The organism is Pseudonocardia wallangbongensis, assembly GCF_054486945.1.
Genome location: NZ_JBRERS010000004.1, coordinates 619,632 through 731,801 on the forward strand (window position 1 = coordinate 619,632; position 112,170 = coordinate 731,801).

The window sequence follows — 112,170 nt, forward strand, 5'->3', positions numbered from 1 at the left end:
CGCGGTCGCCCTCGTGGAAGGCCACGCCGCCGCGCGTGAAGAACACCGCGTGGGGCATGGGGGCGTTGTCGTAGACGCGGCTGCGGTGGTCGTCGTCCTTGTAGGTCACGACGAACCGCCCGGCCGGGGTGCGGTGCCCCTGGCCGCCCGCGGTCACCTGGACCGGCCCGTACGCCACGTCACCACGGTCCATCAGCCAGGCCGTGCCCTCGGACAGGTCCACGCACGCCCGGGCCGTGGCGTCGCAGGGGGCCGGTTCGGCCGCGGCGGGCGCCGTGGCGAACAGCACGCCGGCGGCCGTGGCCGTGGTCAGGGTCGCGCCGGCGAGGGGCCGTGCGAGCCGCATGGGAGGCGTCCTCCTCGGAGGTCGGGGAAGGGGGACGGTGGGAGCCTTCCCCAGCCCGGCCCGCCCCATGCGTGGAGAACGAGCCCGGATTCGCCTGCGACACTTCCGACATGCTGCGCAGTGCACCGGCCCGCTACCGACACCTCGCCGAGCTCGTGCGGTCGGGGCGCCTGTGATCACCGGAGTCTGCCCGGTCCTCGAGGTCCCCTTCACCGCCGCCGGCGAGGTGGACGACAACGGCTTCGTCCGCGTCACCGAGCACGTCATGGGCACCGGGGTCGGGGGAGTGATGTTCCCCGGGTTCGCCTCCGAGTTCCCGAAGCTGGACGACGCCGAGCGCGCCCGCCTGACCGGGCTGGTCCTGCGGGCGGGCCACGCGCACGGGGTGCCGGTGGTCGTCTCGGTGCCCGACCACGCAACGGTGGTGGCGATCCGGCGCGCCCGGGAGGCGGTGGACGCGGGTGCGGCGGCGATCAACATCCTGCCGCCGCACCTGTTCGCCCCGTCCCCGCCGCAGGTGCGCCGCCACGTCGAGGCCGTGCTGGACGCCGTCGCCGGCACGCCCGTCGTGCTCCAGTACGCCCCGGCGCAGACCGGCACCGCGCTGGACCCGGAGATCATCCGCACGCTCGCCGGACGCCACGGCGCCGGCCTGCAGGTGAAGGTCGAGGCGGTGCCGCCCGGCCCGGTCATGAGCGCGCTGGCCGCCGGGTCGTCGCCGATCGGGTGCCTGATCGGGTACGCCGGGGTCCAGCTGCCGGACGGCCTGCGTCGCGGGGCGGTGGGCGTGCAGCCGGGGTGCTCGTTCACGGAGATCTACGTCGAGATCTGGCGGCTGTGGCACGCGGGCCGCGCCGCCGACGCGGAGGCACTGCACCGCAGGTTGCTGCCCTACATCGCGTACTGGATGCAGCAGGTCGAGCTGATCGTGCAGGCCGAGAAGACGATCTCCCGGCGGCGCGGCCTGATCGCGGACGACCACTGCCGCGTACCGGGGCGACCGCTGGACGGCCCGGAGTCGGCCGACGTGGACCGGTTCCTGGCGGAGTTCGCCGACCTCCTCCCCACCCCGTGAGCGGGATGCCGGCGTTCGACGCCTACGTCTTCGACCTGGACGGCACCGTCTACCTCGGCGACGCGCTGCTGCCCGGCGTGGCGGACCTGATGGCCGCGATCGAACGGTCGGGGCGACGGCGGGTGTTCCTGACCAACAACCCGACCCGGTCCCGGCAGGACTACGCGGCCAAGCTCGACCGGCTCGGCGTGCGTGCCCGACCGGACGAGGTGATCACGAGCGCGACGATCACGGCGACCTGGATCGCCCGGCACGAGCCGGACGCCGGGTGCTTCCTGCTCGGTGAGCAGGTGCTGGCCGACACCCTGCTGGCCGCGGGGATCCGGCTCACCGACCGCGCCGAGGACACGACGCTCGTCGTCGCGAGCTACGACCGCGGCCTGACCTACGACAAGCTGCGGACCGCCTTCACGGCCCTGTGGCGACGCCCGCAGACGCGACTGATCGCCACGCACCCGGACGCGTTCTGCCCGCTCGGCCCGGGCCTCGGAGAACCGGACGCGGGGGCCGTCATCGCCGCCGTGGAGGCGAGTACCGGCCGCAGGTGCGAGGCCGTGCTCGGCAAGCCGAACCCGGACGCCCTGCGCACCGCGCTGGCGCTGGTCGGCGTCCGCCCCGAGCGGGCGGTGATGGTCGGCGACCGGCTCGCGACCGACATCGCGATGGGCCGGGCGGCGGGCACCGCCACCGCCCTGGTCCTCAGCGGCGACAGCACGCGCGAGGACGTCGCCGGGGTGGCGCGCGACCGCCGGCCCACCTACGTCCTGGACCGCATCGACGCCCTCGTCGCTGGCGATCAGGCCGTCGGTGGCACGGCGGTGACGCCGTAGCGGCCGCGGTAGTACAGGAGCGGGTGGCGCTCGGGGGTGGCGCCGAGGTCCAGGACGCGCCCGACGGCGATGGTGTGGTCGCCGCCGTCGTACTCGTTCCAGAGGGTGCAGTCGATCCAGGCGCTGACGCCGTCCAGCACGGGCGAGCCGGACGGGCTCGCCCGCCAGGGAACACCCGCGAACTTGTCGAGGCCCGCACCGCCGGAGCGGGCGAAACCGGCGGAGAGCTCCTGGTGGTCGGCGGCCAGCACGTTCACGCAGAACGTCTCGGCCTCGCGGATCTGCGGCCAGGTGGACGACGTGCGCGAGGCGGCGAAGCTGACCAGCGGCGGGTCCAGCGACAGCGAGGCGAACGACTGGCAGGTGAAGCCGATCGGGCCACCCGGGGTGGCCGCGGTGACCACGACGATGCCGGACACGAAGTGCCCGAGCACCTCGCGCATCACCGCGGGGGAGACGGGTCCGGCGGGAGCACCCATGACCGTGAGCCTAGGCGACTCGATCGTGTGAAGCTGGGCTCTCGCCGGTGCGCCACGGGTGGGGCGATCCGGCCGAGCAGGTACACAGTGCGCTGGCCGGCGCCACCCGGCTCACGGGGAGCCCATTCGGGTGGCGCCGGTCAGGTACCTCGGGGTCAGCTCGCGTAGGCGCGCAGCCGGTCGGCGCGCTCGCCGATCCGCAGCTTCGCCATGACCTCGCGCTCGATCTGGCGCACGCGCTCGCGGGAGAGCCCGAAGCGGCGGCCGATCTGGTCGAGCGTGCGCGGCTGGCCGTCGTCGAGGCCGTAGCGCATCCGGATGACCTGCTGCTCGCGGTCCTCCAGGGTGGCGAGCACCCGGCGGAGGTCGTCGTGCAGGAGGTGCGAGATCACGGTGGTCTCGGCGTCGGTGGCCTCGCCGTCCTCGATGAAGTCGCCGAGCGGCGCCTCCTCCTCGGACCCGACGGGCATGTCGAGGCTCACCGGGTCGCGGGCGTGGTCGAGCAGGTCGGCGATCTTCTCCTCGGCGATGCCCGACTCCGTGGCCAGCTCCTCGTGGGTGGCGTCGCGGCCGAGCTTCTGGTGCAGGTCGCGCTTGATCCGTGCCAGCTTGTTGACCTGCTCGACGAGGTGGACGGGCAGGCGGATGGTGCGGGCCTGGTCGGCCATGCCACGCGTGATGGCCTGGCGGATCCACCACGTGGCGTAGGTCGAGAACTTGAAGCCCTTGGTGTAGTCGAACTTCTCGACCGCGCGGATCAGGCCGAGGTTGCCCTCCTGGATCAGGTCCAGCAGCGGCATGCCGCGACCCGTGTAGCGCTTGGCCAGCGAGACGACGAGGCGCAGGTTGGCCTCGAGCAGGTGGTTGCGGGCCCGTCGCCCGTCGCGGACGATCGCCCGCAGGTCGGCGGCGTACTGCTTGTCGAGCTCGCCGGGAGCGGACTCGTCGAGCACGTGCTGCGCGAACACGCCGGCCTCGATCCGCCTGGCCAGCTCGACCTCCTGCGCCGCCGTCAGCAGCGCGGTCTTGCCGATCCCGTTCAGGTAGACACGCACCAGGTCGGCCGCGGGGCTCTGGGCGTCGAGGTCCTCGGCGGAGATCTCCGGGGCGATCTCATCGGTACGCTCGCCAAGACTGGAACCCAGGGCGGCGGAGTCGGTACGCTGGCCCGGGATGGCGGGCCGTGCAGTCCTCGCGGGCCCGTTGATGGTGGGCGCTGTCATGTGGTCCTCCCCTTGCGCGACCCGGACGGGGCGTTGGGCTACAGCCGTCCGCCCGGGGCTCTCACTGGGGGTCAACGCCCCCTGAGTTCATATCGTTCCCAGAGTGAGCGCATGCACTCATGTACTCTCAGCGCGCCCTCAGCCGGCCCGGAGTCACACCTCCACGAGCACCGTGAACGGCCCGTCGTTGACCGATTCCACGGCCATCATCGCGCCGAACACTCCGGTGGCCACCGGTGCACCGCGCTCCCGCAACGCCGCCACCACGGCTTCCACCAGCGGTTCTGCGTGCCCCGGTGGGGCGGCGGCCGACCAGGACGGGCGCCTGCCCTTGCGGGTCTCGCCGTAGAGCGTGAACTGGCTCACCACCAGCAGCGGCGCGCCCGCGTCGGCGCAGGACACCTCGCCGGGGAGGATCCGCAGCTCGTGCAGTTTCCGGGCCATCACGGGAACGGCGGCCGCGGTGTCGTCGCGGTGCACGCCGAGCAGTACCAGCAGACCGGGGCCGTCGATCTCGCCGACGACCGCACCGTCCACCCGCACCGCCGCCCGGGTGACGCGCGCCACGACCGCCTTCATGTGGCGTCTCTCACGCCGGAACCAGGACGCCGTGCCGGACGAACTCGCGCACGGCCGGGAGCGCCGCCGCCACCAGCTCATCGGCCGGACGGTCGTGTGCGACGGCCAGCAGCTCCACGAGCTCGCCGAGCGCGAGCGCGCCCTGGCAACCGGCCAGCAGCGCGGCGGCGGGCCCGTCGACCTCGTGCCGCCAGCGCGGCCCGTCCAGCCGCGCGACGGCGGCGCCGACCTCGGTCCACCCCTCGGCGCCGGGTTCCGCGTACGTCTCCAGCACCACGGACGGGGCCACCGCCAGCGGCGCGGCGAGGAGCGCGTCGTCGCGGGCGTGGGCGCGCAGCCAGTCGATGCGGTCCAGCCAGCCCGCCGTCTCGGGGCCGAGCGGGTCGGCGACCTCCCCGAGGAGGTCCTCGAACACCACGGTCGGCTCCTCGCCCGTGCGCCGGACGGTGAGGAACCCGAACCCGACGGCCTCGACGCGCTCGCGCTCCATCCAGTCCAGCCACGCACCCGCCTGCCGGCGGGCCTCCGGTGAGGTCAGGTCGAGCCCGGCGTCGCGCTGCCACGTCCCGACGTGCAGCGCGGGGTCGGACACCTCCCGCTGCACGATCCACGCGTCGACGCCGTCCGGCAGCCAGGACCGCACCCGGTCGGGCCAGTCCTCGCCCCGCACGTGCAGCCACGAGCCGAGCAGCTGTGCCACACCGCCCGGTTCCAGGTGCCCGGGAAGGGCGTGCAGCAACGCCGCCAGCGCGGCGTCGCCGTCCTGGCCCGAGTCGCGGTAGACGTAGTCGACGCGCGCCGGACCCGGCACGAACGGCGGGTTCGACACGATCTGGTCGAACCGGCGGCCCGCCACCGGCTCCAGCCACGGTCCCTCCACGAGCTCGACGTCGACCCCGCTCAGCGCGAACGTCGCCCCGGCCATCGCGAGCGCCCGCGGCGCCACGTCGGTGGCCGTCACCGCCCGCGCGTGCCGTCCCGCGTGCAGCGCCTGCACGCCGCAGCCGGTGCCGAGATCGAGCAGCGCGCCCACCGGACGCCGGACCGTGGCGGCGGCGAGCGTCAGCGACGCGGCCCCCACGCCGGTGACGTGGTCGCGCTCCTGGCGGCGGGCGTCGAGGTCGGAGAGCACCCACCAGTCGCCCTCGTCGTCACCGTGCGGGCGCAGGTCGAGCACGGCCCGCCAGCCCCGCGCGTCCTCCACGAGGAGGCCCGCGGCCGCCGCGTCGGCGGGTGCCAGGGGCGCGAGCGCGGCCGCGACGGCGGCGTCCGGCTCGGTCGAGCCCAGCAGCAGGAGCCGGACGAGCACCCCCAGCTCACCGCCGTCCCGGCTCGCGCGGAAGGCCGGCTCGACCTCGCCGCGCCCGAGCGCCGCATGCGCGGACGGGCCGAGCAGCTCCCGCACGCCGTCGGTGGTGTAGCGGTCGCGCAGCAGCGCGGTGCGCAGCGCCTCGGCGGCGCCGGGGGAGAGATGGGGAAGCACGGCGACAGTCTCGCGCGCCGCGCGCGCGTGCCCGGCACGGCCCGGACCGTCGCACACCAAGTGTGGTGCTCGCACAGCAACTGCAGTTGGTGTGCCGGCGTCGATGTTGGTGTGTGAGCGCTCGGACGGCGCATGCGGCGCTACCCTCCGGTCGTGGCCCTCTGTCTCGCCCAGGACGTCGACGCCGACGCGCTGCTCGACCGCGACCCGCTGGCCCTGCTGATCGGCATGCTGCTGGACCAGCAGTTCCCGATGGAGCGGGCGTTCGCCGGTCCGGCGCTGATCGCCCAGCGGCTCGGCGTCACCGTGCTCGACGCCCGCGAGCTCGCGGTGCACGACCCGGAGGCGCTCGTCCAGGTCTTCCGCGGCCCGCCCGCCGTCCACCGCTACCCGGGGTCGATGGCCGGTCGCGTGCAGGCGCTCGCCGCCGCGGTCGTCGAGCAGTACGACGGCGACGCGTCCCGGCTCTGGAGCGGCGTCGACGACGGGCGCGAGCTCTTCCGCCGGCTGAACGAGCTCCCCGGCTTCGGCACGCAGAAGGCGCAGATCTTCACCGCGCTGCTGGGCAAGCAGCGCGGCGTCGCCCCGCCCGGCTGGCGGGAGGCGGCGGGCGGCTACGGCGAGGAGGGCGTGCACCGTTCGGTGGCCGACGTCGTCGACGCGGCATCCCTCGCCCAGGTCCGCGCGTACAAGCAGGCCAAGAAGGCGGCCGCGAAGGCGGGAGGCTGAGTGCACCGGGTGCCCGCAGCCCGCCGGGACACGCGGGTCATCGATCCCGACCAGGTGTGCGACGCCGCGGCCGTGCTGGCCGACGCCGCGCAGCTGCAGAACTCGGCCGCCGTGCTCGACGCGCTGGGCGACGTCAACCGGCTCAGCATCCTGCTCGCGTTGCACCACGCGGGCGACCTGTGCGTCTCCGACCTCGCCTTCGCCGTGGGGATGAGCGACAGCGCCGTGTCGCACGCGCTGCGGCTGCTGCGCGCGCACGGGATGGTGAGCGCCCACCGGCAGGGGAGGTTGGTCCGCTACCGGGTCATCGGGGAGCTCACCACCCGGCTGCTGGACGTGGTGTCCGAGGGGGTCGTCGGGGATGTCGTGCTGCACGCTCACGACCGCGATCACCGCTGAACGATTGAACGGCTGTTCATACTTGATGGCGGTCGCCGCCGCGGCTTAGATTCCGCCGGTGCACATCGCCGAGGGGTACCTGCCGCCGCTGCACGCCGTCGCCTGGACGGCGGTGGCCGCGCCGTTCGTCGTGCACGGGGCGCGTGCCGTGGTCCGGCAGGTCCGCGAGGAGCCCGAGACCCGGCTCTTGCTCGGGGCGGCCGGCGCATTCACGTTCGTGCTCTCGGCGCTCAAGCTCCCGTCCGTCACCGGTTCCAGCTCGCACCCGACGGGCACCGGCCTCGGCGCGATCCTGTTCCGACCACCCGTGATGGCCCTGCTCGGCACGATCGTGCTGACGTTCCAGGCGCTGCTGCTCGCCCACGGCGGGATCACCACGCTCGGCGCCAACGCCTTCTCGATGGCGGTGGTCGGGCCGTGGGTCGCCTACGGGGTGTACGCGCTGGTCCGGCGGCTCGGCGGCGGGCTCGCGGCCGCGGTGTTCCTCGCCGCCGCGCTGGCCGACCTCTCGACCTACTGCACGACCGCCGTCCAGCTCGCCCTCGCCCACCCGGATCCGGCGTCCGGTGTCTCGGGGGCGCTCGGCGAGTTCATCGCGATCTTCGCCGTGACGCAGATCCCCCTGGCCGTGAGCGAGGGCCTGCTCACCGTGCTGGTCGTGCGCCTGCTCACCCGCGTCAGCCCGGCCGAGCTCGCCCGGCTCGGTATCCGTCCCGCCCGCCAGGAGGCATGAGTGTCGCGCTTCAGCCTGACCAACTGGCTGCTCGTCCTGGGCGTCGTGCTGCTCGCGGCCGTTCCGCTGCTGTTCATCGGCAGCGACACCGAGTTCGGCGGCGCCGACGGCGTGGCCGTGGAACGCATCGACGAGAGCGGCTACCAGCCGTGGTTCGCGCCGCTGTTCGAGCCGGCGCCGGAGACGGCGTCCGGGCTGTTCGCGCTGCAGGCGGCGATCGGTGGGGGCGTGCTCGGGTACGTGTTCGGGGTGGTCCGCACCCGCCGCCGCAACGCTCCGCCGCACGCGGACCCGCCGGCCTGATGCCCGCCCTCGATGCCGTGGCCTGCACCGGGCCGTGGCGCCACCGGCACCCGGGGGAGAAGGCCGCGCTCGCGTTCGGCCTGCTCTGCTGCGCCGTCGTACTGCCGCCGTGGCCGGGTGCCCTGGTGGTCGGGGTGGTGGCCGCGGCGCTGCTGCTCGGCCCGGCCGGGCTCGGGGCCCGCAGGCTGCTGCGGGCCGCGCGCGGCCCGCTGGCGTTCGTCGTGGTCGGTGCGCTGCCGCTGCTGTTCTCGGTGGGCGGCCCGACGTTCGTCCGGCTCGATCCCGCGGGGGTGGGTGCCGCGCTCGCGCTGGCCGGGCGGGCCACCGCGGCCGTGCTGTGCCTGCTGCTGTTCGCGGCCACCACGCCGCTCGCCGACACCCTGCCGCGGCTGCACCGGCTCGGGGTGCCGCCGGCCGTGGTCGACGTCGCCGGGCTCGTCTACCGGATGCTGTTCCTGCTGCTCGACCGCATCGCCGCGGTGCGGGCCGCGCAGGCGGGCCGCCTCGGGTTCCGCTCCTCCCGCACCGCGTTCCGGTCGGTGGCCGGCCAGGCAGGCGCGGTGTTCGTGAGCGCCTTCGACCGGGCCCGGCGGATGGAGCAGGGCCTCGCCCTGCGCGGCGAGCCCGGGGCGTTGCGGGTGCAGCTGCCCGAGCAGCGGCTCTCACGACGGTTCCTGGCGGGAACCGCCGTGTTGCTCGCGGCGGTCGTCACCCTGTCGTCGGTGCTCGCCGCGTGACGGCCCCGGTGCTCGAGGCCCGCGGCCTGCACTTCGGCTACGAGCCCGGCCGGCCCGTCCTCACCGGCGCCGACCTCGCGCTGCACGCCGGGCGCCGCACCGCCGTCCTCGGGCCGAACGGCGGCGGCAAGACCACGCTCTTCCGGCTGCTGGCCGGGGCGCTCGCCCCGGATGCGGGGGAGGTGCTGCTCGACGGCGTCCCCGTGCGCCGCACCCGCGCCGGCCGGACCGCGTTGCGCACCCAGGTGCAGCTCGTGCTCCAGGACCCCGACGACCAGCTCTTCGCCGCCACCGTCGCCCAGGACGTGTCGTTCGGGCCGGTCAACATGGGGCTGGACGAGTCCGCGGTGCACGCCCGCGTGGCCGCCGCCCTCGCCGCGCTCGACCTCGCCGCGGTCGCGGACCGGCCCCCGCACCTGCTCTCGTTCGGTCAGAAGAAGCGGGTGGCCATCGCGGGTGCCGTCGCGATGGCGCCCCGGCTCCTGGTGCTCGACGAGCCGACGGCGGGCCTCGACCCGGCCGGGGTCGAAGCGCTGCTGGTGACCCTCGCCGAACTGGAGACCGGTGGCACGACGCCGGTGCTGTCCACCCACGACGTCGACCTCGCCCACCGGTGGGCCGCCGACGTCGCGGTGGTCGTCGACGGGCGGGTGCGGACGGGCCCTGCCGACGACGTGCTCGGTGACCCCGATCTGCTGCGGACGGCGCGGCTCGGCCCGGCCTGGGCACCGGCCGTGCACCGGCTGCTGCGGGCCGCGGGATCCGATGCCCGACCCTGCAGCGCGGCCGAGCTGCATGCCCTGCTGGACGGTCGGACGGAACCCGACGGGTCGCGAGTGCCGACGCGGTGAAATGGGCACCCGGGTGGGGCAGACGCCGCAGCACCCGAGTGGCACGATGGGTGTAGGTGCGAAAGGCGCCAGAGGGAGTGCATGCAGTGGCAGCAGATCCGCAGCGCGCAACCGACCCGGTGCTCATCACCGACGCGGCCCGCTCCTACGAGGAGGAGCTCGCCGTCCGGAAGCGACGTTACAAGATCATGATGGGGATGCGGATCCCCTTCATGGTCCTCGCCGCCGCCTTCTACCAGATCCCGTGGCTCGCGGTCTCCTTGCTGGTGCTGTCGATCCCGCTCCCGTGGGTGGCCGTGCTCATCGCCAACGACCGGTTGCCCAAGAAGGCGGAGAAGAACAACCGCTACCGGCCGGACCGCCGCCAGATCGAGCAGCGCGAGCACCCGACCATCGACGGCTAGCTACTACAGCCGGAGTTCGTGATGGTGCCCGGCGCAGCGTCGCTGGTGGGGCGCGGTCCGTGGCTGCGTCAGCAACCGGCACCGGACACCCACTGCTTTCGTGTCCTGTTGGTGGGTGGGGAATGCGGGACGGTCGTCGGGTGGAGCTGGCCTGGGGGTTCGCTGCCGGTGGGCGCGCCGTACCCGGCTCGTGGTGTGGGGCCCTCGTCTCGATCCGGTCTGGGGTGCGTTCCCTCCGGTTTGCCTGGTCCCCGCCATCTTTGCGGGGTGGTCGGGTTGGCGTCACTGCCGTCGCCCCGGGGTCATCCGGGTGGCCGTCCCCGGCCTGCTGGCACGCCGGTTGGCGACGGGATCCTGCGGCTGGGTGGGACTCGACCGGCGGTGGTGCCGTTGCCCGGGCCGCTCAGGCTGTGGTGTCGGCGCCGAATGTCCGGCCGCCCGACCGCCCGGCCTGGAGTGACCCGAGGATGGGGTGTGATCAGCGGATACGGGACCTGGCGTGCATAGGTGAGTGTGATGTCCCGATCCCGCCGATCACGGCCCGCTGGGTGTCGATGTCGGGGTTGTTCGTGGGGTCGCCCGGGTGTCTGGGGAGTGCAGAAGGGGCGGGCGGGACCACCGCAGGTCGAGTGGCTGTCGGCAGCGGCGGTCTCGTCGGGACTGGCGTGCCGGCAGGTCGGGGACGGCCGCCCCGGTGACCCCGGGGGGACGGTGGTGGTGCCAACCGGATCACCGGCGGGGTGAGGTCGGGTCCGGACGGGAGTGGTCGCGCCCGGGGCCGGGTCGACGGGGTGGGTCGTTCGGGCTGCGAGCCGGGTACGGCGCGCCCACCGGCAGCCGATCCCGCGACGAGGCAGCCCTGACCGCGAGGCGGCGGTCACGTTCATGATCCGCGGTATCGGTTGTTCATGGCTGCGGCCACAGCCATGAACAACCGATCAGGGCCGCTCGGATGAGCTGCCGCGCAGCCGGGCCGGCGACCCGACACCGACACAGTGGCCGAACCGGCCACTACCGCAGCCGACCAGCAACATGATCACGATCTACCGCTGCCGTACTAGGCGCCAGCACACTTCAACCGCTGTTGAAGCGTTCGGCGGTTACGTTCGATCCGTGACCGGAGAGGCGGACCTCGCGCGGATCGGGGCACTCCTCGCCGACCGCAACCGCGTCGCGATGCTGCTCGCGCTGCTCGCCGGCCGGCCGATGTCGGCCTCCGCGCTGGCCGACGTCGCGGGGGTGTCCCCGTCGCTGGCGAGCGCGCACCTGCGCAAGCTCGTGGAGGGCGGGCTGCTCGTCGTCGAGTCGGAGGGCGGGCCGTCACCGGCTCTTCCGGCTGGCCACGGCGGTGGCGGACGCCCTCGAAGGCCTGCTGCTGCTCGCGCCACCGGACCGGGTCACGTCGCTGCGCGCGTCGGTCCGCGGGCAGAACCTGCGGCGGGCGCGGATGTGCTACGACCACCTGGCGGGCACGTTCGGCGTCGCGCTCACGGAGGCGCTCACCGAGCGCGGGGTGCTCGTCGAGCAGGACGGCGGCTACGCCGTCACCGCGCAGGCCCCGGCGGTGCTCGCGCGGATAGGGGTGCAGGTCGAGGGGCTCGACCGCCTGCGCCGCCCGCTGGCCCGCCGGTGCATGGACTGGAGCGAGCGCCGCCACCACCTGGCGGGGAGCCTCGGCGCCGCCGTCACGAGCCGGCTGATCGAGCTGGGTTGGGTGCGCCTGACCGAGGCGAGCCGGGTGGTGCGGCTGACGGCGGCGGGGCAGCAGGGGCTCGGCGAGTGGTTGCAGGTCGATCTGGGGAGCGCATCGTGAGAGCGGACGAGGTGGACGTGCTGGCGTTCGACGTCTTCGGTACGAGCGTCGACTGGTGGACCGGGATCACCCGCCAGGTCGCCGGGATCGCGGCCACCCGCGGGATCGACGTCGACGCCGCGGCGCTCACCGGCGCGTGGCGCGACCGGTACCTCCCGTCGATGGCCCGCGTGCGGGACGGCGAGCGGCCGTGGACGCCCCTCGACACGCTCCACCGGGAGTCCCTCGACGACCTGCTGGACGAGTTCGGGCTCGCCGACCGCGTCGACGACGAGGTACGCGAGCGGCTCGTGCGCTGCTGGTACCGCCTGCCCGCATGGGACGACGTGGCGGCCGGCCTGGAGCGGCTGCGCGGGCGCCACCTCGTGGTCGCCCTGTCGAACGGCGGGTTCGCGCTGCTCACGCACCTCGCCAAGGACGCGGGCCTGCGGTTCGACGCGATCCTCTCGGCCGAGCTCGCTCGGACGTACAAGCCCGACCCGGCCGTCTACCGCACCGCGGCCGGCCTGCTCGGTGTGGAACCGGAACGCATGCTGCTGGTCGCCTGCCACGGGTGGGACATCACCGGGGCGGCGAACGCCGGGCTGCGCACCGCGTTCCTCGAGCGCCCGGCGGAGAAGGGCCCCGGCCGCGCTGCCGACCGCGCCGCCGACACCCCGGCCGACCTGGCCGTCCGCGGCGTCGACGAGCTGGCGGCTGCACTGGGCTGCTAGTGTCCCGAACCGAAAGTCCACCACATAACTCGACGGCCCAGCTTCCCGCTGGCCGCACCGGCGAACCGTCCGAGTACGCCCGGTACGAGGCCGGCCCGCCGGAAACCTGGATCCGCCGATTTATGCACCGGACTTCCGGTTCGGGACACCAGAGAGCGGGGCTCAGCCGGGCCGCGCCCCCAGCCGACCCACCGCCGCCGCGCCCGCGGCGCAGCCCGCCTCCAGGGCGGCCGCGGGCCCCGCCCCGGTGAGCCACGCGACGAGCACGCCGGCGTCGAAGGCGTCGCCCGCGCCGGTCGGGTCCACCACCTCGGTGGGAGGGGGCTGCGCCGTCCACGTGCCGTGCCCGTCTGTCCAGCCTGCCGGTGCCGGGCCGGCCGTCGCCGCGACGGCCCCCACCACCTCGCGCAGCGCGTCGGCGCCCCCGAGCGCGGCCAGCTCGGCGGCGTTCGGCAGCAGCAGGTCGGCGCCGCGCACGTCGTCGACGAACCCGGGGTCCAGGGCGGGTGCGACCTGCGGGTCCACCGACGTGCTCAGCCCGGCCGCGCGGGCTCGGCTGAGCGCTGCCCGTCCCGCGGCCCGCGACGCCGGGCCGAGCAGGACGTAGCCCGAGAGGTGCAGGTGGTCGGCCCCGTCGAGGTAGGGCAGGTCGGAGGGCGCCAGTCGGGCGGCAGCGCCGCGGTCGGACAACATCGTGCGGTCGCCGTCGGCGAGGAGCACGACCACCGTGCACGTCGGGAGCCCCGGATCGACCGCGAGCGCGGGGCGCACCCCGGCCGCCCGCAGGTCGTCGGCGGCCGCGCGGCCGGCGGGGTCGTCCCCGACCCGCGCGACGAGCGTCACATCGGCGCCGAGGTGGGCGAGCCACGCGGCGGTGTTCGCCCCGGCCCCGCCGGCGCGCATGCGGATCCGGGCGGGCACGTCCGCCCCGCCCACGGTGGGCGAGCACGGCTCGACGAGGACGTCCACCGCGACGTCGCCCACCACCACGACCCGGGGTGGCCTCATGTGCCGAGCGCGGCCGCCACCTGCGCGGCCAGCGCGGCGTTGGCCAGCACGAGGGCGAGGTTCGTCCGCAGGCTCGCGCCGCCGCTCTCGGAGTGGAAGTGCGCCAGCAGCAGCGGCGTGACGTCCTTGCCGGTGATCCCGCGCGACGCGACCAGCGCGAGGCCCTCGTCCAGGAGCCGATCGTGCAGCACACCGTCGAGCTCCGCGTCCGGTGGCACCGGCTGCGCGAGCACGGCGCCCGACGCCGCACCCAGCGCCCGGTGCGCCTGCCACACGGCGGCGGCCTCGGCGGGCGTGTCCACCCGCCACGGCACCGGGTGGCCGGAGTCGCGCCGGTAGAACCCGGGGAAGGCGTCGGTGCGGTAGCCGACGACGGGCACCGACTCGGTCTCCAGCACCTCGAGCGTGGCCGGCACGTCGAGGATCGACTTCACCCCCGAGCACACGACGAGCACCGGCGTGGCGGCCAGCGCGGCCAGGTCGGCGGACACGTCCCAGCTCTCCCGGGCGCCGCGGTGCACGCCGCCCAGACCGCCGGTGGCGAACACCTGCACGCCTGCGGCGTGGGCGAGGGCGGCCGTCGCCGCCACCGTCGTGGCGCCGTCGCGGCGCAGGCCGACCGCGGCGCCGAGGTCGCGGGCCGACAGCTTCGCGAGCCCGCCCGCGCACACGCGGTCCAGCTCGGCCGCGGTGAGCCCGACCCGGGCGACCCCGTCGAGGACGGCGGCGGTGGCGGGTACGGCGCCGTGGGCGCGGACGGTGGTCTCGAGCTCCTCGGCGGCGGCCCGGTTCTGCGGCGCGGGCAGGCCGTGGGCGAGCAAGGTGCTCTCCAACGCGACCACCGGGCGGCGGGTGGCGACGGCGTCGGCGACCTCGGGTGAGGTCAGTAACGGATCACGTGGGGAGACGGGAACGGGCACGTGGGGCATCATGGACGACATGGCCACGCAGGTTCTGCCCGACGTCGACACGCGTCCGGAGGGCACCGACACCACCGGCGACGACACGCCGAAGATGTTCCACTACGTGAAGAAGGCCAAGATCGCCGAGAGTGCGGTGCTGGGCAACATGGTGGTGGCGCTGTGCGGCGAGACGTTCCCGGTCACCCGCTCGCCGAAGCCCGGCTCGCCGGTGTGCCCGGAGTGCAAGAAGATCTTCGACACCTACCGCAGGGACGACGGCAATGACGGTGGCGGAGACTGAGCGGCCGCGCTGTTGAGTGACCACTCTGCCGGGGTGCCCGGCAGCATGCCGTCCCCGGCCCGGGTTCCCCTGCGCAGCGCACTCCGCGCGTGGGTGTACGACCGGGTCATCGCCGGGATGACGTCCGCGTGGTACCGGCACGTGCTCGCGCGGCTGCCCGACGGGGCGCGCATGCTCGACGTCGGGATCGGCACGGGCGCGGCGCTGGCGCGGTGCGCCGACGTCGTGCGAGCCAAGGAGCTCGCCGTGGTCGGCCTCGACATCGACCGGGACTACCTGGCGTGCTGCCAGGCCGCCCTCGGCCGCGCCGACCTCACCGGCCACGTCAACCCGGTGCTGGGCTCGGTCTACGACCACCGTGGCGGCCCGTACGACGCCGTGTACTTCAGCGCCAGCCTGATGCTGCTCCCCGACCCCGCCGCCGCCATCGCGCACGTCGCGTCCCTGCTCTCCCCGGAGGGGCGCCTGTACAGCACGCAGACGTTCCACCACCGCCGGTCCGCGCTGCTGGAGTGGGCGAAGCCGCTGGCCCAGCACGTCACCACGATCCACTTCGGGCGGGTCACCTACGAGCACGAGTTCCGCAAGGCCTTCGCCGACGCGGGGGTGGAGCTCGAGGAGCTCAGCACGATGCGCAGCACCCGCCACTCGTCCTACCGGCTCGCCGTCGCCCGCGTCCCCGACGCCGCCTGAAGGAAGGGGTCCTGGACGACTCCGGCCGTGGCGAGCGGCGTCCAGGTGGCCTCACGCTCACCGCCACCAGCCGATGCACGGGGCCACGGCCCGATCGGGCAGCAGGCCCGAGTCGTTCGGCGCTCCCAGCGCCCCGCTAACGCCCCAGGACGTACGCCCCGGGCGCGGGTGCCAGCGCGTGCATCCCGCGCCCGCCGAGCTTCGGTGGGGCGTCCTGCACGGCGCCGCTGCGGGCGACGAGCCAGTCGAGGTGGTCGGTCCACCACGAGCCGGCCTGGTCCTCGGCGTCGGCGAGCCAGCGGCCGGGTTCGCCGGGTACGGCGACGGCCGCCCGGAAACCGTCCCCGATGCCGCCCGGCGGGCTCACCAGGGAGGCGGCGTGCCCGCCCGTCGCGAGCACGAACCGGCAGGCGCCGCCGAGCAGGCCCGCGGCCGCGTACGCGTCGCGCCACGCGGTGACGGGGTCGGCCGCGCCGGCCACCAGGTAGCAGTCGCGGTCGACCTTGGCCAGGTCCAGCGGGGTGTCGAGCAGGCTCGCCGCGCCCGGCACGGCGAGCGGCGCCCGCAGGGCGACGTCGACGAGGTCGCGGTGCAGGCCCGCGGGCGCCCGGGTGGTGTCGGTGAGCCAGAACAGCACCTCGGACGTCGGGGGTTCGGCTCCGCAGAGGTAGGAGCTCACGGCCTGCGGCCACAGCAGGGTGTCCGGCGCCCGCCAGGCCAGCTCGGCGAGCAGCGGGCGGCCGTCGAGGTGGCCGGCGCGCTCCGACTCCGCCACGGCCGCCCATGCGGCGGCCGGGTCCGGTGGCACGGAGCGGGCGTCGAGCACGGTGCCGGCGAGCGTGACGGCGGCGACGCGGTGTTGGGTGCCGGTGGCGGCGAGGTGCGCGAGCAGCATCGCGGTGATCGTGCCGCCCGCGCCGAACGCCATCAGGGACGAGCGGTGGGTGCGGGCGACGTGCTCGGCGGCGTCCATCGCGTCGAGCACGGCCCGCCCGTACGTGTCGAGGTCCCAGTGCGCGTGTGCCGGGTCGTGGGCGGGGTCCGGGTTGCGCCAGGACACGGCGAACACCTGCACGCCCGCCCGGACGAGGTGCTCGACGATGCTGCGGCCGGGCGCGAGGTCGGCCAGGTAGTAGCGGTTGAGCACCGGCGGCACGACGAGCAGCGGCACCTCGTGCACGAGCTCGGTCTGGGGCAGGTACTGGATGAGCTCGAAGACGGGGGTGCGCAGCACCACCGCGCCCGGTGTGGTCCCGACGTCGGTGCCCACCTCGAGCGTGCCGGCCGCGGCGGGGGAGGGGGTGCGCGGCGGCGCGGCCATGTCGTCCACGAACCTGCGCATGCCGCGCACGGCGCTCGCCCCGCCGGTGCCGAGGGCCGCTCGCCACACCACCGGGTTCAGCGGCGTGGTGCTCGGGGACAGCGCGCCGGAGAGCACGGCGACCGTGGCGCGCAGCCGCGCCTCGTCCGGGGCGCCGAGCCCGGCGTCGGAGACGAGCGCGTCGGCGGTGGCGCTCGTGGCGAGGTGGGCCTGGGCGAGGCGGCGCAGGAGGGGGTTGCGCATCCACGCCGGGTCGGCGTAGCGCTCGCCGTCCGGTTCCGGCGTCACCCGGGAGCGGCCGGCGCCGATCCGGGCCAGCTCGGCCGCGAGCCCCACGCTCCGGCGGGCGAGGGCGCCGGGCCGGGCCGCGAGGGCGGCGGCCATCCGCAGCGCCGAACCCCCGGACAGCAGGCCCAGGGGGCCCGGATGCCCGTCGGCGATCAACGCGTCCAGCCCGGTGGCGGCGGCCTCCGCGGCATCCGCCGCGGGCGGGCGCTGGTCGGTCATCGCGGGCTCCTCGGTGCCGGCAGGGTGCTGCCGGAGCATCGCCCCTGCCGGGCCGCGGGGGCAAGTCGTCGCCACCCGGTCAGGGGGACACCGGCGTTCGTTCCCAGCATGCACCATCGGCGGGTCCCACCCGTCCCACGGGCGGCGCCCGTTAACCTGATCGACGCCCCGCAGCCGCCCCGCGCCATCAACGGTGACGCCGCGGGCACCGAGTGCCGGGCCATTCCCGAGAAGTCGAGATGTCAGGGAGATGTGTGTCCGCGCCGACCCCTCAGGCCCAGCAGATCGCTCCCTCCGCACGACCGTTGCGCGCCTGGCAGCGCAGCGCCCTCGCCCGCTACCTCGCGGCCGCGCCCACGGACTTCCTCGCCGTGGCCACGCCGGGCGCGGGCAAGACCGCGTTCGCGCTGCGCGTTGCCTCCGAGCTGATCGCCGACCGGCTGATCGACGCGATCACCGTCGTCACGCCCACCGAGCACCTCAAGCACCAGTGGGCGGTGTCGGCCGCGCAGGTGGGCATCGCCCTCGACCCGGACTTCCGCAACTCCACCGGGGCCACCTCGTCGGACTACCGGGGCATCGCCGTCACCTATGCGGGGGTGGCCTCCCACCCGCTGCTGCACCGCGCCCGCACCGACAACCGGCGCACCCTGGTGATCCTCGACGAGGTGCACCACGCGGGCGACGCCCGCTCGTGGGGCGACGGCGTCCGGGAGGCCTTCGACGGTGCCACGCGGCGGCTCACCCTGACCGGGACCCCGTTCCGCAGCGACGACAACCCGATCCCGTTCATCGACTACCTCCCGGACTCCGACGGCAGCCTGCGCAGCCGGGCCGACCACTCCTACGGCTACGCCGAGGCCCTCGCCGACGGCGTCGTGCGGCCCGTCATGTTCCTCGCCTACTCCGGCACGTCCAGCTGGCGCACGAGCGCCGGCGAGGAGATGACGGCCCGGCTCGGCGAGCCGATGACGGCCGAGCAGACCGCCCGCGCCTGGCGCACCGCGCTCGATCCGGCCGGTGAGTGGATCCCGGCGGTGCTGTCGGCCGCCGACCGGCGGCTCACCGCCCACCGCAACGGCGGGATGCCCGACGCGGGCGGCCTCGTGATCGCCTCGGACCAGACCACCGCGCGCGCCTACGCGGAGATCCTCACGCGGGTGACGGGCACCGCCCCGGTCGTCGTGCTGTCCGACGAGCCGGGCGCCTCGGCGCGGATCGCGAAGTTCGGCGAGTCCGAGGATCGCTGGATGGTGGCGGTCCGGATGGTGTCGGAGGGCGTCGACGTGCCGCGGCTCGCGGTCGGCGTGTACGCCACGAGCGCGTCCACCCCGCTGTTCTTCGCCCAGGCCATCGGCCGGTTCGTGCGGTCGAGGAGGGCGGGGGAGACGGCGTCGGTCTTCGTGCCGAGCGTGCCGGTGCTGCTGGGGCTCGCGAGCGAGCTGGAGGCCCAGCGCGACCACGTGCTCGGCCAGCCGCACCGGGCCGACGAGCAGTGGGACGACGAGCTGCTCGCCCGTGCCCAGCGCCAGGAGGACGAGCCGGGGGAGGACGAGAAGTCGTTCACCGCCCTCGGCGCGGAGGCCGAGCTGGACCAGCTGATCTACGAGGGCACGTCGTTCTCCGCCGACGAGGAGGACTACCTGGGCCTGCCCGGTCTGCTCGAGCCCGAGCAGGTGCGCACCCTGCTCAACCAGCGGCAGAAGGAGTGGATGACCCGCTCCCAGAAGAAGGCGCCCGCGGTGCAGCCGCCACCCGCCGAACGGCCGCAGCTGACGGTCCGCGAGCAGCTGAACAAGCTCCGCAAGGAGCTCAACACCCTGGTGGCCCTGTACCACCACCGCACCAACAAGCCGCACGGGATGATCCACAGCGAGCTGCGCAAGACCTGTGGCGGCCCGCCCACCGCCATGGCCAACATCGAGCAGCTCGAGGAGCGCGTCGCCACCCTCCGCTCCTGGCGCTGACCCGCGAGTCGCGCTCCGGTGCAGACGACGACGGGGCGGGGACCGAGTGGTCCCCGCCCCGTCGAGGCGTCGGATCGGGCCGGCCGGAGCCGGCCTCGTCAACTGCCTGACTGCACGTCGATCTCCAGCTCGCGGAGCTTGTCGGCGTGGGCCCGTGCGTGGTGACCGCAGAACAGCAGTTCGCCGCCCTTCGGCAACACGGCCCGGACCTTCGCAGCCGCCCCGCAACGGTCACAGCGGTCAGCGGCGGTCAACTCGGGCCGGGTCAGGGTTCCTGGCTGCATAGCGGTCTCCCTCCGTCTCGACCCCGGGCCGTGGACCCGAGATCGCTTGCTGTGACGACCGCTTGCGCGGTGCGCCCACTCTCCCAGACGTTCAGCACCCCTGCACGTGTTCCCGTGGCGCGTCGCGACGGACGTCACGCTCGACCGGGTGGCCGAGCCGTCCTCGCGGTGACATCACGGTGACTCCTGCAGATCCAGTTGACTACGAGTGAATGATGCGTTCCCGCAAGGGATGTCGCAACACGACCCATGTAAACACTTCTGACGGGCTGACTACGCTGGGCACACGTGCGCAGTGGTGTGGCAACGCGGGTTCCGGCGCCCGTCCTGTTCGTCGTGGGCGCCATCTCGATGTACGTCGGCGCGGCGCTGGCCGTCGCGCTGTTCGACCGGTTGCCGCCCAGCGCCGTCGCGGTGCTGCGCCTGCTCGGGGCCGCGTTGGTGCTGCTCGCATGGCGCCGACCTGCGCGATCGGCGTGGCGGGGCGCCCGGTTCTGGCGGGCTTCCGCGTTCGGGCTGGCCACCGCGCTGATGAACATCGCGTTCTACGAGGCCATCGCCCGGCTGCCGCTCGGCACGGCGGTGGCGATCGAGTTCTGCGGCCCGGTAGCGGTCGCGGCGGCGGCGTCGCGCCGCCCGCGGGACGTCGCCGCGGTGCTGTTCGCCGCGGTCGGTGTGCTCCTCATCGCGGATGTGCGCTGGTCAGGGAGCCCGTCCGGGGTGCTGTGGGCGCTCGGGGCGGCCACGATGTGGGCCGCGTACATCGTGCTCGGCAAGCGCGTGGCGTCCGGCGGCAACGGCCTGGACGACATGACGGTCGGGTTCGCGGTGGCGGCCGTCGTGCTCTCGCCGCTGCTCCTCGTCGACGGCCCGGGGGCGCTCGGCGCGCTGGCGGACCCCCTCGTGCTCGTGCTCGCGGTGGGCGTCGGGGTGCTGTCGAGCGTGGTCCCCTACGTGCTGGACCAGGTCGTCCTGCGCCGCCTGGGGCAGGCGCGGTTCGCCGTCCTGCTCGCGTTGCTGCCCGCCACGGCCACGGTCGTCGGCCTGATCGGGCTGGCGCAGGTCCCGACCGTGCTGGAGTTCCTCGGCATCGTCGCCGTCGTGGCCGCCGTGGCGCTCCGCTCCCGGGACGGGGACCCTCCGGCGACGGTGGGCCGAACGGGAGGATGACCACGCTCCGTAGCGGTCGGGGCTCTCACGATCCGTCATGCGGTTCCGCCCGATGGGGTGAGTGCGAGACGGTCGGGTGAATCTCGATCGCGGGTGCGGCTCGCCCGTGGCCGGGCGGGTGTGGGGAGCGTCCGGAAGTGTGCCCGCGGCAACAAATACGGGTCTGCGAGACCGAAATGTGACCGTCCGTCGAGAACTGTAACGATCCAGTGTGCTTGGCGCCACCCACGTCGGCGACATACGTTGTCGGTCACAACATTCCCCGCAGCTGTGGAGGGACCTTCATGCGCACCAGGAGAACCGCGCTCGCGGCCGCAGGGCTGGGAGCTGTCCTCGTACTCGCCGCCTGCGGCCAGAACGCCGCCGCGCCCTCCGCGCCCGCCGAGAGCGACGCGCCGGCCGGTGGGGTCAAGGTCGGCGTGATCCTCCCCGAGACCGAGAGCTCCGCCCGCTGGGAGGGCTTCGACAAGCCGCTCCTGGAGGAGGCGATGCAGGCCGAAGGTCTCGACGCGGACATCCAGAACGCCCTGGGCGACGAGCAGAAGTTCTCCACGCTGGCCGACAGCATGCTCGCCAGCGGCGTCAAGGTGCTCGTGATCGCGTCGATCAGCAGCGAGTCCGGGTCGGCCGTCGCGGCGAAGGCCAAGGCGCAGGGCATCCCGACCATCGACTACGACCGCCTCAACCTCGGCGGGTCGAGCGACTACTACGTCTCGTTCGACAACGAGAAGGTCGGCCAGCTGCAGGGCGAGGGCCTCGTGCAGGGCCTCGACGCGGCCGGTGTGGCCAACCCGCAGATCATCGAGATCGAGGGCGCGCCCACCGACAACAACGCCACGCTCTTCTACAACGGCCAGCAGCGCGTGCTCGGGCCGAAGTACCAGTCCGGCGAGTACAAGATCGTGCAGAGCCAGCAGATCGAGGACTGGGACGCCCAGATCGGGAGCACCACGTTCGAGCAGATCCTCACCGGCAACCAGGGCCACGTGGACGGCGTCGTGGCGGCCAACGACGAGCTCGCGGGCGGGATCATCACCGTCCTCACTAAGTACGGCCTCAACGGCAAGGTCGTGGTCACCGGCCAGGACGCCACCCCGGACGGCCTGCAGGCGATCCTGCGCGGTGACCAGTACATGACGGTCTACAAGCCGATCAAGCAGGAGGCCGAGGCAGCCGCGAAGCTCGCCGCCGCGCTCGCGAAGGGCGACACCGCCGCCGCCGACGCCCTCGCCACCCAGTCGGTGAACGACCCGAAGGCGGGCCGCGACGTGAAGTCGGTCCTGCGCGAGCCGCAGCTGATCACGCGGGAGAACGTCAAGACCGTGGTCGACGACGGCGCCGTGCCGGCGTCCGACATCTGCGTCGCGGAGACCACCGCGGCGTGCGACGAGCTGGGGATCAGCACCAGCTGAGCGTCGACCCGTCGTGAGCGGATACGAGTGCCACCGCGCTCGTATCCGCTCACGGATATACCGGAGGAGCACCCATGTCCGAACCCATCCTGCAGCTGCGCGGGGTGAACAAGAGCTTCGGCGCCGTGCAGGTCCTGCACGACGTCGACTTCGACGTGCGGGCCGGTGAGGTCACCGCGCTCGTCGGGGACAACGGCGCGGGCAAGTCCACGCTGGTCAAGTCCGTGGCCGGCATCCACCCCATCGACAGCGGGGAGATCCGCTTCGCCGGCGAGCCGGTGGCGATCCACGGACCCACCGACGCCTCACATCTGGGGATCGAGGTCGTCTACCAGGACCTCGCGCTGGCCGACAACCTCGACATCGTGCAGAACATGTTCCTCGGGCGGGAGCGGGGCAAGCCCTGGCTGCTCGACGAGGCCGACATGGAGCAGGCGGCCCGCCGCACCCTGGCGTCGCTGTCGGTGCGCACCGTCACGTCCGTGCGGATGCCGGTCGCGGCGCTGTCCGGTGGGCAGCGCCAGACCGTCGCCATCGCCAAGGCGGTGCTGTGGGACTCGAAGGTCGTGCTGCTGGACGAGCCCACGGCCGCGCTCGGCGTCGCGCAGACCCGCCAGGTGCTCGACCTGGTCCGCCGGCTCGCCGAGCAGGGCCTCGGGGTGGTGCTGATCAGCCACAACATGGCCGACGTGTTCGAGGTCGCCGATCGCATCGCCACGCTCTACCTCGGCCGGATGGTCGCCCAGGTGCCGACCAAGGACGTCACGCACGGCCAGGTCGTCGAGCTGATCACCGCCGGCCGGTCGGGCGACCTCGGCCTGCAGCGTCCCGAGAGCGTGGCCGTCTGATGTCAGCCGAGAAGATGCAGACGGAAGAGGCCCAGGCGGAGAAGGTGGCCGCCGCCGCAGGTGCGGCCGAGCGTGCCGCGCCCGCGTCCGCGCGTGCGGCCGACTTCGGCATCGACACCACTGCCCGCAGCACCGACGAGGCCATCCGCGCCTACCTGCGCAACCTGCGCAACGGGGATCTGGGCGCGCTGCCCGCCCTGCTCGGCCTCGCGGCCCTGTTCGTGCTGTTCACCGTGCTCGACTCGGGCGGCACGTTCCCGAGCCTGCTCAACCTGGCCAACCTGCTCCAGCAGGGCGCAGGCCAGACGATCATCGCGATGGGCCTGGTGTTCGTGCTGCTGACCGGCGAGATCGACCTCGCCGCCGGCACGGCGTCGGGGCTCGCGGCCGCGGTGATGGCGCTGCACCTCGTGAGCGGTGGCAACCTGCTCGGGGGCATGGGCACCACGGTGTTCGTGCTGTTCCTGCTGGTGGTCGTCGTCGCGATCGTGATCGCGCTGATGCTGCGCATCTGGTTCGGCGCCGCGTTCTCCGCCGTGGCGCTCGTACTGATGCTGGTCGGGTTCCCGCCGAACCCGTGGCTGGAGATGCTGCTCGCGGTGTGCGTGGGCGTCGTCATCGGCTGCCTCACCGGGTTCGCCGTCGCGAAGCTCGGGATGCCCTCGTTCGTGGTGACGTTGGCCCTGTTCATCGCGTGGCAGGGCGTGATCCTGCAGCTGATCGGCGACGGCGGCACGCTCGGCCTGCGCGACGATGTGATCTTCGCGGTGGCCAACGGCAACCTGTCGACGTTCGGCAGCTGGCTGCTGTTCGTGATCGGCGCGGGCGGCTACGCGGCCGTGCTGCTGAACCGGCAGCGGTCGCGGCGCAAGCTCGGGCTGGTGGCGCAGCCCACCGGCCTCGTGCTGCTGAAGGTCGGCGCCGTGGTGGTGCTCGCCGCCGTGGCGACGTTCCTGCTCACGCTCGACCGCTCGCCAGGCACGTCGCCGATCGCGGGCGTGCCGTACGTGGTGCCCGTCGTGCTCATCCTGCTCGTCGCGGGCACGTACGTGCTCGACCGCACCCGCTTCGGCCGGCACGTCTACGCGGTCGGCGGCAACCGCGAGGCCGCCCGCCGGGCGGGCATCGACGTCACGCGCGTGCGGGCCACCGTGTTCGTGATCGGCTCGGCCTGCGCGGCGATCGGCGCGATCATCTACTCCTCGAAGGTGGGCTCGGTGTCCCCGGCCGCGGGCGGCGGCAACACGCTGCTGTTCGCCGTGGGGGCCGCGGTCATCGGCGGCACGTCCCTGTTCGGCGGGCGCGGGCGCGTCAGCAACGCCGTGATCGGCGGCGCGGTGCTCGCCACCGTGAACAACGGGCTCGGCCTGCTCGGCCAGCCCGCGTCGGTGGTGTTCCTCGTCAACGGCATCGTCCTCCTGCTCGCCGCGGGGGTCGACGTGCTGTCGCGGCGGCGGTCGGCGGTCGCCGGCAGGTGAGTCGCACGTGGGGCGGTGACGGCGGCGGCGGGGCATCCGCCGTCACCGCAGGTGCCCGGCCCGACGAGGCTCGCCGGCACAACCGGGCCGCCCTGCTCCGGCGCCTGCACGTCGCCGGGCCCTGCACGCGTGCCACGCTCGCCTCCGAGCTGGGGCTCAACCGCAGCACGATCAAGGCGGTGGTCGACGGCCTCGCCGAGGCCGGGGTCGTCACCGAGGCGGTGCCCGCGCAACGCAACGGGGCGGGCCGCCCGTCGCTGATGGTGCTGCCCGAGCCGGAGGCCGCCGTCGTGCTCGCGATCGACGTGCGCGTCGAGCAGGTCGCGATGGCCATGGTCGGCATCGGCGGCCAGGTGCTCGGCCGGCACAGCTGGAACCTGCACCACCGCACCCGCACCCCGGGTGAGGTGATCACGCACATCGCGGAGTCGGCGCAGCTGCTCGCCGACGAGCTCGCCGTGGCCGCCCGCGGCGCGGCGGTGTCGGTGCCGGGCGTCGTGCGGCGCGACGACGGGTTCGTGCACGAGGCGCCCAACCTCGGGTGGCGCGACGTCGCGCTCGGCACCCGGCTGGGGGCGGTGCTGCGGATCCCCGTGCAGGTGGCCAACGACGCCGAGCTGGGTGCCCTCGCCGAGCACGTCCGGGGCGAGGCGCACGACGTCGACGACCTCGTCTACATCTCCGCCGACCGCGGTGTCGGCGGCGGGGTGATCGCCGCCGGGCGGCCCCTGCGCGGCACGCGCGGCTACGTCGGCGAGATCGGCCACCTCGTGGTCCGGCCCGGCGGGCGCGCCTGCTACTGCGGGAACAAGGGCTGCTGGGAGACCGAGGTGGGGGAGTCGGCGCTGTGCCGGGCGCTCGGGCTGCCCGAGGACACGCCGCGCGGCGTCGTCGTGGCCGAGCTGCGCTCGCTCGAGACGGCCCCGCTGCCCGGCCCGCTCGACGAGTTCGCCGAATGGCTGGCGATCGGCCTCGTCACGATCGTCAACGTGACGGCCCCGGACCTGGTGGTGCTCGGCGACCTGTTCACCGCGCTCCCGCCCGCGGTCGTCGACCACGTCCGGGCGCAGGTGCACGTACGGAGCCTCGTGAGCCGAGCGGTCGGCGGCACCCGCATCGAGACGAGCCCGCTCGGCCGTGACGCCAAGCTAGTCGGCGCCGCCGAGCTGGCGTTCGAGCCAGTACTGGGCGCGGTCTGAGCCGCCGCATCGTGCAGCTCCTCCGCGACCGGGTGCCGAGGGTCGTAGGCGGGCCAGCCCGGGTCGCCGGGCCAGTCGCTGGTCGTCTGCACGACCCCGGCCGGGTCCCCGTCCGAGGAGGCCCTCACCCTGCTCCGGGTCACCGGCGCCACGTACGCGGGCCGGACGGCCCGGGTGGCCGAGCCGCGCTGAGGGCCCGGCTCGACGCGGATGGGCGCGCGGCGTAACCGGAGGCGGTCTCGCGGGCATGATCGAGGCTTCGGCGCGAAAGCGGGCGGATCTGGCCCGGGAACGCGCCGAGTCGCTGATCATGAGCCCGACACGCGCCGAGGGCCTAGCCCCTGTCGGCCACCACGTCGGACTCGGTGTTGCCGCTGACCTCGTTCGCGTTCTCCGGGGCCACCGGGTCGCCGGTGCTCATGATGCCCGCGCGGTTCTCGGTGACCGTGTTCCCGGTGAGGTCGAGGGAGCCGCTGGTGTCGACGTACACGCCGTACCGGGCGTTCTCCGCGATGACGTTGTCGTGCACGGCGGTGCCGGTCGACTCGCTGACGATGCGCAGGCCGTCCTGCTGGTTGCCGCGCAGCTGGTTGCCCTCGACGACGTTGCCCTCGGCCAGCTGGGTGACCCCGATGCCGGTCTCGCCGTTGTCGTACACCTCGTTGCCGCGCAGGGTGTTGGCACCGGACTCGTTGATGTTGATGCCCTGGGCGTTGTTGCCGAACGACTCGTTGCCCTCGACGATGTTCCGGTCCGAGCGCAGGTACAGCACGATCCCGTGGTGGGCGTTGCGGTAGACGATGTTGTCGCGGATCACGCTGTCCACGCAGTCCTCGGCGAGGATGATCCCGTGCTTGCCGTTGTCGTGCACGACGTTGCGCTCGATGGAAAGCTTGGCCGACTCGGTGTGCGGGTCGATCCCGTAGAGGACGTTGTCGCGGAACTCGTTGTCGAGCACGGCCAGGCCGCTCACCTCGTAGGTGTAGAGGCCGTAGTAGAGGTGCGACACGATGCTGTCGGTGATCGACCCGCCGGTGCCGGCGGTGCGCCACGACAGCCCGTAGGCCTCCACGTCGCCGTGGCCGAGGTAGTGCAGCTCGGCGTGGGAGATCGACATCTGGGAGCCGTCGCGGGCGAGCAGGAAGCTGCGGCCGTCGTCGTAGCCGGTGTCCACCGTGCCCGCGCCGTCGTCCCAGGACGTGACGCAGGAGCCGGTGATGTCGAGCTTCCCGCCGAGCGCCTCGACCGACACGAACCGGCCGGGGTCGCTGCTGAGCTTGAGCCACCGGACCTGCGGCGCGCTGATCTGCAGCTCGGCCCCGCTGCGCACGGCGAGGTCGGCGCCGAGCTGCCACTCGCCGGGGGCGACCTCGCGGAGTGCGGCGGGGTCGTCCACGGCGGCGGCGATCGCCGGGAGCGTGACGCCGGTGCCGGCGACGACGTCGATCAGGTTCGTGGCGCGGTCGAACCGGACGTCGAGCCCGGTGGGTGCCGCCGGAGCCGGGGCGTCGGCGGCGGGGGCCTCCCGCACGCACGGCTGTGCCGGGTCGGTGGCGGCCGGCGGCGCGACGTCCCGGCGTTCCAGCGGCGCCGGTGCGGGCGCGCCGCACCCCGCGACGAGGACGGCCGCGACCGCGCCGGTGACGATCATCTGGACGGTTCGGCGCCAGATCGGCATCGCGCTCACAACGCCTCCATCGGAAGGGGCGGGCGGCGGCGCCGGGTGGTGCCGCCGAGGCGGCGCTGGCGGAACGTGTGCAGCTCCTCCAGCACCACGGCCAGCAGGATCAGCGGGACGCCGACGGCGCCCAGCAGGTTCAACGGCGGCAGGCTCAGGTCGTTGGTGCCCTGCTGGCTGATCACGCCGCGCACGGACTCCAGGGCGTGCACGTTGGAGTCGACGAGCGTGAACGGGCTGCCCTCGGCGCTGTTGACGCCGAGCTCGGTGGTGTCGACCGTGACCCCGGACGCGTAGACCAGCTCCGGGGAACGGGAACGGATCCCCTCCCGGGCGGCGGTGATCGTCGAGTTCGTGATCGTGGCGCCCGCCGCGATGTCCAACCCGGTGCCGCCGCCGGTGATCTGGGCGCCGGTGATGCGGGCGTCCGGGGTGAAGCTGCGCACGGCGTCGGACTCGACCCCGTTGACGGAGATGTCGGTGACGACGAGCCCGGACGTGCCGGCCGCGGTGACGAGACCGTCGCGCCCGCCCTCGACGGTGAGCCCGGTGAGGCGGATGTCGTGCGCCCCGCGGTCGACCCGCACGGCGGACCGGGAGTCGTACACCTGGACGCCGTCCAGCGCGATGTCGTTGCCGTTGACGGCCACGCCGGCGACGCGGGCACCGCTGAACGTCGAGTTCTTCGCCTCGAGGTTGCTGGTGCTCTTCTCGACGACCAGCCCGCGGGCACCGCCGGTGGTCTGGATGCCGTCGAGCACGATCCCGGAGCTGTGGACGTGGGTGAACACGCCCATGCGCTGGTCGGTGGCGGTGTAGCCGGAGACCGTGATGTCGGTGGAGCGGGAGATCCGCAGCCCGCCGGCCTCGTCGGCCGTGGTGTCGATCGCGGAGATCTGCGTTCCGGCCTCCCCGACGACGGCCACACCGAAGGCCCCGTTGGCGTTCGTGCTGATGCCGTTGATCGGGCGGCCGGCGCTCGCCCCGGACACCAGCACCCCGTTCTCGCCGTTGCCGGTGGCCCGGATGCCGCTCAGCGTGGTGCCCTCGTCGCCGGCCAGCACGAGGCCGTCCTCGGCCGAGTCGGACACCGTGAGCTGCTCGATGTCCACGCCCTCCGAGTGCGACAGCTCCACCCCGGTGCTGCCGCGCGCCACGGTGCTGCGCACGACCGAGCCGGTGCTGCCTCGGTGGAACTCCACGGCGGCGGTGCCGTCGTCGTCGGCGCCGGGGGTGCCGTCGGACACGGCGCCGAGGTCGTTGATCGTGGTGTCGGTGATGTCCAGCCGGCCGCCGCCGGAGGCGACGATCGTCGGCCGCCCCTTCGCGCTGGCGGGCAGCGGCTGCCCGGTGGCCGGGTCGACCGAGGTGACGGTGATCCCGCCCAGGGCCAGCCGGCCGCTTCCCGTGTGGATCGAGGCGGCGTCGGCCGGAGTGGCGCCACCCGCGAGCGCCAAAGTGTGGACAGAGCTGCCGGAGCCGCCCAGTTGCAGCGCGACGCGCGGGGTGAGGACGAGGGTGGCGTCGAGGGTCGCGGTGCCGTCGGCGATCTTCAGCCAGTCCGACGGCAGGGCGCGGTTGAGGTCGGAGATGGTGACCGTGCCCCCGGCCCGGCCGACCTGGCGGGTGACCCGGCCGTCCGTGGCGAGGTCGATGCGGTAGTCGCGCAGGATCGCCAGGTGGTGCGGGCGGCCCCGGGACTCCCAGGCCCGGCGCACGGATGCGGCGGTGTCCGGGGTGACCACCTGCGCCGGCCGGACCAGCGCCTGGGCGGCGGTGGGGGCCGCCGGGGCGGCCGCCGCCGTGCCCGCCGTGAGCCCGAGACCGATGGCGGTGGTCATACCCGCCGCGAGGATCCGGCCGACCCACCGCCTGCTGGTGGTGCCGGTGTTCATGCAGCTGCCCTCCGCAGGGGGATGACGTTGTCGTGGTGGTCGTCGTCGCGGTGGTCGTCCGTGTGGTCGTCGTCGGCGTGCTGCTCGACCGTGGTGCGCACGACCTCGCCGTTCTCCACCGCGACCTCGCGGGTGAGCCAGGCCTGCTTGCGGATGGTGACCAGCGCGGTGATCTTGATGATCGCCATCAGCCAGGAGACGACGACGTAGCCCAGCACGAAGAAGAAGCTGGACGGCCGCCGCCGGATGTGCGGGGCGAGCTTGGCCGCGCGGCTGATCTGCCACCACAGCAGCAGCACACCCGCGAGGATCCAGTTCTGCGTGACGAGGGCGAACCCCATCGCGAGCGGCCCGAGCAGCAGCGTGAAGCCGCTGACACCCTTGTCGATCATCGTGTAGGCGAGGAACGGGTGGCGCCACACCCAGGGCTTCGACAGGGCCCGCAGGTCCGAGCGCCAGGTGTTGCGGGCCCAGCGCAGCCGCTGGCGGAAGAACGTGCGCCAGCGGTCCGGGAACGTGGACCACACCTCCGCGGTGCGCTGCATGTAGGTGCGGTGGCCCCGCTCCAGGATCAGCGTGGTGAGGCGCTTGTCGTCGCCGGAGAGGGACCGGACACCCCAGAACGTCTCGTCCATGAAGTCGTCCTCGATCTCCAGCAGGAGCTCGCGCCGGTACACCGCGGTGCGCCCGGACAGGCACGAGACGGCCTGGCCCAGCAGGGACTGGGAGGCGTTCTCGTCGAAGTAGCGGTGGTCGAGGAACATGTCGGTGATCCGGGCCAGGAAGCCCTTCGACCCGTACACGGACTGCCGGGTGCCCACGCCGCCGATGCGCGGGTCGGCGAACGGCTTGGCCACCTCGATGGCGACGTCGTCGGCCCAGATCGTGTCGGAGTCGACGAGGGCGACCAGTTCCGTGCGGGCGGCGCGCCAGCCGCGCCGGAGCGCGTCGCGTTTGCCCGGGACGTCGGTGATGACGACGGTGACCGGGTAGCGGCTCGCGACGTCCTGACAGGTCGTGTCGGACTCGTCGATGACGAGGATGACCTCCTCGACCTCGTTGGCGAGCCACGACTCGATCGCCGCCGCGAAGATCTTCGGGTCTTCCTGGTAGACCGGCACCACGACCGACAGCGGCATCCGGTGCTCGCCCGTGATCGGCTTGTACAGCACCGCGGGGATGCGGCGGATGAGCCAGGTGCCCCACCGGATCAGCCCGAGCACCCCGAGCGGGGTGCCGAGCAGGTAGTAGTAGGCGGGCAGGTTCATGCCGACTCGCGCTCCGTGGCCGGGATCGAGCTCTGGCCGCGCAGCTCGCCGGCGTCGGCGTGCGCCATCGTGTCGATCTCGTGGTTGACGAGGGCGGCGAGGCGGTCGTTGGTCTCGACCACGGCCGAGAGCAGCGGCATGTCCACCCCGAGGGTGTCGGCGAAGCCGAGGAAGCCCTGGGTGTCCTTGGGCAGGCAGACGCCGCCGTAGGGGGCGCCGCCGCGGATGCCGTACTCGGGGTTGATGGAGCCTTCGGCGGAGCGGGCGACGGTGGCGGCGATCGGGTCGAGGTCCAGGCCGAGCTTCTGGGCCACCAGCCACATCTCGTTCCAGAAGCTGATCTTGGTGGCGTTGTAGATGTTGTGCGCGGCCTTGATGAACTCGGCCTCGGCGGGGTTGGTGAAGGTGCGCAGCTCACCGCCGAAGGGAGCGAGCACGGCCCGCAGGCGCTCGACGTTCTGCGGGTCGCGGCTGGCGATGATCGTCATCCACGGGTTGGCGAAGTCCTCGGCGGCCGAGACGGCCCGCAGGAACTCGGGGTTGGACGCGAGCCCGAAGCCCTCGTTGGCCACCATCCCGGAGTTCTCCTCCAGGGCGGTCTTGACCAGGCCCTCGGTGGTGCCCGGGGGCACGGTGGAACGCACGACCACGACGTGCTCGGCCGAGGCGCCGGCGAGCGCGCGGCCCACCGAGGCGGTGCCGGCGCTGAACGCCGACAGATCCCACCGGTGCCCGTCGTTCGGCGTCGGCAGGGTCAGGAAGATCAACGACTCCGGCTCGTCGGCGAGGTCGATCCCGGTGCGTGCATCCCAGCCGCGGTCGCGCAGCTCCTGGACCCGCACCTCGTTGATGTCGACGAACGTGACATCGTGGCCGGCCTTCAGGAAACCCTCACCGGTCGCGGCGCCCACGACACCGGAACCCATGATGAAAATCCTGGTCTTCACGAAATTGTCCCCCTCTTGACGGGCGATCCGGGGACAGGCAAGGTTCTGCCTCGGATCCGTTGGGCATGGCGGATGACGGACGGCGTCGTCCGCAGAGGTCGGTTCGACCCGCCGGTCATCGAGGACCGGACACGCGGGCATGCTCGAGCACCTCGTGGACGATGGGTGCTCGAGCACATCGGTGCAGGTCAAGCCGATCCTCGGTGCGGCCGGTAACAGCCCCCGATGAAGTCGTCCGGTGTTGCGCCCCCGCCGGACGGCTCCCGTTGCCGGGAGTCGAGATCGGTCGTAACTCCTACCGCTGACCGGCTGATCGCCGGTGGAACCCCTACGCGATAAACACTATCTCAACGGTCCCTGAGATCGTCTCAGATTACTGGTCACGCTGTGTCCTACGCGAGTGTGCGGTCCGTTATTCCCGGGCGTGTTCCCGCGGTTCCGGTGCCCCCGAGGAGCACGAACGCGCCGAGGGCCCGGAGAGCGAGTGCGGTGCTGCGCGGAAATGTGATCCGCCGCACGTGATGCGGCACACCGATCTCGCCTCGCGCCGGCAACAGCGTATCCTCATCCGAAACCCACGGGAGCCTCGCGTGCCGAGGCTGAGAGGGCGGCAGGACCGGCCGCTGACCGTTCGAACCTGACCCGGTTAGCACCGGCGTAGGGAGGAACTCGTGACGCCCGTTCGCGCCCCCCGAGTACTGGCGGCCCTGTCGGCCGTACTGGCCCTGGTGCTGGCCGGCTGTGGAAGCGGGGGCGGGCCGGAGACGATCCGCGTGGCCCTCGACTGGACGCCGAACACCAACCACACCGGCCTGTTCGTGGCCCAGCAGGAGGGCTGGTTCCGCGAGGCCGGCCTGGACGTGCAGTTCCTGCCGTACAACAGCACGTCGCCGGACACGCTCGTGTCCTCCGGCGTCGCGGAGTTCGGCGTGAGCTTCCAGGACTCCTTCACGTTCTCGAAGGCGGCAGGTGCCGACATCACGTCCGTGATGGCCGTGCTGCAGCACTGGGCCACGCAGATCGCGGTGCGGGCCGACCGGGCCGACATCACGTCCCCGAAGGACCTCGACGGCAAGACCTACGGCGGGTTCGGCGCGGCGTACGAGGAGCCCAAGATGCGCGCCGTCATCCGGGACGCGGGCGGGACGGGCACGTTCCGGACGGTCGTGCTGGGCACGGCCGCGTACGAGGCGCTCTACGCGGGCCAGGTGGACTTCACCGAGCCGTTCGTCGCCTGGGAGGGCATCGAGGCGGAGATGCGCGGGCAGCCGCTGAAGACGTTCTCCTACACCGACTACGGCTTCCCGGACGCGTACAACGTGCTGCTCATCGGCAACTCGCCGTGGCTCTCGGCCCACCCCGACCTCGCGGCCAGGTTCGTGCAGGCCGCGCAGCGCGGCTACCAGCTCGCGGCCGACGACCCCGACCGCGCGGCCCAGCTCCTGATCGACGCCAACCCCGGCACGTTCACCGAGCCGGAGCTCGTGACGCGCAGCCAGCACATGCTCGCCGACCGGTTCCTGCGCGACGAGAACGGCCGCGTGGGCACCCAGACGCTCGAGAAGTGGACGGGGTACTCGGGGTGGGTGTTCGACACGGGGGTGTTGACCGGCCCCGACGGGGCGCCGCTGACCGAACGCCCGGACTTCGCCACCTGGTTCAGCAATGACTACGTCGCGCCGCCCGCCTGACTCGCGGGTGTGGGCGCGGGTGGTGCCGCCGCTGGTGCTCGTCGCGGCGGGGCTCGCGGCCTGGCAGTGGTACGTCACCGCGGCGGGGGTGCGGCCGCAGGTGCTGCCCTCGCCGCTGCGGGTCCTGGAGCAGGGCTGGGCGTTCCGCGACCAGATCTGGGCGAACACGCTGCCGACCGTGCAGGTCACCGCGGTCGGGTTCGGGGTGTCGCTCGCCCTGGGCTGGGCGATCGCGACCGCCGTGGACTTCTCGCCGTGGCTGCGCCGCGCCCTCACGCCGCTGCTGGTCGCCTCGCAGACGTTGCCGATCATCGCGATCGCCCCGCTGCTGATCATCTGGTTCGGGTTCGGGCTGTTCCCGAAGGTCGTGGTGATCGCGCTCGTGACGTTCTTCCCGATCACGGTCGGGCTCGTCGAGGGGTTCGCCGCCACCGACCGCCAGGCCACCAGCCTGCTGCGGAGCATGGGCGCCTCACGCTGGCAGCAGTTCCGCTACGTGCGGCTGCCCGGCGCCATGCCCCGGTTCTTCACGGCGCTGCGCATCGGCATCACCTACGCCGTCACCGGCGCGATCTTCGCCGAGTACGTCGGCGCGACGGCAGGGCTGGGCATCTTCATGAGCCTGCAGAAGAACTCCTTCCGCACCGACCTCGTGCTCGCCGCCGTGCTGGTCACGGCCCTGCTGTCGGTGACGCTGTTCCTGCTGACCTACGCCGTGGAGCGGCTCGTGATCCCCTGGTGGCGCCGTGCATGACGGGAAGCTCATGATGGAGGGCCTGTACAAGGCGTTCCCCGGCCCGCTCCCCGTGCTGGACGGGGTGGAGTTCGACGTGGCGCCGGGGGAGTTCGTCTCGGTGATCGGGCCGAGCGGCTGCGGCAAGTCCACGCTGTTCAACGTGATCGCCGGGCTGGAGCCGCCGGACGCCGGGCGCGTGTTCGTGGACGGCGAGGACGCCACCGGACGCGTCGACCACGTCGCCTACATGCCGCAGCGGGACCTGCTGTTCCCGTGGCGCACGGTGCTGGACAACACGACCCTCGGCCTCGAGGTGGCCGGGATGCGCCGGCGCGCGGCGCGGGAGCGGGCCCGCCCGCTGTTCGCGCCGTTCGGCCTGGAGGGGTTCGAGTCGGCGCGGCCCCACGAGCTGTCGGGCGGGATGCGCCAGCGGGCCGCGCTGCTGCGCACCGTCGTGCAGGACCGGGCGGTGCTGCTGCTCGACGAGCCGTTCGGCGCGCTGGACTCCCTCACCCGCACCGACATGCAGACCTGGCTGGAGGAGGTCCGCGCCCGCTTCGGCTGGACCGTCCTGCTGATCACCCACGACATCCGCGAGGCGGCGTTCCTGTCCGACCGGGTCGTGGTGCTCGGGCCGCGGCCCACCCGGGTGCGGCGGGAGGTGGTGGTGGACCTGCCGCGCCCCCGTCAGGTCGAGCTGATCACCTCGACGCGGTTCGCGGAGGTCGAGTCCGAGCTGCTCGCGGCGCTGCGCGGCGCGTCCTGAACCAGGCTCGACAGCTCGTCGTGCAGCGCGACGGTGTCGGGGTGGTTCGCGCCGAGCAGCGCGGCCGAGTCCTCGAACGCCTGCCGGAACAGCGCGACGGCCTCGCTGCCGCGACCGAGCGCGGCGAGGCAGCCCGCGGCGTTCGCGCGCATCGCGATCGTGTGCGGGTTGCGGGAACCGTGGGCCTGCTCCGAGTCGTGCAGCGTGACCTCGAGCAGGGTGAGGGCCGCCACGACGTCCCCGGCGGCCGCCCGCGCGAGGGCCATCCCCATCCGGGACACGAGCGTGTCGGTGTGGGTGGGCCCGAGGATCCGGCGGCGATCGGCGGTGACGCGAGTGGACAGCTCGACCGCCTCGTCCGCCACCCCGGCCAGGCGGTACGCGGACGCGAGGGCGTCGGCGGCCGCGAGCGTGCGGGGGTCGTCGGCGCCGAACATGCGCACCCGGTCGGCCAGGTTCGTGATCATCAGCTCCAGCCCGCGGCGCTGGCCGGCGGCCACGAGCGCCGCGGCGAGGTTGCCGGCGACCGTGAGCGTGTGCGGGTGGTCGCCGCCGAGCGTCTCGATGCACCCCTCGTAGGCGTCCTCGAACCGCGGGACCGCCTCGGACACCCGGCCCGCCGCGAAGTAGCTGACCCCGTCGGCGTTGCGCGCGGCGAGCGCGGAAACGTCCTCCGGGCCGCGGGCGGGGCCGCGCTCGCGTGCCTCGCGCGACCACCACGCCATCGTCGACCCCTTCCCCCGATCGGTGGAGCCAGACGCTACCGATAGGCGCTGAGCCCCTCGACGCGGGTCCCGGGAAAGTGATCACTTCTGCCGGGCGGGCCCGATCCTCACGCGGGCCTGCTCGCCGGGCGCAGGCGGGTGGAGGCGCGCACCACGAGCTCGGGGGCGAACACCACCTGCTGGTGCTGGTGCTCCCCCGGCGTGCGGGCTTCCTCGAGCAGCAGCCCGGCCGCGGTGCGTCCCAGGAGCTGCCGGGGCTGGCTCACCGACGTCAGCGGCACCGCGGCGGCCTCGGCGAACTCGATGTCGTCGTAGCCGACGATCGCGAGGTCGTCGGGCACCCGCAGCCCGAGGCGCACCATCTGCTGCAGCAGCCCGAGCGCGACCAGGTCGTTGGCGCAGAACGCGGCCGTCGGCCGGCGGGCCGCCGGCATGCCGGCGATCCGCTCGCCCGCCCGCCGGCCCTCGGCCACGTTGAGTGCCGCGGTCTCCATGACGATGAGGTCGGCGCCCGGTGAGCGGGCGGCCGCCTTCTCGGCGCCGGTGATCCGGTCGGCGACCTGGCCGATCGCGCGCGGACCGCCGACGAACGCGATCCGCCGGTGGCCCGTCTCCAGGAGGTGCGTGACGGCGAGGTCGCCGCCGAGCACGTCGTCGACGGTCACCGAGCAGCCGTCCGGACCGGCGCCGCGGTCCACGATCACCACCGGCGTGCCACGACCCGCGAGGGCGCTGATGCGCGGATCGGCCGAGTCGACCGGCGTGATCAGCACGCCCTCCACTCGCTGCTGCTCGAGCAGGTCGAGGAAGCCCGCCTGGCGGGAGCTGCTCTCGGCGCTGTTGCAGAGGAAGAGCGCGAGCCCCGCGTCGTCGGCGGCCTCCTGCACACCCTCGGCCACGTCGGTGAAGAACGGGTTGGACGTGTCCAGCACCACGTACGCGAGCGTGCGGCTGCCCCCGCCGCGCAGCTGGCGGGCCGACTCGTTGCGCACGAACCCCAGCTCGGCGATCGCGGTCAGCACCCGCTGCCGGGTGCGCTCGCTGACCAGCTCCGGCCGGTTGAGGACGTTGGACACGGTGCCGAGCGAGACGCCGGCGCGCAGCGCCACGTCCTTCATGCTCGGGGCGCCCCGTGAGCCAGTCCCCGCCGTCACGACCGTCGCCTCCCGAGAGCGCTGGAACGGATCGAGTCTAGTGCTCCCCAGGTCATGGCCCCGCCAGACGCGGCCGATCGGTCATCGAGATCCCCCGTACCGGTGCAGCGCCACCGGACCGAGCAGGCCGGTGCGCACCTGGCCCGCGTAGACACCGGCCGTGGGAGAGGCGTCGTCGAGGTACCCGGCCAGGGTGCCGCGCACGACCACCTCGATCTCGTTCTCGCCACGCCGCAGGTGTTCGGTGAGCTCGGCGCGCCACGGCCCCCACACGAGGCGCGCGGCGAGCACACCGTTCACGTGGACGTCGGCGGTGCCGCGCACCTCGCCGAGGTCGAGCACGCTGCGCCCACCCCCGCTGAGCCCGCCCTCGGCGACGACGACGGTCCGCCGGTAGGTGACGTGCCCGCCGAGCGCCCGCAGGCCCAGCTCCTCCCAGGGGACGAGCGGCACCTCGGCCTCGGCGACCTCCAGCTCGACCGGGCCGGAAAGCAGCGCGCCGCCGCGGCGGCCGTCCCGGGCGGTGACGCGGAGGAGCACGTCGCAGCCGTGGCGCGCGGGGAACCGGAGGGTGCCGCCGACCGGGGTGATCTCCGTGCCGTCCACCTCCGCCACCACCGGCAGCGGCGTCGGGACCCGCATCGCCACCGTTCCCGGCGGGACTCGCAACCGTAGCCACTCGGTGCGCTCCGGGCCGGGTGCCGTGTCCGGTACGACCGGGAGCACCACGTCCCGCCCGGCCGTGGCCGGATCGAGCCAGGCCGCCCCGGGCAGCGGGTGGGGCCGCGGCTGCGCGCACACGAACGCGGGGTCGCCGGGATGCCGGCGGCGCAGCACCACCGGCGCCGCGGCGCCGCCCCGCCGGGCGGTCCAACCGGGCCCGCTGCACACGCCGAGGTCCGGGGAGTCCAGGGCGGCGGCGGTCGGCTCACCGCCCTGGTCGGTCACGCGAAGAACCACCTCGTTGGCGCCGGCGCGCAGGTGCGGGCCGACGTCGTAGGCGTGGACGCGGACCTCGCGGTGGTCGGGATACGGCTGGAAGTCGCCCTGGCGGCCGACCTCGACGCCGTTCACGAGCACGCGGCACGCCCCGTCCGAGCCCACGTGCACCCGAGCGTCGGCGGGGACCGCGTCGAGGGGGAGGTCGAGGACGAGGTCGGCGGACTCGCCGACCACCAGGTCCGCGGCCGGCAGCATCCACTCGGGGCGCCGGTACCCGGCCGCGTCGGCCACCACCGCGAACGCCGCGCGCAGCGGGCCGTCGCGCTCGGCGGTCAGCTCGATCTCGACGGCCACCGTGCGGCCGGCCGGGAGCGGGCTGAACGACAGGTGGCCGCTTCCGTCGACCGGCACCTCGGCGCCGTCGACGCGCACGCGCCGGGGCGCACCGGCACCGACGGCGAGCAGCAGGCCGGGCCGGTCGGGGAGCGGCAGGTGGGTGCGCACGGCCACCCGCTCGCCCGCGCGGACCCGCCGCCAGTCCAGGAACTCCTCCGGCACGTGCCCCTTGGGGCCGAGGGTCTCGGCGTGCGCGGGGTCGTTGCGGATGCCGCGCGAGAGCGACCACTCGACCGGCCGCCACTGCGACCCCGGGTCCCGGACCTCGGCGAACGGCCCGAAGCCCGCCGTGACCGGCGCCCACTCCCCGCCGTCGGCCGCGTGCTCCAGGCGCCAGGCCTCGATCGGGAGGGTCCCGGCGCGGTCGGCGGCGGCGAGGTCCCCCCACCGGTTGTCCAGCGTGGACTCCGGGCGGGCGCGCCACGGCCCGTCGAGCCGGATCGTGTCCACCACGGGGCCGAGCGGCCGCGCGGTCGCGGCCGGGAGGTCCGGGCCGAGGACGACGAGGGCCACCGCGCCGTCGTCGAAGGGCACGGTGAGCTCCCACGCACCGCCCGGCGCGGCCGTGACCTCCAGCTCGGTGCGCCGGCCCGTGCCCGGCGCCCAGCTCTGCGCCCGCGGCCGCCCGATCCCCGTCACCCGCACCCGCGCGACCCGGTCGCCGGGCGGGCGGAACCGGTAGCCGGTGGTGCGGAGGGCGTCGTTGTAGCCCTGCCAGGTGAAGCCGCTCTCCAGCCACGACCCGTGCAGGTCCAGGATCGGTGCGGCGGTGCCGGAGCGGTCGTCGTGGGCGGTGAGCGCGAGGACGTGCGCGGTGCCGTGCCGGCGGAGCAGGAACGGGGCGTCGGCCCGTACCCGGACCGGGCCGTGCCGCACGGCGTCCGGCACGGCTTCGGCCGTCGGGACCAGCGCGATCGTGCCGTCGGCCACCGCCGCCGCGAACCGCTCGCCGACGTCCGCGTCGCCGCCGACGAAGAGCTCCGGCGCCCGCTCCACGCAGAGCACCCGCCCACCCGCGGCGGCGAACTCGAGCAGCCGCTCCGCCGCGTCGGCGTGCAGCGCGGACACCGCGGGGAGCACGACCGTGGAGAAGGTCTCCCCGCCGACCCGCAGCCCGTCGGCGAGCACATCACCCGCGGCGAAGGTCTCCTCGTCGAGGGCGTCGTGGTCGATGCCCGCGCGCTCCAGCACACCGCGGCGTTCGGAGAGCCACGAGTTGACGCCGTTCAGCTCGCGGAACACCCGGTTCACGCGCTCGGCGTCCGGGAGCGCCCCGGCGAGCGTGACGTGGGCCTGCGCGGTGGTGGTGGGGGAGAGCAGCAGCACGTCGGCGACGTGCGTACCGGCCGTCAGCACCGAGCAGAGCCGGGCCACCGCGGTGGCGAACACCGGGTAGGACGGCCAGTAGGGCTGGCGCCAGCAGGTGGACGGCGGTGCCCACTCCCACCAGCCGCCCACGGTGGAGTAGTAGACGGCGTGCGGGTCGTAGAGGGTGGCGCCGCGGCGCAGGAACGCCGAGAGCCAGTCGTAGGTCTCCTCGAGGGTGCCGCCCCATCCGGAGGAGTGGAACGCCTCGACCCAGGTGCGCTCGTGCCCGCCCGCGTGCGCGAGGGAGCTGTGGACCTTGGCGTCACCCCAGTGGTCGCTGCCGGGGGCACCGTAGCCGCGGTGCAGGCCGAGGTAGTCGCCGTAGGTGTGCACGCCGCCGACCGGGTCGCCCTCCCGGGCCGGCGAGGCCTGGTCGAAGCCGCAGACGAGCCCGCGCTCGGCGAACCAGGCGTCGTGCTGGTCGAAGAAGCCGCGGCGGGCGAGCGTCGCGCGGTGGGCGTGGTAGTCGCGGCGCACCCGGGCCGCCTCCGGGGAGGCGTCCGGCTCCCACAGCGCCCACAGCCGGGGGAGCAGGTCGTAGCCGTGCGCCTCGGCGAACGTGGCGGCGAAGTCGCTGCCCCAGGTCGGCATCGGCGGCAGCTCGTCCTGGAAGAAGCCGCCGATGCTGCGGCCGAACCGGTGGCCGACGGTCTTCTCCATGGTGCCGTGGACCCGGTCCAGCAGCGCCGCGCAGGCCCGGGTGGAGAAGTAGTCGAAGCCGCTGGTGCCGGCGTGGACGAGCGTGACGCGGGCCGGTGCGCCCACCCAGCGCACGCCACCGCCCTCCAGCGGGACGGCGACCCGCTCGCCGTCCCGCAGTACCGCGAAGGCGGCGAGCGGCTCGTGCCCCGCCGGCGGGGTGACGGACAGGTCCGTGCCCTCGCGCTCCGTCCGGTGCAGCGCCTGCCCGGCGAACGCCGGCTCGGCCGCGACCAGCTCCCCCTGGAAGTTCGCCCCGGAGAACCCGATCTGGTCGTACAGCCAGAGCGTGAAGCCCAGCTCCTCGGCGTCGGCGCAGGCGGCGTCGAACAGGTCCAGCCACTCCGGTGACAGGAACGGCGGGTCGTCGGCCACCGAACCGAACATCGGCCCGGTCGGCGCCAGGCAGAGCACCACGGCCTGCCGGACGCCGCCCGCCACGAGCCGCTCCATCTGCCAGCGCAGCCGCTCCCGGGTGACGGTCGCGCCGCTCCACCACCAGATGGGCAGCGGGCCGTACTGCGGGCCGGGGTCGGTGAACCGGGCGAGCAGGTCCTCGACCCCGCCCGTCATGCGGCCGCCCGCTCGGCCTCGATCTGCTCGAGCGACTTGCCGACGGTGTCGGGCATCCAGAAGAACCCGATGACGCCGCTGATCAGCAGGAACACCGTGAGCAGCAGCGCGACCGGCCCGATCTCCACCGCCGCGAGGATCGGTACGAAGAACGACCAGATGCCCAGCAGCGTGCGGGCCACGCCGAACGTGAAGCCCTGCGCGGTGCCGCGCAGCATCGTCGGGAACAGCTCCTGGCTGAACACCTTGTAGGTCGGCTCGCCCGCGAGCGAGGCACCGATGCCGAACAGCACGATGTTGGCGATCACGACCGGCACCGTGAACGGCAGGAAGAGGTAGATCGCGTACGAGGCGACCTGCAGCAACGCGCCGATGCCCCACATCATCCGGCGGGTGCGGTAGCTGCGGTCGTTGTAGGGCATGAACACGAAGACGGTCGAGAGGATCGTGATGATGAACCCGGCGGAGGACAGCGCCACGCCCGCCGCCTGCGTGCCCGCCCCGAGCGTCTCGACCACGTAGGGCGTGAAGATGCCGGCCGTGCCGGCGGCGAGGCCCCAGAACGTGTAGATGGAGGCCGTCCAGACGAGAGCGCGCAGGTTCGGGCCGCGGAACAGCGCCGCCACCTGGTCGCCCATCGCGCGGGCCCGGCCCGCGGCGGCCGTCCAGCGCGCGGACTCGACCATGCCGCGGCGCAGCGCCCAGGTCACGAGCGCCACGATCGCGAGGTGGATGAACACGATCCGCGTGCCCAGCAGGCCGATCGGGCTCAGCACGAGCGCCAGCACCAGCACCACGACCGGGCCGAGGCTCCAGGCCACCTGTGTGAGCCCGATGAGGCGCCCGCGGCCCTTGGCCGGCGCGAACTCGCCCACCAGCGCGAGCGACGTGGGCACGTCCGCGCCGACGGCGACGCCGACGATGAACGTGCCGGCGAACAGCATCGCCGGGTTCACCGCGAACGCGATCAGCAGGATGCCGAGCGCGTAGATGAGCAGGTCCCACTTGTAGATGCGCTTGCGGCCGAGCGTGTCGCCGAGCCGCCCGCCGATGAACGCGCCGATCGCGCATCCGATGGCGTTCGGCCCGATCGCGGCGAGCGCTCCGACCCCGAAGCTGGAGAGGCCCAGCTCGGACTGGAACAGCGTGAGCCCGGCGCCCAGCGCCACGATCGAGCCGGCGTCGAGGTAGGACGCCATCGCGGCGAGCACGGACCACTTCCACTGCTGCCTGCTGATCGTCGTGTCGTCCCCGCCGGGCTGGACCCCGACGGAATCGGGTGCGGCCATGGGCTCTCCTCGTCCTCGTCGACGCAGTGCGGGTTGAAACGTATTAAGCGGGGAGGCTAGCGCCGGCGCCGACCGGCAACAAGCCCCAATTTTCACGCTCAAAGTTGGGATCATCCCAACCCAATGCGCGATCGAGGAGGGTGTCTCGCGCGTGCCGCGCCGCGTCGATGGAGCGAACGGCGCATTCGCTCGCGCCTAGCGGGCGGGCGTGCCGCTCGCTCCGTGCGGCGGGTGTGGCGGCGACCCCGTTGACGCCCCAGCCGGCGACCCCTACAGTGAATTGAAAGGTTTCATTCCGTCGTCGACGTCGTCGCATGGAGGGCCGAGCGCCGATGCGCTACTGCTTCCTGCTCCAGGTCCGGCCCGACCGCCTGGACGAGTACAAGGAACGCCACAGCGCGGTGTGGCCGGAGATGCTCGCGGCGTTGCGCGACACGGGCTGGCGGAACTACTCGCTGCACGCCCGCGAGGACGGCCTGCTGGTGGGGTACGTCGAGTGCGACGACCTGGCCGCCGCGCAGCGCGCGATGGCCGACACCGCCGTGAACGCCCGCTGGCAGGCCGAGATGGCGCACTACTTCACCGGCCTCGACGGCCGGGCCCCGGACGAGGGATTCCTCGTCCTCGAGGAGGTCTTCCACCTGGAGGACCAGTTGTCCCGAACGGAGAACGACAGGTGAGAGACGTCCGGACCGCCTTGGCGCAGCAGCGGATCGAGACCCCGTCGTGGGCCTACGCCAACTCCGGCACCCGGTTCAAGGTGTTCGCGCAGGCCGGGGTGCCGCGCAACCCGGAGGAGAAGCTCGCCGACGCCGCCGTCGTGCACCGGCTCACCGGCGTCGCACCCACCGTTGCGCTGCACATCCCGTGGGACCGGGTGGACGACTACGCGGCGCTCGCCAAGTACGCCGCCGACCAGGGCGTCGCCATCGGGGCCATCAACTCCAACGTCTTCCAGGACGACGACTACAAGCTCGGCTCCGTCACCAACCCCGACCCCGCCGTGCGCCGCAAGGCCACCGACCACCTGCTCGAATGCGTCGACATCATGGACGCCACCGGCAGCCGCGACCTCAAGCTCTGGTTCTCCGACGGCACCAACTACCCGGGGCAGGACTCGATCCGCGCCCGGCAGGACCGGCTCGCCGAAGCCCTGCGCGAGGTGTACGACCGGCTCGGCGACCACCAGCGGATGCTGCTGGAGTACAAGCTGTTCGAGCCGGCCTTCTACTCCACCGACGTCCCGGACTGGGGCACCTCGTACGCCCACTGCCTCGAGCTGGGGCCCAAGGCCACCGTCTGCATCGACACCGGCCACCACGCGCCCGGCACCAACATCGAGTTCATCGTGGCGTTCCTGCTGCGCGCCGGGAGGCTCGGCGCCTTCGACTTCAACTCCCGCTTCTACGCCGACGACGACCTCATGGTCGGCGCGGCCGACCCGTTCCAGCTGTTCCGGATCATGCACGAGATCGTCTCCGCCGACGCGCTCGGCGCCGACGCCGGCATCGCGTTCATGCTGGACCAGTGCCACAACATCGAGCCGAAGATCCCCGCGATCATCCGGTCCGTGCTGAACGTCCAGGAGGCCACGGCCAAGGCCCTGCTCGTCGACGCCGAGGCGCTCGCCGCCGCGCAGCAGGCCGGTGACGTGCTCGGCGCCAACGCGGCGATGATGGACGCCTACAACACCGACGTGCGGCCGCTGCTGCGGGAGGTCCGCGAGGAGATGGGCCTGGCTGCCGACCCGATGGCCGCCTACCGGAGCTCCGGCTACGCGGAGAAGATCGTGGCGGAACGGGTGGGTGGCGAGCAGGCGGGCTGGGGCGCGTAGGCCCGGCCCGAAGTTCAGGAAAGCCACATTCCTGAACTGCAGGTACATGAATGTGGCTTTCCTGAACTTCAGAGACTCTCGGAAGGGACCATGACCAACCCCGTCGTCCAGGAGCTCATCAGCCGGAGCAACCGGCTCGGGGCCGACCCGACCACCACCAACTACGCGGGCGGCAACACGTCCGCGAAGGGCTCCGAGACGGACCCGGTGACCGGTCAGCCGGTCGACCTGATCTGGGTGAAGGGCTCCGGCGGCGACCTGGGCACGCTCACCGAGAAGGGCCTCGCGGCGCTGCGGCTGGACCGGATGCGCGCGCTCGTCGACGTCTACCCGGGGGTCGAGCGCGAGGACGAGATGGTCGCCGCGTTCGACTTCTGCCTGCACGGGAAGGGCGGCGCGGCGCCGTCGATCGACACGGCGATGCACGGGCTCGTCGAGGCCGAACACGTCGACCACCTGCACCCCGATGCCGGCATCGCGATCGCCGCGGCCGCCGACGGTGAGGCGCTCACCAAGGAGATCTTCGGCGAGCGGGTGCTGTGGGTGCCGTGGCGGCGCCCCGGCTTCCAGCTGGGGCTCGACATCGCGGCGGTGAAGGCGGCCAACCCACAGGCCATCGGCGTGATCCTGGGTGGCCACGGCATCACGGCGTGGGGCGCCACCAGCGAGGAGTGCGAGCGCAACTCGCTCGAGATCATCCGCACCGCCCAGGCCTACCTCGACTCGCGGGCCACGTCAGAGCCGTTCGGCCCGCTGCGCCCCGGTTTCGAGCCGCTCCCGGCGGACGAGCGGCGGGCCCGTGCGGCCGCGCTCGCGCCCGTCGTCCGCGGGCTGGCGTCCACCGACCGTCGCCAGGTCGGGCACTTCACCGACCCGGACGTCGTGCTCGACTTCCTGTCCCGGGAGAAGCTCGCGCCGCTCGCCGCGCTGGGCACCTCCTGCCCCGACCACTTCCTGCGCACGAAGGTCGCGCCGCTCGTGCTCGACCTTCCGGCCACCGCGCCCCTCGACGAGGTGATCGCGCGGCTGAAGGAGCTGCACGCGGCCTACCGCGAGGACTACCGCGCCTACTACGAGCGGCATGCCGTCCCGGACAGCCCGGCGATGCGCGGCGCCGACCCGGCGATCGTGCTGGTCCCCGGCGTGGGCATGTTCAGCTTCGGCGCCAACAAGCAGACCGCGCGCGTGGCAGGCGAGTTCTACGTCAACGCGATCAACGTGATGCGCGGCGCCGAGGCCGTCTCGACCTACGCACCGATCCCGGAGTCGGAGAAGTTCCGCATCGAGTACTGGGCGCTCGAGGAGGCCAAGCTCCAGCGGATGCCCAAGCCCAAGCCCCTGGCCACCCGGATCGCGTTCGTCACCGGCGGCGGGTCGGGCATCGGCAAGGCCATCGCCCGGCGGCTGGCCGCCGAGGGCGCCTGCGTGGTCGTGGCCGACCGGGACGGCGAGTCGGCGGCCGCGGTCGCCGCGGAGCTGGGCTCGACCGACGTGGCGGTGCCGGTCACCGTCGACGTCACCGACCCGGCGGCGGTCGCCGCGGCCGTAGACGCCGCGGCGCTGACGTTCGGCGGCGTGGACCTCGTGGTCAACAACGCCGGCCTGTCGATCTCCAAGCCGTTGCTGGAGACCACCGACGCCGACTGGGACCTGCAGCACGACGTCATGGCGAAGGGTTCGTTCCTCGTCTCCCGGAGTGCCGCCAAGATGATGGTGGGCCAGGGCCTCGGCGGCGACATCGTCTACATCTCCAGCAAGAACGGCGTGTTCGCCGGCCCGAACAACGTGGCCTACGGCGCGGCGAAGGCCGACCAGGCCCACCAGGTGCGGCTGCTCGCGGCCGAGCTGGGCGAGCACGGCATCCGCGTCAACGGCGTGAACCCGGACGGCGTCGTGCGCGGCTCGGGGATCTTCGCGGGCGGCTGGGGCGCCCAGCGCGCCGCCGTCTACGGCGTGCCGGAGGAGGAGCTGGGCGCCTTCTACGCCCAGCGGACGCTGCTGAAGCGGGAGGTGCTGCCCGAGCACGTGGCGGCGGCGGTCTTCGCGCTCACCGGCGGCGACCTCACCCACACCACGGGCCTGCACATCCCGGTGGACGCCGGCGTGGCGGCGGCCTTCCTGCGCTGACGCGCCCGTGAGTGGATACGAGTGCTCCAGCACCCGTATCCACTCACGACCCCGCATCTCGACCGACTCGAGGAGGAGCCGATGACCACCGTCGCCGAGGCGCGCGGGTCCGCCCTGCGCCGCGTCACGCCACGCCGGACCACCGTGGGGCTCGTCGCCGGTGGGCTCGGCGCCTACTGGCCGCAGTTCCCCGACCTGCTCCCGCAGCTGCAGCGCTCCGCGGCGCGGGTGTCGGAGCGGCTGCGCCAGGTCGGCGACATCGACGTGGTCGACGTCGGGTTCATCTCCGACGCCCCGGAGGGTGCCGTCGCGGCGGAGAAGCTGCGCGGCGCGGGCTGCGACCTGATCGTCGGCTTCCTCACGACGTACATGACGGCGTCGATGCTGCTGCCGGTGGCGCAGCGCAGCGGGGCGCCGGTGCTGCTGATCAACCTGCAACCCACCGAGAAGATGGACCACGAGAACTTCGACACCGGGGCCTGGCTCGCGTACTGCGGCGCCTGCCCGCTGCCGGAGATGGCCAACGCGTTCGAGCGCGCGGGCGTCGACTTCCGGTCGGTGTCGGGGTACCTGGAGGACGAGCGCGTGTGGGCCCGGATCGAGCGCTGGGTGAAGGCCGCGGGCGTGCGCGGGGCCCTGCGGCACGGCCGGCACGGGCTGATGGGCCACCTCTACCCGGGCATGCTCGATGTCTCCACCGACCTCACGTCGGTGTCGACCCAGCTCGGCGGGCACGTCGAGGTGCTGGAGTTCGACGACCTGCGGGTGCGCGTGGAGGACGTCACCGACGTGCAGGTGCGCGAGCGCGTGGCGCAGGCCGGGGAGGTGTTCGAGCTCGACGGCACCGTGAACCCGGACGACCTCGCCTGGGGCGCGCGCGTCTCGGTGGGGCTGGACCGGCTCGTCGACGACTTCGCGCTGGACTCGCTCGCCTACTACCACCGCGGCCTGAACGGCGAGCAGCACGAGAAGCTCGGCGCCGGCATGATCCTCGGCGCCTCGCTGCTCACCGGCCGCGGCGTGCCGGCGGCGGGGGAGTACGAGCTGCGCAACTCCATCGCCATGCTGGTGATGGACCGGCTCGGCGGCGGCGGTTCGTTCACCGAGCTGCAGGCGCTGAACTTCGTCGACGACGTGGTGGAGATGGGCCACGACGGGCCCGCGCACCTGGCGATCAGCTCGCGCAAGCCGCTCCTGCGCGGCCTGGGCGTCTACCACGGCAAGCGCGGCTGGGGCGTGTCCGTCGAGTTCGTCGTGACGCAGGGCCCGGTCACGACGTTCGGGATCGGGCAGCGCCGCGACGGCCGCTACGTGATGGTCGCCTCGGAGGGCACGGTGGTGCCCGGCCCGGTGCTCAAGATCGGCAACACCACGTCCCGCGTCGACTTCGGTTGTGACCCCGGCGAGTGGACCGACGCCTGGAGCGCCTCCGGTGTCGACCACCACTGGGCGCTCGGCACCGGGCACCGCGCCGCTGAGCTCGAGGCCGTGGCCGAGCTGCTCGGGCTCGAGTTCGTCCAGGTGCGGGTGTGAGGGTCGCGGCGGTCGACCTGGGCGCTTCCAGCGGCCGGGTGATGGCCGCCGAGGTCGGTCCCGACCGGCTCGAGCTCACCGAGGTCGCGCGGTTCCCCAACGGGCCCGTCCGGTTGGGCGACACGCTGCACTGGGACGTGCTGGCGCTGTACCGCGGCCTGCTCGACGGGCTGCGCGCCGCGGGGCCGGAGCTGGACTCGGTGGGCATCGACTCGTGGGGCGTCGACTTCGGCCTGCTCGACGCCACCGGCGCCCTGCTCGGCAACCCGGTGCACCACCGCGACGCCCGCACCGACGGCGTGGCCGAGCGGGTGAACGGGGTCGTCCCGCCCGCCGACCTGTACGCGGCCACCGGCGTGCAGGTGATGCCGATCAACACGATCTACCAGCTGGTGGCGGCGCTCGGCACGCCGCAGCTGGCCACGGCGCGGGACCTGCTCCTGCTGCCCGACCTGCTCGCCTACTGGCTCACCGGCACCCGCCGCGCCGAGGTGACCAACGCGTCCACCACCGGGCTGCTCGACGTCGGCGCTCGGGCCTGGTCGGACGACGTCGCCCGCCGCGTGGGCATCGACCCGCGCCTGTTCGCGCCGCTCGTCGAGGCGGGGGAGCGGATCGGGCACGTCGCGCCGCACGTGCTCGCCGACACCGGCCTCACCGGCCCGCTCCCCGTGATCGCGGTGGGTTCGCACGACACGGCGTCCGCGGTGGTGGGCGTGCCGGCCGAGGGGGAGCGGTTCGCGTTCATCTCCTGCGGCACGTGGTCGCTGGTCGGGGTGGAGCTGGCTGAGCCGGTGCTCACCGAGCCGAGCCGGGTCGCCAACTTCTCCAACGAGCTGGGCGTCGACGGCACGGTGCGCTACCTCCGCAACGTGATGGGGTTGTGGCTGCTGCAGGAGTGCCTGCGCGGGTGGCCGGACACCGACCTGCTCACCGTTCTCGACGAGGCCGCCGCCGCTCCGGCCTTCGCCGCGGTCGTCGACGCCGGCGCCCCCGAGTTCCTCGCACCCGACCGCATGCCCGAACGCATCGCCGACGCCTGCCGGCGGCTCGACCAGGACCCGCCCGCCACCCGGGCCGCCACCGTCCGCTGCGTGCTGGAGAGCCTCGCGCTCGCCCACCGCCGCGTGGTGCGCCAGGCCGCGGCGCTGTCCGGCCGGGACGTCGACGTCGTGCACGTCGTGGGCGGCGGGTCCCGCAACGCCCTGCTCTGCCAGCTCACGGCCGACGCCTGCGGCCTCCCCGTCGTCGCGGGCCCGGTGGAGGCCACGGCGATGGGGAACGTCCTGGTGCAGGCCCGCGCCCTCGGGGCGCTGCACGGCGACCTCGCATCCCTGCGTGCCCTCCTGCGCGCCACGCAGCCGCTGAAGCGTTACGAGCCGCAGGGCGACGAGCGCGCGTGGGTGGAGGCCGAGCAGCGGCTGGAGCGGGCCCCCGCCCGGGCCTGAGCCGCTCCCGGTCCGCGGCGCAGCCGCGCGGGCCTTGTGGTCGCACACCAACATGCGCGCTCACGCATGAACTGCAGTTGGTGTGTGGGCGCCGAAGTCCGTGTGTGACCTCGCAGTCGTAGCGTGAGCCGCGTGGCATCCGACCTGCGGATCGAGGCCGTCCCGTTCGACCACCCCGACGCCGTCGCGTTGTGCGTCGCGCAGCGGGCCGAGCTGACCGAGCGCTACGGCACCCCGGACAGCGAGCCCGGCCCTGCCCCGACCGCCGCAGACACGACGGTGTTCCTGCTCGCCCGCGACGCGGACGGCACGGCGGTGGGCTGCGGCGCGCTGCGCGCGCTGGGGGAGGGGACGGGTGAGGTGAAGCGCATGTACGTGGTGCCGGAGCGGCGGCGCGCCGGGGTGGCCGGGGCCGTGCTCGCGGCCCTCCAGGCGGAGGCGGCACGCCGCGGCTGGACGATCCTGAAGCTGGAGACGGGCACCGAGCAGCCCGACGCGATGACCTTCTACGAGCGCCACGGCTACCGCCGGATCCCCAACTTCGGGCACTACGCGGGCTCCGAGCTCTCGGTCTGCTACGAGCGCGCCCTCGCCGTCCGGGGCTGAGCCTGGATGTACGAGCGGCCCGTTCGTCCAGCCCTATCGGACGAGCGGGCCGCTCGTCGCATTGCGATCAGTCGGGCACGAAGATGCTGCGCGCGATGTGGCGGACGCCACCGCCCGCCTCCGACGCGCCGTTGAAGTAGTACAGCGCCCCGATCTTGCCCGGCTCGGCCTCGAAGGCGTTCGGGTACCCGAGGTCCCAGCTGCCGCCGTCGTCCCGGACGACGATCTCGGGGCTCCACGTGTGCCCCTCGTCCTCGCTCACGACAGCGCGGATGCCGTGCGGCTTCAGGCGGTACCCGTAGACGACGACCAGCCGCCCGTCCGCCATCACGACCAGGCTGCCGGGCGCCCCGAAGTCGTTGACGCGGGACCGGAACGCCCAGGTGAGCCCGCCGTCGTCGCTGTGGTGCAGCTCGGTCCACATCACGCCCCGCGGATCGCGCTGGCAGCGCAGCGTGCACAGGATGCGGCCGCTGGGCAGCATGGTGCCCCGCGGGTAGAACCAGCGGTGCCCGCCGAAGCGGTACGTGGTGTTCCAGGTGCCCGCGGCGGCCGCGAAGGGGTCGCGCTCCGGGGTGACGAAGGACAGGAACCGGAACTCCGTGCCGTCGTCGGTGCTGGCGTACACGAGCGGCCGCCGGTTCCAGCCGCTCTCGTCGATCGAGGTCAGGAACAGCAGGCATCGACCGTCCGGGCGCACCATCGCGGAGTTCATCGCCGACAGCGAATGCAGGCCCTCCAGCGGCAGCTCGGCGGGCGGGGTCCAGCTGTGACCGGCGTCCGTGGAGATGCGCACGAACGATCGGCCTTCCGGGGTGCCGAAATCGATGCTGCTGTTCCCCACCAGGACGCTGCCGTCGCAGAAGTCGAACGGCCCGAACTCGCAGAGGTCCGGGGGAGCCTCGCCCGCCGGGGCCGTGACCCGCGGGTAGACGTCGAGCTCGGGGTCGCCCCAGGTGCGCCCGCGGTCGAGCGACCGGACGGTGACCATCCGACCCCCGTCGCCGCCGGACCTGCGCTCGCCGAGCCGGTCGTGGCTGATCGCGGAGGCGTCGCTGTAGTCGGCGTCCACCGACAGGAAGTTGGCGACCAGCTCGCCGGCACCGGTCTGCCAGAAGCCCATGACGTAGGGCCACCCGGAGAACTCGCCCTCGCGGCGGTAGACCACCGCGTGGTCGGCGTCCTTCGCCGCTCGCGGCGGACCGAACGTTCGGATCATCGCCTATCCCTCCAGGTACGCGCGTGCGGCGTTGTCGCACAGGAAGCGTCGGGCCTCGTCGGGGGTCAGGAAGTCGGCAGCGGAACGGGCCATCGCCGTCTTCTCGGTGTAGTTCCAGAGCGTGCTCTGGCCGACGTCGGAGCCCCACATGACGCGGTCGGGGCCGAATCCGTCGACGAGCCGCCGGACGATGTGCGCCGGCCGCACGCCCTCCGCGACGAGCCGTTCCATGTTGATCTCGGTGATCTTGAAGTGGACGTTCGGCACATCCTCGAAGATCGCGATCGTCCGGTCGATCCCGAAGTGCGGTGCCGTGGGCAGGACGACGTCCTCCCCGGCCTCCTTCGCGAGCCTGACCTCGTACTGGGACATGCCGTAGGGCATGGCGCCGTGGTCGAGCAGGATCGGCAGGTCGGGGAACCGGCGGGCGATGATCTCGATGAGGGGCAGCGTGTAGGGCAGTTGCTTCATGAACAGGCCGAGCGTCATCGGGGTGCCGAGCTCGGCGCAGGTCCTCCAGACCTCCAGCGCGCGGTCCGAGCACATCCACGCCGGGTCGAGCAGCCACGGCCGTTCACCCTGCATCCGGAACCCGCGGACGTGGTCGTGCCGGACCATGTCGCGGTAGCGGTCCGGTGTCGCCGGGTCCTGGGGGTCGAGGATCACCACCGGGTGCAGACGTCCGGGGTGCTCGTGGGCGGAGTCAATGATGTAGCTGTTGTCGAAACCGTAGAGCCGGCCGCGCTGGACGAGGCACGCGGCGGTGACGTCGTGGGCGTCCATCATCGCGATCAGCGAGTCGACCGTCACCGTGTACTCGGTCCGGGCCGGTGGCGGCGCTCCGGCGTTCTTCGATGCCGGCGGGTAGGCGTCCCAGTCGTCGCCGATCACGTGCGCGTGCGCATCGAACAAGGATGCTGTCATCCGGCTGCCTCCGGTCCGATCGTCAGCATGGGCGCCGCGGCCAGCAGCGTCCGCGTGTAGTCGTGCGACGGAGCGGAGAAGATGTCGTTCTTGGGGCCCTCCTCGACGATCCGTCCCGACCGCATGACGTAGACGTGGTCCGCGACCTTCTGCACGACCGGGAGGTCGTGGGTGATGAAGACGTAGCCGACGCCGAGCCGCTCCTTGAGGTCCGCCATCACCCGCAGGACGCCGGCCTTCACCGAGGCGTCCAGCGCGGACACGGCCTCGTCGGCCACGATGATGCGGGGGCTCAGGGCGATCGCACGGGCGATGAGCACGCGCTGCCGCTGCCCGCCGCTCAGCTCGTGCGGGTAGCGGTCGAGGAACCGTTCCGCGGGCGTCATGCCCACCAGCCGGAGCACGTCGACGACCTTCTCGCGGGTCTCGGGCCGGGTCGTCGTGATGCCGTGCAGCCGGATCACCTCGCCGACGGTGCGTTCCACCGTCTTGCGCGGGTTCAGTGACCCGGCCGGGTCCTGGAGGACGGCCTGCACGTTCCGGCGGTAGCCCGTCCGCTGTGGTCCGGTCATGGCCGTGACCGGCACGCCGTCCAGCTCCACGGTGCCCGCCGAGGGTGGGATGAGGTCGAGGAGGATGCGCGCGAGGGTGCTCTTGCCGCTGCCGCTCTCCCCGACGATCGCGACGAACTCACCGGGGCGCGCGCGGATCGACGCGTCGTCGACCGCGCGGACCGGTTCCGCGGAGCGCCGTCCGCGGAAGACCTTGGACACGCTTCTGGCCTCAAGGAGCACCGGTCACCTCCGCGGTGAGCTCGCGCCGGAGTGCCGGCGGGATGGAGTACAGCTCCGTGTCCTCGTCGGTGAGGCTGCGCACGCTCCGCAGGAGCGCCCGGGTGTACGTGTGCCGCGGCTCCCGGAGCACGCGCTCCGTCGGGCCTTCCTCGACGACGTGACCCGCGTACATGACGTAGATCCGATCGGTCATCCCGGCCACGACGGCGAGGTCGTGGGAGATCAGGATGAGCGAGGTCCGCAGTTCGGAGACGGCCCGGTCGAGGGTGCGGAGCACGCGTTGCTGGACGGTGGCGTCGAGCGCGGTCGTGGGCTCGTCGGCGACGATGAGCGAGGGCCGCTTCGCGATCGCGATGGCGATCAGCACGCGCTGCCGCATCCCGCCGCTCAGCTCGTGCGGGAAGGCGGTGGCGATCCGTTCCGCGTTCTCCAGCCCGGCCTGGCGGAGGAACTCGTGCACCGCCCGCATCCGGGTCGCGCGGTCCGCGCCCTCCCGCTCCCGCGGGATCGACTCGGCGACCTGCCTGCCGATCCGCATCGTCGGGTTCAGCGAGGTCAGGGGATCCTGGAAGATCATGGAGACGCGCTCGCGCCGGATCGGGTGCCAGTCCTCGGGCGCGGCGCCGACCATTTCCTGGCCGGTGAACCGGATCGACCCGGTCACCCGCACCCGCGGCGAGGTCGGCAACAGCCCGGCGATGGCGCGGGCCGTCACGGACTTCCCGGAGCCGGACTCGCCGACGACGCCGACGCGCTCCCCGTCGTGGACGACGAGGTCGACCTCGCGCACGGCCTCGACCTCGGTGCGGTGGCCCGTCGGCAGCAGCACGCGGAGGTTCTCCACGGCGACCAGGGGCTCGCTCATTGCTCGACCTCGCTGCGCTCGGCCGGCGCTTCGCGCAGGCGCTGTGACACTGATTCGCTCGCAAGCTCGCTCATTTCACCCTCCCCACGGTCGGGTTGAAGGCGTCGTTGAGGGAGTCGCCGAGCACGTTGACCGCCAGGACGACGAGGAAGATGCAGCAGCCGGGGAACAGCGCCAGCCACCAGCCGTCGCGGATGTAGGACTGGGCCGAGTTCAGCAGGGCTCCCCAGCTGGGGTTGCCGGGGTCTCCGATGCCGAGGTAGGCCAGGCCCGACTCGATGAGGATCGCTCGTCCCACGGTCATGCTGGTGGCGACGAGCACCGGCGGCATCGCGTTGGGGAGCACGTCGGACCACAGGATGCGCAGGCCGCGGAACCCGGCGGCGCGGGCGGACTCGACGTAGCCGAGTTGGGCGATTCGCATCGACTCGGCACGGACGATGCGCGCGACGCCGGGCCACATCGTGACGGCCAGGATCGCGACGATGATGAGCACGTTCGACCCGAGCAGTGCGGCCGCGACCAGCGCGAGGACGATCCCCGGCAGTACCTGGAAGAACTCCGCCACCTTCACCAGGACGGCGTCGAGGGTTCCGCCGTAGTAGCCGGCCAGCCCGCCGACCACCAGCGCGATCGTCATGCAGAGCAGGGCGACGCTGAACCCGACCAGGAGCGAGACCTGCCCGCCGTACACGACCCGGGCGAGGTAGTCCCGACCGAGCATGTCGGTTCCGAGCAGGTGCTCCCCGCCGGGCGGCAGCAGCTTCGCGTAGGCGGTCGCCACCGGGTCGGCGACGAGGAACGGCCCGATCACGGCGACGAGGGCCAACACGACCAGCAGGAGGACGAACGCGATGGTCGAAGGCTTGCTGAAGAACGAGCGCCACGCGGAGTGCGCGTGGTCCGGCCCGGACGCCGAGGCCGATTCCGGCGCCGGGGTGCCCGGCGGTGGCATTCCAGTGGCCGTCTCCTCCCGCGTCGTCATGCGACCATTTCCTTCTTCTTCGGCGCGAACCGGTCGCGCAGCCGTGGATCGACCAGCCCGTAGACCACGTCGGTGACGATGTTCACGATGATGATCGTGAACGTCAGCACGATCACGATGCCGAGGACCACCATGTTGTTCTTCCGGTCGATGGCCTCGACGAAGAGCAGCCCCATTCCCGGCCACCCGTACACCCGCTCGGTCAGGACGGATCCCGCGAGGACGAATCCCAGGCTGTACCCGGAGACGGTGACCATGGGCAACAATGCGTTCGGCAATGCGTGGCCCCAGAGGATCCGCGACGAGGACAGCCCTTTCGACCGCGCGGTGTCGATGAAGTCCTGCCCCAGCGACTCGATCATCGACGACCGCATGATGCGGATCTTGTACGCCAGCTCGCTCGTCGCCATCGTGATCACCGGCAGCACCATGTACTCCAGCGCGATCCCGGACTGGCCGTACGGGCTCTTCCCCTGGGGCGGCAGCCAGTCCAGCGTGACGGCGAAGACCAGGATCAGCAGCATCCCGAGCCAGAAGTTCGGAACGGAGAACAGCCCGACGGCGCTGCCCGAGATGCCGCTGTCGAGCCAGCGCCTGCGGGTGCGCGCCGCGATCGAACCCAGTGCGATACCGCCCAGGGTGGAGAGCATGAAGGAGGGAACGGCCAGTGCGAGCGTGTTGCCCACCCGGCTCATGATGAGGTCGAGTACCGGCTCCCGGTTCGTCGCGAAGGAATAGCCGAGGTCTCCGGTCAGCACGTTTCCGAGGTAGATGGCGTACCGCTCCCACACGGGCTTGTCCAGCCCGTAGGACGCGATGATGCGATCGCGGAACTCGTCGGACAGCGGAACGTCACCGACGAGGGCCTGAACCGGGTCGCCGGGGGCGAGCTCCAGCAGGAAGAAGAGCACCGTGATGACGGCGACGAAGAGGATGAAGGACGAGAGAAGCAATCTGCCGTAGTAGAGAAAGCGTGCCTTCATCGGCACCTCCTCGTCGGGTCAATGCTGGGGACGGACTCCGCCCATGGCCTTGCTCAACGCGCGGGCGGCGTCGCGGAGCTGGGTGGCGACGTCGCCCTGCGGGTCGAGCGGGAGCACGTCGTTGGTGGCGATCAGGGCGAGGCTCGCGCAGATGCTGAACTCGTCGAAGACGGGGGCGGCCATGGCGTGCACGCCCTGGTCGTCGGCGCCCATGGCGATGTGGTCGGTGCCGGACAGCTCGCGGATCTCGCGGACCACGCCGGACCGGGTGTCGTCGGGCAGGCTGCCCAGCAGGCGGTCGACGCGGAGCTGGTCGACCATGTGGGCCAGGAAGATCTTCGCCTGCGCGGTCACGAGGGACAGCTGGGTGCCGACGCGGACGGTCACCAGGACCGTCCGGGTCGGGTCCTCCTCGACGCGGGAGACGATCGGCCCGGTGGAGCCCCACAGGCTGAGCACCGTCGTCAGCCCCGTCACCGAGCAGAGCTCCCGCATGTACCCGGGTGCGAGGTCGACGACCTTGCGCCGGCCGATCGCGAACGCCCCGAGCTGCAGCAACAACGCGCCGGGGACGAAGGTTCCCGGCGCGGTGCCCCGCTCCAGGAGACCCGCCGACACGAGTGAGGTGCAGTACCGGTAGGTCGTCGTCCGGTTGAGCTCGAGCCGCTCGGCGGCCTCTCCGGCCGTCAGCTCCGGGGTCTCCGGGCCGAACAGCCGCAGGATCTGTGCTGCCCGGTCGACGGCCTGGATCTCGGTGCCGCCGGACCGCGCGTCGTCGTACATGTCGGGCATCGGGTCTCCGTTCGGGGCGAGAACTGTCGGTTCACACCGTGCACTGCGCGCCCCAGTTCTCCGACGGCGCCGACCGTACAACCGCTATGTGAACATTGCAATAGCGATCCGAACGGCCTGGAGTCAGGTCGCCCGACCTTCAGCGAGATGACCGCGACAATTGTCCCGGATCCGGGTGAGTCACTCATCGACGATGTTCACATTGCGGATTGACAGTACGCATTGTGGTCGGCCAAGGTCGGAGCGCCATCGATGTCACGGAGGTCGTCCATGGAGCCCAGCCCCACCGTCGCCCGGATCCTCGACGGGCTGGTGGACCTGCACTGCCACTCCGGGCCGGGCCCGTTCCCGCGGGAGTTCGACCACGTCGACGGCGCCCGGGACGGCCAGCGGATCAACATGCGGGCGTTCGTCGCCAAGTCCCACCACCACAACACGGTGATGGACCTGCACGCGGCGCACCGGTCGTTCGAGGGGATCAGCACCAGGGTGTTCGGCGGCATCGTGCTGAACAACCAGGTGGGCGGGATCAACCCGTACGCGGTGGAGATGTGCCTGCGGATGGGCGGCAAGATCGTCTGGTTTCCGACGTTCTCCTCCCGGCGGCACATCGAGCACCAGGAGGCCGCGCTCGCGGCGGGATTCCCGCGCAGCGCCGTGCAGCTCACGACCGTGCCGGTGCTCATCCACGACGACGAGGGCCGGCTGCGCGGCGAGGTCGTCCAGGTCGCCGACGTCGTGGCCGAGACCGGGGCCGTCCTGAACGGGGGGCACCTGCATCCCGACGACATGGCCGAGCTGTTCGCGGTGGGCGCCCAGCGCGGCGTGCAGCGGATGGTGGCCAGCCATCCCAACTTCATCAGCGATCTGACGCTCGCGCAGGCGGTCGACCTCGCCGAGCGGGGCGTGTTCATGGAGCACGAGGTCGGCATGTACCTGCCCGACGATCACCAGCACTTCGGGATCGAGGTGCTGCTGGAGTGGATCGAGGCGGTCGGCGTCGAGCGCACAGTGCTCGCCTCCGACCTGGGACAGGTGGGGCGCACCCGCCCGGTCGACGCGTTCATCGAGGTCACGACGGCGCTGCTGGACCACGGCGTCGACGAGAAGCACCTGCGCCGGATGCTCGTCGACAACCCCACGTACCTGCTGAACCTCGACTGAATCCGCTGGTCCCGGACGGATCTCTGCAGAGAGGCAGGAGACATGCGATGACGAGAACTCGACGGGGGCGGCTGCTCGCGGCCGTGGTGGCCGGTGCGCTCGCGCTGGCCGCCTGCAGCGGCAGCGGTGGCGGCGACGGCGACCGGATCTGGGTCCGGGCCATCAACGGCGACCCCATGACCATGGGGCTGAACGCGCAGCTGGTGACCGGTTCGATCCCGAAGACGTTCAGCGCGCAGATCATGGACCCGCTGATCTTCGTGGCGAGCGACTCGACGCTCTCGCCCGCGCTGGCGCAGAGCTGGGAGGTCAGCCCGGACGGGCTGGACCTGACGCTGCGGCTCCGCGAGGGCGTCAGGTGGCACGACGGGCGGCCGTTCACGGCCGAGGACGTGAAGTTCAACTTCGAAGAGATCGTGCCGTTGTCGACCTACGGTGCCGCGCTCGCCGACCGGATCGAGTCGGTCGAGATCACCGACCCGAGCACCGTGGTCGTGCACCTCGACCAGCCCTACGGCCCGCTGCTGGAGGCGGTCGCGGAGCAGTTCATGGTGCCGAAGCACGTCTACGAGGGCACCGACTACGTCACCAACCAGGCGAACAAGGAACCGATCGGCACCGGCCCGATGAAGTTCGGCCACTACACGCCGGGACAGGAGGTCGTGCTCGAGAAGAACCCCGACTTCTGGGGAGGCGAGGTCCAGGTCGACCGCGCCGTCTTCACGATCATCCCGGACCCCAACAGCCGCGCCGAGGCGCTGTTCTCCGGCGAGATCGACGAGGCGATCCTGGACGTGTCGCAGCAGGACCGGGTGGAGGCCGACGAGAACACGCGGCTGATGGAGGCCGGCACCTTCCCCGAGTACATCCCGATGATGTTCAACGCGCGCGGCGAGCACCTCGCCGATCCGGCGGTCCGGGCCGCGGTGTTCGCGGCGGCCGACCGCACCGCGGTCGCGCAGACCGCGCTGGCGGGGGTGGGGGTCCCCGCGAAGCGGCTGTTCCCGGACCGGCCGGAGTGGGCGCTCAACACCGACATCGACTTCGACCGCGACTTCCCGCACGACCTCGCCGCGATCAACGCCACCCTCGACCGGGCCGGGTTCCCACGCGGCCCGGACGGCCTCCGGTTCACCCTCACACTGCGCTACATCAGTTCCCTCACGGCGACGGCCGCCACGGCGGAGATGGTGAAGTCGATGCTGGCCGAGGTCGGGATCGGGGCGGAGCTCGTCGGCACGTCGGGCGCGGTGTTCACGGAGAAGGTCTACAAGGACAACGAGTTCGACCTGGCCTTCCTGCGGACGAGCCTCGGCGCCGAACCCAGCATCGGGATCACCCGGTGGTACACCTGCAACGAGCGCAAGGCCGCGGCGTCCAACCCGTCGGGCATCTGCGACCCGCAGATCGACGCCGCCGCGGCGGCCGCCCTCGCCGCCACCGACCAGACCGAGCGCGGCGAGGCCTACAAGACGCTGCAGGCCCGCGCCGCGGAGCTGATGATCCAGGCGCCGCTGGCCTGGTTCAACGGCGGGTTCCCCACGGTCAGCACCGCGCGCTGGCACGGCCTGGACGAGCCGCAGGCGCTCGCCGAGCGCAAGGCCTGGCTGACGATGACGCCGACGCTCTAGTGCCCCGAACCGAAAGTCCACCACATAACTCGACGGCCCAGCTTCCCGCTGGCCGCACCGATGAACCGTCCGAGTACGCCCGGTACGAGGCCGGCCCCCCGGCGCACCCGGCGGAAACCTGGATCCGCCGATTCATGCACCGGACTTCCGGTTCGGGACACCAACGAGGACAGGAACCGGTATGACATCCCTGCCGCTCTTCGACACCCACGCGCACCTGGTCTCCGACGACTGGGACGCCTACCCGCCCCAGCCGTTGCGGCCCGACCTGCCGACCCCGGCCCGAACCGCGTACACCGTGACGGTTGACTCGCTGATCGGGATGATGGACGAACACGACGTCACCGCCGCGTGCCTCGTCCAGCGCGGTCACCTCTACGGGTACGACAACAGCTACATCATCGAGTCGGCCCGCAAGCACCCCGGGCGGCTGCACCCGGTGGTGATGCTCGACGCGCAGGACCCGGCGACGCCGGACCGCTACCGCCACATGGTCCGCGACGACCACGTGCGCGGCTTCCGCCTGGCGCACACCCGGCCCTGGATCCTGGACACCGCCTGGATGAGCTCGCCGCAGGCGATGGAGGTCTGGAAGGCCTGCGCCGAGCTCGGGACCCCGATCACCCTGATCCTGTTCACGAAGCAGCTGCCCTACCTGCTGCCGCTGATCAAGATCATCGCCCGCCGGTTCCCCGACCTGCCGATCCTGCTCGACCACGGCGCCATGCCCTACGGGATGACCCAGTACGAGGTGAAGCTGGCGGGTGAAGCGGGGGAGGAGGTGGTGCTGCCCGGACCGCCGGACTTCGGGATCGACGCGACGATCGCGATCTTCGAGGACGTGCCGAACGTCCACTTCAAGATCACCGAGATCAACATGGAACGGCTCGTCGCGGAGGGCGTGCGGCCGGCGCACATCGTCCGGCGGCTCGTCGACGGATTCGGCCCCGACCGCGTCATGTGGGGCTCCGACGTCGGCCAGAGCACGCTCTGGAACTACACCGAGAAGACGGCGATGGCCCGTTCCGCTGCCGACTTCCTGACCCCCGACGAGGCCCGACGCTTCCTCCACGACAACGCCGCCCGCGTGTACTCGGTGACCGGATGAGCAGGCAGGTCGACGAGCTCGCGCGTGACGTCGAACGGGTCGAGTCGGTGCGCGAGGTCAAGGACGTGCAGCGCGCCTACACGCACCTGGCCCAGTTCGGACTCTGGGGCGCCGTGGCGGCGCTGTTCGCCGAGGGCGGCACCGTGCGCTGGGCCGGCCACACCGTGGTCGGGCGGGAGGCGATCGCGCGGTGGCTCGCGGCCCGCGGCGCCGCGGCGGGCCGACCCGGGGCGCTGCACACCGAGGTCGTCGAGCAGCCGCTGGTGAACCTCTCGGTCGACGGCCGCACGGCCGCGTGCCGGTGGAACGGCATGCTCTTCCTCGGCGACGGAGCGGGCGAGGCGCGGATCGAAGCCGGGATCCACGAGAACACCTACGTCCGCGAGGACGGCCGGTGGCGGATCGCCACCCTGCACTTCCACCCGCTGTACGAAGGCGACTACGCGACGGGATGGACCAACGTCGGGGGCGCCGAGCTGCCGATCGTCCCGCCGCACTTCACGCTCGACGAGGTCGGGGTCCCGATCCCGGCCCCGGCCGGTCCGGCCCCGCGTACCGGGGCGAGCGCGGCGCAGCTCGCGGAGCGGATCGACCGGCTGAACGACGAGGATGCCGTCCGCAACCTCCAGAACGCCTACGGCTACTACGTCGACCGCGGGATGTGGAGCGACGTCGTCGACCTGTTCGCGCCCGATCCCGTCGTCCGGATAGACGGGGTGGGCGAGTTCCGGGGAGCCGACGGCGTGCGGCGGGCGATGGAGCGGATGGGCCCGGAGGGCATCTCCCACGGCCGGCTCAACGACCACCCGGTCTTCGACCTGATCGTCGACGTCCGGCCGGGCGGGCGGGAGGCGGTCGCCCGCGGGATCGAGATCGGCATGCTGGGCGACACCCACCGGCGCGAGGGCTCCTGGGAGTTCTCGGTGTTCCGCAACCGTTTCGTCGAGGACGGCGGGCTGTGGAGGCTGCAGGAGGTGCACGTCACCCCGCTGCTCGCCGCGGACTACGCCGAGGGGTGGGGGAAGGGCGGCACGCTCGGCCGGGCGGAGCGCGGCGCCCCGCCCTTCCTCGAGGTGTCCGGGCGCGCGGACCGGCCGCCGGTGGCCGGCGGGCCCGAGCAGCCGGGTGCGGACGTCGCCGAGCTGCGGCGCCGCCTGGCCCGCTCGCACGCCTACGACGGTGTGGAGAACGTCTCGGCGGCCTACGGCTACTACCTCGACGACTTCCAGTGGCCGCAGATGGCGGGGCTCTTCGCGACCCACGGCAACAAGCAGAGCCCGTTCGCCGGCTACTACGTCGGTCGCGACCGCATCGCGGGAGCGGCCACCGCCTTCTACGGCGGCCCCCGGGCGGCGGACTCGCTCCGCGTCCGGATCTCCTTCCACTGGCGCACCCAACCCGTGGTCCTGGTGTCCCACGACGGCAGGTCGGCGACCCTGCGCACGCGGCTGTTCCAGCCCCGCACCTCGATGACCGTCACCCCGGGCTTCACCGGGTTCGCCGGCGGCATGTACCCCAACGACCAGGCGGTGCTGGAGGACGGCAGCTGGAAGCTGTGGAGCCTGACCATCGACGAGCACTACTTCTCGTCGCCGGACTGGCACGGCGGGTGGGCCTGCGCGGAGGACCCGCTCGAGGGGACGCCCAACCCGCCGGGGAGCCGGCTGCTGACCGAGTACCCGCCGGACATCACGCTGACCGAGCTCGGCGTGCGCGAAGAGGGGTTCCGCGGCGGCGCCGGGCGGACCGTGGTGTGGCCCGACGTGCTGCCGATGTGGTTCCACTACCGCAACCCGGTGAGCGGGCGCGTGCCCGAGCGCTACTGGCCCGACTGCGTCCCGAGCGAGCTGCGGCCGGACACCCGGATGACCGCCCACGGCTACCAGATGCCCCCGAGCGGACCGTCGGCCGACGGGGTGGAGGTGCACCGGTGATGCGGCCGGCCCCGGATACGACGAACGGCGCGCTCGTCGGCCGGGTGCCGACGAGCGCGCCGTTCGTCAGGATCGTCAGGCGGCCGGCTGCTCGCCGGACTCGATCGCCGTCCCGGTGGTCACCGGGATCTGCCTCGCACCGTTGCCGGTGTGGGCGCCCGCCACGCGCACGGTCAGCACGCCGGCGTCGTACGACGCGGTGACGGCGTCGCCGGTCACGTGGGCCGGCAGGCCGAAGCTGCGGCGGAACGAGCCGTACCGCACCTCGCGCAGGCTGCGGCCGTCCCGCTCCTCGGTGCGCTCGTCACGCCGCGCGCCGTGCACCACGAGGCGACCGCCGTCGATCTCGACGGTGATGTCGCGCTCGGCGTCGAGGCCGGGCAGCTCCAGCCGGACGACGGCGTCGTCGCCGTCACGCTCGACCTCGGCGGCCGGCACGAAACCGCGCGGCTCGCGGGCCGCCCGGAACAGGGCGTCGAAATCGGCGAACGGGTCGCGCCTGGTCCACAGGGAAAGGGTGCTCATGATGATCTCCTCGGGGGTATGAGGGTCGGCTCCGCTCCGGCCCAGCACTCCCCTCAACATGAGTCGACCCGACTCAATTCCCAAGATGTGGGAATCCGGGAGTGCGCTGGAGGACCCGACCTACTGCGACGCCCAGGCGGCCACCTCGCAGCGCCTTGATCGCCACGATCGGTGCACCGATCTGCTGATCAAGCCCGGGGACCGACGACCGTGATCGGCCGCCTGGTGCGGGAGCGGCCACATGCGGCCGGCGATGCACCCATCAGCGGTCCTGTCGTGAGCTCGGTGCGGGAGCAGCTGTCGCGTCGAGCGCTGTGATCTCGAGTGCCTGTGTCCGTTGCTGTGCCGACAGCAACGCTACGGCCGGAGCCCTTCAGCGTGCTCCCGGCTGCCTGCGCTTGATCGCCCGGAAGATGTGGGCCCGGAGGTGGGCGAACTCGGGGAGCTCCTTGGTCTCGACCTGGTCGCGCGGAACGGGCAGGTCGACCTTCAGGACCTCCTGCACCTCGGTGGGCGCCGAGGTCAGCACGACCACCCGGTCGCTGAGGTAGGCGGCCTCGTCGATGTCGTGCGTGACGAACAGGACCGTGATGCCGTACTCGGTGCGCACCTGGAGGACCAGGTCCTCCAGGTCGGCGCGGGTCTGCGCGTCGACCGACGCGAACGGCTCGTCCATCAGCAGGATCTCCGGCTGGTACGCGAGCGCGCGGGCGATCGCCACCCGTTGCTGCATCCCGCCGGACAGCTCCCAGGGGAAGTGGTCGATGAAACCGGTCAACCCCACCGATCGCACCGCCTCCTCGACGAGCCGCGCCCGCTCGTCCTTGGCCAGGCGCTTGTGGCGGAGCGGGAGGGCGATGTTGTCGCGCACGGACATCCACGGCATCAGCGAGCGGCTGTACTCCTGGAAGACGAAGCCCACCTCCTCCGGCGGGCCGTCGATCGGGCGTCCTCCCAGCAGCACCTGCCCCGAGCTCGGCCGCAGCAGCCCGGACATGCACCTCAGCAGCGTGGTCTTGCCGCACCCGGACGGACCGACCACGCAGACGAACTCGCCCGCCTCGACGGTGAAGCTGACGTCCCCGATCGCGCGGGTGGCGCGTTCCCCCTCTCCGTAGGTCTTGCTGAGGCCGACGACTTCGAGCATGAACCGTCCTCTCACTGCAGGGCGCTCGCACGTGCACCGCGGTGCCACCTGAGCACCTTCCGCTCCACCAGGCCGAACGCCGCGTTGAGCAGGTAGCCGAGCAGGCCGAGCAGCACGATCCCGGACCACATCTCGGGAATGTCGAACGAGCGCTCCGACTGGAGGATGAAGTAGCCGATCCCGCTGGTGCTGGCCACCATCTCGCTGATCACCATCAGGATGAGCGCCAGCGACAGGCTGGTGCGCATCCCCGCGAAGATCTGGGGCAGCGCGGCAGGCCAGATCACCCGGCGCAGCCGCTCCACCCCGCGCACCCCGTAGACGCGCGCCGTCTCGAGCATGGTGTGGTCCACGCCGCGGACCCCGTCGATGGTGTTGAGCAGGATCGGCCACAGCCCGACCAGCGCGATGATGAAGACCTTCATCGCGTCGCCCACGCCGAGCACCAGGATGGCGAACGGCAGCAGGGCGGGCGGCGGGATGGCCCGGACGAACTCCACGATCGGCTCGGTGACCCGCCGTGCGGCGGTGGACAGGCCGAGGACGGTGCCGAGCGGGATGCTGACCACCACCGCGATGCCGAACCCGGCGCCGAGCCGCGCCAGGCTCGGCAGGACATCGCTGCCCACCCGCTCGAACACCCAGGTGTCGCCGAACGTCCGCAGGATCTCGGAGAGCGCCGGGAAGTAGAAGTTGTCGGCGTTCGCGGACCAGACCCACCAGGCTGCGACGACGACGACCGGTACGGCCAGCTCCAGCAGGATCAGCCGGACCCGCCGCCAGGTGCTCGTCACGACACGCTCCCCTCGACCGTCCGGTGCGACGGGTGCCAGCGCAGCACCCGCCGCTCGACCCGGGAGAAGATCCCGTTGAGCCCCCAGCCGACGAGGCCGGTGACGATGATCAGCGCGTACATGAGGTCGGTGGCGGCCCCGGCCCTGGCCGCGTTGATCTCCCGGCCCAGCCCCTCGGAACCGATCACGAGCTCCGCCGTGACCGCCAGGATGAGCGCGACGGTGGACGAGATCCGCAGCCCGGTGGCCACGTACGGGATCGCGCTCGGCAGCACGACCCGGGTGAGCCGCTCGCTGCGGCGGAGCCCGAAGACCCGCGCGGTGTCGAGCGCCACCGGGTCGACGTCCTGCATGCCGTACACGGTCTGGATGAGAAGCGGCCAGAGAGCGGCGAACGCGGCCAGGAAGACCTTGCTCTCCAGGCCGATCCCGTAGACGAGGATGGCCAGGGGGATCAGCGCGACCGAGGGGATCGGCCGCAGGAACTCGATCAGCATCCGGCACGCCCGGTAGCGCACGGCGCTCGTGCCGATCGCTACCCCGATCGGGATCGCCAGGAGGATCGCGAGGCCCAGCCCGAGCGCCCAGCCCTGCAGGGTGTGCCCGATGGCCGCCCAGAAGCCGCCCTGACCGAGCTCACCGACGAGCCGGACGAGAATCTGCGACACCGGCGGGAAGTAGTTGCTGGGCAGCACCTCGGCCCGGGACGCGAGCTCGGCGAGGAGGAGCGCCGCGGCGATGCCCGCGGCCGGCGGCCCCCAGGCGCGAACATCAGCTCGCACCGGGCTGCCAGATCAGGTCGGCGAGGTTCGGCTCCTCCTCGATCAGCCCGTACTGCTTGCTCAGCCGGCCCATGAGCTCGATGGACGGCTGGTTGAGGTCGGTGCCCCAGTGCGGGAGGCGGACCTGGCCGATGAGATCGGCGGGGATCTTGGTGTAGCTGCCCAGCGTGGCGCGCACGTCGTCGGGATGGTCGGCGGCGTAGGTCAGCGACTTGTTCATCGCGCGGACGAACCGCTCCACCGCGTCCTGGTTCTGCTGGATGTAGGGCTCCATGGCGAAGTACGTGGCCACGGTCAGGCCGGGGTCGACGTCGTAGATGGTGGGCATGATGTCGCGCAGGCCGTTCTTCTCGGCGATCGTGCGGAACGGCTCCACCACGACGATCGCGTCCACGTCGCCGCCCTCGAGCGCCTGGTTCATCTCCGGGAACGGCACCTCGGCGAACTGCAGCGTGGAGACGTCGACCCCCTGCTTCTCCAGCGCCGCCTTCGTCAGCACGTCGTTGATGTTCTGCAGGGTGTTGATCGCGATCGTCTTACCCGCGAGGTCCTTCGGCGACTGGATGTCGCTGTCGCTGCGCACGAAGAGGTGCGTCCACGACTCGGGTTCCGTCGCGCCCTCCTGCACGCCCTGCGCGACGATCCGCACCGGCAGGCCCTTGCTCGCCGCGATGAGCATGGACGTCGTGTTGGAGAACCCGATCTGCAGGTCGCCGCTCTGCACGGCGGGCAGGATCTCGGCGCCGCCCGCGAACTGCTGGGGCTCGATCGTGAGCTTCTCCTGCTCGAAGAAGCCCATCTTCATCCCGAGGTAGAGCGGGGCGACGTCGGCGATCGGTATGACGCCCACCTTCAGCGTCACCGGCTCGTTGTCGGCCGTTGCCCCACCACCACTTCCGCCGCACGCGGTGAGAAGGCCGAGGGCTGCCGCGACCGCCACCACGAGGAAGCGCCGAGCCTTCGGTGGCCTCGTCGACCGGCCTACCTGCGAAGGTACCTGCGCCATTGCGGACCCCTCTCGACCTTGCGTCACGCCTGTCGCGCCGAGTATCACGGGACGGACGGGGAGGGTAAAGCGATGAGTCCAGGACGTTACCCATACGCCGGAATCATCGGCATCTGGGCGATTCGCAAATAGAAATCGCCGCATCGCGGAACGTCATCGAGATGGGTCGGCCCGATCGGACCCCCCACCATCCGGGAACTGCAGCGCGGGGCCGGAGCGCCAATGCTCCACCGCCGCGAAGCCGGCGGCGTCGGTGAGGGGCCGCCGCACCGCCCACTCCGCGCGAGGCCGTAGAACCCGCCGCCGGCCACCGGCTCCGTGGGCACCCGCGGGCAGGGCGGGATGACGGGGGCCGGGTGCAGGTGCACGAGAGAAGTCGCATGACAACTGTCGGGGACGGTGCTTACCGTCCTTTGACGTGGACACTGCTACCGGCCTCGTCGACGTCACGGTCACCTACGGCGACGTGCCCGCGCTCCGCGGTGTCACGCTGCTGGCCGGCGCCGGTGAGGTGCTCGCGGTCGTCGGGCCGTCCGGGAGCGGCAAGACCACCGCCCTGCGCACCGTCGCCGGGCTCCAGCGGCCGCGGAGCGGGCGCGTGCTGGTCGCCGGCCGCGACGTCACCGCGGTCCCGGTGTCCCAGCGCGACGTCTCGATGGTCTTCCGCTCCACCACGCTCGTCCCGTTCCTCGACGTGGCCGCCAACCTCGCGCGTTCGGCCGGTGCGTTCGGCGTGCCGGAACCGGAGGCGGCGCAGCGGGTGGCCGCCCGGAGCAGGCTGCTCGGGCTGGTCCGGCTGCTGCCGCGGCTGCCGCACACGCTCTCCGCGGGGGAGTCCGGGCTCACCGGGATCGGGCGCACGCTCGTGCGCACGCCCCGGGCGTTCCTGTTCGACGAGCCGCTCGCCCATCTCGACGCCGCCGAACGCGCCCGCACCCGCCGCACCATCGTCGACGCCGTCCGGAAGGCGGGTGCAGGCGCCATCTACGTCACCCACGACCAGGCCGAGGCGATGGCCGTCGGCGACCGCCTCGCCGTGCTGCACGAGGGCCGCATCCGGCAGGTCGACCGGCCGCGCCGGGTGTACGAGGCACCGGTCGACACGTTCGTCGCCGACTTCGTCGGTGACGCCGGGATCGGGCTGCTCCCGGCCCGCCTGGTCACGTCCGGCGGTGCGGCCGGCTTCCGGGTCGGTGAGCGCACCATCCCGCTGTGGGGGCCGGTGCCGGACGAGCTCGCCGCCCGCGTCGACTGCCGGGTGCTGCTCGGGTTGCGGGCCGAGGACGTCACCGAGGCCGGCCCCGACGCCGACCCCGCGTCGGTGGCGGTGCCGGTGTCGGTGCGGAGCGTGGAGCGCCCCGGGCGCGACGCGGTGGTGAGCGCCGAGGTCGGGCTGCCGGGGGAGGCCGACGGCGCGCGGCTGGTCGCGCGCGTCCGCGGCGGCACGTCGCTGCGGAAGGGGGCACGCGCCCAGCTGCTCCTCGACGCCCGGCGGGCCCACGTCTTCGACCCGGCCACCGGCCGGGCGCTCATGCACCCGAACTGACGGTCGAGGTCGGTGGGGGCGCCCGCCCGAGCCCCAGGACAGAGGGTGTCGAACCGGATCTCGTGACGATCAGCGGGTCGTGATCGATCCGGGATTCGCGACACCGCCCGGCCGGAGGCATCGGGCCGCACCTCGCAACGATCGCTCGCCCCCGGGCCTCGACCCACACGCACCTCGTGCCGACTCGCCCAACCGCAGGGTCAGCGGCCCGTCGACCCGTCGATCAGCTCGCGGAGGATGTCGGCGTGCCCGGCGTGGCGGCCGGTCTCCTCGATCATGTGGGCCAGCGCCCAGCGCATCGAGGGCGAGCCGCCGCTGCGGGTGGGCCGGGCCACCGGCGCGGTCAGGTCGGTGCAGCTGTCGATCACCGCGTTCACCCGGTCGACGGCCTCCCGGTAGTCGGCGAGGACGGATGTGACGGTCTCCTCGGGCCGGGGCCGGAACGTGCCCGGCCAGTCGGCCACCTCCTCGCCGAGGAAGGTGAACCGCTCGACGTGCGCGAGGTGTCGGACCAACCCCAGCAGCGACGTGCCCGACGGGACGCCCGGGGTGCGGACCTGCGGCTCCGGGACGTCCTCGGCCTTGGCGGCCACCGCGTTGCGCAGGTGGTCGAGGAAGCCGCGCAGCACGTCCTTCTCGCCGGGTCCGGTGCGCGGGGGTGGGGTGTCGCGCCGGCGGCGGGTACGCGTGGAGGGCATGCCCGAGAGCGTGCCCCGAACGCCCGGGTGGGGCACGAAAATGTGCGACTTCGGCAAACGTGGCCGTGCTGGTCACGGCATGGCGCCTAACCTCTGCCTGTGCGGATCGCCTCGCTGCTCCCGGCGGCCACGGAGATCGTTGTCGCGCTCGGGCGCGCGGACGACCTGGTCGCCGTGACGTACGAGTGCGACCCGGCGATCCGCGGACGCATCCCGGTCGTCGTCGACACCGCCCTGCCGCCCGGCCTGGAGCCCGGCGAGATCGACGCGGTCGTCCGGGATCGGACCGCCCGCGGCCTGCCGATGTACGAGCTGGCGCGGGCGGCGCTGGCCGCCCTGGAACCGGACCTCATCCTCACCCAGGACCTGTGCCGGGTGTGCGCGCTGCCGGCCGGCACCGTGGCCGACGCGCTGGACGCGATCGGCTGCCGGGCCGACGTGCTGTCGCTCGACCCCCGGTCGGTGGAGGACGTGCTCGCGTCGATCGCGGCGGTCGGCGACCGGATCGGTGCCCGGCACCGGCTCGTCGGTGTCCTGCGGGAACGGCTGGACGCCGTGGAGGCGGCGGTCGGTGCTCGCCCGCGGCCGCGGGTGCTCGTCCTGGAGTGGGTCGACCCGCCGTTCCTCGCCGGGCACTGGGTGCCGGAGCTGGTGCGCCGCGCGGGCGGGGAGCCGGTGGGCGCGGTGGCGGGCGGTCGCAGCACGGCGGCCGGCTGGGCCGACCTGGTCGCGCTGACCCCCGATGTCGTGCTCGTCGCGCCGTGCGGCTACGGCCTCGACGCCGCCGCGGCGCAGTCGGTGCCGGTGTGCGAGCGGTTCCCGGACGCGGGCGTGCTGGCGATCGATGCCGACGGTTACGTGGTGCGGGCCGGCCCCCGGCTCGTCGACGGGATCGAGGCGATGGCGTGGGCGCTGCACCCGGACGCCGTGCCGGCGCCCCCGCCCGGGCGGATCACGTGGTGCGCGCCGGTGCCCTGAACCAGCCCGCGTACGCCAGCACCAGGCCGAGCGCGCCGAGCGCCGCGAAGAACACGCGGGCCACGATCGTCGCCGTGGGGGAGAGCATGGTGGCGTCGACGCCCGCCTGGATCGTCGATGGGCTGGCGATCAGCAGGAACCCCCGCACCGCGACGAACCAGCCGAAGAGCGACACCGTCACGGCGAGCGGGCCGCGCCAGTTGCGGTGCAGGCCGATGATGACCAGCCCTCCGGCGAGCATCATGGCGCCGAGCATCAGCAGGTTGAACGTCTGCGCGAACAGGTCGCCGACCAGGTCGTTCAGGTCGGGCAGGCGGATCGCGTAGACGATCCCGAAGGTCGCGACGTAGGGGCCGATGACCCGGGCGAAGGCCCGGGTGCGCAGTTGCGCCGCTCCATCGGTGCGGGCGCTATCGATCTGCATCTCGTTCTCCTTCCGGCCGGTAGCCGGCCTGGTGCAGGACGGCCCGCAGGTACCGCTCGACCTCGGCGGGCGGGGTCGTGTCCGGGCGGGTGACCAGGTGCTGCCAGACCGCGCCGGTGAGGAGGTCCAGCAGGACGTCGGGATCGGTGTCGGGTGGCAGCTGCCCGCGGTCGCGGGCCCGCTCCATGACCCGCCTGCGGGCCTGGTCGCGGTGGGCCCCGAAGCGCGTCTCGTAGGCCCGGACGAGCTCGGGGAAGTCGTCGATGGCGCCGTAGAGGCGGCGCAGCAGGCGGCGCTGGCGCGGGTCGGCGAGCACGTGGGCCCAGCCGGGGAGCAGGTGCTCGACGTCGCCGATCTCCGGTGCCGCGGGCGGGTTGCCGTATGCGGCCTCCACGGTGGCGATCAGCAGCCGGGTCTTGTCCGGGTACCGCCGGTAGACGGTGGCCCGGGTGACACCGGCGCGCCGGGCCACCTGCTCGATGCTGGTCGCCCCGACGCCGCGCTCGAGCAGGAGGTCGAGCGCGGCGGCCAGGATCGCGGCATCAGCTTCCTGGCTGCGGGGACGACCGGGCACCTCATTTACAATACAGATCTGATCTGTATTGAGTCAACGGGTGGGGCGGACCGGCGCGGTCATCGGCCGGTCGAAGATCAGGTGCGTCTGGGCGTGGCCGACCTCGGGGCGGGTGGTGAGGTGGTCGACGATCAGGCGGTGCAGGTGGGCGCTGTCGGCGACGGCGACGTGGAGGAAGAAGTCGTCCGGGCCCGACACCGTGTAGAGCGCGAGGGTCTCCGGCAGCGCGAGCACCGCCGCCGTGAACGCCTCGACGAACTCCCTGCGGTGCGGGCGCAGCTGGACGGCGACGAACGCCTGCAGCGCGCGGCCGATCGCCGCCGGGTCCACCACCGCGCGCACGGCCGCGATCACGCCGAGCGCGCGCAGCCGCCGCACCCGCTCGTGACAGGAGGAGGTGGGCAGGCCGACCCGCGCGGCCAGCTCCTTGTTGGTGATCGACGCGTCGTCCTGCAGCTGTCGCAGGATGCGCCAGTCGACCGGATCCAGATCGATATCACGGGCCATGAGCCGGATGATATCCGGACTTGTTTGCTGGAACCCGGATGATGCCCGAGATTGGGGGAGTGCCTCCCCGCTGTGTCCTCGTCCTCGATCCCGCCGCCCCCCGGTGGTTGATCGCCAACGCCGCCGCCGTGCTCGGCGCGACCGCGGGCGCCGCGGGTGCCGCCGCGCTCGGACCCGAACTGACCGACGCCTCCGGCGGCCACTGGGCCGGGATCGCGGAGATCGTCGTGCCCGTGCTCGCCGCATCCCCCGCCGAGCTCGTCGCCCTGCGTGCGGCCGCGCCGGACGCCGGTGTCACCGCGCTGGCCTTCCCCGACCTCGCACAGGCCGCACCCACCTACGCCGACTACGCCGCCGCGGTGGCCCGCACCCCGACCGCCGACATCGGCGTGCACGCCCTCGCGCTGCTCGGGTCGGGCACCGCCGTCCGCAGGCTGACCAGGCACCTGCCCGCCCTGACCGACCCCGTCCCGGTCCCGTGACGCTCGAGCGCTGGACCGCGTTCGTCGGCGTCCTGCTGGTCGTCCTGTGCACGCCGGGCCCCGACTTCGCCGTGGTGCTGCGGCACGCGCTCGCGGGCCCGCGCCGGGGCGCGCGGGCCGCCGCCGGGATCGTGACCGGGCTCGCCGGGCACACGGCCGCGGCCGCGCTCGGGCTCTCCGCCGTGTTGGCGGCCCGCCCGGACGTGCTCACCGCGATCCGCCTCGCCGGCGCCGCCTACCTGGTGTGGCTGGGCGTGCACGCGTTGCGCGCCGCGCTGGTCCGGGGTCCCGCGGCGACGCCGGCCCGCGTGCACGGCCCGCACCCCTACCTCGACGGCCTCGCCGGCAACCTGCTCAACCCGAAGGCGCTGCTGTTCTTCCTCGGCCTGATCCCGCAGTTCGTCGTGCCGGGACCCACGGTCACGGCCCAACTGCTCCTGCTGGCCGGCACCACCGTGCTGGCGTCCACGCTGTGGTGGGCGATCGTCATCCCGGTCGCGGCCCGGGGCCGGGCGGCGCTCGCCCGCACCCGGGTGCGGCGCACGGTCGACGCCGCGACGGGAGGCGCGCTGCTGGCCGTGGCGGTCGGCGTCGTCGGTGGTTAGGCCCGGCCAGGCGGCACGCGAGGCGTAACATCACGGCGTGACCGGCTCTGCCCAGCTCCCGGTTGTCGGTCCGGTTCGCGGCCACACCGTTCTCGCCGACGCCGACGGCACGCCCTACTCGTCGTTGCGTCAGCGTCCCGTGGAGCGGGCGGAGCGGTACGCGCTCGGCAAGGCGCTGCGCAAGCGGGTGCCGCGTGCCTCGCTCGGCGAGTGGAGCCCGCCCGCGGACCGCCGCGACCCGATCCAGCTGATCATGGAGAGCCACGCCGGCCGGGTGGACCGGCTGGTGCCCGTGCGGGTCGGCCGGATGATCGAGTCGCCGTACGGCTTCCTGCGCGGCACCGCGACCGTCATGGCCGAGGACGTGGCGCGACTGCCCGCCACCGGGATCATGCCCGTCGTCTGCGGCGACTCGCACCTGGGCAACTTCGGCTTCTACGCCTCCCCGGAACGCGACCTCGTCATCGACCTCAACGACTTCGACGAGGCCCACCCCGGGTGCTGGGAGTGGGACCTGCGCCGGCTCGTCGCGAGCATCTGGGTGGCCGGGCGGCAGAACGGCTCGAGCGAGGACGGCTGCGAGACCGCCGTGAGAGCCTGCGTCGCGGCGTACCGGGACGAGGTGCGCCACCTCGCCGACCAGCCGCTGCTCTCGCGCTCCTACCAGCGGCTCGACGTCGACCGGCTCGCGCAGGAGAGCGGGAAGCCACTGCGGGCGGAGGTCGAACGGGCCGCCAGACGCGCCCGGCACCGCACGAGCGACCGTGCCCTCCCGCGGTTCACGAGGGAGATCGAGGGCAGCCGCCGGATCGTCGAGGAGGCGCCGCTCATCACCCGCGTGCCGGACGCCGAGGCCGAGGAGCTCGCCCTGGCCCTGGACGAGTACCTCCTCACCCTCGCCCCGCACTGGCGGCGGGTGCTGGGTGGCTACACGCTCGTCGACATCGCGCACAAGGTGGTGGGCGTCGGCAGCGTCGGGCTGCGCGCCTACGTGGCGCTGCTGGAGGGCTCCTCGCCGGACGACGTGGTGTTCCTGCAGCTCAAGCAGGCCCGCCGCTCGGTGCTCGCGCGGCACGTGCACGGCGAGTCGGCCTGGCACGCCCACCAGGGCCAGCGGGTGGTGGAGTACCAGCAGGCACTCCAGACGGTGAGCGACCCGCTGCTGGGCTGGACCACGGTGAACGAGCGCCAGTACTACGTGCGGCAGTTCCGGAACATGAAGGGCACGGTGGCGCTCGACGCCATCGACGCGCGTGCCCTCGCCGACTACGCCGGTGTGCTCGGGCACCTGCTCGCCAAGGGCCACGCACGCACCAGCGGAGCGTCGATGATCGCCGGTTACGTCGGTGGCTCCGACAACGTGGAGAAGGCCATGCGCCGGTTCGCCCGCGCCTACGCCGACCAGACCGAAGCCGATCACGCCGCCCTGGTCAAGGCCGTCGATCGAGGGCTGCTGCCCGTCGAGCGGGGGGTGTGAGCCGGTGACGGTGGACCTGCCCGCGGCGCCGTGGCACCGGGTGCGTCGCGTCGCGCGACACCTCGGGCGTTCGCTCGGGCCCGCGCTGGGCCTGACGACCCCCGCCCTGGTGCGCCACGCCGTCTGGCAGGCGGGCGTCCCCGACGGCGGCGGCACGGGCGTGGTCGTGGCGCCCGGGTTCGCCGGTGCCGACGCGTCCATGGGGATGCTGCGCCGGTGGCTCGCCCGCCGCGGCTACAGCCCCACCGGGGCCGGGCTGGGGATCAACATCGGCTGCACCGAGGAGCTCGTCCACCGGCTCGAGCGGCGCGTCGGGGAGCACGCCGAGCGCACCGGGGGCCCGGTCGTGCTGGTCGGGCACAGCCGGGGCGGGATGCTGGCGCGCATCGTCGCCGTCCGCAGGCCCGACCTGGTGCGCGGGCTCGCGATGCTGGGCAGCCCCGTGCTCGACCCGCTCGACGCGGCCGGCCTCGCCGGCATGGTGCTGCCGGCCGTGGTCCGGTTGTCCGAACTGGGCGTGCGCGGCCTGGTCGACGGCGACTGCCTGACCGGGCCGTGCAGCGCGGCCACCGCCCACGGCCTGGCGGCGCCGCTTCCCGTGCCGGCCGTCTCGATCTACTCCCGCGACGACGGCGTCGTCGGCTGGCGGTCCTGCCGGGACCCGGAGGCCGAGTGGGTGGAGGTCGGGAGCAGCCACACCGGCATGGGCACCGACCCCGCCGTCTACGCCGCCCTCGCCCCGCGCCTCGCGGCCTGGGCGGCGCCCGCCCCCGACCCCGCCTGACGGGTCACGCCTCCAGGTCCTCGACCGTCCCGGCTCGGGAGGCGTCATAGCCGCCGAGGGCGGTGATCGCCGCCCGGTTGGCCGGGTCGAGGAGGGCGGCGACGAGCGGGGCCGCGGCGTCGAGGGCCTCGCCGCGCAGCACGACGTCGTACTCCTCGGACACCAACGGCACGAACTCGAGGTCGAGGTCGTGGGCCACCGAGCGGACGCCGAGGCCCGCGTCGACCACGCCGGACGCCACCGCCAACGCGGTCTCCAGGTGAGAGCCGGTCTCCGGGCCGGTCACGGCGTCCGGGTCGCGGCCGGCCTCGAGCAGCAGCCGGTCGAGCAGCACGCGGGTACCGGTGCCGAACCGGCGCTTGGCGACGCGCACCTTGGCCAGGTCGCCCGCCGTGGTGAGGCCCCGGGGGTTGCCCGGCGGCACGAGCAGGCCCTGCTCGCGGCTCCACAGGTGGACGAGGTGGGGTCGCAGCCCGCGCAGCAGCCCGCGCGCGAACGGGGCGTTGAAGCGGCCGCTGTGGTGCAGCAGGTGCACGGCGGCGCCGTCGGCCAGGCCCTGGCGCACCGCCCGCAGCCCGCCGAAGCTCCCCTCCGTGCCGATCGACCGGACGGCGCGGCCGAGGCCGTGGAGCACGACGTCGAGGGCCGGGTCGTCGCTGCCGGCCAGCCGGAAGACCTGCTCGCCGTGCAGGAAGCGGCGGGCGGCGATGGCCCCGCCCGCGGCGATGCGGCTGCGGCGCCGATCGGCGGTGACGATCACACCCGCGTCCGCGAGGGTGCGGACGGCCCGGCCGATCGTCGACGCCGTGGTGTCGAACCGGTGCGCCATCTCGCGCACACCGGGCAGCTCGGCGCCCTCGTCGAGGTCGCCCGTGCCGATCCGGCCGGCCAGCTCGGCGCAGATCTCGCGGTACCGGGTCACGCCTGGCGACCCTATAGTCCCGGTCTGTGCGAGCACAGATGCGAGCATCGGTTGCGGGTGTCGTCCTGCTGGTGCTCGCGGCGTGCGGGTCGCCCGCGGCCGGGCCGTCCGCCGAGCGCTCGCTCATCCTCGCCACGACCACGAGCACCCAGGACTCCGGCCTGCTCGACGACCTGCTCCCGGCGTTCACCGCCGCCACGGGCTGGGCCGTGAAGCCGGTCGCGGTGGGCAGCGGGCAGGCGATCGAGATGGGCCGCCGCGGCGAGGCCGACGTGCTGCTGGTGCACTCGCCCGCCGCCGAGGAGGAGTACGTCGCCGAGGGCACGGCGGGGCGCCGCCTGCTCGTCATGCACAACGACTTCGTGCTGCTCGGACCGGAGGCCGACCCGGCAGGCGTCCGGGGCACCGCCGTCGACGACGCCATGAGGCGGATCGCATCCACGGGAGCGGCGCCGTTCGTCTCCCGCGGTGACGACTCCGGCACCCACGCACGGGAGAAGTCGCTGTGGGAGGAGGCGGGAGTCGCCCCGGGTGGGTCCTGGTACCAGGAGACCGGCCAGGGCATGGGGGCCACGCTGCGGGTGGCCGCGGAGAAGGCCGGCTACACCCTGTCGGACCGCGCGACGTACCTGTCCCAGCCCGGCGGGCTGGGGGTGCTCGTCGAGGGCGATCCGGGGCTGCTGAACGTCTACCACGTCATCGAGGTGACGAGGCGCGCCGGCGAGCGGGTGCAGCCCGACGCGGGCGCCGCGTTCGCCGACTGGATCACGGGGCCGGAGGCGCAGCAGCGCATCGGGGAGTTCGGCGGCGCCGAGTACGGGCAGCCGCTGTTCGTCCCCGATGCGGGCAAGCCGGATCCCACCGGCGACTGACGCCTGATGGACGTCCTGCTCGACGGGGTGGCGCAGGCGCTGTCGCTGCTGTTCTCGGGTGACGCCGAGACCTGGGAGATCACCCTCCTCACGCTGCGCGTCTCGCTCGGCGCCACGCTGATCGCGGCGCTGGTCGGGGTGCCGCTCGGCGCCGCGATCGCGCTCGGCTCGTTCCCCGGCCGGCGGCTGTTGCACGCCGCGGCGAACACCGGGATGGGGCTGCCACCGGTGGTCGTCGGGCTCGTGGTCACCGTCCTGCTGTGGCGTAGCGGGCCGCTCGGCGGCCTGGGGCTGCTGTACACGCCCACCGCGATGGTCGTGGCCCAGGCCGTGATCGCGACGCCGGTGGTGGTCGCGTTGGTGGCGGCCGCGTTGCAGCAGGTCGACCCGGAGTTCCTGGTGCAGATGCAGGGGCTCGGTGCCACCCGGGTGCGGGCGCTCTGCGCGCTCGGGGCCGAGTCGCGGCTGCCGCTGCTCGCCGCGGCGATGGCGGCGTTCGGCGCCGTGGTGAGCGAGGTCGGCGCGGCGCAGATGGTGGGGGGCAACATCGCCGGGCAGACCCGGGTGCTCACCACGGCGGCCGTGCTCGCCACCAGCCGCGGCGAGTTCGGGCTCGCCATCGCGTTCGGGCTGGTCCTGCTGCTGCTCGCCTTCGCCGTGAACCTGGTCGTGACGTTCGCCGGGCAGCGCGGGCAATGAGCGAGCTTGCGAGCGAATCAATGTCACAGCGCCCGCGCGAAGCGCCGGCCGAGCGCCAGCGAGGCCGTGCGATTCGCTCCCGGATCGGCTGCCGCGACCTGCGGGTGAGCGCGCGCGGCCGGGAGCTGCTGCACGTCCCGACGCTCGACGTCGGCGCGGGCGAGGCGCTCGCCGTGCTGGGGCCGAACGGGGCGGGGAAGTCGACGCTGCTGCGGGCGCTCGGACGCCTGGGCCGCCTGCACCGCACCGGCGAGGTGCTCCTCGACGGCCGGCCGGCCGGGTCACGCGAGCTGCGGGGCGCGGTGGCGGCCGTCCTGCAGCGGCCGATCCTGCGGCACGGGACGGCGGCGGCGAACGCGGCGGCGGGCCTGCGGCTGCGCGGCGTCGGGAGGGCGGAGGCGCGGCGCCGGTCGGCTCCGTGGCTGGACGCGCTGGGCATCGGGCACCTCGCGTCCTGCCCCGCCCGTACGCTGTCCGGCGGCGAGGCGCAGCGGGTGGCGATCGCCCGCGCCCTCGCCGTGGCGCCGCGGGTGCTGCTGCTCGACGAGCCGTTCGCCGGCCTGGACGCCGCCACCCGCGCCGACCTGCTCGCCGACCTTCGTGCGGTGCTCGGCGGGCTGGACACCGCGACCGTGCTCGTCACGCACGACCGGCACGAGGCCGTCGCGCTGGCCGGGCGGACCGCGCTGCTCGTCGCGGGCCGGATCCGGCAGCTCGGCCCGACCGGGCGGGTGCTGGACGAGCCGGTCGACGTCGACTGCGCCCGGCTCGTCGGGTTCACGAACCTGCTGCCGCCCGCCGTCACCGGACGTACGGACCTCTGCGTCGCCCGGCCGGAGGACTGCTCGGTGGGGGAGGCCGCCGGGCTGCGGGTCCCCGGAACCGTGCGCCGGGTCGTCCCGCTCGGCGGGGTCACCCGGGTGGACGTGGACACGGCGGCCGGCACCCTCGTCTGCCTCGCGCCGGGCGAGGACGGCCTGGTGCCCGGCGACTGCGCGGTCGTGACGGTGGCGGAGCAGCACCTGCGCCCCCTCCGGGGGTCGTGAGTGGATACGAGTGTTCCAGCACTCGTATCCACTCACGGGGCAGTCAGTCGGCCAGGGAGTTGCGGCAGCGGTTGAGGTAGTCGCGCAGCTCGGTGCGCTCGCCCGGCGTCAGGTCGCCGAGCATCCGCTCCTCCAGGGCCCGCACCTGCGACGACATGCGCGCGAGCAGGTCCTCCCCGGCGGGGGTGAGGCTGATCAGGAGGCGCCGGGCGTGGCGCGGGTCGGTATGGCGCGTCACGAGATCGCGACGCTCGAGCGCGGTGATCAGGTCGCCCATCGACTGCGGCGTGACGAACGCGTTGCGGGCGAGCTCGGCGCTCGTCAGGTCGTCGCGCCGGGCGAGGGCGGTGAGCGCGGTGTACTGCACCACCGTGATGCCGGACGGGCGCAGCAGCTCGTCGAGGTGGGACCGGACGGCCAGCTCGACCTGCTTGACGGCGTAGAGCAGCGACGGTCCCGCCGGCTGATCAGCCGTCATGTGCCCCATCCCCTCCGTCCCCTCCCGCCTGCCGGACAGCGTATGAGCAGGCGGCGCGGGTCCGTGCGCCGCCTCTCATGATCGGCTGTGTCGGCCGTCGGGGGGTAGGGTCAGCGGCGTCAGGTCGGGCGGGCACTGAAGTGTGCCGCCTCGTGCAGATCGCCGCCTGACGTATGGTCGCGCCGGACGGACCGCCCCTGCGACATGCGGCCCTCGGCGGACGGCTGAGGGAGCACGGACACATGAGATGGGCCGGACACCCTTCCCGCACCGAGGACCAGAGCAGGTTCGCCATGGCGCAGGCCGCCGCGGAGGCCGAGAGCGTCGACCAGCACCGGCGCGCCGCCCGGGTGGTCGCCGGTCGGGCCGTTGACGCCGCCGAATGCGCGGAGATGCTGGCGATGCTCGGCCTGGACGGCACCCGGGATCGGGCCGGCCGCTGACCCCTCGCCGGTCGTGCGGTCGGGGGCGCCCGGCAGCACGTGGCCCTACTGCGGTCCCGGGCGCCCCTCGGACAGCGAGCGGTGCAGCCGTGCGCTCGCCGCCTCCATGTGCGAGCCCATCGCTGCCGCGGCGGCGTCCGGGTCCCGCAGCCGTACGGCTTCGAACACTGCCACGTGCTCGGCGAGGGTGGCCGCGGTGTCGCCGTCGGCCCCGACCGCCCGCTGGATCCAGACCCGCAGCAGGGCGCGCACGCTGTGCAGGATGTCGCGGAGCACGGTGTTCCCGGCGATCCGGGCGACCTCCAGGTGGAAGTCGACGTCCGCCTCCGTGAACGCCGCGAAGGAGTCCGCGGTCTCCCGCATCCGCTCGAGCCGGTCGTGCAGCAGGTCCACGTCCTCGTCGGTGGCCCGGGCCGCCGCGAGCCGGGCCGTCACTATCTCGAGGTGCTGGCGGGTCTCGACGAGGTCGTGGGTCTGGCGCTCGCCCAGCAGGAGGCCCCAGTCGATCGCCTGCGGGAGCAGGTCGGAGATCGTCCCGCGCACGTAGGTGCCCGAGCCGACCCGCACCTCGACGATCCCGAGCACCTCGAGCACCGCGATCGCCTCCCGGATGGCCGACCGCCCCACGCCCAGCCCCTCGGCGAGCCGCCGCTCCGACGGCAGGCGGGAGCCCGGGTGGTGGCCGCCCCCCATCACCTCGTCGAGCAGCCGCCGCGCGACCTGGCTCACCGGCGAGTCCCGCTGGATCGGGGCCGGGCCTGCGGCGTCGGGGGGCACTGGTGGGGGCATTTCAGCCCTTCGTGGCCGACCGGATCGCCGTCAGCCCCGCCGCGAGTGCCTGCTGGTAGAGCCACAGGTCGCCGTTGTAGGCGAGCAGGGAGTAGCCGCGGCCGACGAGGTCGGTGGCCTGCTCGACGGACGTCGGCATGAACCCGGCGAGCGTGCCGGTGTCGGCGGCCGCCTTCGCGACGCGGTCGAGCGCGGCGAGGTAGTCGGGGTGGTCGAACCGCCCCGGGATGCCCATGGAGTTGGTGAGGTCGAAGTGCCCGACCCACACGACGTCGACGCCGGGTACCGCGGCGATCTCCTCGACGGCCTCGAGGCCCGCGACCGTCTCGATCTGGCAGATCACGACGTTGTCGCTGTTGGCCCTGCGCATCGTGGCCACGTTGTCGCCGCTGCGGTAGTCGTCGTGCGCCACGCCGAACGCGGCGCCGCGGCTCCCGTCGGGCGGGTACTTCGACCACTCCACGAGCCGCGCGGCGACCTCGGCCGAGCCGACCATCGGCGCCATGATCCCGCTCGCGCCCACGTCGAGGGCGCGGCTCACCGTGGTGCGGTCGAAGGCGGACGGGATCCGGATCCAGGCCGGCGCCCCGGTGGGCCGGGTGGTGGCCACGAGCCCACCGAGCGTCTCCCAGCCCCAGCCGGTGTGCTCGGCGTCGTAGAGCACGAACTCGGCGCCCGCGTGCGCGGCGAGCCGGCCGATGCCGTTCGTGGCGAACTCGAACACGAACGTCCCGAGCGCGAGCTCACCCGACCTGGCCTTCTCGATCACGGGGAGGGTCACGTCTCCGCCTTCCTCTCGTCGATGAGTGCCGGTCCAACCTAGCAACCGGTTGACCAATTTCCGAGGGCGTCGTTACGGTCAGCCGGTGGCGAGCACCTTCCGGATCGGTCTCACCGGCGACTTCCTCACCCCGGACGGGCGGATCGGCTGGGGTGACATCGGGTTGTCGCTGCTCGCGGACGCGCCGGGCGTCGAGCACCGGTTCCTGGACGTCACGGCCGGTGAGATCCCGCCCGAGCAGCTGGCCGGCCTCGACGCGCTGGTCGGGCTCCTGCCCCGGATCACGCGGCGGTCCCTCGGCGAGGCCGACCGGCTCCGGGTCGTCGCCCGGTTCGGCGTGGGCTACGACAACGTGGACGTCGCCGCGCTCACCGCGCACGGCACGCTGCTCACGATCACGAGGGACGCGGTGGCACGCCCGGTCGCGCAGGCCGCACTCGCCCTGATGCTCGGCATCTCCCACCGCCTGCTCGACAAGGACCGGCTCGTCCGCGAGGACCGCTGGCCGGACCGCCTCGACCACATGGGCACCGGCCTCACCGGACGCACCGTCGGGTTCGTGGGCTGGGGCAACATCGGGCGCACGATCAGCGGGCTCCTGGCGCCGCTCGGCATGCGCCAGACCGCCCACGACCCCTACGCCGATCCCGCCGCGGCCGCCGCGGCGGGCGTCGAGCTCGGGGACCTGCACACCGTGCTCGCCGGCGCCGACTTCGTGGTCGTCACCGCGGCGCTCACGGACGAGACCCGCGACCTCGTCGACGCGGCCGCGCTGGCCCGGATGAAGCCGTCGGCCTTCCTCGTCAACGTCGCCCGCGGGCCCATCGTCGACCAGGACGCCGTGGCCGCCGCGTTGGCCGGGGGCCGCATCGCCGGCGCGGCGCTCGACGTATTCCGCGACGAGCCGCCCGCGCCGGACGCCCCGATCCTCTCGGCACCGAACACGCTGTACAGCCCGCACGCCACCTGCTGGACCGACGAGCTCGCGCTGGCGAGCGGCACCAGCGCGCTGCGGTCCGTGCTCGACGTGCGGGACGGGCGCCGCCCGGCGCACGTGGTGAACCCGGAGGCCTACGCCCACCCGGCCCTGCGCGGCCTCCGGTAGCTCACGGGTGGGTCAGCGCAATGCGAAACCGCCGTCGATCAGCAGCTCCGTGCCGCAGCAGAACGCGGAGTCCTCGCTGAGGAAGTACTCCACGGCCTTCGCGACCTCCCACGGCTGCGCGAACCGGCCGAGCGGGGTCTCGCGCATCCACTGCGGGTGGAGGTCGGTCTTGGCCATGGTGAGCGGGGTCTGCACGTACCCGGGGGAGACGGCGTTGACCCGTACCCCGCGCGGCCCCCACTCGACGGCGAGCGAGCGGGTGAGCGCGCTGACGCCCGCCTTCGACGTGTTGTAGGCGCACTGCTGCTGCGGGTGGTTGACGATCGCGTTGCCGGACATCGAGGCGATGTTGACGATCGCGCCGCCGCCGCGCGCGAGCAGCTCGCGGCCGAACTCGCGGCAGGTGAGGAACACGCCGCGCAGGTTCACCGAGAGGATCCGGTCGAACTCGGCCAGCGGCATGTCCTCGGCCGCGACGTTCTCCACGATGCCGGCGCCGTTCACCAGGTCGACCGGGCGCTCGTCGGCGGCGTAGAGCGCACGGACGGCGGCGGCCACGGACTCCTCGGAGGTGACGTCCACCGCGTGGCCCGCGACGCCGGACGGGAGCGCGTCGAGGCCCTTCAGGTCGAGCCCGTGGACCTGGGCGCCCTGTCCGGCGAGGCTCTCGCAGATCGCGAGCCCGATCCCGCCTGCTGCTCCCGTGACGGCGACGCGTCGCCCCTCGAAGCGGTTGGTCACGCTGGCTTCCCCCTCCTGGCCGGTGATGTGCCGGGCGATGGCCCGGTCCCGATGCTCTCACCACGGTGGTGGTCAGGCCGTGCGGGCGGTGTCCTCGGCGTACATCCGGCCGTCCGTGGACAGGGGTGGGATCGAGTCCGGACCGAGCCGGGGCAGGTAGTGCCGGGTGAAGATCGTGGACATGAGCTCGCGGCAGCTGCCGACGCCGACCTTGCGGAAGATCGCCTGGAGGTGGTCCTGCACCGTGTAGGGGGACAGGCCGAGGGCTCGGGCGATCTGGCCGGTGGTCCGGCCGCGGAGGACGTGCTGGGTGACGTCCCGTTCCCGCGCGGTGAGGTTGTAGGCGGCCAGGATGACGGCCATGAGCTCCTTGACGCCTGCCGGGCCGATGGCCACCGCGGTGAGCGGGCCCTCCATGGCCCAGCCGTGCAGGGACACCCACCGGCCGCCGCGGGTCCGGGCGAGCGACCGGGCGGGGCTGCCGGCCAGCGCCGAGGACGCGTGGTTGGCCAGCGCGTGGACGGCGTTCGGGAGCCGGCGTCGCTCGGGATGGTGCTCCTGGAGCTCGTCGAGCCACCGCTGCGCGGTCGGCGTGCAGGAGACCACCCCGTGGTCCGCGTCGAGGACGAGGAGCCCCGGCGCGTCGGGGAGCTCGCCGTCGTCGTCGCCGCCGAGGAGCAACGAGCCGCGCAGGGCGTTGGCGGCGGGCTTGCACAGGGCCTCGGCGAGACGCACGTCCCGGTCGGCGAAACCGGCGCCGCGCGCCCACACGAGGAGCCCCCACGCGTTGGTGCCCTGCCGGAGGAGGATCCGCATCTCGTCGACCATCCCGAGCGGATGCAGGATGTCGCGGTAGTAGACGTCGCCCGCGAGATCACCGCGGGTGGCCGCGCTCAGCACGCTGACGGCGGCCCTCCTGCGGCCGAGTGCGCGCAGGTTGTTCGCGCCGACGTGCTCGACGTGCTCGATCTCGAACAGCCGGGGCATGACGCTCTCGGGGAACGACTGCTCGTAGGTCCCGCCGGTGTCGAGGAAGGTCGAGGGATCGAGGAGGACGCCGCACCAGTAGTCCGCGGGCACGGCCGCGGCCAGTGTCCGCGCGGCGTGCCGCAGCACCTCGACGGCCGGCGCGTTGGCGTCGACGCTGTGGGTGAAGTCCCTGACGAGCTGGTCGGGACGCACGATGCGCCTCACCCCGGTGAACTCGTCACACGGCGCCCGCGGCATTACCCCCCAGACATCAGGGATGGGACGAATCACCCGCGCGCCCTAGCGTCGGGGGTGGCGGCGGGGCGCCGATCGCCGTTCGGCGGTCAGGCTCTCGAGGGGGGTGGTCCCCGTGCCGTTCGTGCCCGTCGTCCTCGGAGGGGCCGCTGTCGTGGCCGTTCTGACCAGCCTCGCCGCCGCCCTCTTCGGGGTGGCTCCGGCGTCGTCGCTCCTCGTGGTGGCGGCCGGCGGGTTGGCCGGGTTCGTCGCCGGACGCGCGACGGCCGTGGCCGTTCCGGCACCCGGCGTCGGCGAACGTCTCCGGGCGCGGGCGGCCGAACGCGACCGAACGATCGACGACGGGTACTCGGAAGGTGAGATCCGGTGGCGGTGGCGCAAGGCGGCCGAAGGTGCCGGCCTCAGCCGGCTCGTGTGGACGCCGACCGGCCCGACCGACTCCGTACCCCTCGTACTGAACGTCCGGTTGCACCCGTTCCCGGTGCTGACGGTGCGGCTGCGGCCAGGTCAGCTCGTCCGCGACGTCGTCGCCGTCCAGGAACGGCTCCGCGAGCTGATGGCCGCGAGGATGATCCGCATAACGCCGGTCGCGCTCGACGTGGTGACCATCGAGCTGTGGTGACGCTCACGCCAGGTGCGCTGTGCCCATGATGCGCTCGCAAGCTCGCTCATGCCCTGAGGCTCATCGCCTCCAGCAGCGCGGGGAAGACCTGCGTGTTCGCCATCGGGCCGTTGAACCCCTCCGCGCCGGGCCCGCCCGCCGTGATCGGGACGGGGGCGTTCGTCAGGCCCGTGCGGGTCCACCGCAGCCACAGCTCCTGGCCGGAGTCGGTGGCCGGGAACGGGCCGTTCGAGCCGGGACGCTCGGCGCCCGGATCGGCGAGGGTGACGTTCATGCCGCCGGTCTCGTGGTCGCCGGCCACGACGATCAGGGTGCCGGGGTTGACGGCCTGGAAGTCGAGCGCGGCCTGCACGCTGGCGTCCAGCGCCCGGCCCGCCTCCAGCACGAGCGCGCCGTTGCCTTCGCGGGCCATGGCGTCGATGCCCGCCTCGTCGACGACGAGGAAGAACCCGGCCTCGCGGCGGTCGAGGGCGGCGAGCGCCGCGCGCGTCATGTCGGGGAGCGGCACGGTGGGCGCGTAGCGGCCGTCGCCCGGCGGGCCCGGCTCGAACATCGGCCCGTCGGCGAAGAGCCCGAGCAGCCGGTCGGCCGACGCGCCCTGCATCTCGGCGGCGTCGGCCACGGTGGAGTAGCCGAGTGACCGCGCCTGCCCGACGAGACCATCCGACCACCGCGCCGCCCCGCCGCCCAGAACCACGTCGACCCGGGAGTCCTCCAGGTACTGCCGCGCGATCGTCCGCTCGGCGGAGGCCTCCTCCTCGTCCTCTCCCGGGTCCTCGAGAGGGGGCCGGGGGGCGACGTGCGCGGCGAACGCGGCGGGCACCGGGTCGGTGACCTCCGCCGTCGTCACGAGGCCGGTGGCCTTGCCCGCGTTCCGGGCGTGCTCCAGCACGGTGGTGAGCCGTTCGCCGTCGGCGTCGACCCCGATCGCGCCGGGAGCGGTGGGTGTGCCGGTGGCCAGGGTCGTGGCTCCCGCCGCGGAGTCGGACACCGGGTCCACCGGGGTCACCGACCCGCCGGCGTCGAGCCGGTCCATCGCGAGCTGCCCCGACGGTCCGGCGATCGCCAGCTGCAGGAAGTCGTGCTGCGCCTGCCCCATCCCGCTGCCCATGATCAGGATGACGCTGCGCGCGATCTCCTCGCGGGCCCCCTCCGCCGGCGCGTCGGCCGGGACCGCGCTGCACGCGCCCAACGCGCAGGCCAGTACAACGGTCGTCAGGCTCCGGGCCACGCGGGTGCGGACGTACGGCGCAGCCACCGGTGGGAGACCTCCTGGCGTCGGGAACCCCGGCAGCCTAGGGAGTGTTCGGGACGGGCTTGCGTTGCGGTGCCGGTAGCGGAACCTCAGACGCCGTCTCGCTCCGGGAGCCCCTCCTCATGAACGCCGGTTCACCACGTCGGGGCTTTCCTCGCGAGACGACGCCTGAGAATTCGGCAGCAGGGTGCCGGCTGCGTGCTCGCAAGTACGAGCGGTTCCGCCGCTCGAACACGGCTACGCCGTGCCGGGCGTGGGTCGGAGGTCAGCCGCCCCGGCCCTCCCCGGCGCGGGTGACCGCCGTGACGAGCTCGGTGGCGACGTGCCGCAGCTTGGTGTTGCGCTGCTGCGACACCCGGCGCAGCACGTCGAACGCCTCGTCGGGCGAGCACCGCTCGCGGCCCATCACGATGCCGATCGCCTGGTCGATCACGGAGCGGGACGACAGCGCGATGCGCAGGTTGTCGGTGAGGCTCACCTGGTCGTACGTGCGCAGTGCCGCGGTCAGCGCGACGGCGGCGTGAGCGGCGAGCACCTGGGCCAGCCGCTGGTCGCGCTCGTCGAAGCCGGCGCCGGCGGTGGCGTAGAGGTTGAGCACGCCCACCGGGCTGTCGCGACCCATCAGCGGGACGCCGAGCGCGCCCGTCACACCGTGGCTCAGCGTTCTCGAGCCGAAGTCGCCCCAGCGCGCCTCCCCGCGCACGTCGGGGACGTGCACGACCGAGCCGGAGCGCATGGCGTCCAGGCACGGGCCGGTGCCCCGCTCGTACTGGTACTCGTCGATCTGGGTGGCGAGCCCGTCGGCGGCCGCCACGGTGATCACCCGGCCCCGCTCGGCCAGGGTGATGCTCGCCGTCGTGGCGCCCGCGATGAGCCGGACCGACAGGTCCGCCACCCCGTGCAGCAGATCGTCGAACGACTCGGTGGACAGCAGCAGCGCCGCGAGCTCCGCCGCGGTGTCGTCCTGGTGTCGGCCACCTGTCATGTACATGCCCGTCCTGCTGCCCCGAGAACGTGCCGGTCAGCGCGCCGCGGCCGCTTCACAGCCTGGCACGGCGGGGCGCCCTCCGCAGGGGCCGACAGGCCGTATCGGCCTGCGCCGACCGTCCGGCGCGTGCAGATGCACGTACGGTGGGCGGGCCACAACGACCTGTTGCCGTTCCGGCCGGGCCTCTCGTAGAGTCCCCGACGGTTGGACCGACAGCCGCTGCGTGAGCGCACGCGCGGGCATCGGCACGGTCCAGAACCCTCGGCCCTCTGATCCCCGGGCAGCGCTCCGCGAGTCGGGTCACGGCAGCAGAGGGGAAAGCATGCACGACGTCGTGCAGCCGGAGCAGCACGTCGCTCCTGAGCGGTCGGGCCTTCGGATCATGTCCGTGCAGCCCGATCGGGAGCACGCCTTCGTCGAGGTGATCGGCACCTGCGGCCACGAAGGCGGCGCGGAGCTGAGACAGAGGGTGGACGGGTTGCTGATCGCGGGCGCGCGCTTCGTGCTGGTGGACCTGACTCGGGCGGGCGAGGTCGTGCCGGCGACGAGCGCCGCGCTCGCCGCAGCCGGGCGGCAGCTGCACCGGCGCAAGGGATGGCTCCGGACGGTCGGGCACGACTCGTCGTCCGCGGCGCGGTACGAGGCCTCGCTGCTGGACCTGTTCACGATGTACCAGGCGGCCCTGTGGAGGGGCGCGGTCCGAGGTGGAACAGCACGGTGAGCACAGCACGATGAGCATCGAACGGACTTCCGGATCGGGCAGCGCCCTCCTCCATCGGGCCGCCGTGCCGATGGACCTGTCGGCGCTGGTTCCCACCCCGCGGCGGGAGAGTCGTCCCGCGGTCCCGGACCGGGACGAGCCGCTCGACGTGCGGCTGCACGCGCCGACCCCCGACACCGTCATCGTGCGGGTCATCGGCCCGCTGCACCTGCGGAGCTCCGCGATGCTGGTGATCCGGGTGCGGCAGCAGCTGCACCGGGCGCCGCACGTGATCCTCGACCTGTCCTCGGTGACGCGGATGGACGTGCAGGTGGCGGGCGAGCTGCGGGCCCTGTACGCGAGGGCGGCCGGCTGCGGCACCCACCTGCACATCGCCGCCGAGGACGAGCGCGTCGTCGACGTGCTGCGGCGGATCGACCCGGGCGAGCCGGTCGTGTCCGGCACCGCCGCCGCGGTCCTCGCCTGCATCGCACCCCGTAACGGATGAGGCACGCTCGGCGACCGCTTGCCTGTCGGGGTGAACGGCCGAGGGGGCGTCGGTGGGGCGGGCAGCTGCGGGGGAGGAGGTCGGCATCCAACTGGCCGCGCTGGTGGCGGCGACGTCGTCGGTCGACGAGCTCCTCGTCGGGGTCGCCGAGCTCACGGCGGCGGCGGTGCCCGCGGCCGCGTCGGCGAGCGTGGCGCTCACGGCGCCGGCGTGGAGCGGGCACGCGATCGCGGTCGACGAACGCGCCGCCCGGCTGGAGGCTCTGCAGCGGCGGGACGCGGTGGGCCCCGGAGCGGACGCCCTGCGGGCCGCGCACCCGGTCGAGGCGGGCGACCTGAGCACCGAACGGCGCTGGCCCGCATTCGCCCGCGCTGCCACCGGTGCCGGGGTGCTGGCGATCCGGTCCGTGCCGATGCTCGTGCGCGACGGTGCCCCGATCGGTGTGCTCACCGTCTACGGGGACACGGCGGCCGCGTTCGGCAGGCCGGACCGCTGCCTCGCCGACCTGATCGCGGGCCTCGCCACGGTGGCCGTGGCCGGCAGCATGCGCAGCTACGACGACACCACGCTCTCCGCCCGCCTGCGCCAGGCGCTGGTCTCCCGGTCAGCGATCGACCAGGCGATCGGGATCGTCATGGCGGAACGGGCCTGCTCGGCCGAGCGCGCCCTCACCGACCTGCGCACCGCGGCGCGGCACCGCCGCACGACGCTGCAGGACGTCGCCGCGCACGTCGTCGCGGGGGTGGACGAGGCCGCGGTCGGCGGCTGAGCTGATGGGGTGTCCACACGACGGCGCGGCCAAGCATGATCGTTGCGAAATCGCGCTCAGCGCCCGGGGCAGGGCGATCCACCGCAGCTCGGACCGATCACGCAGCCTTGATCGTTGCGAGACCCCGGGTGTGCGTCCTCGTGGGGCGGTTTCCCGCATCTCGGGTCGATCATCGGGCGCCGATCGCGCGACGCCCGGCCCCGACGCTCCAGCCGGGCCCGGCGAACGTCTGCGGCCACCGCACTAATCGGCCCGGCCGGGCTCGAGCGCGTCGATCCAGTACTCGCGGGCCAGGGCGTCCACGCCGGCGGGGGAGACCCCGCGCAGGTGCACGACGGTGCCGTCGGTGCCGGCGATGCGCCCGTGCTTCTGCAGCTCCAGCACGTGGTAGCGCTCCGGCGGGAAGCCCAGCACGACGTCGACGGGGAAGCGGCCGCGCTCGTCGGGGTGGGCGCCCACGTCGGGGCCGGCCTTGCCGATCGCCTGGACGCCGAGCCAGCCCTGGTAGAGCAGCACGAGCAGGACGACGACCGCGATGCGTCGCAGTGTCGGGCTGCGGGCAGCCCTATGCAGGATCGGCGGCGGCATGGGCCTCAACCGGATCACCGTCCCCGGCGAGGAGGTCGGTGATCCGGTTGCGGAGGGTGCGGAACCGCGGCAGTTCGCCGGTGCTGCGCCAGTCCCGGGGGCGCGGGAGGTCGACCGTGACGATCTCGCGCACCGTGCTGGGCCGCCCGGTGAGGACGACGACCCGGTCGGACAGGAACACCGCCTCGTCCACGTCGTGGGTCACGAAGAAGACGGTGGGCCTGCGCTCCTGGAAGATCCGGGTGAGGTCCTCCTGCAGCTTGCGGCGGGTCTGGGCGTCAATGCTCGCGAACGGCTCGTCCATGAGCATCACGGCGGGCTCGTTGGCGAGCACGCGGGCCACCCCGAGCCGCTGCTGCATCCCGCCGGACAGCTCGTGCGGGTACCGGTGCTCGAATCCGGCGAGCCCGACGAGCTGCAGGTACTCCGCCGCCGTCGCCTCCCGTTCCGCCTTCGCGACGCCGCGCATGCGCAGCCCGAACGTGACGTTGCCCTGCACGGTCTTCCAGGGGAAGAGCGCGTGGTTCTGGAAGACGACCCCGCGGTCGGGCCCGGGCCCGCTCACCGGCTTTCCCGCGACGCTGACCGTGCCGCCGGTCTGGTCCACGAACCCGGCCACGATGTTGAGCACCGTGGTCTTGCCGCACCCGCTCGGCCCGAGGACGGAGACGAACTCGCCCTCGGCCACGTCGAACGAGACGTCCCCGATCGCGACGACCTCGTCGTCGCCGTAGCGGTCGGCGTAGGTCTTGTGCAGGTTCTCCACCTGGAGCGCTCTCACCCGGCTGCTGCCTCCTCACGGACCAGACCCCAGCGTTCCACCGTGGCGCGCTCGAACGGTGCGAGCAGCAGCGCGTCGAGCGCGTACCACAGGATGCCCAGCACGATCATCCCGAGGAAGACCTCGGCGACGTCCCCGACGCGGCGGGCGTCGAACATCATGAACCCGATCCCGCTGGTCCCGACGATGATCTCGGCGGCGACGAGCGCGCGCCACCCGTAGCCGAGCCCGGTGCGGACGCCACCCGCCACCGACGGCAGCGAGCCCGGCACGATCACCTCGACGAACACCTGGAGCCGCCCCGCGCCGAGGCTGCGGGCCGCGCGCACCAGCTCCGGCGGCACCTGCTCGACCCCGGCCACGATGCTGAGCACGAGCGGGAAGACGATCGTGTAGACGATCACGAACGTCACGGCGGTGAGGCTGAAGCCGAACCAGACGATGACGATCGGCAGCCACGCGATGTCGGCGATGGCCTGGAAGAACAGCAGCAGCGGCCACGCCAGCCGCCGCGCCGTCGCCGACATCCCGACCAGGAACCCGAGCGGCAGCCCGATCAGCAGGCCGAACAGCACCCCGTACCAGAGCCGGGTGAGCGAGTCGGACAGGTAGCCGGGCAGGATGCCGCGCTCCAGGAGCCCGCCCAGCTCGGCGAGCACGACGTCCGGTCCGACGAAGAACGCGGGCGGGAAGATCTTCAGCTGTGCGAGCAGCCACCACAGCGCCACCACGGGAACGAACGGCCCGAGCGTCCGCACGATCGGGCGGCGCACCAGCCGGCGCCAGACCGCCGTCACGACGCGCCCGCCGTCATGCCCCACCGCTGCACCGTGCGCCGTTCCAGCGGTGCCAGCAGCAGCCGGTCCATCGCCAGCCACAGCACGCCGATGATCACCATCGAGGCGATGATGACGTCGGTCGAGAACGTCTTCTGGGCGAGGAACAGTGCGTAGCCGAGGCCCGCGCTGGTGGCGATGATCTCGGCGGCCACCAGGCCGCGCCAGCCGTAGCCGAGCCCGACGCGCAGGCCGGTCACCACGCTCGGCAGCGCACCGGGCAGCAGGACCTCCCAGAACATCCGCACCCGGCCGGTGCCCATGCTGCGGGCCGCGCGCAGCAGCGGGAGCGGGATGCGGCGCACGCCGAGCAGCGTGTTGTAGGCGAGCGCGAAGAACATCGAGTTCCACACGATGAAGATCACCGCGCCGTCCCCGTAGCCGAGCCAGAGCGTCGCGATCGGGATCCACGCGATGCCGGCGAGGGCCACGGAGAACCGCAGCAGCGGCGCGAAGAACGCCGACAGCCGCGGGCTCGCGCCGAGCGCCACCCCGAACGGGAGCGCCGTGACGACGGCCAGCGCCGCGCCGATCAGCACCCGGCGCAGGCTCGCCGCCAGGTGGACGAACAGCTCACCGCTCGCCGTCATCGCCACGAGGGCCGCCACCACGTCGGTGACCTGCGGGAAGATCCGCATCGGCACGCCGGTGGCCGCCACCACCACGGCCCAGACGACGAGCAGCGCGGCGAACGGAGCGAGGAACCAGAGCACCGACCGCGTCCGCGTTGCCCGGGGAGTCGCCCGGGGTGCGCTCACGTGGCCGGGCATGCCGCCAGCGCGGCGGCGCGGTCGTAGGCGAAGCCGTCGTCGACGCGGGCGGCGTCCGGGATCGGCGGGAGGTCGTCGAACAGCTCGGGGCGCTCGGCCATCACGGTGGCGATCGGGCCGGGCAGGAACCGGTCGCCGACGGTGAACCCGGGCTGCGTGACGCCCTGCTCGGCGAGCATCTGCGCCACCGTGTCGAGCGCGACGTAGTTGCAGGCGGAGAACCGCGGGTCGAGCTGCGCCACGTTGTACTGCATGGCCTCCTTCGCCACGGCGAGCTCGGTGCCCGGCAGCCACCGGGTCGCCGCCTCCGCCGCCTCGTCGGGGTTGTCGCGCATCCACTTGTCGGCCGCGGCGCGCCCGGTGAGGAACCGGTGGACGACGTCCGGGTTCTGCTCCACGAACTCCCGCATCGCGACGATGTACCCGACGTAGGGGATGTAGCCGCCGCCGCGCACGACCTCCTCGCTGCCCTGCACCTGCTGCCGGATGGTGATCGGCCAGGGGTCCCAGACGATCGCGGCGTCGATGCCGGACGTCTGCAGCGCCACCGGCATGTCCGGCGGCGCGGTGTTGACGACCTCCACGTCGCCGACCGGGATCTGCAGCTCCTGCAGCAGCCCGATCAGGTAGAGGTGGTTGATCGAGCCGACCGAGACGCCGATCCGCTTGCCCCGCAGCGTCGTGAGGTCGTCGCCGCTGATTCCCGAGCCGGGCCGCGCGACGACCGCCATCGTGTCGTCGATCGCCCGCTCGCTCGCCGAGCCGGAGTAGTTGCCGAGCAGCACGACGTCGAGCCCGCGCTGGGCCGCGCCGATCGCGGGCGTGCCGACCTGGACGAAGTCGACCTCACCCGCCTGCAGCGCGTTGAGCGAGTCGACCCCGGTCGGGAACGGCTGGGCGAGCTGGACGTCGAGGCGCTGCTCCTCGAACGCGCCGGTCTCCAGCGCGATCGGCAGGCCGAGCTGGTCGACGGCCGAGACGTAGCCCGCGTCGACCGTGACGAACTGCGGGGCCGCACCGCCGCTCGCGTCGTCGTCGACCGTGGAACCGCCGCCGCACGCGGCAAGCAGGGCAACGACGGCGCCGCCGGCCAGTACGGCGATGCTGCGCGTGCTCGGGTGGTTCATCGTTGAACCCCTCCTATCTGCTCAGCGGGAGAGCCAGCCCCCGTCGACGGCGAGGACGTGTCCGTGCACGTAGTCGGCGGCGCGGGAGGCGAGGAAGACCGCGGCGCCCGCGACGTCCTCCGGCTCGGCCCAGCGTCCCGCCGGGATGCGGCCGAGGATCTCGTCGCTCCGCGCCGGGTCGCTGCGCAGGGCCGCCGTGGTGGCGGTGGCGACGTAGCCGGGGGCGATCGCGTTGACGTTCACGCCATGGGCGGCCCACTCGTTGGCGAGGGCGCGGGTGAGACCGGCGAGGGCGTGCTTGCTCGCCGCGTACGAGGGCACGAGGAACCCGCCTTGAAAGCTCAGCATCGAGGCGACGTTGACGATCTTCCCGGAGCCCCGGGCGACCATCCTGCGCCCCGCCGCGCGGCACAGCTCGAACGCGGCGTGCAGGTTGACCTCGATGACCTCGTACCAGTCCGCGTCGCTGAACTCCGTGGCCGGGGCCCGGCGGATGAGGCCGGCGTTGTTGACCAGGACGTCGACGGCGTGCGCATCGAGGAGGCGCTCGACCGCGGCCCGCCGGGCGTCCCGGTCGGCGAGGTCCAGCAGCTCCGTGGTGACCGCCGCGCCCGCGGCGCTCGCCTCCTCGGCCACCGGGCCCAGGTTGTCGCGATCGGACAGCAGGATCAGGTCCGCGCCCGCCGCGGCGAGGCCGAGCGCGACCCCGCGGCCGATCCCCGATCCGGCGCCGGTGACCATGGCCAGCCGGCCGTCGAGTGCGAAGGGGGAGGTACGGGCCACGGGCCGACCGTAGGAGCGGCCGTGCGCGGCGGTGAAGAGCGAGTTCCGGATGGCGCTATTCGGATCTCGGATCCGACGCGGGCTCCGTGCCTTCGGGGCGGGGCTGCCGGATGATCTGCTGCAGCAGGGTGCGGGCGGCGGCGGTGTGGTGGCGGGCGGAGTCCCAGTGGACGGCCACGTGGCGGCCCGCACCACCCTCGAGCCTGCGCACGCAGACGCCCTCGGTGTCGGTCACCCGTGCGGCGAGCGCGTTGGTGATGCCGACCCCGAAGCCGTGGCGCACCAGCGACATGAGCGTCTGGGGCTGGTTGGTGGCCTGCACCGGCTCCAGCTCGTACCCGCACTCCCGGAAGCGCTGGTAGGACTCGAACTCGCCGGTCTCGGGCGCGTCGAGGCGCCCGATGGACAGCAGCGGGTGCGCGGCGACCTCCGCCACCGGCAACGGCTCGGGAAGCTCGGACAGGGGGTGCCCGGGCGGGTGCAGCGCGACGAGCGGCTCCCCCCACAGCACGTGCCGGCGCACGCTCGCCCGCACCGGCGGGGGGCTCACCGGTCGGATGCACAGGTCCAGCTCGCCGGCGGCGAGCGCATCGTCGAGCTCGAGCGTGGAGCGTTCGACCAGCACCACGCGCACGTCCGGGCTGCAGCGCGCGGCCTCGCGGAGGACGTCGGGCACGAACGCCGCGCTGGCGCTGGGGTGGCTCCCGAGGGTTACGACGCCGCGGGCGCCGCCGCGCCACGCCGCCATGGCCGCCTCGGTGGTCTCGACCTCGTGCAGGATCGAGCGGGCGTGGTCGGCGAGCGCCGTGCCCGCCTCGGTGAGCTCGACGGGCCGCTTGCGCCGGTTGAACAGCGGGATGCCCACCGCCCGCTCCAGCGCGGCGACGTGCATGCTGATGCGCGGCTGGGACCGGTGGGTGGCCTCGGCGGCGGCCACGAAGCTGCCCGTGTCGACGACAGCGAGGAACGACACCAGCCACTCGAGCCGCATGTCCGATCTCAGCATCGCGGCCAGACCCTACAGGGGACGTAGCGCGTCCAGGACGAGGTCGAGCAGCCGTCCCGTCTGTTCCGGGCTGTCGCCCGCTCCCGTGGACAGCAGAACCCCGACGAGCATCGCGGTGACGTCGTCGGCTGGCACGTCCGCGCGGAGCGACCCGTCCCGTGCACCGGCAGTGAGGATCGTCGAGATCGCGCCGGTGATGCGCTCCCTCGTGGTCGGTGCGGCGATCCGTCCGGAGGCCCAGGCGGTGCGGAGCGTGTCGACCATCCCGCGCTTCGTCGCGACGAACGCCGCGTAGCGGTCCATCCACGCGCGGAGCGCGACGGCGGGCGGGTGCTCGTCGAGCAGCTTCGTGGCGCTGGTGCCGACGTCGTCGAGCTCGGCGGCGTAGACGGCCTCGACGAGTGCCTCCCGGGTGGGGAAGTGGCGGTAGAGCGTGCCGATCCCGACCTCGGCCTGCCGGGCGATGCCCTCGAGCGAGACGGTGCCGTCGGCGGTGGCGAAGGCGGCCCGCGCGACGGCGAGCAGCTTCTCGCGGTTGCGCCGGGCATGGGCGCGGACGGGACGGTCGGACGCCAAAACGGAGGCACCTCCGATAGTGCTACGCTGACTTCAGCGGAGGGTCCTCCGCTTTTGCCATCATCCCACGAGGACGGGAACTTCTCGATGTCATCCTCCACCGTCACGCGCCCCGGTGGCTCCGGCCGCCTCGCCGGTCGCACTGTGTCCCGCATCGGCTACGGCGCGATGCGGCTCGAACGCCTGCACGGCGACCGCGGTGCGGCCGTCGGGCTGCTCCGCCGCGCCGTCGAGCTCGGCGTCGACCACGTCGACACCGCGGAGTTCTACGGGAACGGCTTCGTCAACGGGGTCATCCGCGACGCGCTCCGGCCCGGGGACGGCGTGATCGTCGTGAGCAAGGTCGGGGCCGACCCCGACCCCGGCGCCCCCCGCCCGATCCGTCCCGCGCAACGGCCCGAGCAGCTCCGGGCGAGCGTCGAGGACAACCTCAGGAGCCTCGGTGCGGACCGGGTCCCGGTCGTGAACCTCCGGCGGCTCGACGCCGGCCCGGGGCTCCGGGCCGAGGGCGACCAGGTGGTCGACCTCGACGACCAGCTCGCGGTGCTGACGGCCATGCGCGACGAGGGCAAGATCGGTGCGATCGGGCTGAGCGGCGTGGCGCTCGACGGGCTGCGCCGGGCGATCCCGGCGGGCATCGTCTGCGTGCAGAACGCCTACAGCCTCGTGGCGCGCGACGACGAGGACGTGCTCGCGCTGTGCGTCGCCGAGGGGATCGCGTGGGTGCCGTTCTTCCCGCTGGGCGGCGCGTTCCCGGGCATGCCGCAGGTCGCCGACGAGCCCGCGGTGCAGGACGCCGCACGATCCATGGGCTGCACCCCGGCGCAGGTCGGCCTCGCCTGGCTGCTCCGGCACGCCCCGAACGTGCTGCTCATCCCCGGCACCGCGGACGCGGGCCACCTCGACGCGAACCTCGCTGCCGGCGCGATCACGTTCGACGACGCCGTGCTCGCCGTGCTCGACGCCGTCCCGTCGCGCTCGTCGGACGTGCCGCTGGGCTGACCGCACCATCAGCGACGCGGATGCCGGCATCCGCGAAGCGCGATTCACGCTGCGCCCGTCCGGAGGTACAACGGGGCGATGAGTGACCTCGCGAGCGAGCACGCGGCGGACTTCCTGGTCCAGTCGGCCGACCTGCCCTGGGTGCCGCAGGGCTCGAACAACGTCTGGTTCAAGCCGATCCGGATCAATCTCGAGAAGGGCAGCTGGGTCAACCTGCTGAAGGTGGCCAGGAGCGGCGTCGTGAACCGGCACCGCCACCTCGCCGAGGTGGAGGGCTGGGTGCTGCAGGGCAGGTGGCACTACATCGAGCACGACTGGCAGGCCGCGCCCGGCGCCTATGTCTTCGAGCCGCCCGGGGACGTCCACACCCTGGTGGCCGACGTCGAGGACGAGTCGCACCCGATGCTCACGCTGTTCTCCATCCACGGCCCGATCGAGTACATGGACGCCGACGGGAACCTGGCCTACGTCGAGACGGCCGAGACGAAGCTGAAGCGCTACACGGACTACTGCAAGGAGGCCGGGATCGAGCCGGCGGAGATCGTCTTCTGACGTCGTCGCTTGCGTAGTGAGGACTCACTACGTATCGTGGGGTCATGCCTTCCGATGACACCCCACGCCGGCGCGCACCCCGGCAGAGCCTCGACGAGCGCCGCGCGATGATCGTCCAGGCCACGATCCCGCTGCTGGTCGAGATCGGGCCGACCGTCACGACCCTGCAGGTCGCCCGCGCGGCCGGGATCAGCGAGCCGACGATCTTCCGCGCGTTCGCGGACAAGAACGAGCTGCTGGCCGCCTGCCTGACCGAGATCACCGATCCCCGGCACGTGATCGACGAGCTCGACGCGATCGATCCCGGCTCGCCGTTGCGGGACCGCCTGGTCGCGCTCATCGAGGTCATCCGGGCGCAGGGGGAGCGCACCGGTGCGGTCGTCAACGCGGTCAGCCTGGCGGGCACGGCGCGGCCGCGAAGGGAGGACATGCCCGACGAGGAGCGGGCCCGCCTGTCCGAGCGCCGGACCGCGTCCTGGACGCAGTTGCGGGCCGCCGTGGCCGCCGTGCTCGAACCCGACGCGGCCGAGCTGCGCATGCCCGCGCCGGACATCGCCGCGCTGGTGCTCTCGATCGTGATGTCCCTCGGGCGGGGTGGCGGCTGGGGCGCGGGCGACGCGGGCGTCACGACGGACGGTCTCGTCGACCTCCTGCTCCATGGCATCACGGCATAGCGTGTCGCGGGCATGATCGGGACTTCGATGCGGCGCCACCGGAGGCGGTCTCTCCGTGATCAGGTGTGGCTGGGCGCCCTCGGGTGGGCGCTGCGGCGAATCTCGGTCCGATCATGACGCGTTGATCGTTGCGAGATCCCACCCGGCGCCCTCCCGAGGCGGCGAACCAGAACAAGCTGCGTGAACGCGCGCGAGACCACGGCGAGACGGGGGAAGCAGACTGCGACCGGCCGGGCCCGGCGCGCCCACCGCAGCGGCAACACCCTCCATACGCCGTGGATGCACCGATGGGCTGATGCTCAGGGAGATCGCCTGGAACCTGATCCGAAGGATGCCGGCGTCAGGTGGCGTCGAACGCCCGTGCCACGGCGAGGCTGTCCTCGTAGACGTGGTAGCGGGTGACCCGCCCGGCCACCACCGTCACGTGGAGCGCGAACGCGGCGACGTAGCTGCGGCCGGTCGGTTTCGCGGTGTGGGCGATCTCGCCCAGCACCACCGCGTCCGCGCCGTCGACGAGCACCACGTGGACGCGCGCGTCGCTCTCCCCCGGCACGTGGTGCTCGCCGATCTCCCGGAAGTTGTCGGCGGCGTCGGCCCTCGTGCTGCGGTGGCGGATCCACGGCACGGTCCGCGTGTAGTCGCCGTCGGGCCAGTCGAGCTTCCAGTCCACCTCGTCGGCGAACAGCGGCGCGATCCGTTCCGGGTCGCCCGCCGCGATGCGGCGCAGGAGCTCGTCGACGGTCTGTCGGGTGTTCACTCCGACGAGCCTGGCGGCCGGTTGCGGCACGATCCATGACCTCCCGGGTAAAAGGGGCACATGGAGATCGTCGACGCGGTCGTGATCGGCGGCGGGCACCACGGCCTCGTCGCCGCCGCGGTGCTCGCGGACGCCGGCTGGGACGTGTGCCTGCTCGAGGGCGCCGACGTGCTCGGCGGCGCCGTCCGCTCCGCCGAGCTGCACCCGGGGTTCACGGCCGACCTGTTCAGCGCGTTCTACCCGCTCACGGCGGGGTCGCCGGTGCTGCGCGCCCTCGAGCTCGCCGGGCACGGGCTGGCGTGGTCGCACGCCCCCGCCGTCCTCGCCCACCCGGCGCGCCCGGACGGCGCCCCCGCGGCGGTCATGCACCGGGACCGCGAGCGCACCGCCGCCGCGCTCCAGGCGCGTGACGGCGAGGCGTGGCTGCGGCTGTGCGCGCAGTGGGACGCGGTCGGTGACGGGGTGCTCCGGTCGGTCTTCACCGCGTTCCCGCCGGTGCGCGGGCCGTGGGGGCTGCTGCGCCGCATCGGAACGGCGGACGCCCTGCGGCTCGCCCGCTTCCTCGCCCTGCCGGTCCGGCGGATGGGGGAGGAGCTCTTCGCCGGGGAGCCCGCGCGGCTGCTGCTCGCCGGCAACGGCGGGCACGCCGACATCCCGCCGGACGCGCCCGGCAGCGGCGTGTTCGGGTGGCTGCTCGCGATGCTGGGCCAGCAGCACGGCTTCCCCGTGCCGGTGGGTGGGGCGGGGGAGCTCGCCGCGGCGCTCGCCCGGCGGGCCACCGCGGCGGGGGCCGCGCTGCACACGGGGGAGCGGGTCGAGCGGATCGACGTGCGCGGCGGCCGGGCCGTGGCCGTGCACTGCGCCACCGGCCGCACCGTGCGGGCCCGCCGTGCCGTGATCGCCGACGTCTCGGCGCCCGCGCTGTACCGCGACCTGCTGCCGGCCGCCGCGGTGCCGCCCCGGCTGCGCTCCGACCTCGACCGCTTCGCCTGGGACACCCCGACCGTCAAGGTCAACTGGGCGCTGCGCGCGCCGATCCCGTGGGGCAACCCGGGCGTGGCCGGCGCCGGCACGGTGCACCTGGGCGCCGACGAGCGGGGCCTCGCACGGTGGGCGGGCGACATCGAGTCGGGCACCCTCCCGGCCACGCCGTTCATGCTCCTCGGGCAGATGACCACGGCCGACTCCTCCCGATCCCCGGCCGGCACCGAGAGCGCCTGGGCCTACACCCACCTGCCCCGCGGGGTCGCCGACGACGGCCGCGCGGACGAGCTGGCCGACCGGGTCGACGAGGTCGTCGAGGAGTTCGCTCCCGGCTTCGGGGACCAGGTGCTGCACCGGATGGTCCAGCGGCCGCGGGACCTTCACGCGGCCGACGCGAACCTCGCGCACGGCGCGGTCGGCGGCGGCACCGCCCAGCTGTTCCAGCAGCTCGTGTTCCGCCCGGTGCCGGGGCTCGGCCGGTCGGAGACGGTGGTCGAGGGCCTGTACCTCGGTAGCGCGGCGGCGCATCCCGGCGGCGGCGTGCACGGGGTGTGCGGCTGGCTCGCCGCCCGGGCCGCGCTCGCCGACCACGGGCTGCTCGGCGGGCTCCGCCGCCGCGTGACCTCGGCGGCGCTGGAGCTGATCTACCGGGACTGAGGCGAACTCATCCCTGCCCGGCCGAGGTGCCCGCAACGCCCATCCGGCCGAAGAACTCGACCATCCCCCGGGGGGAGTCGTCGGCGAAGCACAGGTCGAGCCCGCGGGCGGACCGCCGGGCCGCGTCGGCGGCGCGCGGGAACATCGCCGTCTCGTACCGGTGCAGCGCTGCCTCGACGTCGGTGCCGTGCTCGATCAGCGCCAGCGCCAGTTCGCAGCCGTCGAGCATCGCGGCGTTCGCGCCCTCGCCCGCGAACGGCGACATCAGGTGCGCGGCGTCGCCGATCAGGGTCACGCCCGGGGTGCGCGGCCACGAGTGGCCGGTGGGCAGGGCGTAGATCCGGCGGGGAGTGATGTCGTCGTCGCAGTGGCGGACCAGGTCGGTCAGCGCGGGGGTCCAGTCGGCGAACTCCGCCAGCACGGCGGCGCGGCCCGCGGCCGCGTCCGACCAGTCGATGCCGCGGGTGTCGAGCCAGTCCTCGGCGGCCCGCAGCATGGCTCCCAGATGCAGGTCGTGGCCCCCGTGCCCGCCGAGGTTCTTGTTGTCCGACAGGGCGAACAGGCTTCCGGCGCCGACCAGGGCGGCCGAGGCGGGCACCCTCGTCGGCGCATCGGTGACGTGGAACTCGACGTAGCTGATCCCGGCGTACTCCGGGGAGGCGCCGGAGAGCAGGGGGCGGACCCGGGACCAGGCGCCATCGGCCCCGATCAGCAGATCGGCGGTCCGGCGCGAGCCGTTGGCGAAACCCAGCTCGTAGCGTCCGTCGTCCAGGCGGCGGGCCCGGCTGAGCTTGTGGTCCCAGACGACCCGTCCCGGGTGGAGCGAATCCAGCAGCAGGGTGCGCAGCTCCGTCCGGTCGATCTCCGGTCTGCCCGAACCGCCCTCGGCGTCCTGGTCGATGAAGACGGTGCCCGCCTTGTCCATCACGCGCATGGCCTCCGCCTGCGGCCGGGTGAGCCGGCGGAACTGCTCGTGCAGTCCCGCTTCGCGCAGTGCCAGCTGGCCGGACTCGGCGTGCAGGTCGAGCAGGCCGCCCTGCCTCCGCGCGTCGGCGGTGGCGTCGAGTTCGTAGACGGTGCAGGCGATGTCGTGCTGCTGCAGGATCCGGGCCAGCACCAGCCCGCTGAGGCCGCCGCCGACGACGGCGATGGACCGGGGGAGCGAAGCGGGCATGCCGACACCTCGAATGCGGTCGATGGGACGCGTACAGTGTATGCGTCTAGACGTGTACACCGTATGTGTCCCATAGGATGCGCGCAACCCACGCGAGGAGCGCCGTCGTGACCGACGAACCACCGCCCGTCATCTGGGCACGTCTTTCCGGCCAGGGCCGTGGGCCGGTGCGCACCCTCGACCACGTGGCCATCACCGCGGCCGCGATCGCCCTGGCCGACGAGGACGGGGTCGACGCCGTCTCGATGCGCAAGATCGCGGAGCGGATGGACCACAGCCCGATGGCGCTCTACCGGCACGTCGGCAGCAAGGACGACCTGACCGAGCTGATGTACGACGCCGTGCTGGGCGAGCTGGACCTGGCCGGGATCCCGTCCGGGGACTGGCGGGCCGACATCGCCCGGCTGGCCCGGCAGATGCGCCGGCTCCACCACGCCCACCCCTGGATCGCCCGGTTCGGGCACCGGCCGTCACTCGGGCCGAACTCCCGACGATTCCTCGAAGCCGGCCTGGCCTGCGTGGACGGGCTCGGCCTCGACATCGACGCGATGATGGACCTCCTGTCCACCGCCGTGGCGTTCACCCGGGGATTCGTCGCGCAGGAACTGGGGGAGGTCGAAGCGCAGCGGCGCACCGGCCTGGACTTCGCCGCCTACCAGCGCCAGACCGGGCCGTACATCACGCAGTTGCTGCAGGACGGCCGGCTCCCCTACCTGCGGCGGGTGATCCTCGAAGCCGAGGACGCCCCCGATCCGGACGAGGTGTTCGAACGTCGCCTGGCGATGGTGCTGGACGGGCTGGCCGCCGGTCCCGGTATGCCCGCACGACCCGGGTAGCTCCGCGACGGAGGCGCCTGCGATGAGGAGGGTGCCCCTGCGGGGATCAGCTGTCGTCGTCGCCGGCGCCGCTCTCGCTCTCGCCGGCGCCGCTCTCGCTCTCGGCGTTGCCGCTGCCTTCCTCGCTCTTGCTGTCGCTGCTCTCGCTCTCGCTGCTGGCGTCGTCGCTGTCACTGCTGGCGTCGCTAGTGCTGGTGTCGTCGTCGCTGTCGTCGCTGTCGTCGCTGCGGTGCCGGCCGGGCTGCTCGGTGCCGTTGTCGTCGGTCTCGGCGGAGGTGTCGTCGCTGCGGTCGGTGTCTCCGTCGGAGGAGCCGTCGGTCGCCTCGCCGGTGTCGGCCGTGTCGGCGGTGTCGTCCTCGTCCGACCGGTCGCCGCCGAGCAGAGCGGAGCTCACGTCGTCGACGGTGTCGGTGACCGTGTCGGTGGCTTTCGAACCGAGTTCGGCGACCGGGTCCGTGGGGTCGTCGGCGTCCTTGCTGTCCGGATCGCCGAGCTCCACGGACGGCACGGCGACGGCCGGGAGCGCCACGCCGGGGAGGTCGATCTCGGCGGGGCCGAGGTCGACGTCGGGTGGGTCGATCTCGGTGGCGGAGATCTGGACTCCGGGGAGGGCGACCTCGGGCGGCGCGTCGGCGGAGAGCGCGAGGCGGGCCCCGGAGAGCTCGACGTCGGGCGTGGTGACGGCCGCCCCGGACGTCGCGACCGGGCCGACGCGGGCGCCGGAGGCGGCGACGTCGGGCGTCCGGACCTCGGCGGGTGTGGTGGACACCGCCACCTTCCCCGGTGCGGCGGCCACGTGCGCCGATGGTGGGAGGACCGCGCCCGGCCCGGCCGTCACCGCGGGCGTGCGGAGCGGGCCCACGGCGGGCAGTTCGGCGCCTGTCGCCGGGAGGTGCACGGGCGGCGTCGCCGCCGCGAGGGCGGTACCGCCGGCCGGCGCGGGTCCGGCCCCGCCGGGCGCGTAGGCGGACGGACCGTTGCCGGCCTGCCCGCCAGGGGGGAGGCCGGAGCCGGGAGCGGCGCTCCCGCCGGGGGAGGCGCCCGGCGGGAGCGTCCACGACCATGTCCCGCCCGGTGGGGTGCCGGCTCCACCGGGCGGGACGGTCCCGGGCTCGGGCTCGACGGCGGGGCCGGTGGGCCGCCCCGTCGGTGCCCTGCCCGGAGTCAGGGGGCGCTGAGGGGTGTAGTTGCGGTCGACCGCGGCCGGCTGCGTGGTGTTGCCGCCGAGGGCGGCGCCGTCCATCTCGGACGGGATCCCCTCGGCGAACAGCTGCTGCACGGCGGCGAACACCGGCTGCTCCGGACCCGTGCCGGCGGGGAGCTCCGGCGTGCCCGCGAAGGGCAGTGGGATGCCGCGGTCCGGTCCCGGCGTCGAGCGGCTCGCGGCGTCCTCGACCACCGACGGTCCGAGCACGGCCGTGGCCGCGAACAGGGCGCCGGCCGCGACCGCCACCTTGCGGACGTTCCGCCGGGGCGGCTCGGGCGGCGGCTGCGCGACCCGGGCGTGCCCGCGCGGCAGCAGCGGCCGGTCGGCCACGTGGGGGCCGCGGCCCTCGCGGCGCCGCAGCGCCGCGACCGACACCGCCCCTGCCGGCCCCGTCGGGCGCGGGGGAGGCGCGGGCACGCCCGTGTGCCGGGCGAGCAGCTCGGCCACGCTGATCGTCTCGGCTCTTCTGGAGCGCGGGCGGTGTGAGCTGGTGGGTCGTTCCACAGGTCACGTCTTCCGGGTGGTGTTCGTGCGGGTCCTGATCGAGGGGGGCGTTTCGTTCCTACCCGGGACCCGCCGCGGACGGCCAGACGCTGTTCGCCCGCTCATCGTTCGTCACCTGAACAGCCGTGACGGCCCGTCTCCCGCCACCGAACGTCCGGGACCTACCACCCACCGATGTGGACGCCGGGACCTCGTGCTGATCGACGGTCCTGATCAGGCCGAACGGAGCAGCGTCGGTGACGCTCACGAGCAGCGACCGCGCTGCTACCCGCTGCACCGGTGTGACCGTGGGTAACGGTTCTCACCCGGACGGCGCTGCCCGGTCGGCCCACCCGCGTTCGGGCAGGTGGCCGACGCGTGGGGTCGCGGGTACCGGCCGTCCGAACGTCGCGGCCACCCCGTCGCTGAAGACGACGTGGTCCGGTGGGCGCCGCGCGAGGTCGCCGAGGCCGGCCGCGGCGATCAGCTCGTCGTCCAGCTCCCGCACCTCCGCCCGCTGCAGCGGCCAGGCGACGTGCGTGGTGGGCAGGTACCAGGTGCGGCCGAGGCGGGCGACGTGCAGGCCCCAGCGGGCGGTGAGGAACCGCTCCAGCGGACCGTCGACCGCGGGCCCGACCGGTGCGACGGTGACCCGGCTGCGGACCGGCGGACCCGGCCGGCGCAGCCGGGCGGAGTAGCCGCGCAGCGCGCCGGCACGGCCGAACCGCATGCCGGCCCACCGGTACGGCAGCCCGAACACGGCGCGGCCCGCGGCCACGGCCGGCCGGCTCTCCGCGGCCATGCACCCGAAGACGACGCCCCGCCGGCCTGCGGGGTCCACGGAGTACAGCCGCACGTTCGTCTCGAGGAACGTGCCCCACGGCACCGGCGGCCCGCCCGCGACGGCCGTTCCGACCAGTCGGAACGGGATCAGCCCGACGTACGTGCGCCCTTCGAGCACGTCCGGTTCCAGCCCGGCCGGGAGCAGGTGCCGCACCGCGTCCGGGGGGACCGCCCAGTGCAGGAAGGCCACGTCGAGCCAGCGTTGCGAGAGCAGGTGCGGCCGTGGCAGCGGTGGCGGGTCCGGCTCGATCGGTGCTTCCACGCCCCCATCGTCCCGCGCACCGACCGGATCTCGTTCAGGCGCTGACGGGAGGGGCGGTTGTCGCCCCGGCGCGCAGGGGCAGGCCGAGCGCGCCGGCGACCGCCCGCTCGCGCAGCCCGGCCGGCAGGCCGGCGAGCAGCGCGACGCCGCGCGCGTCGGCCCCGGTGTAGTACCGGCGTCGCGGCCGCGCTGCGTCGACGGCCCGCACCACGACCTGCGCGGCCTTGGTGACCGACCCGAGCCGTTGCCGTGCCGCGGCGGACTCGACCGCGTCGAGCTGGCTGCGGTAGAGCGCCAGCGCGTGCGGGTCGGCGCCGTGCAGGGCGGCGCGCGCCGCGGTGGCGGCCTTGGTGAAGATCTCGGTCTCCAGCGCGCCGGGCTCCACGACGACGACCCGGATGCCCCACGGCGCGAGCTCGATCCGCGCCGCGTCGGACAGCGATTCGAGCGCGGCCTTGCTGGCCGACAGCGGGCCGAGGAAGGGGAACGCCACCTGCGCGCTGGGGGCGCCGATGTTGACGACTCGGCCCCGCGCCGTGCGCAACAGCGGCAGGAACGCCCTGGTGACGCGCGCGGGACCGATGACGTTGACGTCGAACTGCCGCCGCCACTCCTCGGCGGGAAGCAGCTCCTGCGGGCCCTGCACGATCAGGCCGGCGTTGTTGATCACGGCGTGCAGGCCCGCGGGCTCGGCGGCGGCCACTGTTTCGGCGGCGGCGGCCACGCCGGCCTCGTCGGTGACGTCGAGCGTCACGGTGTGCACGCCGGGGGTGTCGAGCTGCGGCGGTGGCGCGTGGCGGACGCCCGCATGGACGCGGTAGCCCTTCGCCGCGAGCGCCTGCGTCGTGGCCAGTCCGAGGCCGGCGCCCGCCCCGGTGATGAGCACTGCCTTGCCCGCCATCCCGTCACCCCTCCATGTACACATGTAACTTTGAACATGTCGGACGGTACAGCTCGCGGTGGACCTGTCAAGGTCCGACCGTCCCGTAGGCTCGCCGCCATGTCGCTCCGCTACGGCGTGCTCGGGTTGCTCGCCGGCGAGCCCGCCAGCGGCTACGACCTGGCCCGGCGCTTCGAGGAGGCGCTCGGCAGCATCTGGCCCGCGAAGCACCCGCAGATCTACGGCGAGCTCACCCGGCTCGCGGACGAGGGCATGATCGAGGTCGCGGCGGAGGGGCCGCGGCGGCGGAAGGTCTACCGCGTCACCGAGGCCGGTCTCGCCGACATCCGGCAGTGGCTGGCCACGGCCGACGTCGACCACACCGTGCGCCTGGAACCCCTGCTGAGGTCGTTCTTCTTCTGGTTGCTCCCGCCCGAGGACCTGCAGCGGCACCTCGCGCGCGAAGCGGAGTACTACCGCGAGACGGCGCTGCGCTACCGCGGCTACGCCGCCGCGAAGGACCGGGGCGAGTTCGGCGACAGCCCGCAGACGATGTCGCTGCGGGTCGCGATCGAGGCTGGTGTCCGGCTGTACGAGGCGCTCGCCGACTGGGCGGAATGGGCGCAGGACGTCCCGCCCGCCGGGCCGCGCTCGTGAACCGGCAGGTGCTGCTCGTCTCCGGAGGCACCCGGGGGATCGGAGCCGCCGTCGCGCGGGCGGCGCACGCGCGCGGGCACGCCCTGTGCGCCGCGTACGCGAGCGACGATGTGGCCGCCGGGCGGCTGCGCGCCGAACTCCCCGGGCTCGTGGCGGTCCGCGCGGACGTCGCCGATCCCGATTCCGTCGAGGCGCTCTTCGCCGCCGCGGAGGACGCGCTCGGCCCGGTCACCGCGCTGGTCAACAACGCCGGCGTGACCGGGCCGCTGGGCCCGTTCGTGGACGCGCCGGTCCCGACGCTGCGGCGGGTGCTCGACGTCAACGTCCTCGGCACGATGCTCTGCGCGCGGGAGGCGGTGCGCCGCTGGGCGGCGCGGGAGGTGGCGGGCCGGATGGTCAACGTGTCCTCGCGGGCGGCCACGTCCGGCTCGCCGGGCGAGTACGTGCACTACGCGGCCGCCAAGGCCGCCGTCGAGACGTTCACGGTCGGGCTGGCCAAGGAGGTCGCGGGGCAGGGGATCCGGGTCAACGGGGTGGCGCCCGGCACGACCCGCACCGGGATCCACGCGGCCGCGGGGGACCCCGGGCGTCCGGAGCGCGTGGCGCTCCGCGTGCCGATGGGGCGGGTCGGGGAGCCCGGGGAGATCGCCGCGGCGGTGCTGTGGCTGCTCTCCGACGAGGCCTCTTACGTCACGGGCGCGGTGCTGCGCGTCGACGGCGGGCTCTGAGCCGGGCGCCCGGGGGGCCGGTGGCCGACGACACACGAAATTCAGTTGTAGAGACCAACTAACCGCGTATATTTGTTGGTAGCAACCAACTTGGAGGCTCCCGTGATCAGCTCGGCCACCGCCGACGACCTGCTGGAGCTCCTGCGCACCATCATGCGGGTGGGCCGCCCGGCGCGGCTTCCCGAGTCGGAGGACATGCCCGGCTGGAAGTTCGCCGTGCTCGGCCTGCTCGCCAGGGAAGGGGAGCAGCGCCTCGGCCAGGTCGCCGCGCACCTCGAGGTCGACCCGTCGGTGGCCAGCCGCCAGGTGGCCGCGCTGGAGCAGCTCGGCCTCGTGACGCGCCGCCCCGACCCCGCGGACGGCCGGGCGCAGCTGCTCGCCGTCTCCCCGTCCGGGCTCGCCGCCCGCGCCGGGTACGTCGCCGAGCGGGCCCGGTGGGTGGCCGAGGCGCTCGACGGATGGGACGACACCGAGGTCGCCCAGCTGGTGACGCGGATGGACCAGCTGGTTGCCGACCTGCATTGCGCGGTGGCCGCCCACCACCGCCCGCCCGCGCGGGTGCCGGCCCGGCCGGCCTCCTGACCAGTACCACTTCACATCAGACGTGCCCGAGCAGAGACCCGAGCATCGGCCCGAGGAGAAGGATTGACCACCACAGCAGAGGAGACGCTGCCTGCCCAGGCCGCCGTCGCCCGGCAGCCGGCCGCAGCCGACAGCGGCCGGATGTCGCGCCGGCAGGTCCTGGAGGCGCTCTCCGGGATGCTGCTCGCGATGTTCACGGCGTTCCTGTCGTCGACGATCGTGTCGAACGCCCTGCCGACGATCATCACCGACCTGCACGGCACGCAGAGCCAGTACACCTGGGTGATCACGGCCACCCTGCTCGCCTCCACGGCCACCACGCCGATCTGGGGCAAGCTCGCCGACCTGTTCAGCAAGAAGCTGCTGGTGCAGCTGGCCACCACGATCTTCACCGTCGGTTCGGTCCTGGCGGGTTTCTCGTCGTCGGTCGGCGTCCTGATCGGCTGGCGGGTGCTGCAGGGCGTCGGCCTCGGTGGGCTGCAGGCCCTGATCATGATCGTGATGGCGGCGATGATCAGCCCCCGAGAGCGGGGCCGCTACACCGGCGTGATCTCCACCGTCATGTCGGTGGCTCCGGTCGCCGGGCCGCTGATCGGTGGCCTCATCGTCGACTCTGCGCTGGGCTGGCGCTGGTGCTTCTGGGTGGGCGCGCCGCTCGCCGTGGTCGCGCTGGTGGTGGTGCAGCGCACCCTCAACCTGCCGGTCGTCAAGCGCAAGGTCAGCATCGACTACATGGGCGCCGCGCTCGTCGCGGCCGGCGTGTCGACCCTGCTGATCTGGGTGACGCTCGCCGGCAACCAGTTCGCGTGGGACTCGACCACCTCGTTCGCACTCGCCGGGCTCGGCGCCGTGCTGATCGTGCTCTTCCTGATCGTGGAGTCGCGGGCCAAGGAGCCGATCATCCCGCTGCGCCTGTTCCGCGACCGCACCACCACGCTCGCCATCCTCGCGAGCATCGCGGTCGGCGTGGCCATGTTCGGCGGCGCGGTGTTCCTCGGCCAGTACTTCCAGATCGCGCGCGGCTACTCGCCGACCGTGGCCGGCCTGCTCACGTTGCCGATGATCCTCGGATCCATGATCGCGGCGACCGTCTCCGGCTCGCTCATCACCCGCTACGGCAAGTGGAAGATCTTCCTGGTCCTCGGCGCGAGCTCCCTGCTCGTCGGGTTCGGCCTGCTCTCCACGATCGACCACAGCACGAACCTCGTGCTGGTCGGGGTGTTCCTGTTCCTCCTCGGCTGCGGCATGGGCATGTCGATGCAGAACCTCGTGCTGGCCGTGCAGAACTCCGTGGCCGCGAGCGACCTCGGAGCCGCCAGCTCCACGGTCACGTTCTTCCGCTCCATGGGCGGCACGATCGGCGTGTCTGTGCTGGGCGCCGTGCTCGCGTCGCGAGTCGCCGAGCTGACCACCGAGGGCCTCGCCACCGCAGGCGTGCCCGCCCCCACGGGCGGCGCAGGCATCGGCAATCTCAACGAGCTGCCCGACGCCATCGCCACGATCGTCCGCGCGGCCTACGGCGACGGCACGGCGATGATCTTCATGGTCGCCGGCGTCCTCGCGATCGTCACCCTCATCGCCGTGCTGGCCATCCACGAGATCCCGCTGCGCACCGAGACCGGCATGGAGCGGGAGCGGGCCGAGGCCGGTGCCACCGCCGAGCACGCCGTCCCGAACGGCAGCGTCTCCCAGAACGGCAGCGTCTCCCAGAACGGCGCCTCCCCGAACGGCAACGGCGCGCGGGTGAACGGCAGCGCGTACGACTGGGAACGGACCGCCGCGACCAACGGCAACGGCCACCGGCCGCCGGAGGGCAAGCATGCCGCCGTCCCGGGCGTGGCCGCCCCGGACCCGGTGCCCGCCACCGAACGGCCGTCCCCCCGGCCGCGCCAGGTGCCGACCGGCCCGGGCGTCCACGGCACCGTCTCCCGCGGTGACGGCGCGGCCCTGAACGGGGCGGTCGTCACAGTCACCGACCAGAACGGGCGGCAGGAGGGCAACACGACCACCGGCCGCGACGGGACCTACCGCGTCACGCTGCCGGCCGGCGGCACGTACCTCGTCGTCGCCGCCTCCGGCGCGCTGGAGCCGCGCGCGGCGCTGGTGCCGGTGGCCGAGCAGCCCGTCCGCCACGACGTCGTGCTCTCGGGCAGCAGCGGCGTGCACGGCCTCGTCATCAGCACCGCCACCAGCGCCGACGGCCTCCCGGTCCCCGTGCCCACCGCGTCCGTCACGTTGATCGACGTGCAGGGCGCCGTCGCGGGTGCCACCTGCAGCGACGGTGGTGGCCGGTACCGCCTCCCCGGCGTGCCGGAGGGCCAGTACACGCTGGCCGCCACCGCGCCCGGGCACCCGCCGGTGGCGCTGAGCGTGCGGCTCACCGCGGGCCGGCACACCGAGCGCGACATCGCCCTGCCCGCTCGCGCCGTCCTGCGGGGCACCGTCCTCGCGACGGGCGCCGTCGTCGACCACGCCGTCGCCTCCCTCGTGGCCGCCGACGGCACCGTGGTCGCGTCCGCGATCACCGGGCCCGACGGCACGTTCGAGTTCGACGACCTGCCCGCCGGCACCTACACGCTCACCGCCCGCAGCTACGACCCCGTGGCGCAGGTGGTGCACGTGTCGGCCGGGACGGCGGCCACGGCGCTGGTCGAGCTGGTCCCGCCGGCCGTCGACGTCGACGTCGACGTCGAGCAGGTGCATCGGTGAGCGAGCTTGCGAGCGAATCAGTGTCACGGCGCCCGCGCGAAGCGCCGGCCGAGCCCCGGGGGACGGTAGCCGGCGGAGCCGGCGGGGCGGGTAAGCACAGCGAGGCCGAGCGATGAGCGGCGGGGCGGTGGCCGGCCGGTTGGCGACCCCCGACGGCCGGCCGATCGGTGGCGGCATGCTCACCGCGGTCGACGCCGTCGGCCGGCAGGCCGCCCGCACCGCGAGCGGCGACGACGGGCACTTCCTCGTCGACGGCCTGCCCGCGGGCGGCTACACGCTGGTGGTGGCCGCGCCCGGGCGGCAGCCGCGGGCCAGCACGGTGACGGTGGCCGACGACCGGATCACCCCGCTCGGCGTGCTGGAGCTGGCCCCGGAAGGCGGGATCGCGCTCCCGGCGCCGGGGACCTGGACGATCGATCCGCAGCACTCGAGCATCCGCGTGAGCGCGCTGCACCTGGGGATGAGCCGCATCCACGTCCGGCTGCGGCGCTTCGGTGGGCACATCGAGGTGGCCGACCCGTTCGAGGGCAGCTCGGTGGAGGCCACGATCGACCCGGCCGCCCTGGACTCCGACGAGCCGGACCGCGACGCGCACCTGCGCAGCGCCGACTTCCTCGACGTCGGCCGCTACCCGGAGATCCGCTACAAGAGCGAGGGGCTGCGGCGCATCGACGCCGAGCGCTTCACGCTCGACGGCGTGCTCACGCTGAAGGAGGTGAGCGCCGCCGTGCCGCTGCACGTCGTCTACGCCGGCACCGGCCCCGACCTCACCGGCGGCACGCGCGCGGCGTTCTCCGCCTCCACCGAGCTCACCCGCGACGACTTCGCGATCAGCTGGAACCAGCCGCTGCTGGCCGGCACGCTGGCCGTCGGCAGGACCCTGCGTGTGGAGATCGACATCCAGGCCTGGCGCGCTTAGCGCTCCAGCCGGAGCGGTCGAGACAAGTCCATGATCGCCGCAAATGGTGTGAGGACGACAAATCTGTCGCCCTCACACCACTCCTGGCGATCACCACACCGCACACCCAAGACCCCGAGTCGTCCGTGTAGGTCGTCGTCGCCGATGTCGATCTGCGCGTGGGCGGCCGCTGACGGTACGTCATGGTCGCGGACGGCAACGAGGTCGCGTTCCACGGCGAGTACCGCGAGGTCGTCCCCGGCGAGCGGTTCGTGTGCACCGAGGTCTACGAGGGCGCCCCGGAGGGGGAGCCGGCGCTCTGCACCTACACGCTCACCGAGGAGGGCGGGCGCACCACGCTCGCCCTGCTCACCGAGATGGCTTCCAAGGAGGACCGGGACGCGTTGCTGGCGTCGGGCATGGAGGCCGGCGTGCAGGCCGGCTACGACCTCCTCGAGCAGCTCGCGGTCTCGCTGTCCGGGTAGCGGGCCCACGGACGCGTGCCGGTGGCCACCTTCAGCGTGGCTGAGCTGTCGGCCGGCACGGTCCGGCGTCGTCGACCAGGCCCGAACCCGCTCGAATGGCGGCGCGCGGATCCTGATCGGAATCCGCATGTGCGTGTCACGCCGCTGATCTCGGGTAGCCCCTGGGTACGACCCGTGAGCGAGAGCGGCGGGAGCGAGTTGCACGTGGCCGACACGGTGGTGGCGTCGCTCGGGAAGGCGGAGGACCGGCCGCGGTTCGTCCGGTCCCGGCACGAGGAGATGGCGACGTCCGGCCGCGGGAGGTGAGGGCACATGACAGCCGAGGAACTCGCCGTCGGGGTCGACGGCACGCCCGAGGGCGTCGCGGCACTGCGCTGGGCCGTGAACCAGGCGCGGGCGACGGGGGCGCGGGTGCGGGCGATCGCGGTGATCGAGCCGCCGCTGCCGGTTGCGGGGGGCCCGGAGGTCGGCGCGGCGTTCATCGCGCAGCCCGTGCTCGACGACGAGCAGCTCGACGCCGCCGCCCGGGCCTGGCTGGCCGAGGCGATCGAGGCGCTGCCGGCCGACGTCCGGCAGATGGTGGACCAGCAGGTGCGGCGCGGCGACGCGGCCACCGAACTGCTGGAGGCGGCGCGCGCCGCCGACCTGCTGGTGCTGGGCAACCACGGACGGGGCGGCCTCGCGGGCGTGATCGCCGGATCGGTCGCTCAGCGTTGCGCCCACCACGTCACCTGTCCCCTCGTTCTCGTCCCCGTGTGAGGTCCGTATGAGGTGTGTGCCGCGATCGGGTGCGCAGGGCCGCAGGCCGATCACGAATATCGCAGAAGTCGTGCACCAATGGCTGACGGCGGGCACACTCGTGGGCATCAACGAGGACATGAACGACGGGGCGAGCAGCTCCCGGCGCCGGGTGTGGACGAAGGTTCGCCGGGGGGTGGACGCCGCCGATCGAAGGCCGGGGAGCGCTCGTCCCACCATGTACGAGCCCATGGGGGGAACTGAAGCGTGAGATCCGTTCCGAGGGTGTCCACGGGGGCACTGGCCAGACGACTGTCGGGACTGGCCGTGGCGCTGGCCGTCGTCACGGTGTCGCTGGTCGGCGGGGCCACCGCGGCACGGGCCGACGAGCCGGCGCCGCCGCCGCCGTTGAACGGCCTCATCGACCCGGGCATGCTGGAGTCGGTCCAGCAGTCGATCGTCG

115 protein-coding genes and 1 riboswitch (2 of these 116 running past the window's edge) are annotated in these 112,170 nt (G+C 73.4%); of the genes, 61 read left to right on the plus strand and 54 right to left on the minus strand.

Annotation, left to right across the window (positions count from 1 at the left end; translation table 11 throughout):
- Positions 1-346 carry the 5' portion of a L,D-transpeptidase gene (locus ACU436_RS18175; protein WP_459026731.1) on the minus strand. The gene continues 98 nt to the left of window position 1, outside the view, so 346 of the gene's 444 nt are visible here — the first part of the coding sequence; it begins with the start codon at positions 344-346; the stop codon falls past the left edge of the window.
- A 172-nt stretch (positions 347-518) separates the two neighbouring features.
- On the opposite strand from ACU436_RS18175, the gene ACU436_RS18180 reads away from it, so the two are divergent.
- Positions 519-1,421 carry a dihydrodipicolinate synthase family protein gene (locus ACU436_RS18180; RefSeq protein WP_459026733.1) on the plus strand — a complete coding sequence of 301 codons (903 nt, stop codon included), beginning with the start codon at positions 519-521 and terminating at the stop codon, positions 1,419-1,421.
- A 5-nt stretch (positions 1,422-1,426) separates the two neighbouring features.
- On the plus strand, positions 1,427-2,251 hold the full coding sequence (locus ACU436_RS18185; protein WP_459026735.1) for an HAD-IIA family hydrolase: 825 nt from the start codon (positions 1,427-1,429) through the stop codon (positions 2,249-2,251).
- On the opposite strand, the gene ACU436_RS18190 is transcribed toward ACU436_RS18185, so the two are convergent.
- The 4 genes from ACU436_RS18190 to ACU436_RS18205 form a co-directional block, all read right to left on the minus strand.
- Positions 2,218-2,730, minus strand: coding sequence for a flavin reductase family protein (locus ACU436_RS18190; protein WP_459026737.1), 513 nt, complete (start codon positions 2,728-2,730; stop codon positions 2,218-2,220). The two genes, ACU436_RS18185 and ACU436_RS18190, sit on opposite strands and share 34 nt — an antisense overlap.
- 155 nt (positions 2,731-2,885) lie before the next feature.
- On the minus strand, positions 2,886-3,953 hold the full coding sequence (locus ACU436_RS18195) for a sigma-70 family RNA polymerase sigma factor (RefSeq protein WP_459026739.1): 1,068 nt from the start codon (positions 3,951-3,953) through the stop codon (positions 2,886-2,888).
- A gap of 153 nt (positions 3,954-4,106) precedes the next feature.
- Positions 4,107-4,532 carry a D-aminoacyl-tRNA deacylase gene (gene dtd, locus ACU436_RS18200; RefSeq protein WP_459026741.1) on the minus strand — a complete coding sequence of 142 codons (426 nt, stop codon included), beginning with the start codon at positions 4,530-4,532 and terminating at the stop codon, positions 4,107-4,109.
- Positions 4,533-4,542: 10 nt separating this feature from the next.
- A complete protein-coding gene (locus ACU436_RS18205) occupies positions 4,543-6,015 on the minus strand; it encodes a DUF7782 domain-containing protein (protein ID WP_459026743.1) in 1,473 nt (490 codons plus the stop codon).
- A gap of 132 nt (positions 6,016-6,147) precedes the next feature.
- On the opposite strand from ACU436_RS18205, the gene ACU436_RS18210 reads away from it, so the two are divergent.
- The 9 genes from ACU436_RS18210 to ACU436_RS18250 all read left to right on the plus strand — a co-directional run bounded on the left by ACU436_RS18210 (position 6,148) and on the right by ACU436_RS18250 (position 12,697).
- Positions 6,148-6,744, plus strand: coding sequence for an HhH-GPD-type base excision DNA repair protein (locus ACU436_RS18210; RefSeq protein WP_459026745.1), 597 nt, complete (start codon positions 6,148-6,150; stop codon positions 6,742-6,744).
- A complete protein-coding gene (locus ACU436_RS18215) occupies positions 6,745-7,143 on the plus strand; it encodes an ArsR/SmtB family transcription factor (protein WP_459026747.1) in 399 nt (132 codons plus the stop codon).
- Between the two features lie 58 nt (positions 7,144-7,201).
- The gene (locus tag ACU436_RS18220) at positions 7,202-7,876 is read left to right on the plus strand and encodes an energy-coupling factor ABC transporter permease (RefSeq protein WP_459026749.1); all 675 of its coding nucleotides are present in this window, start codon (positions 7,202-7,204) and stop codon (positions 7,874-7,876) included.
- On the plus strand, positions 7,877-8,179 hold the full coding sequence (locus tag ACU436_RS18225) for an energy-coupling factor ABC transporter substrate-binding protein (protein WP_459026750.1): 303 nt from the start codon (positions 7,877-7,879) through the stop codon (positions 8,177-8,179).
- Positions 8,179-8,916 (plus strand): cobalt ECF transporter T component CbiQ, encoded by a 738-nt coding sequence (cbiQ, locus tag ACU436_RS18230; protein WP_459026751.1) that lies wholly within the window; start codon positions 8,179-8,181, stop codon positions 8,914-8,916. Before ACU436_RS18225 ends, cbiQ begins: the two co-directional genes overlap by 1 nt.
- Positions 8,913-9,767, plus strand: coding sequence for an energy-coupling factor ABC transporter ATP-binding protein (locus tag ACU436_RS18235; protein WP_459026753.1), 855 nt, complete (start codon positions 8,913-8,915; stop codon positions 9,765-9,767). Before cbiQ ends, ACU436_RS18235 begins: the two co-directional genes overlap by 4 nt.
- A 77-nt stretch (positions 9,768-9,844) precedes the next feature.
- Positions 9,845-10,171, plus strand: coding sequence for a DUF3099 domain-containing protein (locus ACU436_RS18240; RefSeq protein WP_459026755.1), 327 nt, complete (start codon positions 9,845-9,847; stop codon positions 10,169-10,171).
- Positions 10,172-11,519: 1,348 nt separating this feature from the next.
- Positions 11,520-11,984: a hypothetical protein gene (locus tag ACU436_RS18245; RefSeq protein WP_459027044.1), complete on the plus strand. Its 465-nt coding sequence runs from the start codon at positions 11,520-11,522 to the stop codon at positions 11,982-11,984.
- On the plus strand, positions 11,981-12,697 hold the full coding sequence (locus ACU436_RS18250) for a haloacid dehalogenase type II (protein WP_459027033.1): 717 nt from the start codon (positions 11,981-11,983) through the stop codon (positions 12,695-12,697). The genes ACU436_RS18245 and ACU436_RS18250 overlap by 4 nt, the downstream gene beginning before the upstream one ends.
- Positions 12,698-12,859: 162 nt before the next feature.
- Here ACU436_RS18250 and ACU436_RS18255 read toward each other — a convergent pair whose 3' ends face one another.
- Complete coding sequence (locus ACU436_RS18255) at positions 12,860-13,705, minus strand: carbohydrate kinase family protein (protein ID WP_459026757.1); 846 nt, start codon at positions 13,703-13,705, stop codon at positions 12,860-12,862.
- On the minus strand, positions 13,702-14,634 hold the full coding sequence (locus ACU436_RS18260; RefSeq protein ID WP_459027035.1) for a pseudouridine-5'-phosphate glycosidase: 933 nt from the start codon (positions 14,632-14,634) through the stop codon (positions 13,702-13,704). Before ACU436_RS18260 ends, ACU436_RS18255 begins: the two co-directional genes overlap by 4 nt.
- A gap of 10 nt (positions 14,635-14,644) precedes the next feature.
- Here ACU436_RS18260 and ACU436_RS18265 point away from each other — a divergent pair, with 10 nt between their 5' ends.
- Both ACU436_RS18265 and ACU436_RS18270 read left to right on the plus strand, forming a co-directional pair.
- Positions 14,645-14,908 carry a DUF3039 domain-containing protein gene (locus tag ACU436_RS18265; protein ID WP_459026760.1) on the plus strand — a complete coding sequence of 88 codons (264 nt, stop codon included), beginning with the start codon at positions 14,645-14,647 and terminating at the stop codon, positions 14,906-14,908.
- A 33-nt stretch (positions 14,909-14,941) separates the two neighbouring features.
- Positions 14,942-15,601, plus strand: a complete 660-nt coding sequence (locus ACU436_RS18270) for a class I SAM-dependent methyltransferase (RefSeq protein ID WP_459026761.1) — start codon at positions 14,942-14,944, stop codon at positions 15,599-15,601.
- Positions 15,602-15,737: 136 nt separating this feature from the next.
- Here the strand turns inward: ACU436_RS18270 and ACU436_RS18275 are convergent, their stop codons facing one another.
- Positions 15,738-17,429, minus strand: a complete 1,692-nt coding sequence (locus ACU436_RS18275; RefSeq protein WP_459026763.1) for a PHA/PHB synthase family protein — start codon at positions 17,427-17,429, stop codon at positions 15,738-15,740.
- Between the two features lie 239 nt (positions 17,430-17,668).
- On the opposite strand from ACU436_RS18275, the gene ACU436_RS18280 reads away from it, so the two are divergent.
- On the plus strand, positions 17,669-19,396 hold the full coding sequence (locus ACU436_RS18280) for a DEAD/DEAH box helicase (protein WP_459026765.1): 1,728 nt from the start codon (positions 17,669-17,671) through the stop codon (positions 19,394-19,396).
- A 98-nt stretch (positions 19,397-19,494) separates the two neighbouring features.
- Here ACU436_RS18280 and ACU436_RS18285 read toward each other — a convergent pair whose 3' ends face one another.
- Positions 19,495-19,680, minus strand: coding sequence for a DUF7455 domain-containing protein (locus ACU436_RS18285; protein WP_142047742.1), 186 nt, complete (start codon positions 19,678-19,680; stop codon positions 19,495-19,497).
- Between the two features lie 351 nt (positions 19,681-20,031).
- Here ACU436_RS18285 and ACU436_RS18290 point away from each other — a divergent pair, with 351 nt between their 5' ends.
- The 5 genes from ACU436_RS18290 (at position 20,032) to ACU436_RS18310 (ending at position 25,787) form a co-directional block, all read left to right on the plus strand.
- Complete coding sequence (locus tag ACU436_RS18290; RefSeq protein WP_459027036.1) at positions 20,032-20,850, plus strand: EamA family transporter; 819 nt, start codon at positions 20,032-20,034, stop codon at positions 20,848-20,850.
- Positions 20,851-21,134: 284 nt separating this feature from the next.
- On the plus strand, positions 21,135-22,262 hold the full coding sequence (locus tag ACU436_RS18295) for a sugar ABC transporter substrate-binding protein (protein ID WP_459026768.1): 1,128 nt from the start codon (positions 21,135-21,137) through the stop codon (positions 22,260-22,262).
- 74 nt (positions 22,263-22,336) lie between these two features.
- On the plus strand, positions 22,337-23,110 hold the full coding sequence (locus tag ACU436_RS18300; protein WP_459026770.1) for an ATP-binding cassette domain-containing protein: 774 nt from the start codon (positions 22,337-22,339) through the stop codon (positions 23,108-23,110).
- A gap of 14 nt (positions 23,111-23,124) precedes the next feature.
- Complete coding sequence (locus ACU436_RS18305) at positions 23,125-24,588, plus strand: sugar ABC transporter permease (RefSeq protein WP_459027038.1); 1,464 nt, start codon at positions 23,125-23,127, stop codon at positions 24,586-24,588.
- Positions 24,585-25,787 carry an ROK family protein gene (locus ACU436_RS18310; RefSeq protein ID WP_459026772.1) on the plus strand — a complete coding sequence of 401 codons (1,203 nt, stop codon included), beginning with the start codon at positions 24,585-24,587 and terminating at the stop codon, positions 25,785-25,787. Before ACU436_RS18305 ends, ACU436_RS18310 begins: the two co-directional genes overlap by 4 nt.
- 334 nt (positions 25,788-26,121) lie before the next feature.
- Here ACU436_RS18310 and ACU436_RS18315 read toward each other — a convergent pair whose 3' ends face one another.
- The 4 genes from ACU436_RS18315 to ACU436_RS18330 are packed head-to-tail and all read right to left on the minus strand — an operon-like array spanning position 26,122 to position 31,554.
- On the minus strand, positions 26,122-27,465 hold the full coding sequence (locus tag ACU436_RS18315) for a right-handed parallel beta-helix repeat-containing protein (RefSeq protein ID WP_459027040.1): 1,344 nt from the start codon (positions 27,463-27,465) through the stop codon (positions 26,122-26,124).
- 5 nt (positions 27,466-27,470) lie between these two features.
- Complete coding sequence (locus ACU436_RS18320) at positions 27,471-29,360, minus strand: right-handed parallel beta-helix repeat-containing protein (RefSeq protein WP_459026774.1); 1,890 nt, start codon at positions 29,358-29,360, stop codon at positions 27,471-27,473.
- Positions 29,357-30,628, minus strand: coding sequence for a glycosyltransferase (locus tag ACU436_RS18325; RefSeq protein ID WP_459026776.1), 1,272 nt, complete (start codon positions 30,626-30,628; stop codon positions 29,357-29,359). The genes ACU436_RS18320 and ACU436_RS18325 overlap by 4 nt, the downstream gene beginning before the upstream one ends.
- On the minus strand, positions 30,625-31,554 hold the full coding sequence (locus ACU436_RS18330; RefSeq protein WP_459026778.1) for a hypothetical protein: 930 nt from the start codon (positions 31,552-31,554) through the stop codon (positions 30,625-30,627). Before ACU436_RS18330 ends, ACU436_RS18325 begins: the two co-directional genes overlap by 4 nt.
- 588 nt (positions 31,555-32,142) lie before the next feature.
- Positions 32,143-32,256, plus strand: a riboswitch (TPP riboswitch).
- Here ACU436_RS18330 and ACU436_RS18335 point away from each other — a divergent pair.
- The 3 genes from ACU436_RS18335 to ACU436_RS18345 all read left to right on the plus strand — a co-directional run bounded on the left by ACU436_RS18335 (position 32,247) and on the right by ACU436_RS18345 (position 34,768).
- Positions 32,247-33,266: an ABC transporter substrate-binding protein gene (locus tag ACU436_RS18335; protein ID WP_459026780.1), complete on the plus strand. Its 1,020-nt coding sequence runs from the start codon at positions 32,247-32,249 to the stop codon at positions 33,264-33,266. (Overlaps the previous riboswitch by 10 nt.)
- On the plus strand, positions 33,241-34,020 hold the full coding sequence (locus ACU436_RS18340) for an ABC transporter permease (protein WP_459026782.1): 780 nt from the start codon (positions 33,241-33,243) through the stop codon (positions 34,018-34,020). Before ACU436_RS18335 ends, ACU436_RS18340 begins: the two co-directional genes overlap by 26 nt.
- Entirely contained in the window at positions 34,013-34,768 is a 756-nt protein-coding gene (locus ACU436_RS18345; protein ID WP_459026784.1) for an ABC transporter ATP-binding protein, read from the plus strand. Before ACU436_RS18340 ends, ACU436_RS18345 begins: the two co-directional genes overlap by 8 nt.
- On the opposite strand, the gene ACU436_RS18350 is transcribed toward ACU436_RS18345, so the two are convergent.
- From ACU436_RS18350 to ACU436_RS18365, 4 genes are all read right to left on the minus strand, one after another.
- A complete protein-coding gene (locus ACU436_RS18350) occupies positions 34,690-35,493 on the minus strand; it encodes a tetratricopeptide repeat protein (protein WP_459026786.1) in 804 nt (267 codons plus the stop codon). The two genes, ACU436_RS18345 and ACU436_RS18350, sit on opposite strands and share 79 nt — an antisense overlap.
- Before the next feature lie 107 nt (positions 35,494-35,600).
- Positions 35,601-36,611, minus strand: coding sequence for a LacI family DNA-binding transcriptional regulator (locus tag ACU436_RS18355; protein WP_459026788.1), 1,011 nt, complete (start codon positions 36,609-36,611; stop codon positions 35,601-35,603).
- Between the two features lie 117 nt (positions 36,612-36,728).
- Complete coding sequence (locus ACU436_RS18360; protein ID WP_459026790.1) at positions 36,729-40,625, minus strand: hypothetical protein; 3,897 nt, start codon at positions 40,623-40,625, stop codon at positions 36,729-36,731.
- Positions 40,622-41,914, minus strand: a complete 1,293-nt coding sequence (locus tag ACU436_RS18365) for an MFS transporter (RefSeq protein WP_459026792.1) — start codon at positions 41,912-41,914, stop codon at positions 40,622-40,624. Before ACU436_RS18365 ends, ACU436_RS18360 begins: the two co-directional genes overlap by 4 nt.
- Before the next feature lie 314 nt (positions 41,915-42,228).
- Here ACU436_RS18365 and ACU436_RS18370 point away from each other — a divergent pair, with 314 nt between their 5' ends.
- The 6 genes from ACU436_RS18370 to ACU436_RS18395 all read left to right on the plus strand — a co-directional run bounded on the left by ACU436_RS18370 (position 42,229) and on the right by ACU436_RS18395 (position 49,462).
- The gene (locus ACU436_RS18370; protein ID WP_459026794.1) at positions 42,229-42,594 is read left to right on the plus strand and encodes an L-rhamnose mutarotase; all 366 of its coding nucleotides are present in this window, start codon (positions 42,229-42,231) and stop codon (positions 42,592-42,594) included.
- Positions 42,591-43,748, plus strand: coding sequence for an L-rhamnose isomerase (rhaI, locus tag ACU436_RS18375; protein WP_459026796.1), 1,158 nt, complete (start codon positions 42,591-42,593; stop codon positions 43,746-43,748). Before ACU436_RS18370 ends, rhaI begins: the two co-directional genes overlap by 4 nt.
- 90 nt (positions 43,749-43,838) lie before the next feature.
- Positions 43,839-45,875, plus strand: a complete 2,037-nt coding sequence (locus ACU436_RS18380; protein ID WP_459026798.1) for a bifunctional aldolase/short-chain dehydrogenase — start codon at positions 43,839-43,841, stop codon at positions 45,873-45,875.
- Positions 45,876-45,956: 81 nt separating this feature from the next.
- Positions 45,957-47,408 carry an arabinose isomerase gene (locus tag ACU436_RS18385; RefSeq protein WP_459026799.1) on the plus strand — a complete coding sequence of 484 codons (1,452 nt, stop codon included), beginning with the start codon at positions 45,957-45,959 and terminating at the stop codon, positions 47,406-47,408.
- Entirely contained in the window at positions 47,405-48,856 is a 1,452-nt protein-coding gene (locus tag ACU436_RS18390; RefSeq protein ID WP_459026800.1) for a rhamnulokinase, read from the plus strand. Before ACU436_RS18385 ends, ACU436_RS18390 begins: the two co-directional genes overlap by 4 nt.
- Positions 48,857-48,988: 132 nt before the next feature.
- A complete protein-coding gene (locus ACU436_RS18395) occupies positions 48,989-49,462 on the plus strand; it encodes a GNAT family N-acetyltransferase (protein ID WP_459026802.1) in 474 nt (157 codons plus the stop codon).
- Between the two features lie 67 nt (positions 49,463-49,529).
- On the opposite strand, the gene ACU436_RS18400 is transcribed toward ACU436_RS18395, so the two are convergent.
- The 7 genes from ACU436_RS18400 to ACU436_RS18430 all read right to left on the minus strand — a co-directional run bounded on the left by ACU436_RS18400 (position 49,530) and on the right by ACU436_RS18430 (position 56,024).
- Positions 49,530-50,681, minus strand: coding sequence for a sialidase family protein (locus tag ACU436_RS18400; RefSeq protein ID WP_459026804.1), 1,152 nt, complete (start codon positions 50,679-50,681; stop codon positions 49,530-49,532).
- A gap of 3 nt (positions 50,682-50,684) precedes the next feature.
- Positions 50,685-51,605, minus strand: a complete 921-nt coding sequence (locus tag ACU436_RS18405; protein WP_459026805.1) for an amidohydrolase family protein — start codon at positions 51,603-51,605, stop codon at positions 50,685-50,687.
- Positions 51,602-52,378, minus strand: coding sequence for an ATP-binding cassette domain-containing protein (locus ACU436_RS18410; RefSeq protein WP_459026807.1), 777 nt, complete (start codon positions 52,376-52,378; stop codon positions 51,602-51,604). The genes ACU436_RS18405 and ACU436_RS18410 overlap by 4 nt, the downstream gene beginning before the upstream one ends.
- Before the next feature lie 10 nt (positions 52,379-52,388).
- Positions 52,389-53,264, minus strand: coding sequence for an ABC transporter ATP-binding protein (locus tag ACU436_RS18415; RefSeq protein WP_459026809.1), 876 nt, complete (start codon positions 53,262-53,264; stop codon positions 52,389-52,391).
- A gap of 70 nt (positions 53,265-53,334) precedes the next feature.
- Positions 53,335-54,249: an ABC transporter permease gene (locus ACU436_RS18420; RefSeq protein ID WP_459026811.1), complete on the minus strand. Its 915-nt coding sequence runs from the start codon at positions 54,247-54,249 to the stop codon at positions 53,335-53,337.
- Complete coding sequence (locus ACU436_RS18425; protein WP_459026813.1) at positions 54,246-55,232, minus strand: ABC transporter permease; 987 nt, start codon at positions 55,230-55,232, stop codon at positions 54,246-54,248. The genes ACU436_RS18420 and ACU436_RS18425 overlap by 4 nt, the downstream gene beginning before the upstream one ends.
- Positions 55,233-55,250: 18 nt before the next feature.
- Positions 55,251-56,024 (minus strand): IclR family transcriptional regulator, encoded by a 774-nt coding sequence (locus ACU436_RS18430; protein WP_459026814.1) that lies wholly within the window; start codon positions 56,022-56,024, stop codon positions 55,251-55,253.
- A 270-nt stretch (positions 56,025-56,294) separates the two neighbouring features.
- Here ACU436_RS18430 and ACU436_RS18435 point away from each other — a divergent pair, with 270 nt between their 5' ends.
- The 4 genes from ACU436_RS18435 to ACU436_RS18450 all read left to right on the plus strand — a co-directional run bounded on the left by ACU436_RS18435 (position 56,295) and on the right by ACU436_RS18450 (position 61,861).
- Positions 56,295-57,188 (plus strand): DUF6282 family protein, encoded by an 894-nt coding sequence (locus tag ACU436_RS18435; RefSeq protein ID WP_459026816.1) that lies wholly within the window; start codon positions 56,295-56,297, stop codon positions 57,186-57,188.
- Positions 57,189-57,235: 47 nt separating this feature from the next.
- Positions 57,236-58,819 carry an ABC transporter substrate-binding protein gene (locus ACU436_RS18440; protein ID WP_459026817.1) on the plus strand — a complete coding sequence of 528 codons (1,584 nt, stop codon included), beginning with the start codon at positions 57,236-57,238 and terminating at the stop codon, positions 58,817-58,819.
- Between the two features lie 181 nt (positions 58,820-59,000).
- Complete coding sequence (locus ACU436_RS18445) at positions 59,001-59,927, plus strand: amidohydrolase family protein (protein WP_459026819.1); 927 nt, start codon at positions 59,001-59,003, stop codon at positions 59,925-59,927.
- Positions 59,924-61,861 (plus strand): nuclear transport factor 2 family protein, encoded by a 1,938-nt coding sequence (locus tag ACU436_RS18450; RefSeq protein WP_459026821.1) that lies wholly within the window; start codon positions 59,924-59,926, stop codon positions 61,859-61,861. Before ACU436_RS18445 ends, ACU436_RS18450 begins: the two co-directional genes overlap by 4 nt.
- Before the next feature lie 75 nt (positions 61,862-61,936).
- On the opposite strand, the gene ACU436_RS18455 is transcribed toward ACU436_RS18450, so the two are convergent.
- From ACU436_RS18455 to ACU436_RS18475, 5 genes are all read right to left on the minus strand, one after another.
- Positions 61,937-62,386 (minus strand): Hsp20/alpha crystallin family protein, encoded by a 450-nt coding sequence (locus tag ACU436_RS18455; protein ID WP_459026823.1) that lies wholly within the window; start codon positions 62,384-62,386, stop codon positions 61,937-61,939.
- A gap of 373 nt (positions 62,387-62,759) precedes the next feature.
- Positions 62,760-63,533: an ABC transporter ATP-binding protein gene (locus ACU436_RS18460; protein ID WP_459026825.1), complete on the minus strand. Its 774-nt coding sequence runs from the start codon at positions 63,531-63,533 to the stop codon at positions 62,760-62,762.
- Between the two features lie 11 nt (positions 63,534-63,544).
- Complete coding sequence (locus tag ACU436_RS18465; protein WP_459026827.1) at positions 63,545-64,327, minus strand: ABC transporter permease; 783 nt, start codon at positions 64,325-64,327, stop codon at positions 63,545-63,547.
- Entirely contained in the window at positions 64,324-65,109 is a 786-nt protein-coding gene (locus tag ACU436_RS18470; RefSeq protein ID WP_459026829.1) for an ABC transporter permease, read from the minus strand. The genes ACU436_RS18465 and ACU436_RS18470 overlap by 4 nt, the downstream gene beginning before the upstream one ends.
- The gene (locus ACU436_RS18475; protein WP_459026831.1) at positions 65,099-65,971 is read right to left on the minus strand and encodes an ABC transporter substrate-binding protein; all 873 of its coding nucleotides are present in this window, start codon (positions 65,969-65,971) and stop codon (positions 65,099-65,101) included. Before ACU436_RS18475 ends, ACU436_RS18470 begins: the two co-directional genes overlap by 11 nt.
- A 562-nt stretch (positions 65,972-66,533) precedes the next feature.
- Here ACU436_RS18475 and ACU436_RS18480 point away from each other — a divergent pair.
- Positions 66,534-67,661, plus strand: a complete 1,128-nt coding sequence (locus ACU436_RS18480) for an ABC transporter ATP-binding protein (RefSeq protein WP_459026832.1) — start codon at positions 66,534-66,536, stop codon at positions 67,659-67,661.
- Between the two features lie 200 nt (positions 67,662-67,861).
- Here the strand turns inward: ACU436_RS18480 and ACU436_RS18485 are convergent, their stop codons facing one another.
- Entirely contained in the window at positions 67,862-68,359 is a 498-nt protein-coding gene (locus ACU436_RS18485; protein WP_459026834.1) for a DinB family protein, read from the minus strand.
- A gap of 99 nt (positions 68,360-68,458) precedes the next feature.
- Here ACU436_RS18485 and ACU436_RS18490 point away from each other — a divergent pair, with 99 nt between their 5' ends.
- Positions 68,459-69,337: a TroA family protein gene (locus ACU436_RS18490; protein WP_459026836.1), complete on the plus strand. Its 879-nt coding sequence runs from the start codon at positions 68,459-68,461 to the stop codon at positions 69,335-69,337.
- Here the strand turns inward: ACU436_RS18490 and ACU436_RS18495 are convergent.
- Genes ACU436_RS18495 through ACU436_RS18505 form a run of 3 tightly spaced genes read right to left on the minus strand, consistent with a single transcriptional unit; the run spans position 69,312 to position 70,842 of the window.
- Positions 69,312-69,761, minus strand: a complete 450-nt coding sequence (locus tag ACU436_RS18495; protein WP_459026838.1) for a hypothetical protein — start codon at positions 69,759-69,761, stop codon at positions 69,312-69,314. The two genes, ACU436_RS18490 and ACU436_RS18495, sit on opposite strands and share 26 nt — an antisense overlap.
- Complete coding sequence (locus ACU436_RS18500) at positions 69,748-70,335, minus strand: TetR/AcrR family transcriptional regulator (protein ID WP_459026840.1); 588 nt, start codon at positions 70,333-70,335, stop codon at positions 69,748-69,750. The genes ACU436_RS18495 and ACU436_RS18500 overlap by 14 nt, the downstream gene beginning before the upstream one ends.
- 33 nt (positions 70,336-70,368) lie before the next feature.
- A complete protein-coding gene (locus ACU436_RS18505) occupies positions 70,369-70,842 on the minus strand; it encodes an Lrp/AsnC family transcriptional regulator (protein WP_459026842.1) in 474 nt (157 codons plus the stop codon).
- Between the two features lie 59 nt (positions 70,843-70,901).
- On the opposite strand from ACU436_RS18505, the gene ACU436_RS18510 reads away from it, so the two are divergent.
- From ACU436_RS18510 to ACU436_RS18525, 4 genes are read left to right on the plus strand one after another with little or no spacing between them, the layout of a single operon-like run.
- Positions 70,902-71,324 carry a DUF2000 family protein gene (locus ACU436_RS18510; RefSeq protein ID WP_459026843.1) on the plus strand — a complete coding sequence of 141 codons (423 nt, stop codon included), beginning with the start codon at positions 70,902-70,904 and terminating at the stop codon, positions 71,322-71,324.
- Positions 71,321-71,929, plus strand: a complete 609-nt coding sequence (locus ACU436_RS18515) for a LysE family translocator (protein ID WP_459026845.1) — start codon at positions 71,321-71,323, stop codon at positions 71,927-71,929. Before ACU436_RS18510 ends, ACU436_RS18515 begins: the two co-directional genes overlap by 4 nt.
- A 37-nt stretch (positions 71,930-71,966) precedes the next feature.
- A complete protein-coding gene (locus ACU436_RS18520) occupies positions 71,967-73,406 on the plus strand; it encodes a DUF2252 domain-containing protein (protein WP_459026847.1) in 1,440 nt (479 codons plus the stop codon).
- A 4-nt stretch (positions 73,407-73,410) separates the two neighbouring features.
- Positions 73,411-74,190, plus strand: a complete 780-nt coding sequence (locus ACU436_RS18525) for an alpha/beta fold hydrolase (RefSeq protein ID WP_459026849.1) — start codon at positions 73,411-73,413, stop codon at positions 74,188-74,190.
- 4 nt (positions 74,191-74,194) lie between these two features.
- Here ACU436_RS18525 and ACU436_RS18530 read toward each other — a convergent pair whose 3' ends face one another.
- Entirely contained in the window at positions 74,195-75,112 is a 918-nt protein-coding gene (locus ACU436_RS18530) for a substrate-binding domain-containing protein (RefSeq protein ID WP_459026851.1), read from the minus strand.
- A gap of 38 nt (positions 75,113-75,150) precedes the next feature.
- Here ACU436_RS18530 and ACU436_RS18535 point away from each other — a divergent pair, with 38 nt between their 5' ends.
- The 3 genes from ACU436_RS18535 (at position 75,151) to ACU436_RS18545 (ending at position 77,729) form a co-directional block, all read left to right on the plus strand.
- Positions 75,151-75,984: an ABC transporter substrate-binding protein gene (locus tag ACU436_RS18535; RefSeq protein WP_459026853.1), complete on the plus strand. Its 834-nt coding sequence runs from the start codon at positions 75,151-75,153 to the stop codon at positions 75,982-75,984.
- Between the two features lie 6 nt (positions 75,985-75,990).
- Positions 75,991-76,683 carry an ABC transporter permease gene (locus ACU436_RS18540; protein WP_459026855.1) on the plus strand — a complete coding sequence of 231 codons (693 nt, stop codon included), beginning with the start codon at positions 75,991-75,993 and terminating at the stop codon, positions 76,681-76,683.
- A 104-nt stretch (positions 76,684-76,787) separates the two neighbouring features.
- On the plus strand, positions 76,788-77,729 hold the full coding sequence (locus ACU436_RS18545; protein WP_459026857.1) for an ABC transporter ATP-binding protein: 942 nt from the start codon (positions 76,788-76,790) through the stop codon (positions 77,727-77,729).
- A 43-nt stretch (positions 77,730-77,772) separates the two neighbouring features.
- Here the strand turns inward: ACU436_RS18545 and ACU436_RS18550 are convergent, their stop codons facing one another.
- On the minus strand, positions 77,773-78,207 hold the full coding sequence (locus ACU436_RS18550) for a MarR family winged helix-turn-helix transcriptional regulator (protein ID WP_459026859.1): 435 nt from the start codon (positions 78,205-78,207) through the stop codon (positions 77,773-77,775).
- A gap of 242 nt (positions 78,208-78,449) precedes the next feature.
- Here ACU436_RS18550 and ACU436_RS18555 point away from each other — a divergent pair, with 242 nt between their 5' ends.
- Positions 78,450-78,650: a hypothetical protein gene (locus ACU436_RS18555; protein ID WP_459026861.1), complete on the plus strand. Its 201-nt coding sequence runs from the start codon at positions 78,450-78,452 to the stop codon at positions 78,648-78,650.
- Positions 78,651-78,695: 45 nt separating this feature from the next.
- On the opposite strand, the gene ACU436_RS18560 is transcribed toward ACU436_RS18555, so the two are convergent.
- Both ACU436_RS18560 and ACU436_RS18565 read right to left on the minus strand, forming a co-directional pair.
- Positions 78,696-79,379, minus strand: a complete 684-nt coding sequence (locus ACU436_RS18560) for a FadR/GntR family transcriptional regulator (RefSeq protein ID WP_459026863.1) — start codon at positions 79,377-79,379, stop codon at positions 78,696-78,698.
- 61 nt (positions 79,380-79,440) lie between these two features.
- Positions 79,441-80,220: an HpcH/HpaI aldolase family protein gene (locus tag ACU436_RS18565; RefSeq protein ID WP_459026865.1), complete on the minus strand. Its 780-nt coding sequence runs from the start codon at positions 80,218-80,220 to the stop codon at positions 79,441-79,443.
- A gap of 85 nt (positions 80,221-80,305) precedes the next feature.
- Between ACU436_RS18565 and ACU436_RS18570 the strand changes: the two genes are divergently transcribed.
- The gene (locus ACU436_RS18570) at positions 80,306-81,325 is read left to right on the plus strand and encodes an NAD(P)-dependent oxidoreductase (RefSeq protein ID WP_459026866.1); all 1,020 of its coding nucleotides are present in this window, start codon (positions 80,306-80,308) and stop codon (positions 81,323-81,325) included.
- A 12-nt stretch (positions 81,326-81,337) separates the two neighbouring features.
- On the opposite strand, the gene ACU436_RS18575 is transcribed toward ACU436_RS18570, so the two are convergent.
- Together ACU436_RS18575 and ACU436_RS18580 are read right to left on the minus strand one after the other, a co-directional pair.
- A complete protein-coding gene (locus ACU436_RS18575; protein WP_459026868.1) occupies positions 81,338-82,066 on the minus strand; it encodes an SDR family NAD(P)-dependent oxidoreductase in 729 nt (242 codons plus the stop codon).
- Between the two features lie 72 nt (positions 82,067-82,138).
- Complete coding sequence (locus tag ACU436_RS18580; RefSeq protein ID WP_459026870.1) at positions 82,139-83,260, minus strand: helix-turn-helix transcriptional regulator; 1,122 nt, start codon at positions 83,258-83,260, stop codon at positions 82,139-82,141.
- A gap of 145 nt (positions 83,261-83,405) precedes the next feature.
- On the opposite strand from ACU436_RS18580, the gene ACU436_RS18585 reads away from it, so the two are divergent.
- Positions 83,406-83,912 carry a hypothetical protein gene (locus ACU436_RS18585; protein ID WP_459026872.1) on the plus strand — a complete coding sequence of 169 codons (507 nt, stop codon included), beginning with the start codon at positions 83,406-83,408 and terminating at the stop codon, positions 83,910-83,912.
- A 46-nt stretch (positions 83,913-83,958) separates the two neighbouring features.
- Here ACU436_RS18585 and ACU436_RS18590 read toward each other — a convergent pair whose 3' ends face one another.
- Positions 83,959-85,170 (minus strand): alkaline phosphatase, encoded by a 1,212-nt coding sequence (locus tag ACU436_RS18590; protein WP_459026874.1) that lies wholly within the window; start codon positions 85,168-85,170, stop codon positions 83,959-83,961.
- Between the two features lie 262 nt (positions 85,171-85,432).
- Positions 85,433-86,152, minus strand: a complete 720-nt coding sequence (locus ACU436_RS18595) for a GAF and ANTAR domain-containing protein (RefSeq protein ID WP_459026876.1) — start codon at positions 86,150-86,152, stop codon at positions 85,433-85,435.
- A 325-nt stretch (positions 86,153-86,477) separates the two neighbouring features.
- On the opposite strand from ACU436_RS18595, the gene ACU436_RS18600 reads away from it, so the two are divergent.
- Genes ACU436_RS18600 through ACU436_RS18610 form a run of 3 tightly spaced genes read left to right on the plus strand, consistent with a single transcriptional unit; the run spans position 86,478 to position 88,132 of the window.
- Positions 86,478-86,876, plus strand: a complete 399-nt coding sequence (locus ACU436_RS18600) for a hypothetical protein (RefSeq protein WP_459026878.1) — start codon at positions 86,478-86,480, stop codon at positions 86,874-86,876.
- A 10-nt stretch (positions 86,877-86,886) separates the two neighbouring features.
- A complete protein-coding gene (locus tag ACU436_RS18605; protein WP_459026880.1) occupies positions 86,887-87,363 on the plus strand; it encodes an STAS domain-containing protein in 477 nt (158 codons plus the stop codon).
- Positions 87,364-87,415: 52 nt separating this feature from the next.
- A complete protein-coding gene (locus tag ACU436_RS18610) occupies positions 87,416-88,132 on the plus strand; it encodes a GAF and ANTAR domain-containing protein (RefSeq protein WP_459026882.1) in 717 nt (238 codons plus the stop codon).
- 243 nt (positions 88,133-88,375) lie between these two features.
- Here the strand turns inward: ACU436_RS18610 and ACU436_RS18615 are convergent, their stop codons facing one another.
- From ACU436_RS18615 to ACU436_RS18650, 8 genes are read right to left on the minus strand one after another with little or no spacing between them, the layout of a single operon-like run.
- On the minus strand, positions 88,376-88,720 hold the full coding sequence (locus ACU436_RS18615; RefSeq protein WP_459026883.1) for a hypothetical protein: 345 nt from the start codon (positions 88,718-88,720) through the stop codon (positions 88,376-88,378).
- Positions 88,698-89,501, minus strand: coding sequence for an ABC transporter ATP-binding protein (locus ACU436_RS18620; RefSeq protein WP_459026884.1), 804 nt, complete (start codon positions 89,499-89,501; stop codon positions 88,698-88,700). The genes ACU436_RS18615 and ACU436_RS18620 overlap by 23 nt, the downstream gene beginning before the upstream one ends.
- Positions 89,498-90,322 carry an ABC transporter permease gene (locus tag ACU436_RS18625; RefSeq protein ID WP_459026886.1) on the minus strand — a complete coding sequence of 275 codons (825 nt, stop codon included), beginning with the start codon at positions 90,320-90,322 and terminating at the stop codon, positions 89,498-89,500. The genes ACU436_RS18620 and ACU436_RS18625 overlap by 4 nt, the downstream gene beginning before the upstream one ends.
- On the minus strand, positions 90,295-91,050 hold the full coding sequence (locus ACU436_RS18630; protein WP_459026888.1) for an ABC transporter permease: 756 nt from the start codon (positions 91,048-91,050) through the stop codon (positions 90,295-90,297). Before ACU436_RS18630 ends, ACU436_RS18625 begins: the two co-directional genes overlap by 28 nt.
- 41 nt (positions 91,051-91,091) lie before the next feature.
- Positions 91,092-92,234, minus strand: coding sequence for an ABC transporter substrate-binding protein (locus ACU436_RS18635; RefSeq protein WP_459026890.1), 1,143 nt, complete (start codon positions 92,232-92,234; stop codon positions 91,092-91,094).
- A gap of 21 nt (positions 92,235-92,255) precedes the next feature.
- Complete coding sequence (locus ACU436_RS18640; protein WP_459026892.1) at positions 92,256-93,017, minus strand: SDR family oxidoreductase; 762 nt, start codon at positions 93,015-93,017, stop codon at positions 92,256-92,258.
- Between the two features lie 55 nt (positions 93,018-93,072).
- A complete protein-coding gene (locus ACU436_RS18645; protein WP_459026893.1) occupies positions 93,073-94,023 on the minus strand; it encodes a LysR family transcriptional regulator in 951 nt (316 codons plus the stop codon).
- 12 nt (positions 94,024-94,035) lie between these two features.
- Positions 94,036-94,599 (minus strand): TetR/AcrR family transcriptional regulator, encoded by a 564-nt coding sequence (locus tag ACU436_RS18650; RefSeq protein WP_459026895.1) that lies wholly within the window; start codon positions 94,597-94,599, stop codon positions 94,036-94,038.
- Positions 94,600-94,686: 87 nt separating this feature from the next.
- On the opposite strand from ACU436_RS18650, the gene ACU436_RS18655 reads away from it, so the two are divergent.
- The 3 genes from ACU436_RS18655 to ACU436_RS18665 all read left to right on the plus strand — a co-directional run bounded on the left by ACU436_RS18655 (position 94,687) and on the right by ACU436_RS18665 (position 96,827).
- Entirely contained in the window at positions 94,687-95,601 is a 915-nt protein-coding gene (locus ACU436_RS18655) for an aldo/keto reductase (RefSeq protein WP_459026897.1), read from the plus strand.
- 78 nt (positions 95,602-95,679) lie between these two features.
- Positions 95,680-96,153, plus strand: coding sequence for a 2,4'-dihydroxyacetophenone dioxygenase family protein (locus ACU436_RS18660; protein WP_459026899.1), 474 nt, complete (start codon positions 95,680-95,682; stop codon positions 96,151-96,153).
- Positions 96,154-96,197: 44 nt separating this feature from the next.
- Positions 96,198-96,827, plus strand: coding sequence for a TetR/AcrR family transcriptional regulator (locus tag ACU436_RS18665; RefSeq protein ID WP_459026901.1), 630 nt, complete (start codon positions 96,198-96,200; stop codon positions 96,825-96,827).
- A 340-nt stretch (positions 96,828-97,167) separates the two neighbouring features.
- Here ACU436_RS18665 and ACU436_RS18670 read toward each other — a convergent pair whose 3' ends face one another.
- Positions 97,168-97,584 (minus strand): nuclear transport factor 2 family protein, encoded by a 417-nt coding sequence (locus ACU436_RS18670; protein ID WP_459026903.1) that lies wholly within the window; start codon positions 97,582-97,584, stop codon positions 97,168-97,170.
- A gap of 60 nt (positions 97,585-97,644) precedes the next feature.
- Here ACU436_RS18670 and ACU436_RS18675 point away from each other — a divergent pair, with 60 nt between their 5' ends.
- Complete coding sequence (locus ACU436_RS18675) at positions 97,645-99,225, plus strand: phytoene desaturase family protein (RefSeq protein WP_459026905.1); 1,581 nt, start codon at positions 97,645-97,647, stop codon at positions 99,223-99,225.
- A 7-nt stretch (positions 99,226-99,232) separates the two neighbouring features.
- On the opposite strand, the gene ACU436_RS18680 is transcribed toward ACU436_RS18675, so the two are convergent.
- Entirely contained in the window at positions 99,233-100,399 is a 1,167-nt protein-coding gene (locus ACU436_RS18680) for an FAD-dependent oxidoreductase (protein WP_459026907.1), read from the minus strand.
- A gap of 107 nt (positions 100,400-100,506) precedes the next feature.
- Between ACU436_RS18680 and ACU436_RS18685 the strand changes: the two genes are divergently transcribed.
- Positions 100,507-101,235 (plus strand): TetR/AcrR family transcriptional regulator, encoded by a 729-nt coding sequence (locus ACU436_RS18685; protein ID WP_459026909.1) that lies wholly within the window; start codon positions 100,507-100,509, stop codon positions 101,233-101,235.
- Positions 101,236-101,281: 46 nt separating this feature from the next.
- Here the strand turns inward: ACU436_RS18685 and ACU436_RS18690 are convergent, their stop codons facing one another.
- The 3 genes from ACU436_RS18690 to ACU436_RS18700 all read right to left on the minus strand — a co-directional run bounded on the left by ACU436_RS18690 (position 101,282) and on the right by ACU436_RS18700 (position 104,931).
- Positions 101,282-102,889, minus strand: a complete 1,608-nt coding sequence (locus tag ACU436_RS18690; protein ID WP_459026911.1) for a hypothetical protein — start codon at positions 102,887-102,889, stop codon at positions 101,282-101,284.
- A gap of 358 nt (positions 102,890-103,247) precedes the next feature.
- A complete protein-coding gene (locus ACU436_RS18695) occupies positions 103,248-104,030 on the minus strand; it encodes a YqjF family protein (protein ID WP_459026913.1) in 783 nt (260 codons plus the stop codon).
- Between the two features lie 34 nt (positions 104,031-104,064).
- On the minus strand, positions 104,065-104,931 hold the full coding sequence (locus tag ACU436_RS18700; RefSeq protein WP_459026914.1) for an SDR family NAD(P)-dependent oxidoreductase: 867 nt from the start codon (positions 104,929-104,931) through the stop codon (positions 104,065-104,067).
- Between the two features lie 99 nt (positions 104,932-105,030).
- On the opposite strand from ACU436_RS18700, the gene ACU436_RS18705 reads away from it, so the two are divergent.
- From ACU436_RS18705 to ACU436_RS18745, 9 genes are all read left to right on the plus strand, one after another.
- Positions 105,031-105,567 (plus strand): PadR family transcriptional regulator, encoded by a 537-nt coding sequence (locus ACU436_RS18705; RefSeq protein ID WP_459026915.1) that lies wholly within the window; start codon positions 105,031-105,033, stop codon positions 105,565-105,567.
- Positions 105,528-106,295, plus strand: a complete 768-nt coding sequence (locus ACU436_RS18710; RefSeq protein WP_459026917.1) for an SDR family oxidoreductase — start codon at positions 105,528-105,530, stop codon at positions 106,293-106,295. Before ACU436_RS18705 ends, ACU436_RS18710 begins: the two co-directional genes overlap by 40 nt.
- A 102-nt stretch (positions 106,296-106,397) precedes the next feature.
- Complete coding sequence (locus tag ACU436_RS18715) at positions 106,398-106,877, plus strand: MarR family winged helix-turn-helix transcriptional regulator (protein ID WP_459026919.1); 480 nt, start codon at positions 106,398-106,400, stop codon at positions 106,875-106,877.
- A 63-nt stretch (positions 106,878-106,940) separates the two neighbouring features.
- Positions 106,941-109,586, plus strand: a complete 2,646-nt coding sequence (locus tag ACU436_RS18720) for an MFS transporter (RefSeq protein ID WP_459026921.1) — start codon at positions 106,941-106,943, stop codon at positions 109,584-109,586.
- A 112-nt stretch (positions 109,587-109,698) separates the two neighbouring features.
- The gene (locus ACU436_RS18725) at positions 109,699-110,505 is read left to right on the plus strand and encodes a YceI family protein (RefSeq protein ID WP_459026922.1); all 807 of its coding nucleotides are present in this window, start codon (positions 109,699-109,701) and stop codon (positions 110,503-110,505) included.
- A 182-nt stretch (positions 110,506-110,687) separates the two neighbouring features.
- Entirely contained in the window at positions 110,688-110,969 is a 282-nt protein-coding gene (locus ACU436_RS18730; protein ID WP_459026924.1) for an SRPBCC domain-containing protein, read from the plus strand.
- A gap of 174 nt (positions 110,970-111,143) precedes the next feature.
- Positions 111,144-111,275 (plus strand): hypothetical protein, encoded by a 132-nt coding sequence (locus tag ACU436_RS18735; RefSeq protein WP_459026925.1) that lies wholly within the window; start codon positions 111,144-111,146, stop codon positions 111,273-111,275.
- 6 nt (positions 111,276-111,281) lie between these two features.
- Positions 111,282-111,728: a universal stress protein gene (locus ACU436_RS18740; RefSeq protein WP_459026927.1), complete on the plus strand. Its 447-nt coding sequence runs from the start codon at positions 111,282-111,284 to the stop codon at positions 111,726-111,728.
- A gap of 246 nt (positions 111,729-111,974) precedes the next feature.
- A protein-coding gene (locus ACU436_RS18745) for a trypsin-like peptidase domain-containing protein (RefSeq protein ID WP_459026929.1) crosses the window boundary here: on the plus strand, positions 111,975-112,170 show its 5' end (the start). 986 nt of this gene lie beyond the right edge of the window; the window shows 196 of its 1,182 coding nt (coding positions 1-196); its start codon is at positions 111,975-111,977; the stop codon falls past the right edge of the window.

Coding starts and splice junctions, on each gene's coding strand:
- ACU436_RS18185 (WP_459026735.1), top strand. CDS start 1,427: ATGCCGGCGTTCGACGCCTACGTCTTCGACCTGGACGGCACCGTCTAC.
- ACU436_RS18190 (WP_459026737.1), bottom strand. CDS start 2,730: ATGGGTGCTCCCGCCGGACCCGTCTCCCCCGCGGTGATGCGCGAGGTG.
- ACU436_RS18195 (WP_459026739.1), bottom strand. CDS start 3,953: ATGACAGCGCCCACCATCAACGGGCCCGCGAGGACTGCACGGCCCGCC.
- dtd (WP_459026741.1), bottom strand. CDS start 4,532: ATGAAGGCGGTCGTGGCGCGCGTCACCCGGGCGGCGGTGCGGGTGGAC.
- ACU436_RS18210 (WP_459026745.1), top strand. CDS start 6,148: ATGCGGCGCTACCCTCCGGTCGTGGCCCTCTGTCTCGCCCAGGACGTC.
- cbiQ (WP_459026751.1), top strand. CDS start 8,179: ATGCCCGCCCTCGATGCCGTGGCCTGCACCGGGCCGTGGCGCCACCGG.
- ACU436_RS18255 (WP_459026757.1), bottom strand. CDS start 13,705: ATGAGGCCACCCCGGGTCGTGGTGGTGGGCGACGTCGCGGTGGACGTC.
- ACU436_RS18260 (WP_459027035.1), bottom strand. CDS start 14,634: ATGCCCCACGTGCCCGTTCCCGTCTCCCCACGTGATCCGTTACTGACC.
- ACU436_RS18265 (WP_459026760.1), top strand. CDS start 14,645: ATGGCCACGCAGGTTCTGCCCGACGTCGACACGCGTCCGGAGGGCACC.
- ACU436_RS18275 (WP_459026763.1), bottom strand. CDS start 17,429: ATGACCGACCAGCGCCCGCCCGCGGCGGATGCCGCGGAGGCCGCCGCC.
- ACU436_RS18280 (WP_459026765.1), top strand. CDS start 17,669: ATGTCAGGGAGATGTGTGTCCGCGCCGACCCCTCAGGCCCAGCAGATC.
- ACU436_RS18285 (WP_142047742.1), bottom strand. CDS start 19,680: ATGCAGCCAGGAACCCTGACCCGGCCCGAGTTGACCGCCGCTGACCGC.
- ACU436_RS18290 (WP_459027036.1), top strand. CDS start 20,032: ATGTACGTCGGCGCGGCGCTGGCCGTCGCGCTGTTCGACCGGTTGCCG.
- ACU436_RS18295 (WP_459026768.1), top strand. CDS start 21,135: ATGCGCACCAGGAGAACCGCGCTCGCGGCCGCAGGGCTGGGAGCTGTC.
- ACU436_RS18300 (WP_459026770.1), top strand. CDS start 22,337: ATGTCCGAACCCATCCTGCAGCTGCGCGGGGTGAACAAGAGCTTCGGC.
- ACU436_RS18305 (WP_459027038.1), top strand. CDS start 23,125: ATGCAGACGGAAGAGGCCCAGGCGGAGAAGGTGGCCGCCGCCGCAGGT.
- ACU436_RS18315 (WP_459027040.1), bottom strand. CDS start 27,465: ATGCCGATCTGGCGCCGAACCGTCCAGATGATCGTCACCGGCGCGGTC.
- ACU436_RS18320 (WP_459026774.1), bottom strand. CDS start 29,360: ATGAACACCGGCACCACCAGCAGGCGGTGGGTCGGCCGGATCCTCGCG.
- ACU436_RS18325 (WP_459026776.1), bottom strand. CDS start 30,628: ATGAACCTGCCCGCCTACTACTACCTGCTCGGCACCCCGCTCGGGGTG.
- ACU436_RS18330 (WP_459026778.1), bottom strand. CDS start 31,554: ATGGGTTCCGGTGTCGTGGGCGCCGCGACCGGTGAGGGTTTCCTGAAG.
- ACU436_RS18340 (WP_459026782.1), top strand. CDS start 33,241: ATGACTACGTCGCGCCGCCCGCCTGACTCGCGGGTGTGGGCGCGGGTG.
- ACU436_RS18350 (WP_459026786.1), bottom strand. CDS start 35,493: ATGGCGTGGTGGTCGCGCGAGGCACGCGAGCGCGGCCCCGCCCGCGGC.
- ACU436_RS18355 (WP_459026788.1), bottom strand. CDS start 36,611: ATGAAGGACGTGGCGCTGCGCGCCGGCGTCTCGCTCGGCACCGTGTCC.
- ACU436_RS18360 (WP_459026790.1), bottom strand. CDS start 40,625: ATGACGGGCGGGGTCGAGGACCTGCTCGCCCGGTTCACCGACCCCGGC.
- ACU436_RS18365 (WP_459026792.1), bottom strand. CDS start 41,914: ATGGCCGCACCCGATTCCGTCGGGGTCCAGCCCGGCGGGGACGACACG.
- ACU436_RS18370 (WP_459026794.1), top strand. CDS start 42,229: ATGGAGGGCCGAGCGCCGATGCGCTACTGCTTCCTGCTCCAGGTCCGG.
- ACU436_RS18380 (WP_459026798.1), top strand. CDS start 43,839: ATGACCAACCCCGTCGTCCAGGAGCTCATCAGCCGGAGCAACCGGCTC.
- ACU436_RS18385 (WP_459026799.1), top strand. CDS start 45,957: ATGACCACCGTCGCCGAGGCGCGCGGGTCCGCCCTGCGCCGCGTCACG.
- ACU436_RS18400 (WP_459026804.1), bottom strand. CDS start 50,681: ATGATCCGAACGTTCGGTCCGCCGCGAGCGGCGAAGGACGCCGACCAC.
- ACU436_RS18405 (WP_459026805.1), bottom strand. CDS start 51,605: ATGACAGCATCCTTGTTCGATGCGCACGCGCACGTGATCGGCGACGAC.
- ACU436_RS18415 (WP_459026809.1), bottom strand. CDS start 53,264: ATGAGCGAGCCCCTGGTCGCCGTGGAGAACCTCCGCGTGCTGCTGCCG.
- ACU436_RS18420 (WP_459026811.1), bottom strand. CDS start 54,249: ATGACGACGCGGGAGGAGACGGCCACTGGAATGCCACCGCCGGGCACC.
- ACU436_RS18425 (WP_459026813.1), bottom strand. CDS start 55,232: ATGAAGGCACGCTTTCTCTACTACGGCAGATTGCTTCTCTCGTCCTTC.
- ACU436_RS18430 (WP_459026814.1), bottom strand. CDS start 56,024: ATGCCCGACATGTACGACGACGCGCGGTCCGGCGGCACCGAGATCCAG.
- ACU436_RS18435 (WP_459026816.1), top strand. CDS start 56,295: ATGGAGCCCAGCCCCACCGTCGCCCGGATCCTCGACGGGCTGGTGGAC.
- ACU436_RS18440 (WP_459026817.1), top strand. CDS start 57,236: ATGACGAGAACTCGACGGGGGCGGCTGCTCGCGGCCGTGGTGGCCGGT.
- ACU436_RS18445 (WP_459026819.1), top strand. CDS start 59,001: ATGACATCCCTGCCGCTCTTCGACACCCACGCGCACCTGGTCTCCGAC.
- ACU436_RS18450 (WP_459026821.1), top strand. CDS start 59,924: ATGAGCAGGCAGGTCGACGAGCTCGCGCGTGACGTCGAACGGGTCGAG.
- ACU436_RS18455 (WP_459026823.1), bottom strand. CDS start 62,386: ATGAGCACCCTTTCCCTGTGGACCAGGCGCGACCCGTTCGCCGATTTC.
- ACU436_RS18460 (WP_459026825.1), bottom strand. CDS start 63,533: ATGCTCGAAGTCGTCGGCCTCAGCAAGACCTACGGAGAGGGGGAACGC.
- ACU436_RS18485 (WP_459026834.1), bottom strand. CDS start 68,359: ATGCCCTCCACGCGTACCCGCCGCCGGCGCGACACCCCACCCCCGCGC.
- ACU436_RS18495 (WP_459026838.1), bottom strand. CDS start 69,761: ATGCAGATCGATAGCGCCCGCACCGATGGAGCGGCGCAACTGCGCACC.
- ACU436_RS18505 (WP_459026842.1), bottom strand. CDS start 70,842: ATGGCCCGTGATATCGATCTGGATCCGGTCGACTGGCGCATCCTGCGA.
- ACU436_RS18535 (WP_459026853.1), top strand. CDS start 75,151: ATGCGAGCATCGGTTGCGGGTGTCGTCCTGCTGGTGCTCGCGGCGTGC.
- ACU436_RS18540 (WP_459026855.1), top strand. CDS start 75,991: ATGGACGTCCTGCTCGACGGGGTGGCGCAGGCGCTGTCGCTGCTGTTC.
- ACU436_RS18550 (WP_459026859.1), bottom strand. CDS start 78,207: ATGACGGCTGATCAGCCGGCGGGACCGTCGCTGCTCTACGCCGTCAAG.
- ACU436_RS18555 (WP_459026861.1), top strand. CDS start 78,450: ATGAGATGGGCCGGACACCCTTCCCGCACCGAGGACCAGAGCAGGTTC.
- ACU436_RS18595 (WP_459026876.1), bottom strand. CDS start 86,152: ATGACAGGTGGCCGACACCAGGACGACACCGCGGCGGAGCTCGCGGCG.
- ACU436_RS18600 (WP_459026878.1), top strand. CDS start 86,478: ATGCACGACGTCGTGCAGCCGGAGCAGCACGTCGCTCCTGAGCGGTCG.
- ACU436_RS18605 (WP_459026880.1), top strand. CDS start 86,887: ATGAGCATCGAACGGACTTCCGGATCGGGCAGCGCCCTCCTCCATCGG.
- ACU436_RS18615 (WP_459026883.1), bottom strand. CDS start 88,720: ATGCCGCCGCCGATCCTGCATAGGGCTGCCCGCAGCCCGACACTGCGA.
- ACU436_RS18635 (WP_459026890.1), bottom strand. CDS start 92,234: ATGAACCACCCGAGCACGCGCAGCATCGCCGTACTGGCCGGCGGCGCC.
- ACU436_RS18645 (WP_459026893.1), bottom strand. CDS start 94,023: ATGCTGAGATCGGACATGCGGCTCGAGTGGCTGGTGTCGTTCCTCGCT.
- ACU436_RS18655 (WP_459026897.1), top strand. CDS start 94,687: ATGTCATCCTCCACCGTCACGCGCCCCGGTGGCTCCGGCCGCCTCGCC.
- ACU436_RS18660 (WP_459026899.1), top strand. CDS start 95,680: ATGAGTGACCTCGCGAGCGAGCACGCGGCGGACTTCCTGGTCCAGTCG.
- ACU436_RS18665 (WP_459026901.1), top strand. CDS start 96,198: ATGCCTTCCGATGACACCCCACGCCGGCGCGCACCCCGGCAGAGCCTC.
- ACU436_RS18675 (WP_459026905.1), top strand. CDS start 97,645: ATGGAGATCGTCGACGCGGTCGTGATCGGCGGCGGGCACCACGGCCTC.
- ACU436_RS18680 (WP_459026907.1), bottom strand. CDS start 100,399: ATGCCCGCTTCGCTCCCCCGGTCCATCGCCGTCGTCGGCGGCGGCCTC.
- ACU436_RS18700 (WP_459026914.1), bottom strand. CDS start 104,931: ATGGCGGGCAAGGCAGTGCTCATCACCGGGGCGGGCGCCGGCCTCGGA.
- ACU436_RS18705 (WP_459026915.1), top strand. CDS start 105,031: ATGTCGCTCCGCTACGGCGTGCTCGGGTTGCTCGCCGGCGAGCCCGCC.
- ACU436_RS18710 (WP_459026917.1), top strand. CDS start 105,528: ATGGGCGCAGGACGTCCCGCCCGCCGGGCCGCGCTCGTGAACCGGCAG.
- ACU436_RS18725 (WP_459026922.1), top strand. CDS start 109,699: ATGAGCGGCGGGGCGGTGGCCGGCCGGTTGGCGACCCCCGACGGCCGG.
- ACU436_RS18730 (WP_459026924.1), top strand. CDS start 110,688: ATGGTCGCGGACGGCAACGAGGTCGCGTTCCACGGCGAGTACCGCGAG.
- ACU436_RS18740 (WP_459026927.1), top strand. CDS start 111,282: ATGACAGCCGAGGAACTCGCCGTCGGGGTCGACGGCACGCCCGAGGGC.